Raw genomic sequence first — 113,101 nt, 5'->3', positions numbered from 1 at the left:
GGTTGATTCACTAATGCGATCGCCGAGGCAAGTCACTATGAATCTTGTAGTAATGGCGCTCCTTGGCTAGCCTGAGGTGCGACAACTAGGAGGAACAGATGACGAACCCCGTGTACGTGCTCGGAGGAGCCCAGACCGACTTCGCGAGGAACTGGTCGAAGGAGGGACTTGGACTGGTCGACATGTTCGCCGAGGTCGTGCCTGCCGCACTGGTCGACGCGCGAGTCGACGACCATGAGGTGGGAGTCGTGCACGTGAGCAATCTCGCCGGTGAACTCTTCGCCGGCCAGGCCCAGCTCGGCGGCATGGTCGTCGCGGCCGTGCCCGGCCTGGACGGTCTGCCGAGTACACGGCACGAGGCGGCGTGTGCCTCGGGCAGCACCGCGGTCCTCGCCGCGTGTGCGGACATCGAATCGGGCCGCTACGACGTGGCGCTGGTGGTCGGGGTCGAGCTGATGCGCAATGTGTCAGCACAGACGGCCGCCGAGTACCTGGGCACCGCGGCGTGGGCGGGGCGCGAGGCGCTGGGGGTGAAGTACCCGTGGCCCGCGCTCTTCGCCGAGATCGCGCAGGAGTACGCACGGCGCTACGGCCTCGACCACGCACATCTCGGTCGTTTCGCCGAGATCGCGTTCTCCAACGGATCCCGCAACGGCCTTGCCCAGACCCGGGGCTGGGAGTTCCCGGCGGGGTCGTTCGCCGAGGACGACGAGGTGAACCCGATCGTGGAGGGGATGCTCCGCAAGACCGACTGTGGCCGCATCACCGACGGCGGCGCCGCCGTGGTGCTGGCCGGGCCGAGGTTTGCACAGGATTGGGCGCAGCGGACCGGAGCCGACCTGGACCAGGAGGCCACGATCGCCGGGTTCGGCCATCGCACGGCGACCCTGCTGCTCGCGGACAAACTCACCGAGAGCGCCGACCAGGACTACCTCTTTCCGCACCTGCGTGGAGCCGTCGAGGACGCCTACCGGCGGGCGGGAATCTCGGGGGTCGACGACCTGGACGTCGCCGAGATCCACGACTGCTTCACCATCAACGGCCTGGTGACGCTCGAGCACATCGGACTGGCAGACCCGGGCAAGGGCGGCGAGGTGCTGATGGACGGCACGATCGAACGTGGTGGACGGCTCCCGGTGAATCCGACTGGTGGGCTGATGTCGCACGGGCACCCGGTTGGCGCCACCGGCATCCGCATGGTCCTCGACTCGGCCCGGCAGGTCACCGGCCGGGCGGGAGATCATCAGGTCGACGGCGCCCGCCGCGCCCTCACCGTCAACATCGGTGGATCGTTCACGACCGCAGTGTCCACCGTCGTCGTCCGCGGCGCCCGATGACCGGCGGCGGCATCGCCGGATGCTGGGCGTAGCAACGCAAACGACCAAGGTCTCCCGGGCGGGGTGGTTCTCGGACCACCCCGCACCGGGAGACCTTCATTCGATCAGGAGCGGGCCTCGGACAGCTGATCGGCGCGTACCCAGGTGGCATGGAAGCCGGAGGGAACCCGGCGCGGCAGCAGCACCCGCGCAATCGGTCCCGCCGCGACGTCCTCGGCGTCGAAGATGTTGATCTCGCCCCGATCCTCGGCCTCGTCGTTGACGAAGCACACCAGGTAGCCGTCGGTCTCTCCCGTGGATCCGTCGCGCGGTGCGAATGGGGCCTCCGAACCCCAACGGCCGGAACCGAACTTGTGCTCTTCCTTGGTGCCGGTCAGCGAATCGAAGCGCACGAGACCGTCGAAGAGCAGGGTCGGTTCGTTGCCGAGGCTCATGTTGTACGAGTACCGGTGTGAGCGACCCATCACCCGCGAATCCACGCTGGGGAACTCAATGTTGGCATTGTCGAGTTCGGTCTCGACGGTGGACCCGGTGCGCAGGTTGAAGCGGTACCGGTACAGCTGCGCATCGAGCCGCATGTACGCGAGCATGTTCGACAGGGGCGAGGCGAAAGTCGTCTGGTGCTGAGGGTTCTTCACCCGGCACACGTCCATGACGATCTCGTCGCCCTCTTCCCACGAATTGACGACGTGGTAGATGTAGCACGGCTTCACCTCGAACCAGCGCACGTCGCTGCCGTTGCCGTGGCGGGGAATGACCGCGAATCGAGCGGGCAGTTCCTGGTCGTAGAAGATCCGGTACTTGCCGGCGCGACGCGCGTCGTGGTCCTGTACCAGCGGCAGGTCCATGAGGATCGAGTAGTTGGCGGTGATCCCGATGTCGTGCGGAAGCCGCGGACCGGGGAGATCGATCTGCGTGAGGTGCGTCTGACGACCGTCGGCGCCGATGATGCCGTAGCGCAGGAAGTCCTGGTCGGGCCCGTAGTCGAACCAGATCAGCTCGCCCGTGGCCTCGTCGACCTTCGGGTGGGCCATCATGTCGCCGGCAAAGGTTCCCAGGAAGTCCTGGGCGCCAAGCGTTTCCAGCGACATCGGGTCCACGGCGTAGGGCGTCCCGCAGAGGTACCACGTCGCGAGGACCTGGCCGCGGTGGTAGATGACGTCGGTGTTGGCGGAGTCCTTGATCCCGAGGCCGTGTCCGTTGCCCCACGGATTGTCCTTGGGGTTCTCCATGAGGCCGGTCCACAGGGCACGGCCCGCCTCGGACTCGTCCTGGAAGGCCTTGGTCTGGACGTACCGATTGCGGTACCGCACCTTCCCGTTGTCGAAGTGTGCGGCATGGATCATGCCATCGCCGTCGAACATGTGATAGCGGCCCGGTGCCTCGAACTGCCGGTTCGGGCCGTTTCGGAGGTACACGCCGTTGAGGTCCTTCGGGATCTCACCGATGACGGTGAGATCGTCGAGGGTGAGTTCGTCGTGGACCGGCGCGAACACCCCGAGGGTGTACGGATTGTCGTCGGTGGCGTCGACCGGGCGAGCGATGGCGACGGGGTCGCCGTTCGCGCGGGGCTGGGTGGAAGTCATGCCTACTCCGCTTCGGTGGTATGGGTTGGTTGAGTGGTCGAATACTGTTGCGGTGCTGAGGGGTAGAGCACCATCTGGGTGCAACGGAAGAGCGCGATCGCCCTCCCGGCACCGTCGCGGACGGTGGCGTCCCACACCTGGGTGCGCCGCCCACCGTGGATGAGGGTTGCCGCAACGGTGACCGTCCCGGACCGTGCGGTGCCGAGATAGTTGGTCTTGAGTTCGAGTGTGGTGAACCCGGACGCCTCGGAGGGCAGGGCCAGCCGCGCGCCGACGCCACACACCGTGTCGGCCAGTGCCACGACGGTGGCCGCGTGCAGGTATCCGTTCGGTGCCAGCAGTTCCTCGCGAACCTGAAGTTCGCCGGTGACCGTCGCCGCCGATGCCTCGCGGATGCGCATGCCGACCAGGCCCGGGAACCGCCCGTCGAGCATCGCGGTCATCTCGTCGGCGATGTGCTCGCCGGACCCGGTCGGCGTCTCGCGTGGCCGGCCGACCGGCGTCGCGTGGGCATCTGGTGATCCCATGGTCAGCCGACCTTCACGACCTCGCCGCGAATGTCGCGACGCTGCAGCTTTCCGACCGGGTTCCGGGAAAGCTGCTCGACCGTGACGAGTCGCTCCGGCAGCTTGAACGACGCGAGGTCCTTGGCCCGCAGGAATTCGACCAGATCCTCGAGCGTGATGTCGGACCCGTCCTTGGGAACCACCACCGCACAGCACTTCTCGCCGAGGACGTCATCGGGATACCCGACGATCGCCACATCGGCGACGGCGGGGTGGTCGATGAGAATCCCCTCGATCTCGGCCGGAGCGATGTTCATCCCGCCCCGGATGATGATCTCCTTGCTCCGGTCGACGAACTTGAGGTACTCGCCGTCGTCTCCGCACAGCTCGAATATGTCTCCGCTGCAGAGGTATCCGTCCTCGTCGAATGGGCTCGATGGCGCGGTTCCCTCGAGGTAGCCGGCGAAGATCGTCGGTCCCTTCAGTCGGAGCTCGCCGCGCCCGCCGACCTCTGTCACCTGCTCGCCCGTCGCCAGATCCACCAGGCGCGCGGACGTGCGCTCGGCCACCTCGGTGGCCCACGACCTGCTCGGTGCGCCGTAGTTCGGCAGGTATTCGGCACGAATCAGCGGGTCCGGCGTGTCCGAGGGGGCGCCGAGCAGGCACACCCCCTCGTTCGACCCAAAGAAGTTGAGCACCTCGACGCCGAGCGAGTACTGCCAGTCGCGCACCACGCCGGGGGGCAGCGGAGCACCGCCAGAACCCACGCGGCGGAGCGCGGACATGTCGTATGCGGTCCGAAGGTCCTCGCGCTGCAACAGCATGGTGAGGATCGCGGGCGGCATGCTGGTGTGGGTGACGTGGTAGCGCTGGAGCTGATCGAGATAGACGGCCAGGTCCAGTGGGTGGTGGTGGACCACATGACCGCCGCCGAGCAGCCACGGCAGCAGCGAGGTCGCGAACCCGGCCATGTTGACCATCGGGAACGGGTTGAGCATGACGGAGGCCTCGTCCGTCTCCAGTCCGTCCTGAACGGCCTGCCCGATCGCGATCCAGTCACCGTGACACCGGGGTACGCCCTTGGGCGCCGCCTCCGTGCCGCTGGTCCAGCAGATCGTGATGCAGTCGTTCACCGACCGGGGCAGGGCCGCGTAGGCGCGGCGCACGGCATCGACCGATTCGTCGGTGGCGGGGGCCGCGTCCAGCGGCCGGCCACGGTTCGACGAGGGCGGACCGAAGGTGAACACGGTGCGCAGGGAGGGCAACTCGCCGATCAGACCGAGCGCCTCCTCGGACGGCGTCCGGTCGCCGAAGCTATTGACGGTGACAACCGCTACGGCCGCTGAGGATTCGACGATCCGGGTCAGTTCGAATCGTCGGTACGAGGCCGGCATCGGGGCCGCGATCGCTCCGAGCCGCCACAGGGCGAAGTAGGTCGCGGTCAGGGCGACGGAGTTGGGCATCAGTACCGCCACGACATCGCCGGGACCGATTCCCGACTCGTGCAGCTTCGCGGCCAGGTCGTCGACGCGTGCGTTCAACTCCTGCCAGGTCAGTGTCTCCGGCTCGATCCCGCACAGCGCGGGCAGGTTCGTCGGATCGGTCACCGCGGGGGCAGTGCCGCGGCTACGGACCTGGCCGTCGAGGAGGTCCAGCACGGTCAGCGGCGACCACCAGTGGTGCTCGAGGTAGTCGTCGACACGGCTGTCGGGATGGCATGGGCGTAAGCGGTTGGCGGCGTGGCCTGCCGAGATGGCGTTCATGGCGTCCTTTCGTGCGGTGGTCTGGGGGGGTAGTGGGTCAGCGGAGGCGGCGGACGACGACGGCGGCGCCGAGCCCGAGCGCCGCCGGGATGGTCACCAGGGCGTACTCGCCGTCGACACGGGAGAGCTGATCGAGGGCGTTGACGAGGAGGGCTCCACCGCCGGCGCCAAGCGGGTGTCCGGTGGCGAGCGATCCGCCGAGCGGATTGACCTTGTTCGGATCGAGCCCCAGCTCCCGGATCATCACCAGGACGGACGTGGCGAAGGATTCGTTCGCCTCGATCACGTCGAGTTGTCCGGCGGTGATCCCCGCGTTCGCGAGGGCACGCTTGGAGGCGGCGACGGATGCCGTCAACAGCGGCGAGCGCACGGCGGCGTGGGCGACGCCCACCACCTCCGCGATCGGCTCGCAGCCGATCCGATCGCGCGCCGCGGGGGACCCGAAGACCGCCATCGCCGCACCGTCCGCCATCTGCGGGGCGGTGGCGGCGGTGTGCAGTCCGCCGTCCGGACGCCCGACGGAGGGCAGACGTTTCGCCACCCTGCTCCACGACGGGTCCTCCCCGAAGAGGGTGGCGAGTTCGGCGAGTGACGCGACACTGACGTCCGGTCGGGGTCCCTCGTCCCGCTCGAGGATCGTGGTGGCGCCCGACCGGACGGGGATCACCGACCTCGACGGCGGGGCCGCTGCGGCGCGCTGATGAGAGGTCACCGCGTAGGCGTCGAGATCCGTTCGGGTGAAGCCATATTCGGCTGCGGTGAGGTCCGCCGAGACGCCGATTGTCACGTAGCCAGTGCGGTCGCCGAGCTCCTCGTCGTCGACGAAGGCCGGCCGGTCCGACAGCATCGGCACCCGCGACATCGACTCGACGCCCCCGGCGACGACGACGCCGGCGATGCCGGAGGCCACCTTGGCGGAGGCGGACTCGATTGCGTCCAGTCCCGAGCAGCACAGGCGGGAGACCACCCCGGCGCCGACATGGTCCGGCCAGCCGGCCCAGAGCACGCCGGCGCGGGCGACGTTGCCGCCCTGTTCACCGGCGGCGGTACTGGTCCCGACGATGACGTCGTCGACCGTGTCGGCAGGGAGTCCGCGATCCTGCAGGGCGGACAGCAGCTGGGCGAGAAGTTCGTGTGCGGGTACGTCGGCCAGCGTGCCGCCCTGACGCCGGACCCGGGCCTTCGGCGTGCGGACCGCGTCGTAGATGTACACGCCGGTTGAGAACTGGGACATGGTCACTCGCCTTCGATCTGGCGACGGTCCTGGACGATTCGGAATCGCCCGGCGATGAAGGACTCGTCGGTGAGGGTCGCGTTGCCTGCCGGGTTGAGGCCGGTGACGTGGTAGTCGCTGTAGGCGGCCGCGAACTGCATGGGCATCGAGGACACCAGGTTCGCCGACAGGGAGGCGCCGGCGTCCGCGTACGCGTCGGCCACCTCGTCGATGACGGCGTCATCGGTGCAGTAGAGGTACGAGCTGATCGCGCCGTGACTGCGGACGCTCGCGGTCGCGTGCGCGACCGCGGACGCGGTGTCGGCGCAGTCGACGAGGAACGCAACCGGACCGAACTGTTCGCCGTCGGGAAGCGTTGCGCCCCGACGTGGGTCGACCCGGATGACCAGCGGGGTCGCCGACCGGGCCTGGGGGTAGTCGGGATGGGCGTACGCCGCCGGACGGCGGAGCAGGGTCCCACTCGCCTCGGCCTCGTCCGCGAGCGCGGTGATCGAGTGCAGCGTCGCGTCGGACTGCAGCGCGCCGCAGACCGCCCCGGCGCGGCGGGGTGCGCCGGCGAGGTCGTCGATTGCCGACAGGAGGGCCGCGATGACGTCGTCTCGTGCGATCACGCCGTCGTCCGTGCGCACGCCGGCGTCGGGTATGTAGATGTTCTGGGGGGTGGTGCACATCTGGCCACTGAAGAGCGCGAGACCTCCGGCGAGCGTGCGCATTGCGGCAGGCAGGTCGGACACGGAATCGAGGACGACGGTGTTGACGCCCGCGGTCTCGGTGAACACCAGGGTGTTCGGGACGTTCCGTTCCAGCCACGATCCGAACGCGGGGCTGCCGGTGAAGTCGACGATCCGCACCTCCGGGCTGGTGGCCAGGTCCCCGGCGACGGGGGCGTCCGTGGTGTCGACGACGAGCTGAACGGCGTCGGCAGGCAGCTGCGCTTCGGCCAGCACCTCGCGCATCACGCCCACCGCGAGCGCGGTCGCGAGCACCGAGCGGGGGTGCGGCTTGACGAGGACCGGGTTTCCGGTCGCGAGGCTGGCGAGGATCGCGGGGTAGGCGTTCCACGCGGGGAACGAGGCGCACGCGACGACGAGTGCGGTGCCGAGGGGTCGGACGCGGAATCGCTTCCGCAAGGTCACGTCCGACTTGCCGAATCGCTGCTGCCACGTCACGTGTTCGGGAACCCGGGTCATGGCCGACCAGGCCATCGCCACCGCCTCCAGGCCGCGGTCGAGCGCGTTGGTCCCGCTTCCGCTGCAGGCCATGTTGAGGCTCTGGCCGGTGGTGTGCGAGGTGACGGCCGCGAACTCCTGGCCGCGGCTGTGAATCCGGTGCAGTGCCTCGAGGCAGACGCCGACCCGCCGCTCGACACTTGCATCGCGGAGGGCGGTGGCGGTGGCCGCCGCGCCACCGAGCGCCTCGTCCAGGGACGGCGCGCTGTAGCTGACGTTGAGCGCTTTCCCGGTGTACGGCGAGACCTCATCGGCGGTGATCACCGAGTCGGTGGGAGACGAAAGCGTCAGGGTGGCACCGTCGTAGGCGCCGACGAGGGCGTCGGACTGAGCGGCGTCGGGCGGGGTGATGGGCGCGTATCCGGTCCACGCGATGCGGGTGCGGTTGGCCTCTGCCGCGGCCTGCAGCAGATCGAGGTGGGTTTCGAAGAACATGGGCACTCGTTCCTGTGTCAACAGATTTGTGCGAGATCAGTCAGTCATCGGGAGATGCGTTCGGATGCGGGAGCACGCCCGCATTGCCCGAAGTAACTACTGTTATTGAAGTGAACCAGGACACAGCGCGGGTTGTCAACGGTCGACGACGTCGGACCGTTTGGTGAGAGTGGTTCGCCTAGCGCAGGAGCTGGGTGCCGAACGGGAAGGGCTCGAAGCGCACGGACGTGCGTTCCAGCCTCGCCTCGCAACCGCGGCAGCGCAGCGCCGGGAGCAGCCAGGAGCCACAGTCGGTGTGGCGGAGTTTCGGGCCGAGCGGGAGTGCATCGGGATGCGCGACCTGCGTCCACGACAGCAGGAACGCGAAGATCGGGAACAGTCCTCGTCCGCGCGGGGTCAACACGTACTCGCGACCACCGCCGTGTTCGCTCCGGGCGAGTATCTGCACCTCGGACAGTCGTCCCAGTCGCTCGGTGAGCGTTGTCGGCGAGATCTTGAGGATCGACTGGAACTCACCGAAGCGGCGAACACCCGACAGTGCCAGGCCCGTGACCAGGGCGCTCCAGCGGTCGCCGATCGCCTCCATGACCTCGGTGAACTGCAGATCGACCCGGCTCACCGACGGGGCATTGCGTGTCGATCGCCTTCGCCCGCTCCGTGCCGCGAGAACCAGAGATTCGGGGTCCAGTTCGAGTTGCGCATCCCGCGTGCTGACCGCGCCGTCGCAGTGTCGGCACATCATCGCCGGTGGTCCCCGGTGGCCGCAGTCGATGTGCACCAGCTCGGGTTGCAGCAGCCCTTCCGGGGACCATTCGCGCTGCCATGCCCAGACGCTGGCCAGGATCTCCCACGTCGCCATGCCGAGTTCGGTCAGGAGGTAGTCGTGGCGGTCGCCGCCGTTCGGCTGTGGCCTTCGCTCCATCAGGCCCGCCTCGACCAGCGCGTTCAATCGCGCCGTCAGCATGGCCGGCGGCGCACCGGTTCGGTCGATCCACTGGCTGAATCGGCGCACGTGATCGACGAAAGCCTCGCGCAGGATGGCAAGGGTCAGCCGGTCGCCGAGCAGGTCGATCGTTCGGGCAACCGGGCTCTGCGGTGCGGCGGCCCCGGAATCGGCCACGTCACCCACCTCCCGGTACTGCCCGCGACGATCACGTCCCGCGGATCGCTTGTTCAGGCCTCCAACACAATAGCGATGCCCTGTCCTACGCCGATGCATGCGGCCGCGACCCCGATGCCTCCGCCGAGCCGGCGCAGATGGCGCAGGCAGTCGACCACCATCCGGGCCGCCGACGCGCCGAGCGGATGCCCGAGCGCGATGGCCCCACCGAAGGGGTTGACCCGGTCGGCCGGGATACCGCGGAGTTCACGTAGGCAGGACAGGACCATCGCGGCGAACGCCTCGTTGAGCTCGAGCACTCGAACGTCGGCGAGCTCGAGACCCACGCGGTCCAGGGCCTTTCCGATGGCGGCGACAGGCGCCAGTGCGAACTTGTCGGGCTCGGCGCCGACCACCGCCGCGGCCAGCACCCGGCCGAGCGGTTCGACACCGAGTTCGTCGGCGACGGCTCCGGTGCCCACCAGCGCGGCGACCGCTCCGTCGCTGATCGGAGACGAATTCCCGGCGGTGACGCTGCCGCCGCTGGAGAAGGCCGGCCGCAGGGCGGCCAGGGTCGCGGCGTCGGTCTCGCGGATCGATTCGTCGCGGTCGAGGTTCGGGTGCGGCAGGGCGAAGCCGTCGTGCACGCCGTCCGCCCACGCCCTGCCCGCCAGCTCATGGGACCGAAGCGCCCATTCGTCCTGCTCGGCCCGGCCGACGCCCAGCTGCTGTGCCACCAATTCCGCCGATCTGCCCAGGGTCTCCACCCAGGCCGCGGGGAATCGGGGGTTCGGCATGCGCCATCCCACGGTGGTGGGGATCAGCTCCATCGACCGGGGGAACGCGGAGTCCACCGGCGGAAGCACGTACGGTGCGCGGCTCATGCTCTCGGAGCCGCCGGCGATCGCGATCTCGGCGTCGCCGACGGCGACACGCCTGACCGCGGACAACACCGCTTCGGCGCCGGAGCCGCACAGTCGGTTGACCGACACGCCCGGAATCGTGTGCGGGAGTCCGGCGAGCAGTACCGCCATCCTGGCCACGTTGCGGTTGTCCTCGCCCGCGCCGTTGGCATTTCCCCAGACGACGTCGTCGATGCGGCCGGGATCGAGCGTGGGATGCCTGCGGACCAGGTCCGAGATCGGAAGTGCGGCCAGGTCGTCCGCCCGCACGTGGGAGAGCGACCCTCGGGCCGCGCCGAACGGGGTCCGGACTGCGTCGATCACCCACGGTGCGCGTCGGTCGGAATGGGAAAGGCGTTGGGTCATGGTGGCTTCCTCCTCTGCGGTCGGGGCGCGGTCCTTGCGGAAATTCGCCCGCCGTTGTCTACTTCAATAACTGTAGCGAATGAAGGGAGCCTCATGTCCATAGCCGACGTGGTACGTACCGCGGCAGATCGGTACGGGCCCGCGATCGCGCTCGAGGACGGCTGCGGATCACGAACGTTCACCGAACTGTCCGATCGGGCGCACGCGCTCGCCGCGGGTCTGCACGGCCTCGGCATCGCGGTGGGGGGCCGGGTCGTGGTCCTGCTCGGCAACGCCCTCGCTGCGGTCGAAGTCGATCTCGCGCTGGCGATCGGCGGATTCGTCCGGGTCGCGCTCAATCCGCGCGTGGGTCCGGCGGATTGGGAGCGCGTCATTCGCGACTGTGAAGCGGACGCGCTGGTCGTCGACCCCCGGATCGACGGCGCGGCCGAGTTCGCTGCCCGGGCGACAACGCCGACTGTGATCACCGCTGCCGCGGCGTCGTCGATCCGGCCTTCGCTCGACGAGTTGGCGGCCAGTGGCACGGGCCACGCCGCGATGCCCCCACCCGATCCGGATTCGCTGTGCGCGCTGCATTATTCGTCCGGGACGACCGGAGTCCCGAAGGGCGCCCAGCGGACCCACGCGAACCGCCTGGCTTCGCTCGCCGCGATGCGCGACCAGGTGCTCACCGGCACTCTCGACGGCGCCGAGCCGGCGGTGTTCCTGCACGCGGGCCCCGTCATTCACACCAGCGGGTTGTTCGTGCTGCCGTTCCTCGAGGCAGGCGGGCGTCAGGTGCTCCTCGATCACATCGGCCCGGCGGGTCTGATCGATGCCGTCGAGGCGCACTCCGCGACCCACACCGCGCTGGTGCCCACGGTCATCGCGCGACTGCTCGACTTCGACGACGCCCGGCTTTCGGTGATGGGGCGGATGCGCATGCTCGCGTACGCGGGCGCGCCGATGCCGGTCGAGCACATCCGGCAGGCATACCACCGCATCACGCCCAATCTCGTTCAGTACTACGGCATGGTCGAGGCGATCCCGCCCCTGACCGTGCTGACCGCGGCGGACCACCGTCGCGGTGTGCTCGAGAACTCGGACCTGCTCGGCTCGGTGGGCCGCGCCTGCCCGGAGGCGGCCATCGCGGTCCGCGCCCTCGGCGCCAGCGTCCCCGACGGGGAGATCGGCGAGCTCGTCGTCGCAGGTCCCGCGGTCAGCCCCGGCTATCACAATGCGGGCACGCGAACGGACCTGGGCAAGAGTCACGTCGACGGCTGCCTGTACTCGGGCGACCTCGGCTACCGCGACCCGGACGGCTACATCCACCTGACCGGTCGAAGCAAGGACATGATCATCACCGGCGGGTACAACGTCTATCCGCGCGAGGTGGAGGAGGCGATCTCCGCGATCCCCGGGGTCGACGATGTCGTCGTGGTCGGGCTGCCGGACGTTGTGTGGGGGCAACGCATCGTCGCCGCGTACACCTCGGCTGCCGACGCGACGGTCGACGACGCTGTCGTGCTGGCGGAGAGCCGCACGCGACTGCCCGACTACAAGCGCCCCAAGGCCGCGCGCCGACTCGACCGTCTGCCGTTGACCGCGCTGGGAAAGGTCGATCGGGCTGCTGCCGCCGAGTTGCTCGACGCCCTCGTCCGAGCCGCATCGTGAACCCCCGCAAACACTTACACCGAGAGATCCCGAAAGAGGACACCATGACCGACTCGTTTCCGACCACCCTGCGGCTGCCCGTCGTCGCGGCACCGATGTTCCTGGTGTCCGGCCCGGAGCTCGTCACCGCGGCCTGCACCGCAGGCATCGTCGGCTCCTTCCCGACGCAGAACTGCCGCACCGCGGCGGACCTCGACACCTGGATGGGATCGATCACCGACGAGCTTCGCGCGGCCGAGGTCACCGCAGGCTCCGTCGCCCCGTGGGCAGCGAATGTGATCACGCACAGCAGCAACGCCCGTCTCGAGGACGACCTGCGCCTCATCGCCGAATACAAGCCGCAGATCGTCATCACGGCCCTCGGGTCCCCGAAACCGGTGATGGACATCGTCAAGGGATACGGCGGCACGGTGATCGCCGACGTCGTGAACCTGCGCCTCGCGCGCAAGGCCGCCGACGCAGGCGTGGACGGCATGGCCTGCGTGTCGGCGGGCGCGGGCGGACACACCGGCCACCTGTCGCCGTTCGCGTTCACCTCTGCCGTGCGCGAGTACTTCGACGGGATGGTCATCGTCGGCGGCGGCATCAGCGACGGTCACGGTGTCGCGGGCGCGATCACCGCCGGCGCCGATCTGGTCTACATGGGCACCCGGTTCCTCGCGGCCGAGGAGAGCATGGCGGTGGACGGGTACAAGCAGATGGTTGTCGACCACGGGCCCGACGACCTCGTGATCAGCTCCGCGATCACCGGCACCCCGGCCTCCTGGCTCAAGCCGAGCCTCGTTGCCTGCGGGCTCGATCCCGACAACCTGACACCGCCCACCGGGGACAAGAACTACACCGCCGGTGCGGAATCGATGAAGCGGTGGAAGGACGTCTGGGCTGCCGGCCAGGGGCTCGCGCCCATCCGTGCGATCGAACCGGTGAGCGCGATCGTCGAGAGGATCGAGGGCGAGTACGTCGCTGCGCTGCAGCGGTCGAGTCAGTTGATCGCGCCGGCCTTGCGCTGAGGGCGCGGCGCGCCCGGGCAGGCTGCCGCCAGGACGCCGCTACTCGGACCGGTCCTGCCGCTCGAGGTCCCCGACGATCCCCAGCCCGTCCCGGCCGCGCTGCTCCCGGTACGCCACCCGGCCGACGGTGTGGGCGATGACCGGCGCGGTGAGCAGGGTGAACAGTCCGACCAGGATCAGCATCCAGATGTCGACGTTGCCGCGCAGCCGGATCACCGCGCCGATCAGCACCAGCACCAGGCCGATCACCTGCGGCTTGGTGGCGGCGTGCATGCGCGAGAGGGTGTCCGGGAAGCGGACGATGCCGATCGCTGCGGTCATGGCGAGCAGCGCGCCGAGCAGGATCGCCACGGCGGCGACCACGTCCAGCACCGCGCTCACTGGTCGTCACGCACCCGGAAGCGGGCCACCGACACCGAGCCGACGAAGCCGACGAGCGAGAGCGCGACGATCGCGGGCACCAGCGTGGTGTCCATGCTGAACGCGGCCCACACCGACAGCCCGCAGATCGCCACCGCGACCAGGGTGTCCATCGCCACGAGCCGGTCCAGCGTGGCGGGGCCGGCGAGCAGACGGTACGAGGTCAGCACCGCGGCGACGGAGAGCATCACCCCGGCGATCGCGAGCACGGTCGTCATGGCAGATCCTTTCGGTCCGGGGGCGGGGACGCGGACGGGTCGAAGGTGGGATTGTCCACGTGCCAGGGCGAGGGCTGCCACTCGTCGTCGCGCTCGAACGACGCGATGAACAGCCGCTCGAGCCGGCGCACCGTGCGGTAGAACTGGTCCACTGCCCTGTCGGTGCCGACGTCGAGGACGTGCACGTAGACCATTCGCTTGACCTGGTCTACCTCGAGCACCATGGTGCCGGGGATCAGGTTGAGCACGTCGACGCACAGGGTCAGCACCAGATCCGACTTGATCGCCAGCCGCACCCGCAGCACGCCGGTCACCGGCGGCGGGCCGGGCCGCACCGCCAGCCACGCGACCTGGGCGCTGGACTGGGCGGCGTACACGATGCACAACCCGACCAGCTTGACGATCGACCACGGGTGGATCCGCCCCTCGACCGGGACCCGCGGCAACGGCAGCAGGACCATGATCAGCGCCCCGACGACGAGACCGCCGAGGACGTTGGCGACGGAGATGTTGCCCCACAGCAGCACCCACACCACGGTCAGCCAGATCAGCACCCCGACGCGGACGACCCGTTCGCGGTTCACCGGCCACCTCCCGACGCGGTCGCGGTCTCGCCGTGCCCGGGACCGAGCACCGCGTCGATGTAGATCGAGCGGTCCTGCAGGTCCACCGCGGCCCGGTCGGTGATGTCGATGATCTGACCGGCGAACACGGTCAGGGCGATCCCGACCGCGACCAGCGCGATGGTGGGCACCAGCATCAGCGCGGGCATCCGGCCCACGTCGGCCCGGTCGTCGAACGCGATGTCCTCCTCGGACTCGTCGATCAGCGCGGACGGGCTCACGTCGGCCAGCTCGCCCTCGGGCGCGTCGGCGCGGGCCCGCCAGAACGCCTTGGTCCAGACCCTGGCCACCACGTACAGGGTCAGCAGGCTGGTCACCGTGCCACCGGCGACGAGCACCCACGACAGGGCGCTCGGGTGCGCGACGCCGGCCTGCAGCAGCGCGATCTTGCCGATGAACCCGGAGAACGGCGGGATGCCGCCGAGGTTCAGCGCGGGCACCAGGAACACGATGGCCAGGACCGGGCTGGCCGCGGCGAGTCCACCGAGCCGGCGCAGCGACGACGATCCGGCCTGCCGCTCGATCAGCCCGACGACCAGGAACAGCGTGGTCTGCACGAGGATGTGGTGGGCGACGTAGAAGATGGCGCCGGACAGTCCCTGCTGGGTGGACAGCGCGATGCCGAACACCATGTAGCCGATGTGGCTGACCAGGGTGAACGAGAGCAGTCGCTTGATGTCGCTCTGCGCGATGGCGCCGAGGATGCCGACGACCATGGTCAGCAGACCGCACACCATCAGGACGTTGTCGAGTTCGCCGCGCGGGAACAGCAGGGTGTGCGCCCGGATGATCGCGTAGACGCCGACCTTGGTGAGCAGGCCGGCGAAGACCGCGGTGACGGGTGCCGGGGCGGTCGGGTACGAGTCGGGCAGCCAGGTCGAGAGCGGGAACACCGCGGCCTTGATGCCGAAGGCGACGAGCAGGACCCCGAAGATGGCGGTCCGGGTACCGACGGGGATGCCGTCCAGACGCAGCGCCATCTGCGCCAGGTTCAGCGTCCCGGTCGCGCCGTAGGCGAACGCGATTCCGACCAGGAAGATCAGCGACGAGACCATCGACACCATCACGTACGAGACGCCGGCGCGCACCCGGTCGGCGCTGGCACCGAGGGTCAGCAGCACGAACGACGCGGCGAGCAGGACCTCGAACCCGACGTACAGGTTGAACAGGTCCCCGGCCAGGAAGGCGTTCGAGATGCCCGCGGTCAGCGCCAGATAGGTAGGCAGGAAGATCGACACCGGCTGGCGTTCGGTGCCGTCGTGGATGCCCTGCCCCACGGCGAAACCCATGACCGCCAGCAAGACGATGTAGGACACGACCAGCATCAGCGCCGAGAGCCGGTCCACGACCAGGGTGATGCCGATCGGGGAGTCCCAGCCGCCGACCTGCAGTGCCGAGATGCCGTCCCGGTCGGCGAGGTAGAGCAGCGCGCACGAGACGATCAGACCGAGCACCAGCGCGAGCATGGTCACCGTGCGCTGGAAGCGGGGCCTGCGCCCGCCGATCAGGGTGACGGCGGCGGCCAGCATCGGGATCAGCACGGGCAGCGGGGTGAGGGTGCTGACGTCGGGCAGCGTCATTGTCCGTCACCGCCCGGGGTCCGCACCGGCTCGCGCGGCTCGTCGCCGTCCGGGTCGAACTCGTCGAAGTCGCCTTCGCGCAGGTCCTCGTACACCTCGAGGTCCTCGAGGTTGGTGAGCTGTTCGAGGGGGATGGGGTTGCCCTTGTCGTCGAAGGCGTCACCGCCGAAGGTGGAATCGCCCGTGATCGGGTCGTCGGAGCGGTCGTGGTCCGGGGCCTCGGCGGGCGTGCGCCGGCGTAGCACCTTGGTGTCCTCGGGGTCGTTGTCGACGGCGTCCTTGGTGTTGATCTTGTAGGACCGGTACGCCAGCGCCAGCACGAAGGCCGCGATGCCCATGGTGATGACGATCGCGGTCAGGACCATCGCCTGGGCCAGCGGGTCGGCCATGGTGTCGTAGACGTCGTTGGAACGCCCGACGATCGGGGCGCTGCCAGGCGGGCCGCCGACCGCGAGGATCAGCAGGTTCACACCGTTGCCGAACAGCAGCAGGCCCAACAGCATCTTGGTGATGCTGCGTTCGAGCAGCAGGTACACCCCGCACGCGACGAGGACGCCGATCACGATGAGGAAGCCGAGGTTCGCGTTCATCGGGTCGTCACCTCCGCGCCGCCGGCGCTCGGGGCGGGCGCGGTCTCCACCTCCGCGTCGAGGCGCGCGCCGAGGCTGCGCAGCACGTCGAGGACGAGGCCGACCACGATCAGGTACACGCCGAGGTCGAAGAAGATCGCGGTCACCATCTTGATGTGCCCGAGCAGCGGCAGGGTGAGCTCGACGGTCGCCGAGGACAGTGCGGGTGCCCCGAGGAACAGCGACGTGAGCGCGGTGCCGGCCGAGAAGATCAGGCCTAGGCCCAGGATCTTGCCCGCGTCGATCGGGACCGCCTCGCCGAGCTCGTAGCGCCCACCCGCCAGGTACCGCAGCACCAGCGCCAGGCCCGCGGTCAGGCCGCCGGCGAACCCGCCGCCGGGGGCGTTGTGGCCGGAGAAGAAGAAGTACACCGACAGCACCATCATCGTCGGGAAGATCATCCGGGTGGTGACCTCGAGAACCAGCGACCGGTGCCGGGGATCGATCAGGTCGCCGCCGCGCAGCCACGTCGTCTCCGAGCTCGACGCGGCCTCCTCGGCCCCCGGCGCGTCGGACACCCGCGGCGCGCTGCCGAACCGGCGGGTCCGGAACACCAGCGAGGCGACGCCGGTCGCGGCGACGAGCAGCACCGAGATCTCGCCGAGGGTGTCCCAGGCGCGGATGTCGACCAGCAGCACGTTGACCACGTTCTTGCCGTTGCCGAGGTGGTAGGCGAGATCGGGCAGTTGCAGCGCGATCGGGTCGGTGTTGCGGGCGTTCATCGCGTAGGCGCCGATCACGGTGACGGTCAGCCCGACCGCGATGCCGAGCAGCGCGCGGGGCAGCCGGAACCCGACCGACTGCCGCTCGTCGATCTCGGCGGGCAGCTTGCGTAGCACCAGCACGAAGATCACCAGGGTCAGCGTCTCGACGAGGAACTGGGTCAGCGCCAGGTCGGGGGCGCCGTCGAGGGCGAAGATGACGCCGCAGCCGTAGCCCGTGACGCCGACCAGGATGACGGCGGCCAGCCGGTTGCGCATGACGGTCGCGGCCAGAGCGCCCGCGATCATGATCAGCCCGACCGCGAACTGGATCGGGGACTCCCACGGCCGCAGCGAGATGCCGGTGTCGGTGCCGAGGACCAGCAGGATCGTGGGCAGCAGGACGAGGGTCGCGAGAATGGTCGCCTGGGTCAGCGGCAGCGAACCGCGCTGGGTGGTGCCGGTCAAACGAATCGAGAGGGTGTCCATCGCGCGCAGCGTCGCGTCGTACATCCGGTCCGCGTTGCCGAGCGGGGACCGCTCGAAACGCAGCCGACTGATCCGGCGGTGGGCGAGGTACAGCGCGACACCGCCGACGATCACCACCACCGTCAGCCACAGCGCGAGGCCGAAGCCGTGCCACAGCGCGAGGTGGTAGTCGGCGTGGTCGCCAGCGGGCAGGGTCCGCGAGTACGGGGTGAGCAGCCGGTCCACGACCGGGGCGGCCAGCCCGGCGACGAGCCCGCCGGCCGAGAGCAGCGTCGGCACGAACAGGAACAGTGGGCCGGCCGGGTGCATCCCGGCCACCGCGGCGCTCGGGTTGCTCAGCGTCTTGCGGGCGAACGCGCCCCAGATCAGGCGGATGCTGTACGCGACGGTGAGGATCGAGCCCGCGACGATCGCCGCGAGCACCAGTACCCGGACCGGAGGTGCGAGCACGTCGGTGGTGGCGATCGCCTCGAGGGCACCCTCCTTGCCGACGAACCCGAGGAACGGCGGCAGGCCGGCCATGCTCGCGGCCGCGCCGACCGCGACGGCGCACAGGACCGGGGTGCGCTTGCCGAGGTGCGCGAGCTTGCGGAGGTCGCGGGTGCCGGTGGTGTGGTCGATGATGCCGACCACCATGAACAGTGCGGCCTTGAACATCGCGTGCGCGACCACCAGCGTCATACCCGCCAGCGCCGCGTCGCGACTGCCGGTGCCGACGAGGGTGATCAGGAAGCCGAGCTGACTGACGGTGCCGAACGCCAGGATCAGCTTCAGGTCGAACGCGCGCATCGCCCGCCAGCCGCCGAGCAGCATGGTGGCGAGGCCGAGGGTCATGACGGTGACCCGCCACGGCCCCGAGTCGGCGAACCCCGGGGCCAGCCGGGCGACCAGGTAGACCCCGGCCTTGACCATCGCGGCGGCGTGCAGGTAGGCGCTGACGGGGGTCGGTGCGGCCATCGCGCCGGGCAGCCAGAAGTGCATCGGGACGATCGCGGACTTGGACAGCGCGCCGATCAGCACCAGCACCACGGCGACGCCGGCCAGCCAGCCGCCGGGCGGGTCCGCGACCAGCTCGGAGATCCGGTAGCTGCCGCCGACCTGGCCCAGGATGATGAACCCGACGAGCATCGCCAGGCCGCCCGCGGTGGTCACCAGCAGCGCCTGCGTGGCCGCACGCCGGCTCGTCGCGCGTTCGGCGTAGTGGCCCACCAGCAGGAACGACAGGATCGTGGTCAGTTCCCAGAAGGTGTAGAGGATCAGCATGTTGTCGCTGGTCACCAGGCCGAACATGGCGCCCGCGAAGGCGACCATCTCCGCGGCGAAGATGCCGAGACGCGGTTCGTCGTCGGTGAAGTAGCGCGCGCAGTAGACGAGCACGAGGGAGCCGATCCCGAGGACCAACGCGGACATGATCGCGGCCAGGGCGTCGAAATGCATGTCGATGTCCATCGACAGCCCGGGCGCCCACTGGATGTGCAGCGACTGCTCGGTGCCCCAGTTCCGGATCACCCAGACCAGGGACGCCAGCGGCACCAGCGACAGGGGGAGGAAAGCGTTGCGTCCCATTGCTCGCACGACAAGCGGCGCCAAGACGGCAGCAATCGCGTGGGCGAACAAAATGGTGAGCAAAGGGCACTCCGTCGTGTCGTGTGCGTGTGGCGGCGGGGTGTCGATACGCCCGGGAGTATCCCCGGCGACCGGTTCCAGTTTAGGTGATGATCACCGTCACCACGTCGCCGCACCTGCCCCCCGCGGCCGGAACATCCGTTCGGTCTGATCGAGTGAACGGAAGCGTTCACTCGATCAGATCGAACGAACGGCACGTTCACTCATGCGTACTCGGGCGGCGGTAGCGTGGGCCCATGCCCGAGATCCGGACCGTCGCCCTCGCCCACATCCGGGACCGCCGCATGCTGCAGGCCCGCTCCGCCGGTAAGTCGGCCTTCTACATGGCCGGCGGCAAGATCGACCCGGGCGAAACTCCGGAAGAGGCCCTGCACAGGGAGATTCGTGAGGAACTCGACGCGGGCGTCGTCGAGGGCACGCTCAGCACGCTCGGCGTGTTCGAGGCCGAGGCCTTCGGGCACCCGGCCGGGACCCGGCTGCACATGACGTGTTTCCTCGCGGACCTGACCGACGAGCCGACCGCGACGAGCGAGATCGCCGAGCTCCGCTACTTCACCGTCGACGAGTACGCGGCAATGCCGGAGACCGCGCCCGGTTCACGGCTGGTGTTCGAGCGACTGCAGGCGCTCGGCCTGGTGGACTGACCCGTGATCTTCACCGCGGCGCACCCCCAGGGCATCAGGTCCGGCGCGTGACGCTCGCGTTCGGCGGTGGGACCGCGCGCGGGTGCGGGCGGGGTCGAGTCAGCGGACGGTGTTCGCGACGGTCGAGGAGGCCACCGCCGTCGTCGCCGAGGTGACGGCCTTGGCATGGCGAAGAAGGTGATCGTCACCGTCGGCGAGGTGCACGGCGAGGACGTCGACCTGTGGATGGGGATCACCGCCAAGGCCGGCACCTGCCTGCCGGCCGCGATGGGAAGCCTGGTCGACGACGAGGTCCCGCTGAACCTCGCGATGCTCGCCGTGCTTCAGAAGAACCTGCAGGGCAACATCTTCGGCGGCTCCAACCCCTACTACGACATCCCGCACCTGCTGTCGATGGACAAGGTGGGCAAGCTGAACCCCGACGTCATGGTCACCAACCAGTGCCGACTCGAGGAGATCCGCGACAGTTATCGAGACGTGCTGGAGGGGTGCAACATTCGCGGAATCATCCGGTACGCCGACGCGGACCGCGGAGACCCTCCCGGTCGCCTCCTCCGAGACGACCGAATGTCACATCCGTTCAGGCTGCCCAGGGTGAATGAAGGTGACATTCGGTCGAACGATGTGGTGGGTCAGGCGGGCTCGGCGATTTGGGTCCACGCGGTGCCGGGTACCGAGCTGTTCATTGTGTCTAACGAATTGCATAGTGCCGCAGCGTATATGGATTCGTGTATCGGAACGGCTTGTAGGCAGTAGGGTGACGCGCAGCGCATGCAGGATCGGCGAAAGTCGACGCTTGCGACGCGTCCCCATCTGATCACCTGCTGAACGGAGCTTGATACATGCGCGGTCCAACGATCGGTCGTATCGCATCCATGGTCGTCGCGTCGGCCGTGCTCGCCGTTGGCCTCGCGGCCGGATCTGGCGTTGCGGGCGCCACCCCCGCCGAATCCACCCTGACGGCCGGTTCCCTCGGCGTCACTTCCGTGGCCGGATCCACCCCGGCGGCCGGATCCAGCGACATCGCCAACGATCTCGTTTTGGCTATCTACCTCAAGCTCAATCCGAACAGCTGTCTCCACAATCCCGGCGGCCTCTGCTGGGGAATGTGAACCGTCCCATGAATGATGGTGTGCATCAAGCTCGGGACGGTTCGATGCCCTGACCGTCTGCTCGCCCGAGAGCCTGGAAGTCGGCTATCGGCTGAGCCCGCGGGGCAGGCGGGTGCCCGACACCGTCTTCGTGGACGGCGCGGGCGCCTGACGATTCCCCCTCCCGCCCGCGGCCGGGAGGACTAGATTCCGGAGATGGACTCGCCCCGCTTGTCCCGTCGTACCGTTCTGCGCGGTGCCGCGCTCGGCCTCGGCGCCGCGGCGTTCGGCCCACTCGCGACCCACACCGCGGCGGCGCAGGCCGCGCCGCCGGGAGGCAAGTCCGCGATAGTCGTCGGGAGCGGCTTCGGTGGCGCGGTGGCAGCCCTGCGGCTGGGCATGGCGGGCATCGAGACCACGGTCCTCGAGCGCGGCAGGCGCTGGCCGATCGATCCGGCGGGCAACACCTTCGCGACCCTGGACGCGCCGGACGGGCGGTCGGCCTGGTTCAGCGACCGGCCGTACATCAATCCGATCACGCAGTTCCAGCCGATTCCGCGGTACGCCGGGGTGGTCGACCAGGTCGGCGGCAACGGCATCAATGCGGTCTACGGCGCGGGCGTCGGCGGCGGGTCGCTGGTGTTCGGGGCGTACACCCCGCAGCCGCGCAGGCAGGATTTCGAGCAGATCTTCCCCCGGCAGATCGACTACGGCGAGCTCGACCGGGTGTACTACCCGCGCGCCCGGGCGATGCTGGGCACCTCGCCGCTGCCCGCCGACCTGTTGGCGAACCCGAAATACGTGGGCGCCCGGTCCTGGCTCGCCGACGTCGCGGACTTCGGCGGGACGCCCACCTTCCACGACTTCTGCATCGACTGGGATCTGGTGCGCGCCGAACTCGCCGGCACCCGGCGCCCGTCTGTGACGGTGGGTGAGGGTCCGTACGGAATCAACTCCGGCGCGAAGAACAGCGTCGACCACAACTACCTTCCGCGGGCCGAGGCCACCGGGAATGTGACCGTCCTGCCGCTGCACGAGGCTATCGAGATCCGGGAAATGCAGGGCGGCAACATGTTCGAGGTGACCGTCCGCCAGATCGACGAGTACGGCACCGTGCTCGGCACCAAGCGGCTGGTCGCCGACTACCTGTTCGTGGCGGCCGGGTCCTTCCACACCAGCGCACTGATGGTCACCGCGCGGGCGAAGGGCTGGCTGCCGCGCCTGAACGAGCACGTCGGCAAGGGCTTCGGCAACAACGGCGACTTCCTCATCTCGCGGACCCTCACCCACCGTCAGTACGGCACCAAGCAGGCCGGGCCGGGCGTGGCGCTGCTCTACGACGACGAGTTCCCGGACGGACCGATGTCGATGTCCTGGCAGGCGGCCCCGTTCCCCGACATCGCGGGCGGCAACACCAGCACCAACCTGATCCAGGCGATCACGCGTGATCGAGGCTCGATCGACTACAACGTCTCGACCGGACGGGCGGAGCTCAACTATCCGTTCGGCGAGGGCAGTGACCTGGACACGCGGGCCCGGCGGTTCGCCGGCCTCTTCCACGAGCGGGCGGACGTGGCACACGGGTTCCCCCTCAACGGAATTCCGGTGTACACGCGGCTGGCCGGATTCGGCAGCGCGTCGACCTACCACGGTCTCGGCGGAATGGTGATGGGGCAGGCCTGCGGCTACGAGGGTCGAGTCGCCGGGTACGACAACCTGTACGTCGTCGACGGCGCACTGATCCCGGGGTCGGTGGGCCTGGTGAACCCGTCGCTGACCATCACCGCTGTCGCCGAGCGGTGCCTGGACCACTTCTTGGCTGCGAACGGATGACGAACGGCGGCGGTCACGCAGTGCGTGACCGCCGCCGGACCGGTCGGTCCGTGAGATCAGTGCGCCATCGCGAGCTGTTGGCCCTCCGCGGGTGCGGGCAGCTTGCCGCCGGGCAGCAGGAAGGCCGAGATCACCGCTCCCGCAGTGAAGATCGCCGCCGCCCACCAGAACGTGGTGGTGTAGCTGTGCACCGCGGCGAGCGCCTGGGCCTGCGGGGTCGGGATGGTGCCGGACAGGTAGTTCGACGCGGCGGTCGCGGCCACCGTGCTGAGCAGCGCGGTGCCGATCGAGCCGCCCACCTGCTGCATGGTGTTCACGGTCGCCGAGGCCACGCCCGCGTCCTCGGGCCGCACGCCGGTGATCGCGCCCTGCATTCCGGGGGCGAACACCATGCCCATGCCGAGGCCGAGCAGCACCAGACCGGGCAGGATGTGCGGCGCGTAGGTGCTCTCGACGGTCAGCTGCGCGAGCACGCCCATGCCGATCGCGGCGACGACCAGGCCACCGGTCATCAGCAGCCGCGGCCCGACCTTCGGCAGCAGCACCGCCGTGGAGGTGGTCGCCGAGGTGACCATGCCCGCGACCATCGGCAGGAACGCGAGGCCGGTGACGATGGGGCTGTACTGCAGCACGGTCTGCATGTAGAAGGTCAGGAACAGGAACACCGCGAACATGCCGGAGCCGGTGATGAACATCGCCAGGTAGGCGCCGCCGCGGGTGCGGTCGAGGACGATCCGCAGCGGAAGCAGCGGGTGCGCGACGCGGGTCTCGATGACGACGAACACCGCCAGCAGGACCGCGCCGGCCACCAGCCAGGCGACGGTGGCCCCGTTGGACCAGCCGTGCGACTCGGCGTGCGAGAAGCCGTAGACGATGCTGAACAGTGCCGCCGACACCGAGATCGTGCCCGGGATGTCGAGCTTGGGCCGGTGCTCGGCCTTGTGCGGGGACATCATGGTCAGGGCGCCGACCAGCGCGACGGCCGCGAAGATCAGGTTGACGTAGAGGCTCCAGCGCCAGGACGTCCATTCGGTGAGCATGCCACCGAGCAGCAGCCCGACCGCGCCGCCTGCGCCCGCGACCGCGCCGAAGATGCCGAACGCCTTGGCGCGCTCGTCGGGCTTGGTGAAGGTGGTCGCCAGCAGGGACAGGGCGGCGGGGGCGAGCAGGGCGGCGAAGACGCCCTGGCCGGCGCGCGCGGCGACGAGCATCGGGAAGTTCACCGCGGCGCCGCCGACCGCGGACATCGCAGCGAATCCGATCAGGCCGATCACGAAAGTGTTTCTGCGGCCGAACAAGTCGGACAGGCGCCCGCCGAGCAGTAGCAGGCTGCCGAAGGCGAGCGCGTAGGCGGTGACAACCCACTGGCGGTCGCCGTCGGAGAACTGGAGTGACTTCTGCGCGGCGGGCAGCGCGATGTTCACGATGGTCGCGTCGAGCACGACCATCAGCTGGGCCAGGGCGATGACCGCCATGACGAACCAGCGCAGGCGGTGTTCCCTTTCGGTCGAGCCCGGGGCCGCCTCCGGGCGGTCGAGTGTGGTGGTGGTCATGAGCTACAGCCCCTTCGACGTGGGTCGGTGTCTGTGCACGGGATGCGATGGAAGCGGAGGAGTAAGCTCCACTTAGGTCACCGTACGCCTAAGTGGAGGAGATGTCTCCACTTAATTTCTCGATCGGTGCGGTTTGTCCGGGTATGTCGCAATTTCGTGGGATGGCAGAATGAATATCGTGAGCACCGTCACAGGAGCGCGCCGGCTGCGCGCCGACGCCGAGCGCAATCGGCGCAAGATCCTCGACGCCGCGGCCGACCTGTTCGCCACGCGCGGCATCGACATCACCCTCGACGACGTCGCGCGGCACGCGAAGGTCGGCGTGGGCACCGTCTACCGCCGGTTCACCTGCAAGCAGGAACTGGTGGACGGGGTGTTCCAGCAGCACATGGACGACATCGCCGACGCCGCGACGGCGGCCCTGCAGTGCGAGGACCCGTGGCACGGCCTCGTCGACTTCATCGCCCTGACCTGTGAGCAGATGGCGCTCAACCGCGGCATGGGCGACGTGTTCTTCAGCGACGACGAGGGTCGTGCACAGATCGCCTGCGCCCGCGAGCGGGTGACGCCCCTCGTCGAGGCACTGATCGCGAGGGCGCAGGAGGCGGGCGCGCTGCGCCCCGACATCACTGTCAACGACCTGTTCACCGTCAGCCGGATGGTCGAGTCCGTCATCGACTTCGCCCGACCGGTCGCGCCCGAGGCCTGGCGGCGCTACCTGGGGTTGGTGCTCGACGGGATGCGGGCGGAGGGGGCCGAGCGGACGCCGCTGACCGCACCGTCGCTGACCGACGAACAGGTCGAGCAGGCGAAGGCCTCCTGCGTCAGGAGGTAGGGTTCGCGGGCCGCCGGCCCAGTCGGACCGCCGCGACGACGGCGGCACCGGCGACGAGCGCCGCGGCCAGGCTGAGCGCCTTCGGATCGGCAGGCGGTGCCGACAGCAGGCCGCGCGGCAGCTCGGTGAACACCGACGAGGCGCCGAACCAGTCGGATTCGGCCGACTGACCGGCCACCGTCAGCGCCGACGGGACGAACAGCACCGACAGACCCGCCACGGCGGCGCCCCCGCGGACCGGGACGCACGACCCGAGCGCATACCCGGCGATCGGGGCCAGCGCGAGCCACCGCACCGCGTCCCGCATGCCGTCGTCGAAGTCGGGCAGCAGGCCGAATGTGTTGATCGCCGCCAGGAGTGCCAGTCCGACAACGAATTTCGGGAATCTGACGCCCACCGTCACCCCGGCCGCGAGCGACGCCGCGATGATGACGATGCCGAGAGCATTGGTGTCGGTACCGCCGAGCAGGGGCGCCGCGGTCGCGACCACCGCGGTGGTGGTCAGCACCAGTCGGCCGTCGCGGCCGTCGAGCGCGAACGCCGCCGCGCCGACGGCGAGGGCGAACACCGCCAGCAGGGGAGCGGCGAGCGCCCAGTTGTCCGGTGCCACACCGATCGCCGCATTCGTCGCCAGGGCCGTCACCACGACCACCACCGTGGCGGCCACACCGCGGGTGGACGGTTCGGCCACTTCCCCGCGGCCGATCGTCGCGGCAGCGATCGCGCAGGCCAGCGCCGGGAGCAGCAGCCACCACGGCGGCGCGGTGACGATTGCGTCCGCGTCGGTGAGCGGGGCGTACCCGGTCCAGCCGAAGTTCACCCGCCCGCCGGTGCCCCATCCCCAGCCGCGGTCGAGACCGAATGCGACGGAAGGCGCCAGCAGGAAGGCCGCGAACGCACCGCCGGCCAGTGCCGCCGACGCGGCCCGTCCCGACCGGATGCCGAGGCGTCGCCCGAGCACCGCCGCCACGCCACCCAGGGCCAACCCGGCACCGATCCCGCTCAGGTAGTTCGCCGCGATCGACCATTCGATCTGTCGCACATGCTCGTTCGTCAGACCCGCCGCCGCGACCAGGACCAGGCCGAGCGTCGCGGTCACCCACGCCGACCTTGCCCCGGCGCCGCGGCGCGCGAGCGATCCGGCGACGGCGGCCGCGAGTACCATCCCGATCGCCGCGGCGATCGACCGACTCGTCGCCACGGCCTGCAGCTGCCCGTCGGACGAGACGAACCCGAAACTCGACGCCAGCGGGGCGAGCAGGGCCCACCCGGCCGTGGCGCCGACGAGCAGGGCGCCGAGAAACCCGAGCACCCGACCGGTCATCGCGGGGCCCGCAGGCCGCGCACGCCGAAGGCGCAGAACGCGACCGCGATCGCCAGCGCGATGCCCGCGCTGCGGTAGTCGAAGCCGGGGTAGTCGAACCCGTAGGCGGTCCAGCCGGTTTCGGGGACCTTTGCCGCGGCGGTGAGGGTCGGGACGCCGGGCGGCGGCGCGTAGGCCCCGCTGTGGACGACGGTGCTGGTCACCACGGTCGCCGCGGAGTAGAACACCATGGAGACGAACGGGATCGCGAACCCGGCCGCCGCGACCGCCGCGACGCCCGGCAGCGTCGACCCGACCGCCAGGCCGGCTCCGACGCCGAGCACCGCCAGCCGCACCAGCAGCCACGGGCCGTCGTGCCCGAAGTCCGGCCAGACGGCGGCGAGCAGCGGGACCAGCGCTGCGATGCCGAGTCCGGCCACCGGTGTCCGCCACCGCACCGTCAGCCGCAGCCCGACCGCCACCGCGACCACCGCCACCAGGATCGCCGCCCAGGGTTCGACCTCGCGGAACGGGTAGCGCAGGTCCACCAGCACCGGCGTCGCGGCCGCCGCGATCCCGGTGGCCGCCAACAGGAAGGCGCCGCCACCGGATTCGCGCTCGACCAGTCGCGCGCACACCTCGGTGGCCACCAGCACCACCACCATCGCGACCCCGATGACGACCCAGATCTGTAGCCGGGAGTCGTTGCCGCGCTCGTTGATCCAGGACAGTTGCAGCCGGTTCACGAGCGCCAGCGCGACGACGGTGAGCAGGGCGCCGCGGGCCTCTCGCGCGCTCACCCGCGGAATCCGGGCCCCGGCATCGGCGGTGACCGCGCTCGCGATTGCCAGCGCCAGGGCTGGTCCGAGCAGCCACCAGGACGCCTCCCCGACGGGGGAGGTGGTGTACGTCAACGTCGCCATCCCCGCCGCCTGGGCGGAGAGGAACGCGGCGACCGTGCCGAGGGTGGTCGCCCACTGCCCGGCCCGACCGGCCCACGACGTCGCCACGACGGATCCGAGCAGCACCCCCGCGGCCGTGGTCTTGAGGTAGTGCATGGCGGTGAGCGCGTCGAGGTCGCTGACCCCCGGGACCGTCAGTCGCGCACCGACCAGGACCAGGGTGGCCACCGCCGCCGCCGTCCAGCCGACGCGCCGGGAACCGCTGCGCTGCAGGAGAATGCAGGCGACGACGGCGATAACCGCGCCGACCGCGACACCGGTCGGCTGGGCGCGGAGCCAGCTGTCGACCTGGCGGTCGGACGCGTTGACCGCCCAGTGTCCGCCGGGTGGGACGGTGAGCACGAAGGCGGCCAGGGCCGCGCCGAGCGCGGCCGCGAGCGAGGCGACGGTGGTCCGGGAGTCGACGGGCATTTGTCGACGCTAACGGAGTTGCCGTGATTCGAAGGATGAGTCGAGGTGCGTCGGCGTGCCACGATGTACGCGACACTCCACGAGGCGAGGAACCACCATGGCATCGATCACCGAGAAGGCAACCACCCTGCTGGCCCTGCACCAGCCCGGCAATCCCGTGATCCTCCCGACCGTGTGGGACGCATGGTCGGCGAATCTGGCCGCGGAGGCCGGTTTCACGGCGTTGACCGTCGGCAGTCACCCGGTCGCGGACTCGGTGGGCAAGCCCGACAACGAGGGCATGACGTTCGCTGAGTTGACTACCCGCGTCGCGCAGATCACCGCCGCGGTGGACCTACCGATCTCCGTCGACATCGAGTCGGGCTACGGGCTCGACCCGCAGCGGCTGATCGACGGGCTGGTCGAGGTCGGTGCGGTGGGGCTCAACATCGAGGACACCGTGCACAGCGAGGGCGGTCGCCTGCGCGAGGCGCAGGAGCACGCGGATTTCGTCGGCGGTCTGCGGCGCGCCGCGGACGCGGTGGGCGTGCACGTGGTGATCAACGCGCGCACCGACCTGTTCATCAAGCAGGTCGGGGACGAGGCGGACCGCGTGCAGCGGGCCATCGCGCGGCTGACACTGGCCGCGGAGGCGGGCGCCGACGTGCTGTACCCGGTCGGGTTCCACAGCGACGAGGTGTACCGGCAGCTGACGTCGGCGCTGCCGCTGCCGGTCAACGCGATTGCCGACCCGGTGCGCGGCGAGAAGACCGACTTCGCGGCCCTCGGCGTCGGCCGGGTGAGCTTCGGACCGCTGCTGCAGGCCGCCCTGGCCGTCCGCGCGAACGAGCTCCTCGCCCGCTGGCAGTGATGCGCTTCGCGCAGTGGTGCGCTTTCGGAGTCCCGGTACTCCCTAAGCGCACCACTGCGCGTCAGCGCAGGTAGGTCGCGGTCTGCGCACCGACGAGGTCGACCAGGTCCCGCTGGGCGATGTTCACGTCGAGCAGGTGCAGGCCCCAGTTCGCGTTCGGGAGCGCGGGCAGCAGGGCGGCACCGGGCCCGTCCACCATGAGCACGTGCGGCCCGTCGCCGCTGGTGCACCGGGCACGGAACCGGTCGACCTCGCGGCCGGCGACGATCCCGTGGATCGGGGCGTCCGCGTTCTCGTGCAGTGATCCCGGATTCGTGCACAGCACCTCGTAGTCCGGCCCGTACGGCAGGTCCGCGCGGGTGCCGGAGGCGCCCGGCGACTGCGGCACCAGCCCGAAGCGGGTGTCCGGCGGCGGCGTCGTCGAGTAGGACGAGTACGCGACGACGCAGCCGGTCTGCGCGGCTGCGGTGCACGCGGGCACCGAGGCGAAGTCGCCGCCGGCCGACTGGCCCTTGCGGACCAGTACGTTGCCGCCGAGCAGGAGCGCCGAGACCAGCTGCGACTGGGTGGCTTTCCCGTCGATGCGGTTGTGGATCAGCATCCGCAGCATCCGGCTGCCCTGCGAGTGGCCGATCAGCACCACCCCGCGGCCGTCGTTGTGGTGCGCGAGGTAGTCGTCCCAGGCGTGTTCGACGTCGTCGTAGGCGAGATCGAGTGCCGCGCTGCGTTCCGAGTCCGTCCCCGTGAACAGCTCCCGCAGGGTGCTCTGCCGGTACACCGGCGCCCACACGTTGCAGTTCGCGCCGAACGGCTCGGCCTGCGCACGCGCGACCGCGCGCAGCTCGGGCGAGGCGTCGAGGTTCGCGTTCGCGGTCTGCTGCAGCGACGCGGTGGGGTAGACGTAGAAGCAGTCGATCGGTGCGCCGGACCGGCCGCCACACGGGTCGCCCGCCTGACCGGGCCGGCACAGCCAGGTCGTGGCCGTCTCGGGCCCCGGGGCGGCCGACACGGGCGGCGCCGCGACGGAGACGATCGCTGCGACGAGCGCGGTCAGTGCGGCCCCGACGGCGGTCCGGGCAATTCCGGAGATCGGCATACCTGTCGAGGTTAGTAGGCGCTGACGCGCAGTGGTGCGGTTACGGAGTCCGGGCACTCCGGAAGCGCACCACTGCGCGTCAGCGCATGTCCGCGTAAGCCTGTAGGTGGGCGACCTGCTCGGGATCGAGCGACGGCCGGACCGACTCGCGCGCGGCCGCGACGTCGGCGGCCGTGACGTCGGCGGCGTCGACGCTGCGACGCATCGCGGCCAGCGCGGCCTCCCGCAGCAGCGCCGAGCAGTCGGCGGCGGAGTACCCGTCCAGCTCCTCGGCCAGCGCGTCGAGGTCCACGTCGTCGGCCAGCGGCACCGACCGACCCGAGGTCCGCAGGATCTCCCTGCGCGCCTGGGCGTCCGGCGGCGGCACGAAGACCAGTCGCTCGAGCCTGCCGGGGCGCAGCAGTGCGGGGTCGATCAGGTCGGGGCGGTTGGTGGCGCCGAGCACCACCACGTCACGGAGCGGTTCCACGCCGTCGAGTTCGGTGAGCAACGCGGCGACCACCCGGTCGGTGACGCCGGAGTCGGTGCTCTGCCCGCGCCTGGGCGCCAGCGCGTCCACCTCGTCGAGGAAGATCATCGACGGGGCGGAATCGCGGGCCCGCTGGAACAGTTCGCGGACCGCCTTCTCCGAGGCGCCGACCCACTTGTCCATCAGTTCGGCGCCCTTGACCGCGTGCACACTCAACTGCCCGGAACTGGCCAGCGCGCGCACGAGATAGGTCTTGCCGCAGCCGGGCGGGCCGTACAGCAGCACCCCGCGCGGCGGGTCCACCCCAAGGCGCGCAAACGAATCCGGATGCTGCAGCGGCCACAGCACCGCCTCGGTGAGGGCCTGCTTGGTCTCGATCATGTCGCCGACGTCGTCGAGGGTGACGCTGCCGACCGTCAGTTCCTCGGTACCCGAACGCGACAGCGGCCGGATCACCTCCAGCGCTCCGGTCAGGTCCGACTGCACGAGTCGCGGCGCGTCCCCGCTGCTGCTGGCCCGCGACGCCGCCCGCAGGGCCGCCTCCCGAACCAGCGCCGCGAGGTCGGCGGCGACGAATCCGGGTGCCCGCGAGGCCACCTCGCCGAGGTCGAGGTCGGCGGTCGGGACCTTGCGAAGCAACAGTTCCAGGATCGCGCGCCGGGTCGCGCCGTCCGGCAGCGCGACCATGAGTTCGCGGTCGCACAGGTCCTGGCCACGGACCCGGCTGTCGAGGGAGTCGGGATGCGCGGTGGTCGCGACGAAGGCGACACCGGGGGTGTCCACCGCGCGGCGCAACTCGTCGAGGATCAGCGTCGACACCGGTTCGGCCTCGGACGGCAGCAGCGCGTCCACATCGGTGATCAGCAAGACGCCGCGTTCGCGCGTGACGCGCGCGACGGCGTCGGACACCCGCTGCAGCCGGGTGGCGGAGTCCAGCGCGCCGACCCCGGGACCGTCCAGCTCGACGACCGTGCGCCCGGCGAGGACCGCGCGGGCCAGCGTCGCCTTGCCGGCTCCGGCGGGGCCGGTGATCAGCACGCCGAGGTGCGGCGAGGCGCCCAGGGTGTGCAGCAGTTCGGGCTCGTCGAGCGCGAGCTTGAGCCACTCGGTGAGCTTGGCTGTCTGGACCCCGACTCCGACCAGGTCCTGCACTGGCAGCGGCGCGGGGTGGGCGGCGGTCGACGCGGCCCGGGCGGGTTCGGGCGCCTGCGCGGGTACGGTTGCGATTGCGGGCGCCGTGCCCCACCCGATCGCCGAATTGGGTTGCACGCTCACGGGTCCGGCGGGGTCGACCGCCGTGACGGTGAGCAGTTCGGAGGTCCAGGCCACACCGAAGGTGCGCGAGAGCGATTGCGTGGCGCCGGCGGTGCTGGTGCCGGGGCCGAGGTCGCGGGGCAACAGGGAGACGGTGTCACCGACGGTCAGCACCTTGCCGAGCAGCGCCTGCCGCAGGGTGGTCTCGGAGATCGACCCGGTCGCGAGCGCCGACCCGGTCAGCGTCGCGGTCCTCGCTCCGTACACGGTCACCGGCGAGACGACCACGCGCGCATCCTCTTTGAGCCCGGCGTTGGACAGCGTGACGTCATCGAACAGTGCAGTGCCGGTGGGTGTGCCCGCGGGTGCGACGGCGACGACCGCGGCGGTGCGACGACCGCCGATCACCGCGATGCCGTCCCATTCGCGCAGCCCCAACGCGGCCAGGGCCTCGGGGTGCAGGCGCACGACGCCGCGGCGGGCGTCGGCGGCGGAGGTGTTCAACCGGGCGGTGAGCGCAAGTTCCGGGGAGGTCACGAGGAACAGCCTAGTGATGGCCGCCTTCGGTCAGGTCCGGAGCGAACTGGGGGAGCGTGACAATCGTCGCCAGCAGTTCGGACATCCGGGATTCGAGCGCGTCGCGGTCGGCGGCGTTCGCCTCGGCGAAGGTGAGGATCCCGTCGCTGAAGAGCGACCAGCCCGCGATGGCGGCCAGGGCTGCCATGAGCCGAACATCGGCCGTGCGGGAATCGGGGGCGATGCCGCGGACGGCCCGCATTCCATCGGCCTGGTTGCCGAGCAGTAGATCGGTCCGGCCTTCGAGTAGCAGCCATGCCGCTATGCGGACGTACTCGGGGTCTGACCGTCCGATGGCGAACAGGCTTCTCACCGCGTCCGGTAGGGACCCGACGTTCTCGATGGTGCTGGTGGAGACCTCGGTGTCGCGGGCGAGGACGGCGGTGAGAATGTCCTCCTTGTTGCCGAGGTACTTGTGGATCAGGCCAGGGTTCACCCCCGCCGCCGCCGCGATCTCGCGAACGGTAACGGACGTGCCCTTGGCGGCGAAGCCCGACCGGGCGGCGCGCAGGACCGCACGGCGGACCTCGTCCCTGCCCCATGCCTTCGGGGCCGATTCTGGTGTGTTCACCCCTTGACATTAGACGCTTGTCTACGGTCCAATCAACCACCAACCGGGACTGACTCGAGGTTCTCGGTTGGCAGCGGAAGTCCCTCGCCGAACAGTCTTTTCGGCTCACCGGTGCCGGCGCCGCGACTTCGCTGCGTGCCCGTATTTCCCGTGCCCGCACCTTCCGTTCCCAATCGCAACGGAAGGTACGGGCGAAAACTGGAGAGGTCTGCGAAACAAACCATGAATGGAAACAACGGAGGGTACCCACCGCGCCGACGACGTTCGACGCTGAGAACGGGCGTCGCACTGGCGGTGATCACCGCATCGACCCTGGTCGCCGGTGCCTGGAGCAGCGCGGACGTGCTGGGAGATGTCGGCGGGCTGGGAAGTGTGGGCGAGCTCGGGCAGGCGAACGGCGGCGTTCTCGCGACCGACGGCCAGCGCGCATTGGAGGCACGTGCTCGGCAGATTCTCGAAACCGACGTGATGCAGCAACAAATCCGTCAGGTGCAGGCGCTGTACGGGGGAGACCTGCAGGGCGTCAAGCCTGCAGGCAAGGCTACCGTCGACCGCGCGGCGAACGCGATCGGTGCGGCGGCCGCTCTCTATGCGGTGGATGACGATCCGGATCGCCCGGTCCTGTTGTGGGAGACCACCATGCCGCACGAATTCGCCGGCCTGAGCATGCCTCGTTCCGGCTACGGCATCGACAACCCCGACAACGTCTACCGGGACGCCACGGTAGCGGGAAACTCGAAGTACGAGATCCGGGGGCGCATAACGAATCCCGGCCCCACCGACCTGAACTTCGAGATGCGTGACGCCATTCCCGGCACCACCGCGCTGACGGCCGAGGGTGGCGTTCAGCTCGCGAACCTCACCGGCGATGCGATCACGTCAGCCCCCGACGGGTCGTTCGTCATCACGATCGACGCGGAGCCGGCGAATGGCCGTCCCAACCACATGCAGATTCCCGCGGACGGAACCTCGTTGCTGGTCGTGCGGGATCTGCTGAACGACTGGTCCCGTGAGCATCCGGTGCAACTCGAGATCACCCGCGTCGGTGGTCCGCCCGCCGCACCCGAGAAGCCGATCGATCAGCAGGCGACCGAAGCCGCGGAGATTCTGGCCAAGATCGCGCCGTTCTGGGTCAAGTACTTCAATCAGTACTACTACAACGCGACGCCGCCGAACGTCGTGCGACCGGTCCGTCAACGCGCCGGTGCCAGGGGCCTGTCTACCGGTGGCTGGTTCTCGCTGGCCGACGACGAGGCGCTCGTGATCACGGTCGACCCGATCGGGGCCGGGTCACTGGGCATCCAGCTGTCGGATCCGTGGGGTGTGGCCTACGAGTATCGCGACCGAACCAGCAGCCTGAACACCACCCAGGCGACGCCCAACCCGGACGGGACCTACACCTACGTCGTGTCGCGGCGGGACCCCGGCGTCCACAACTGGCTCGACCCGGAGGGCCACGAGGCCGGCATGCTCGCGATCCGCTGGCAGCACCTGTCCGGCACGCCCGCCGTCGACCGCGCGTTGCGGGCGGCGACGGTGGTCAAGCTCGATGGGCTGAAGCGGAGCCGGCAAGCGGGGACGGCGTACGTGAACCCCGCCGAGCGACTGATCCAGCAGCAGCTGCGGTCGGCTGCCTACGACCGTCGCCTGACGGGATAGCCCGATATGGCGTGGTGGGGTGTGCCGGCCCGAGCGTTCGCGCCGCTCGTGCCCGGATTGCGCCCCACCACCCGCGCAGGTCGCCTCGGTCAGCTAGCGGGGACGGCGCAGTCCGAGCCGGGCGGAGGAGAGCCGACCGCCGGCCGGGGCACGCCGAATCGCGCGCCGCTCCGCGGGTTTGGCGTCCCAGACCTCGGGCCTGGCGGCCACCCACCGCTGGGACCGGACCGCGAACGGAATGTGCGCGAGGTACGCGCCGACGAGGACGATCAGCAGCACGTACGGGTACGTGATCAACGCAGCCGCGGCCAGTGCGACACCCACGAGCAGCAGGGCTGCCATCCGCTTGGGCACCGAGAACGTCTTCATCGCCAGCGTCGGGATCCGGCTGACGATCAGCGCCGCCGACAGCACGGTCCACACCGCGACCACCCAGAACGACGACCACCAGCCGTCGCCCCACTGCTCGTAGGCGGCGATCGGCGTCAGCGCGATCAGGGCGCCGGCGGGCGCGGGCACCCCGACGAAGAACTCACTGGTGTAGGCCGGTGCGGTGTCGTCGTCGAGGAGGGTGTTGAACCGCGCCAGCCGCAACACGATGCTGACCGCGAAGACCAGCGCGATGATCCAGCCGGCGCTGCCCTCGTCGAGCAGGGTCACGTACAGCACCAGCGCGGGGGCCACGCCGAACGAGATCGCGTCGGACAGCGAGTCCAGTTCGGCGCCGATCTTGGTGGTCGCGTCGAGCAGGCGCGCGATCCGGCCGTCCAGCGAGTCGAGCACCGCGGCGGCGCCGATCATGGCCAGCGCGACGCCGAGCTGACCTTCGAGCGCGAACTTCACCGACGACAGGCCCGCGCACAGCGCGAGGATGGTGATCGTGCTGGGCAGCAGGAGCAGGCCGCTGGTGGCGACGCGCCGGGAAGTACTGGGCACGACGTCGCGCGGGTTCACGGAAGCTGTGCGAGGACGGTCTCGGCGCCGACGGCACGCTGTCCTCGTTCCACCATCAGTGTGGTACCGGCCGGGAAGTAGGTGTCGACGCGTGAACCGAACCGGATCAGGCCGTACGTGTCGCCGATCGGCAGCGTGTCGCCGACCTTGGCGTCGCACACGATGCGGCGGGCGAGCAGCCCCGCGATCTGCACGACCGCGATCTCGTGCCCGGACTCGGTGCGCAGCAGCATGGAGTTGCGCTCGTTGGCGTCGCTGGCCTCGGGCAGGTCGGCGGAGAGGAACTTGCCGGACTTGTGCACGACCTGCAGGACCTCGCCCGCGACGGGGGAGCGCTGCACGTGCACGTCGAGCACGGACAGGAAGATGCTCACCCGCGGGACGGGGGCCTCGCCCATGTTCAGCTCGGCGGGCGGGACCGCGTTGTCCACGAGCGCGACCTCGCCGTCGGCGGGGGAGACCACGACGTTCGGGCGGTTCGGCGGAACCCGGTGCGGGTGCCGGAAGAATGCGGCGCTGGCACCCGCCGCGGCGAGTCCGGTGCGGCGAATCCACGGATGCTTGCGGCCGAGGACGGCGGCGACCAGCGGGGTGAGTACGAACGGCAGCCCGGCCGGATGCAGCGGCGGAATCGTGGTCCGGACCAGGTCGGCGATGTGCGCGAGGCCGGTCGGTTGCGGGGTGCCAAGCGGGGTGGGGCGGCGGGCCACGAGCTCCTCTTACTGTCGGTGACGGTAGGGCGCCGGCCCCGGCGACAGCCGTGGGCGGGTACACACAGGCTAGCCGAGCCGGGTTCCGGGGCGGACCCCCGACGGCGTTCGGTGCCGCAGGCCTGCTACTCGGGGCACGACTGCAGGGGCCGGCGAGGCAGGGCCCTGGGGTCAGCGGATCCCGTCCCGCCGCAGGGCCACCGACACCGCGGCCGCCCTCGTCTCGACGCCGAGCTTGGCGTAGATGTGCGCGAGGTGCGTCTTCACGGTCGCCTCGCTGATGAACAGGCGTTTGCCGAGTTCCTTGTTCGTCAGGCCCTCCGCGAGCAGGGTGAGCAGCTCGGCCTCGCGCGCGGTGAGGGCCTCGTCGGGACGCCGCATCTGTTGCAGCAAACGCGACGCCACCGGCGGCGACAGCACGCTCTGGCCCGCGACCGCCCCGCGGATGGCGGCGAAGATCTCCTGCGGCGCCGAGTCCTTGAGCAGGTAGCCGATGGCACCGGCATCGATGGCCCGGACCACGTCGGCGTCGGTGTCGTAGGTGGTGAACACCAGCACCGGCAGTGCCGGGCAGGCAGCGCGGATACGGCGGATCGCCTCGACACCGTCGATGCCCGCGCCGAGGGCGAGGTCCATCATCACCAGCCGCGGCTCGAGCTCCGCGGCCATGTCCACGGCCTGCTCGCCGGAATCGGCCTCGCCGATCACCTCGATGTCGGGCTGGGAGTCCAGCAGAGCCCGCAGGCCGGCCCGCACCACGAGGTGATCGTCGACCAGCATCACGGTTGTCGCGGTCATCACTCGCCTCGACACGGGATCTGGGCGGCGACGACGGTGCCCTCGCCGGGGGCGCTCTCCACGGTGAGCGTGCCGCCGAGCGCCTGCACCCGCTGCCGCATCGCGCGCAGGCCGAACCCGCCCGCGGGGGAGTGGTCGCCGACCGCATCGGCCGCGAAGCCACGCCCGTCGTCGAACACGTCGAGGGCTACGGCGCCGGGCAGGTAGGTGAGGGTCACCCCTAGAGTCTGCGCGTCCGCGTGCCGGGTCACGTTCGACACCGCGCTCTGGGTGATCCGCAGCAGCGCGTGCCCGACCTCGGCCGGTAGCGGCACCGGGGTCCCGACCACCCGCAGTCGCGCAGCCGGGAAGTGGCCGCGCGCGGCGCTGAGCAGCGCCGCGTCCAGGCTCTGCGTCTCGAGATTGGGGGAGGCGAGGTAGTGCACCAGATTCCGGGTTTCGGCGAGGTTCTCGCGCAGCGACGCGGTCGCGGTCCTCATCTCCTCGCGCGCCGGTGAGTTCGGCTGGTCCCAGGCCAGGTCCGCGGCCTCGAGGTGGAGCAGGCTGCTGGTCAGGCCCTGGGTGACGGTGTCGTGGATCTCGCGGGCGAGGCGCTCGCGTTCGGACAGCACACCCGCCGCGCGTTCGGTCTCGGCGAGCCGCGAGTTCGCCTCGGCGACCTGTTCGAGCAGCCGGACCCGTTCCCGGCTGTCCCGTTCGATCTGGCCGTACGCGATCACCACCAGCGCGCCGGTGCAGATCGGGCCGATCAGAACGGCCCACTCGGTGCGGCCGCTGAAGTTGAAGAAGGCGAGGCTGGTGACCACGGCGAGCACCGCGACGATCAGGTACGCCATCCTGCTCGAGAACGCGCGGGTGCAGAGGAAGAACATCGGGAACGCGCACCACGCGAAGCTCGGCGCCAGCCACACCAGCACCGCCCAGGTGGTCAACACCGGCCACACCCAGGGCTGCCAGGCCGCGGCCCGGCGGGACAGGAGCACGGTCACGGTGTAGAGCGCGGCCAGCGCGACGATCAGGGCCGCGACGACGACGAACCGGCCGCTGACGCCGTGGTAGGTCAGGTACCGGGCGGTCGAGGTCGCCAGCAGCACGTAGAACGAGACGTGGATCGCGACGTCGATCGGTCCGCGGAAGTCCCGGTCGGCCGGGATCTGGTCGCCACGGGCGCTGACAGGGCTGGACATCGGCTCGATCCTACGGAGCGGGCGTCGCCGCCGGATCGGCCATTCGGATGATTTCCTCGCCCCCGGACGGCTGATCGAGAGGCAGACGTGTGCTCGATGCGGATGGGTGGGCCCGGCGGCGAGGCTGGATTCCGTCAGCCCCACGACCGAAAGGCCCACCCGATGAACCTCTCCCGCCGCCTGCCGAAGACCCTCGCCGTGACCGTTCCGCTGGCCGCGATCCTCGCCACCGCGGCGTGCGGCAGCGGCATCGAGGAGAACACCGCGTCGGCCACCCCGGTCGCCACCGCCGCGGTCGCGGCCCAGGCCCCCGCCGACCAGGCGGCGAAGGGCACGGTCGCGTCGAACCGGTTGACGGTCGCCACCGCGGGGAAGGCCGCGCAGGCGGCACTGGCGAAGTGCCAGGCCGACGGACTCGGCTTCGTCACCGTCTCGGTGGTGGACCGGGCCGGTAACGTGCAGGCGATGCTCCGCGGCGACAACGCGGCCCAGCACACCGTGGAGGCCTCGCGTCAGAAGGGTTACACCGCTGCGGCTTTCGGTGCGAACACCAGCGATCTGGCCGGCCGTGCCAAGGGCGACGGTGCCACCGTCGCGGACCTGGAGGGCACGCTGTTCCTGCCCGGCGGCGTTGCGGTGAAGGCGGGCAACGCGTCCATCGCCGGCATCGGTGTCGGCGGTGCGCCCGACGGCATGGCCGACCAGGCCTGCGCGGCGGCGGGTCTCGACGCCATCGCGGGATCGCTGCAGTGAGGTCCGCGCTGCCCGGTGTCCTCCTCGTCGCCGTGGTCGCGGGATGCGTCGCGTGCAGCGGGCAGGGCGGGTCGGGCGGCGCGAGCGGGTCGGCACCGGTCTCGGCGGCTGCGGTCGCGACCTCCCCGGTGGCCCCGCCGGCTGCGCCGGAGCGGGTCTCGACTCCCGAACTCGAGCGGGCCCTGTTCGAGGCGGTCCCGGCCGACGACGCCGTCGCGGCCGGCGCCGCGCTGGCGCAGGGGGCGGACCTCGAGGCGCGCGATGCCGGTGGCCGGACACCGCTGGTGGCCGCGACCAAGGTGAACGCGGTGAATGTGGCGCGGCTGCTCGTCGAGGCGGGCGCGGACGTGAACGCGAAGGACGACCTGCAGGACTCGGCATTCCTGTACGCGGGTGCCGAGGGCTACGACGCGATCCTCGAGCTGACGCTGGTACACGGCGCGGATGTGTTCGCCACCAACAGGTTCGGCGGCACCGCCCTGATCCCGGCCAGCGAGCACGCGCACGTGGAGACGGTGCGCACGCTGATTCGGTCGGGTGTGCCGGTGAACCACGTCAACCGCCCGGGCTGGACCGCGCTGCAGGAGGCGGTCGTGTACGGCGACGGGTCGGCACGGTACCTCGACGTGATCGGCCAGTTGCTCGCCGCGGGCGCGGACCCGGGGATCAGGGACGCGAAGGGCCGGACCGCGCTGCAGAACGCGGAGAGCCGCGACCAGCGTGCGGTCGCGGCTCTCCTGGACAGGGGGCGCTGAGGCCCGCCGGTGGGCTCAGCGGGTGGCGGCGGTCGCCGCTTCGACCTCGGACTTGATGCGGGCGAGGGTGGTGTTCATGCCCGCGATCATGTCCACCTCGAAGTCGGCGGTGCCGCCCATGAACTTGTCGATGAGCAGGGCGGAGACCTTGGTGGTGCCGGTCGGCGCCTCACGCCGCTCGGTGACCTTGGTGCCGGTCGCGGTGGGCTCGAGTTCGTAGGTCCAGATGGTGTGGTTCTCGACCACGCGCCAGGCGATTGCCGTGTTCGGCTCGAACCGGATCACCTTGGCGCTGGTCGGCCACACCAGCAGGCCCTTCTTGTTGATGTTGAAGGTGCGGGTCCCGCGCTTGACGTCGCCGCCGAAGATCACCATCTTCTTGCACTGCGGGCTCCAGCGGCCCATCCGCGCGAGGTCGGAGACCAGGGTCCACACCGCCTCCGGGGTGGCGTCGATCTCGATGCTCGCTTCGAGGGTGTTCGTCACTGGTTCGTCTCCGGTTCGTCTGTGTGTGATACCAAGCGTCACGCATATCTTGCCGGATCGCGCCCGCGCGTCAAGGGGTCGGGCGCGCCGGTGTAATGCGGCGTGCGGGATCGGCGATGAACAGGGTATCCACATCAGCGTCGATCAGCAGTTGCACCGGAGTCAGTCGTGAAGATGTCAGGCGTTCTGCGCCACCCCCACCGCCAGTCCCTTCCCCTGCTGGCGACGGCCCGTCTGAAGGGCAGGCCGGAGAGCTGGCCGGCCGAGCAGCTCGAACGGTTGCTGACCCCGCGCGAGATCGACGATCTCTACCGCGGGCACTTCGCGCACTGATCACGGCCGCCCCGCACGGGGCGCGCCGCACGGCCAACTTGTTCTATTGGAGCTAGAACAATACGATGATCCGGTGCTCATTCGGATAGACCAGTCGGTCGCCACCCCGCTCTTCGAGCAGGTGGCCGCCAGCGTGCGCCGCGCGATCGCCGACGGAACCGCGCCGCCGGGCGAACGGCTGCCCGGCGCCCGGGACCTGGCGGCCTCGCTCGACCTCAACGTGCACACCGTGCTGCGCGGCTACCAGCAGCTTCGCGACGAGGGGCTGATCGAGTTGCGGCGCGGTCGAGGCGCGGTGGTGGCGGCCGACGCGGCCGGACGCAGCAGGCTGCGGCAGGCGGTCCGGGACCTGGTCGCCGAGGCCCGGCGGCACGGGATGAGCGCTCCCGAACTCACCGACCTCGTGAACACGGAGATGGCATGACGACCTCCCTCTCGACTCCCCGCATCCCCTGGCCGCGCGCCGTCGCGGGCGCGCTGGTGCCGCCGGTGCTCGTGGCCGCGGCAGCGTGTGCCGCGGTCGATTCCTGGTCCGACGAGCTGCCGGACCCGGTGGCCGTGCATTTCGGTCCCGGCGGCGAGGCGAACGGCTTCTCCTCGCTCGCCGCGGCCACGTGGTCCCCCCTGCTCGGGCCGGCCGTGTCGGCGGTGTTCTGCCTGTCGCTGCTCCTGCTGACCAGGTGGGACGCGCGTGCGGCGCGGATGGGTGTTGCGGCGGCCGCCGGGATCGGCGCCTTCGTCGCAGCGCTTCCGGCCGCGCTGATCGCCGGCCAGCGTGGCCTGGCCGACGCGGCCCAGGCGTCGGTGGGTGGCTGGTCGATCGCGCTCGCCGCGGCGGCAGGTCTGGTCGCCGCCCTCATCGGCCGTGCGGCGGTGCCCGCGCCCGGTCCCGCTACTGCCGCGAATCCGCCCCGTGACGGCGCGTCCCGGATCCCGTTGGCGGAGGGGGAGCGGGTGGCCTGGTCCGGGTCGGCCGCGATGCCCCGGTGGCTGGCGGTCGTCGTTGCGGTGATCCCGCTCGCCGTGGTGCTGGGCCTGGCCGCGTTCGCGGCGGGTTCGATCGTGCTGGTGCTCGTCGTCGCCGCCGTCTCCGCCGTGCTGACGGCGTTGGTGTCGGCCCCGGTTCGCGTCAGCGTCGACTCCCGCGGGATGCAGGCGCGGAGCCCGATCACCGGCCGGCCGACCCGGATCCCGCTCGACGAGGTCGCCGAGGCCGACACCGTCACCATCGGACTGCTCAACAAGTACGGGGGCTTCGGCTACCGCGTCGGCCCCGGCGGTACCGGGCTCATCGTGCGGCCGGGCCCGGCGCTGCGCGTCACCCGTGGTGACGGCTCGCGGTTCACCGTCACCGTCGACGGCGCGGAACAGGCTGCGGCCGTGCTCAATTCGCTCGCTACGCGGGGCCGGACTCCGCGCTGACCTCGAGTCGGCGAGTCAGACGGTCGCGCACGGCCGGCCAGTCGTCCACGGTGATCGAGAACAGCACGCTGTCGCGCACGGTGCCGTCCTCGCGGCGGAAGCTGCGCCGCAGCGTGCCCTCGTACCGGGCGCCGAGCCTGGCGATGGCCTGCTGGGACCGGGTGTTGCGGACGTCGGTCTTGAGCTGCACCCGTCCCACGTTCAGGTTCTCGAAGGCGTGGCGGAGCAGGAGTAACTTGGCCTCCGGATTGACGGCCGTGCTCCACACGCCGGGGTGGTAGAGCGTCATGCCGATCTCGAGCCGGGCATCGCGCGGGGCGACGTCGAGGTAGGCGGTGGTCCCGACGGCCGAACCCGCGGGCAGGCCACCGACGGGTCGGACGGTCCGGACCGTCCACTGGTGCCAGCCCGGCTCGGTGCTACGGACACGAAGGAACTCCTCGAACGACTCGGGATCGGCCGGCCGCCACGGCACGTGCGCCCAGACGCGGTCCCGGTCGAGGGCGCGGAACAGGTCGGCGGCGTCGGCGGCCGGGTCGAGCGTGGTCAGTCGCACCCACGAACCCCGAAGTTCGGTGCCGCCGGGGATCGGCCAGAGCATCTGCGGCCACGGGACGTCCGTCGGGCGGGGGTCGGGCACGGGAGTGAACGGGGCAGGATCGCTGGTCGGCACGCTACGAGTATCGCCGGGCAGGTGCGCGGGCCGCGTCCACCAGCCCGCGGGGACGCATATCCTCGGAGGATGGCGCGGATCGACGGCGTGCTGTTCGACATCGACGGGGTCCTGGTGACGTCGTGGCGACCGATCGACGGCGCCGCGCGGGCACTCGACGCGGTGCGGGGTCTCGGCATGGGGCGCGCGTTCCTCACCAACACCACCTCGCGCACCCGCGACGACATCGCTGCCGCGCTGCGGAAGGTCGGGATGGACGTCGAACCCACCGAGGTCGTCACGGCCGCGGCGCTGACCGCGGAGTACCTCCGGTCGACGTATCCGGGCGCGCGGTGCCTGGTGATCAACCACGGTGACGTCGCTCGGGACATGACCGGAATCGTGTTCGACGACCGCCGACCCGAGGTGGTCGTGCTCGGGGGCGCTGGACCCGAGTTCGACCACGCCACGCTGAGCCGGGTGGTCGAGCTGATGTTGGACGGCGTCCCGGTGGTCGCGATGCAGGGTGGACTGACCTGGGCCACCGCCGGCGGGACCAGCATCGACACCGGCGCCTACCTTCCCGGGCTGGAGGCCGCGGGCAACGGCCGGATCGTGGTGATCGGCAAACCGTCGCCGACCGGATTCGTCGCGGCCGCCGAGTTGATGGGTGCGGCGCCCGAACACGCCGTGATGATCGGCGACGACCTCCACGGCGACGTGCTCGCCGCCCAGCACGCCGGATTCGTGGGGGCGCTGGTGCGCACCGGCAAGTTCCGTCAGCGCGTCCTCGACGACGCGAACGAGGCGCCGGACCACGTCGTCGACTCGGTGGCCGCACTCCCGGCACTGCTCGACGAACTGACCGCGTGACGGCCCGGGCAAACCGGTGCCGAATCGAGATCTGCCGATCCCCCCGTGAGGTCACCACTCTTGGGTACCGTCGCGTCCGTATTCCGTTCGTTCCTTCTTGAGGAGTTCTGTGTCGACTCAGCCCCGCACCCGCGTCCTGTCCTTCTCTCGTTCCCGGATCGCCCGCGCGGGCGCGAGTATTGCGCTCGGTGCGGCGGCGATCGGCGGCCTCGCGCTCGCCGGCACCGGGGTCGCCTCGGCCGCCCGGGTCGACTGCGTCTCCCCGCCCTCCGCCAACGACATCCACGTCATCGGTGACGCCTCCTGCGGCGCGACCGCGACCGGCGCCGGCGGCGTCGCCAACGCCGGAGCGATGGACAGCGGCACCGCGGTCAGCGTCGCCGACGGCGGCACGGCCAACACCTTCGCGACCGGGTTCGGGGTCGCGTTGAGCGGGGCGAAGGCGGCCGGTCAGGCGCACGCCTACGCGATCGGCGGCGGCATCGCGCACGCCCGCACCGACAACGGCAACACCACCTTCGCGATCGCCGGCTGGGGTTCGGGCGCGACCGCCGAGTCGGCGGGTGTGAACTGCGTCGGACCGCTCTCGTTCGCGATCAACCTGAACACCGGTGCGGTCTGCGCGATGCGGTAGTCGAGGCGAGCGCACTCGGTGCCCGCGACCTTGCACTCGTTACACCTGAGTGCTAAAAAGGCACTTGGCACTCGCAACACGTGAGTGCCAGGTCGGGACGGTGAGACTGGGATTCATCGACACCCCTGGTCGTCCGTCGCGGGCACCGAGCTCGGCCACAGGCGTAGATGAGGCGATCCGACGAGCGGTCGCCTTGTGTGTCACCCCCAATCCGGAGGATCACTTCGCAATGGCCAAGATCATCGCGTTCGACGAAGAGGCCCGTCGCGGCCTCGAGCGTGGCCTGAACAGCCTCGCAGACGCCGTCAAGGTGACGCTGGGACCCAAGGGTCGCAACGTCGTGCTCGAGAAGAAGTGGGGCGCCCCCACGATCACCAACGATGGTGTGTCCATCGCCAAGGAGATCGAGCTCGAGGACCCCTACGAGAAGATCGGCGCCGAGCTGGTCAAGGAGGTCGCCAAGAAGACCGACGACGTCGCCGGCGACGGAACCACCACCGCCACCGTGCTCGCCCAGGCTCTCGTGCGTGAGGGTCTCCGCAACGTCGCCGCGGGCGCCAACCCCCTCGGCCTCAAGCGCGGCATCGAGAAGGCCGTCGAGGCCGTCACCGCCAAGCTGCTCGACACCGCCAAGGAGGTCGAGACCAAGGAGCAGATCGCTGCCACCGCCGGTATCTCGGCAGGCGACTCGTCCATCGGTGAGCTCATCGCCGAGGCCATGGACAAGGTCGGCAAGGAAGGCGTCATCACCGTCGAGGAGTCCAACTCCTTCGGCCTGCAGCTCGAGCTCACCGAGGGCATGCGCTTCGACAAGGGCTACATCTCGCTGTACTTCGCGACCGACGCCGAGCGTCAGGAAGCGGTGCTCGAGGACGCCTACGTGCTGCTCGTGAGCTCCAAGATCTCCACCGTCAAGGACCTGCTGCCGCTGCTGGAGAAGGTCATCCAGTCCGGCAAGCCGCTGGCGATCATCGCGGAGGACGTCGAGGGCGAGGCCCTGTCCACCCTGGTCGTCAACAAGATCCGCGGCACCTTCAAGTCGGTCGCCATCAAGGCCCCCGGCTTCGGTGACCGTCGCAAGGCGCAGCTCGCCGACATCGCCATCCTCACCGGTGGCGAGGTCATCAGCGAAGAGGTCGGCCTCTCCCTGGAGACCGCGGGCCTCGAGCTCCTCGGCCGCGCCCGCAAGGTCGTCGTAACCAAGGACGAGACCACCATCGTCGAGGGTGCCGGCGACGCCGACGCCATCGCCGGTCGCGTCAACCAGATCCGCGCCGAGATCGAGGCGTCGGACTCGGACTACGACCGCGAGAAGCTGCAGGAGCGCCTGGCCAAGCTGGCCGGTGGCGTCGCCGTCATCAAGGCGGGCGCTGCGACCGAGGTCGAGCTCAAGGAGCGCAAGCACCGCATCGAGGATGCCGTGCGCAACGCGAAGGCCGCTGTCGAGGAGGGCATCGTCGCCGGCGGTGGCGTGGCCCTGCTGCAGTCCGCTCCCGCGCTCGACGACCTCAAGCTCGAGGGTGACGAGGCCACCGGCGCGAACATCGTTCGCGTCGCGCTCGAGGCGCCGCTCAAGCAGATCGCGTTCAACGCGGGCCTCGAGCCCGGCGTCGTCGCGGAGAAGGTGCGCAACCTGCCCGCCGGCCACGGCCTGAACGCCGCGACCAACGAGTACGGCGACCTGCTCGCCGCCGGCATCAACGACCCGGTCAAGGTCACCCGCTCGGCGCTGCAGAACGCGGCGTCCATCGCGGCCCTGTTCCTGACCACTGAGGCCGTCGTCGCCGACAAGCCGGAGAAGGCCGCCGCTCCCGCGGGCGACCCGACCGGTGGCATGGGCGGCATGGACTTCTGAGTCCCGCTCCCCGCTTCACCAGTAGTTCCGGAAGGCCCGGGTCCGCAGCAGTGCGGGCCCGGGCCTTCCCGGTCTCGGCGTAGTGTCCGCGGCCACCGCCGTCGTTCGGACGGATGAACGGGTGGGTGAATCGGCCTCGATCTTTTATGATTCTTGGGACAACGCGGTGCTGCGCGGGTGACACTGTCCACGCGGCACCTTCGTCCTGGCCCCATGAGGTAACGGTGGGGCCTCGATGCTGTATATACGCAGTTGAAGAGTCACACGTAGTTGAACAGCTCTCAGGTACACAGTCGACAGTCAAGGTGGGAACACATGCCCAAGTTTCGAGGATCGGGTCGTCGAGCAGGACGCATCGCGCTGGCAACCGCCGCGCTGACGGTCCTGCCGCTGCTCGGAGCGGGTGGCCTCGCCAACGCCGACGAGACCACGCCGACCGCCACCTCGGCCAACGGCTCCAAGCTCGAGCGCATCGACGGCACCGGTCGTCAGGTGACGGCCTACGTGTACTCGGCCTCGATGGGCAAGACCATCCCGCTCAAGATTCAGCGTCCGGCCGACGCCAACGCCAAGGCGCCCACGCTGTACCTGCTCAACGGTGCGGGCGGCGGTGAGGACAGCGCCACCTGGCAGCGGCGCACCGATGTCGCGTCGTTCTTCGCGGACAAGAACCTCAACGTGGTCACCCCGGTCGGCGGTGCCTTCAGCTACTACACCGACTGGCAGAAGGACGACCCGAAGCTGGGTCGCAACAAGTGGACCACCTTCCTGACCCAGGAACTGCCGCCGATCATCGACACCGCGCTGAACACCAACAAGGTCAACTCGCTGGCCGCCATCTCCATGACCGGCACCAGCGTGCTGAACCTGGCCATCGCGGCGCCCGGTCTGTACAAGGGCGTCGCCGGGTACAGCGGATGCGCGGAGACGAGCACCCCGGCCGGTCGCGCGTACATCGACCTCGTCGTCGGCTCCCGTGGCGGCGCGGATGTCGAGAACATGTGGGGCCCCAAGAACGATCCCGCGTGGATCGCGAACGACCCGGTCATCCAGGCCGAGAAGCTGCGCGGCACCAAGCTCTACGTGTCCACCGGAAACGGCCTGCCCGGCCCGCACGAGAACCTCGCGGAGACCGGCGGCACGAGCGCGCTGGCGAACCAGGTGCTGGTCGGCGGCGCGATCGAGGGTGCGACCCTGCTGTGCACCAACAACCTGTTCAAGCGTCTGAACGAGCTGAAGATCCCGGCGACCTTCGACTTCCGCCCGAACGGCACCCACTCGTGGGGCTACTGGCAGGACGACCTGCACAAGTCCTGGCCGTTCCTGGCCGAGTCGCTCGGTATCTGACCGACTGACCGATCAACGGCGCCGATCCCGCGACCAGCGGGGTCGGCGCCGTTTTTCTGTGTGCGGCACACGAATTGGGCGTCCCACCGAAACCCCTTGGTGTGCGTAGTATCCCAGCCATCCGAGGTCGGCTGGCGGGTCGTCGCTCGGCGTCGGGCAAAGGTGGTCCTGCGTGGATGCGGTGAAGATCGTTCTCGAGCTGATCGTGGTGCTCGGCGCCATCGTGATGGGCACCCGATCGAGCGGTGTGGCACTCGGCCTCTGGGGTGGCGCCGGCGTGGCGGTGCTGGTGTTCGTCTTCCGCGAGCCGGTCGGCAGTCCGCCGGTGGACGCGCTGCTGATCGTCCTGTCGGTGGTACTGGCCTCGTCGATGATGCAGGCCGCGGGCGGTATCGACTGGATGGTGTCGATCGCGGCGAACCTGATCGCCAAGCGGCCCAAGCAGATCACCCTCATCGCGCCGCTGGTCTCGTTCCTGTTCTCGGTGGGCGCGGGCACCTCGAACATCCTCTACCCGCTGCTGCCGGTGATCTACGACGCCTCCTACCGCAACGGAATTCGGCCGTCCCGCCCGTTGTCGCTGTCGGTGGTCGCGACCGGCGTCGCCCTCGCCTGCAGTCCGGTGTCCGCGGCGATGGCGGCCATGGTGACGCTGACCGACGTCGAGCCGTACAACTTCGAGCTGATCGACATCATCAAGATCACGCTGCCCGCGGCGATCATCGGCATCGTGGCGTCCTCGTTCGTGGTCAACCGGCTGGGCAGGAGCATCGCCGAGGACCCGGAGATCCAGGCGCGCATCGCATCCGGTGAACTGGCCGCACCGGCCGGCGGCATGAGCAAGGTCGAGTTGAAGTCGTCGACGCAGGGCCGCAACGCCGCGCTGATCTTCCTGGCAGGCGTCCTGGCCATCGTGGTGTTCGGTCTCTTCAAGGGACTTCGGCCGGAGGCGGCCGACGGCTCGCCGCTGGGGATGACCCCGATCATCGAGATGCTCATGTTCGTGGTCGGCACGCTGATCCTTGTGGTGAGCAAGCCGAAGGTCGCCGACATCCCGACCATGTCGGTGTTCAAGGCGGGCATGGTCTCCGCCATCGCCCTCTTCGGACTGGCCTGGCTCACCGACACTTTCATCAGCGCGCACCTGGCGTTGATCACCGACACCGTCGGCGACTGGGTCAGCGCGGCACCGTGGATCTTCGCGCTCGGTGTGTTCCTGGTCTGTGTGCTGACCACCAGCCAGTCGACCGCCACCCGGACCATCGTGCCGATCGGACTGGCGTCCGGGCTCGCACCGGGTCTGCTGACCGGCATGTGGGCGGGTGCGTTCGCGGGCATCTACCTGTTGCCCACCAACGGCTCGCAGATCGCCGCGGCGAACTTCGACGAGTCGGGCAGCACGAAACTCGGCAGCAAGCTGGTGGACCACTCGTTCTTCGTCCCGACCCTGGTGCTGGCGGTCACGACCATCGCGGCGGGTTCGGTGCTGGGCCTGATCCTGGGCTGAGCGGTGCGCCCGGCCGCCGAGTCGTCAGTCGCGGGAGCGGTACCGGTCCCAGCTGGCCTTGCAGGCCCGGGCCAGCATGTCGACGCGATCGGCGTCCGTCTCGGGCCAACCCACCCCGGGGGCGGTCAGCTCGCGGGTGGCCTCGGGGCCGAGCAGGAACTCGCGGCGGTACTCGGCCTGTACCGCACTCAGGGCGACGCCCGCTGCCGCGGCCTGCGGAGCGAGCTCGCGGAACAGCCTTCCGGCCTCGATGATCTCCTGACTGCCCAGATACGGCTGGTTCAGCGCGACCGCCTCGGGGCGCGTCACGCCGAAGCCCTCGCGGTGGGCCGCGGCCAGCACCCGCAGCGCGTCCGGGGCCATGGTCACCGGACCGTCCCCGCGCGGATCGCCTCGGTGGTCGCCGCGGTTCGACAGCGCGACGACCTCCGGCAGCCGGTCCGCCGGGGCTCGGTCGACGTTCACCGCGCCGTCCCGGGTGGTGGTGTGATTCATGGTGTCGTGGAACGAGAGGGTGCTGAAGTCGACCGGGGCACCGGACCGGTCCGCCCTGGCGAAGGCGAGGTCGATCATCCGTCCGATCAGCTCGTTTCGGGTCCGCTGGTAGACCTCGAGGCCGCGGTCGGCGACCTCGGCGAAGGTCGCCGCCAGTCGGCGCAGACCCGCGTCGTCGTCCGGCTCGACCAGCAGAGGGTAGAACGAGAACGTCACCGGCCGGATCGCGTCCACCCCGGTCAGGTCCACCTTGTTGTACGGCCCCGCCGCCCGTACCCGGGTGAACGCCTCGCGCAGGGTCTCGTACAGGTCGTCCGGCCTGGCCCGGTTGGGATCGCGCACCAATCGGGGGTGCGGGTTCTCGACGTACACGATCCGCGGGTCGATCTCCGCCCAACGCCGCGCGATCGGGCCGGTCGTGCAATCGGTGAAGTCGAACTGCAGCCGCTTCGTGAACTCGGGTGCCAGGAATTGGGCGAGTTCGGCAGGGATCACGGAGCCCGAATGCGGGCAGCTGACGAGCAGATCCGCCTCGGCGAGCGCCTGGTCGAGGCTCCGGCTGGCCGGATCGGCGTAGAAGGTCAGGTCCTCGGGGGTGAAGACGGTTCCGGCGGGCAGGAGCTGCGGGTCAGCGGGCACCATGAGCGAACCCTATCGGCTGAGGCGCTCGGTGGCGGAGTATGGAGCCGTGGAGACGATTCCGATTCAGGTGCCCGACGGCAGCACCCTCCCGGTCCGGCTCTTTCCCGGACGTGAGGGAGCGCCGGTGATCGTGATCTTTCCCGGGCTCGGGGTCCCGGGCGGGTTCTACGATCCGGTGGCTCAGGCGTTGGTCGAGAGCGGGTTCAACGCGGCGATCGGTGAGCTGCGCGGTCAGGGTGACAGCAGGCCGCGGCCCGGCCCGACCAGCAACTACGGATACCAGGACCTGGTGTCGGTGGACTATCCGGCGACCTTCGAGGTGGCGCGGGAGCGGTTCCCGGACAGCACGCCGTACCTGCTCGGGCACAGCATGGGTGGTCAGCTGGGGGTGATGTACGCGGCGCGGGCACGCGGACGGCTCGGCGGGCTGATCCTGGTCGCCTCGGGTTCGCCGTTCCATCGCGGGCACGGCCCCGTACGCGGTGCGGGCCTGTTGCTCGGGTCGGCGGCGATGTCGGTGACGGCGAACGTGGCGGGATTCTGGCCGGGGGACCGCCTGGACGTCGGCGGGTTCGGCAGGCAGTCGAGGGTGCTGATCTCGGACTGGTCGCGGTTCGCGCGTACCGGCACGATCGAGCCTGCGGGCGCGGACATCGACTACGAGGAGCGCATCGGCAGGCTGACGCTTCCGGTGCTCTCGATCACCGTCGAGGGCGACGACCTGGCGCCGAAACCCGCCGTCGCGAACCTGGTCCGCAAGCTGCCGAAGGCGGACCTGACGACCTGGCACCAGCCGGAACCGTTGGGCCACAACGGCTGGATCCGACAGCCCGACAGCACGGTCGAGCGGATCGTGGCGTGGTTGCGCGATCGGGAGTGAGAGTCGGCCATGGACCCTCCGGTACATCCCGCGAGCGACGAGACCGTCGCCGGGGGTCCGCCCACGGCACTGGGTTCACCGACGGTGTTGGGCCACGACACCGCGACGCCGTCCACCACGACCACCGGGCCGAGCGCCGGATTCGTCGTCGACACCGGCGTCGGCAGGCTGGTCGCGGACTGGGAGGAGTCCGGGGCCGCGTCCGACCTGCGGGAGTACCTGCCCGACACGGACGCCGTCCGGCGGGCGGCGCTGGTCGAGCTGATCATGGTCGACCTCGCCTACCGCTGGTTGCGGGTCGACCGGCCGAAGCGGATCGCCGACTACTGCCTCGAATTCCCGGAACTGCTCGCCGAGCCGCTGCCGCCGGAGCTCGTCTACGAGGAGTACCGGGTGCGCAGGCTGAGCGGGGCGAAGGTCGATCCGAACGAGTACGTTGCCGAGTTTCCCTACCAGGCGGACCGATTCGACTGGCTGCGTGAGCACGACCCGAGGACGGCGGCCGCGGAGCAGTTGAGCCTGCCGGGTAGCGACGACCTCGCCGCGGGTCACCGGCTCGACGACTTCGACCTGGTGACCGAGCTCGGGCGTGGCGCGTTCGCGCGGGTGTTCCTCGCCCGGCAGCGATCGATGCAGCGGTGGGTGGCGCTGAAGATCTCCCGCAACGTCGGCACCGAGGCTCAGACCCTCGCGCAGCTCGACCACCCGTACATCGTGCGGATCTTCGATCAGCGGGTGCTCGAGGACCGGCAACTGCGGATGCTGTTCATGGAGTACGTGTCCGGTGGCACGCTGCTCGACGTGGTGCGCCGGGTGCGCGATGTCCCGCCGGAATCGCGGAGCGGGCAGCTGCTGCTCGACTCGATCGACCACGTTCTCGCGCGCAAGGGCGAGATGCGGCCGGCCGAATCGGGGGTGCGCGCCGAGATCGCCGCGCTGTCCTGGCCGGAGACCGTCGCGTGGATCGGGCTGCGGCTGTCGGAGGCGCTCGAGTACGCGCGCGAGCACGGGGTGCTCCATCGCGACATCAAGCCGGCGAACGTGCTCCTCACCGTCGAGGGGGTGCCCAAGCTCGCCGACTTCAACGTCAGCTCCAGCGACGTCGTCCCGGTACCCGGTGCGGTCGGCGCGGTGGCCGGGTCGGTCGCCTACATGTCGCCCGAGCAGTTGGCGGCGGCGTCCGCGCCGGCGTCGGCGGCCACCGTGCGGATCGACACCCGCAGCGACGTCTACTCGCTGGGCGTGATGTTGTGGGAGCTGCTGACCGGCTCCCGGCCGTTCGGCGACACCGAGCCGGGGGAGTCGCTCGAGGCGTCGCTCGCGCAGCGCCGCCGCGGCGTGGACGAGGAGCTCGTGGCCCGGCTGCCGGCCGACTGTCCCGCCGCCCTGCGCCGCGTGCTGCTCGTCTCGCTCGCACCGGACCCGGACGACCGGTGGTCGGACGGCCGGAGGCTCGCTCGTCAGTTCGCGCTGTGCCTGGATCCGCACGCGCGCGACCTGGTCGACCCGCGACCCGACTCGGTGCGGTCCAGGATGTGGCGGTGGGCGCTGCCGGTGATGCTGGCGGCGATCGGAATCCCGAACGTGCTGGCCGCGGGCTACAACTACTACTACAACAGGGAACTGATCATCTCGACGCTGTCCGCGCAGGCGCAGCAGCACCTCGAGCAGGTCCACCTGGTTATCGCCGCGTTGGCATTCCCGGTCGGGGCACTGCTGATCCTCACCTGGTGCCGGCTGGCGCTCACCGTGCCGCGGGGCCTGCGCCGAGGTCAGGCCTACGACGGCGCGGTGCTGGCCCGAGCGCGAACGGCCACACTGAATCTCGGCCACCGAGCTGTCGTGGTCAGTTTCGGGCTCTGGGTGGTGGCTGGGGTCGCATACCCGGTCGCGTTGCAGATCGCGGCGGGCGGCATCCCGCTGCGGGCCTACACCCACCTGCTCGCATCACTGGCCGTGTGCGGCGCGGTCGCGGTCGCCTACCCGTACTTCATCCTCACGTACTACTCGGTCCGATGCCTCTACCCGATCCTGCTGTCGCACGGCGAGATAGGCAGTCGCGACGGCCGGGACATCCGTACCCAGCGCAGGCTGGGCACCCGCTACCTCGCCGTCGCGGCATCTGTGCCGCTGATCGGGGTCGCCGGTCTCAGCTTCGTCGGCGTCGACCGCGGCGGCACCGTGAACGTCACGGTGCGCGTCCTCTGTCTGGGCGGGATCGCCGCGTTCATCGGTGTGTACCAACTGTTCCGGCAAATCGAGTCCGATCTGCGCGCGCTCGCCCGCGTGGTGACGCTGGGTGTCCCCGGGGATCAGTCCCCGCCGCCGAGCGTGTCCCACAGGAACGTGTAGGCCAGCGCCGACTTGAACGCCATCTGCTTGTTGTCGGCGGCGCCGCCGTGGCCGCCCTCGATGTTCTCGTAGTACCAGACTCGATGGCCCTGCTTCTCGAGCAGCGCGGCCATCTTGCGGGCGTGCCCGGGATGCACCCGGTCGTCGCGGGTCGAGGTCGCGATCAGCACGGGCGGGTAGGCGCGGCCGGGATCGGTGTTCTGGTACGGGGAGTACTGCGAGATGAACGCCCACTCGTCCGGGTCGTCGGGGTCCCCGTACTCGGCCATCCAGGACGCGCCCGCCAACAGCAGGTGGTACCGCCGCATGTCGAGCAGCGGGACCTGGCAGACGATGGCGCCGAACAGTTCCGGGTAACGGGTGAGCATCACGCCCATCAGCAGCCCGCCGTTGCTGCCGCCCTGCGCACCGAGTTGGGCGGCGGTGGTGATGCCGCGGTCGACGAGGTCGCGGGCGACTGCGGCGAAGTCCTCGAACACCTTGTGCCTGCCCGCTTTCAGGGCCTGCGTGTGCCACTGCGGTCCGTACTCGCCGCCGCCGCGGATGTTCGCGACCACGTAGGTTCCGCCGCGCTCGAGCCAGGACAGGCCCATCGCGCCGCTGTAGCCGGGCAGCATCGAGTTCTCGAATCCGCCGTACCCGTACAGCAGGGTGGGTCCCGGCGCCGCACCCGGATCGCGCACCACGAAGTACGGGATCCGGGTGCCGTCGTCGGACACCGCGAAATGCTGTGTGACGGACAGATTGGCGGAATCGAAGAAGGCGGGTGCCTGCTTGAGTTCCTCGATCGGTTCGCCGACGTACCCGTGCAGCAGGGTCGCGGGAGTGGTGTAGCCGCTCGAGTTGAGGAAGAACTCGTCGCTCTCGACCGGATCGACGTCGAGCACATCGGTGGCGGCGAGTTCGGAGACTCCGCCGAGCGGTTCGTCGGTCCACCCGGCGGGGCCGGGGGTGCGCACACGCAGGTGCGTCTGCACGTCCGACAAGGTCACCAGCAGCAGGTGGTTGCGAGTCCACACGTACTGTTCGAGCGACGTGTGTGGGTCCGGCGCGAACAGCACGGTGAACTCGCGCGAGCCGGCCTGGTAGTCCGCGTAGCGTGCGGCCAGCAGGGTGCCGGCGGAATACTCGTGATCGCCGACCGCCCATGTCGAACGGGTGCGGATCAGTAGCCATTCCCGGTGCACCGACGCGCGGGCGTCCTGCGGCACGTCGATCAGCGTCAACTCGCCGTCGGCGCCGAGTTCGAAACGCTGCGAGGCGTAGAAGTCGATCGAGCGCTCGACGAAGCTGCGTTCGAAGCCGGGCGTGCGGTCGTACCAGGCGGAGACCGCGACGTCCGAGTGGTCGCCCTCGAACACCGTGACGGCCTCGGTGACGGGGGTACCGCGCCGCCAGCGCGCCGCGGTGCGCGGGTAGCCGGAATCGGTCAGCGCCCCCGGCCCGGTGTCGGTGCCGACGTAGACGGTGTCCGCGTCGATCCAGCCGATGTCGCTCTTGGCTTCGGAGAGGTGGAAGCCGCCGTCCTCGGGGGAGACGAATTCGGCACGCAGCAGATCGAACTCGCGTATCACGACGGCGTCGGCCCCGCCGCGCGAGAGGCTGATCAGCGCACGAGACTGGTCGGGTCGCAGCACCTGTGCGCCCGACCACACCCAGTTCTCGCCCTCGGTCTCCGCGAGTGCGTCGAGGTCGACGAGGATCTCCCAGTCGGGCGCCTCCGTCCGGTACTCGTCCATGGTCGTGCGCCGCCACAGGCCGCGCACGTGCAGGGAGTCACGCCAGAAGTTGTACAGGTAGGCGCCGCGCCTGCGCACGTAGGGTATGCGGGCGTCGGTGTCGAACACCGCACGGATCCGGTCCTGGAGGTCGGCGAACCCGTCGCTCTCGGTGAACTCGGCAATGGTGCGGTCGTTGTGCTCGCGCACCCACTCCAGGGCGGACTCGCCGGTGACGTCCTCGAGCCAGAGGTAGGGGTCGGTCGCAGTCGGGTCGGAAGCCATGCGTCATTGATACCCCGATGGTCGGGCGATGCCCACCGACCGCCCCGCGCGGCCTCAGAGGTAGCGACCGCACACCGGCCAGGCGCCGGGTCCCTGTCCGGCGAGGACCTTCTCGGCCACGCGAATCTGCTCTTCCCTCGAAGCGTGCTGAGGGTTGCCCGAACCGCCGTACTCCGACCAGGTGCTCTGGGTGAACTGCAGGCCTCCGTAGAAGCCGTTCCCGGTGTTCGTCGCCCAGTTTCCACTGCTCTCGCAGCTGGCGACGGCATCCCAGTTGTGGCTCGCCGCACTGGCGGTGCCGCCGGCGAGCCCGACAGCGACGGAGGCGAGGGCGCCGACCGTGACGAGGTGTCCGAGGGTCCGTGTGAGGGTGCGGGTGTTGCCGGTGCGACTGACGATCATCGAGGTGTGTTCCTTGCCTGGGTATTCCGTGACCGGACCCACGCGGATCGGTGAGCCCGGTCACAGAGTCCCGGCCGCGGCGGTCGAGGGAGACGGTCGATGTGCCGGGAGGCATACCTGTTCCGCAGGATTCGGGTATCCGCCCGGGATGCGGATGCCCGCGTGGTCACGGGGTGCGCCGGACTCCACGACGCGAACGGCCCCGCACCATCGGTGCGGGGCCGTTCGGCGAGTGTGGGCCTACAGGCCGATCGACTTGGCCAGCATCGGCCAGGACTTGTGCAGGTCGTCCTGCCAGTAGCCCCAGGAGTGCGTGCCGGCGGGGCGGTAGTCGAAGGTGGCCGGGATGTGGAGATCGTTCAGCCGGGTCTGCAGGTTGTGCGTGCACTGGTCGACCGCGGCCTCGATGGCGCCGCCGATGACGACCTGGTTGGCGAGTGTCCCGACGTTGCCGTTGATCCCGGGGCCGGCCAGGTTGTCGTGGTCCCCCGGCAGGCCGGTCGAGGCTGCGACGTAAAGCTCTGTGCCGCGGAGCTTCTCGGCGTTGACGACGGGGTCGTTCGCCTTCCACCCCGGTCCGTCGAACGGGCCCCACATGTTGGTGGCATCCGCGCCACCACGCGACTCGACGACCGCGCGGACGTAGAACTGGCCCGCGTCGGTGCTGGTCTCGGCGCAGCCGCTGTAGGCGCCGACGCTCTTGTAGAGCGTGGGCGCGGCGATCGCGAGGTTGAGCACGGAGGTGCCCGCCATCGAGATGCCCGCGAGCGAGTTGACCCCGGTGGTGCCGAAGGCCTTGTCGATGATCGGGGGCAGCTCCTCGGTCAGGAAGGTCGTCCACTTGTTGCGGCCGAGCTTGGGGTCGTCCTTCTGCCAGTCGGTGTAGTAGCTGAAGGCGCCGCCGATCGGGGTGACGACGTTGACGTTCTTGTCCTTGAAGAAGTCCATGACGTCGGTCTGCTGCTGCCAGGTCGCGCGGTCCTCGCCGCCCCCGGCGCCGTTGAGCAGGTAGAGGGTCGGTCGCGGTGCGCTGGTGTCTGCGGGGGTGATGACCTCGACCGGGATGGTCTGGTCCATGGCGGCGGAGTACACCTGCGCGACCACCTTGCGTGAACCGCTGTTGTCGATTCGTTCGAGCTTCGAGCCGGTGGTCGTCTCGACGCTGGGGTCGGCGTGCACGATCGCCGGGACCGCCAGCATCGGCAGGACGGCGAACGAGACAGCTGCGGCGAGCAGTCGTGCGCGGCGGGAAGAGGGCCGAAGACGCATGAAGGCCTCCCGGTTCGAGTGGGCGGTGCGGGCGCGCCGGTACGGACGCACATCCTTTCTACCGGAGTCGGGCTCCGGTCAGCCACTGTCCGTGCCGGCCCGATGCCCGTGGCTACCGGTGGGTAACCCGACCATCCCGGGACACCGAATTCGTACGGGACTACCCTGGGGACTCGTGACCTCACACTATGACGTCGTTGTCCTCGGTGCCGGTCCCGGTGGGTACGTCGCTGCTATCCGCGCGGCACAACTCGGACTGAAAACCGCCATCATCGAAGAGAAGTACTGGGGCGGTGTCTGCCTGAACGTGGGCTGCATCCCGTCCAAGGCGCTTCTGCGCAATGCGGAGCTTGCGCACATCTTCACGAAGGAAGCCAAGACCTTCGGTATCTCGGGGGAGGCGTCGTTCGACTTCGGCGCGGCCTTCGACCGCAGCCGCAAGGTCGCGGACGGCCGCGTCAAGGGCGTCCACTTCCTGATGAAGAAGAACAAGATCACCGAGTACGACGGTCGCGGCACCTTCACCGGTCCCAAGGCGATCGACATCGCCCTCAGCGCGGGCGGCACCGACTCGGTGACCTTCGACAACGTCATCGTCGCCACCGGCAGCACCACCAAGCTGCTGCCCGGCACCTCGCTCAGCCGCAACGTGGTCACCTACGAGGAGCAGATCACCACCCGTGAGCTGCCCGGGTCGATCCTCATCGTCGGTGCGGGCGCGATCGGCATGGAGTTCGGCTACGTGCTCAAGAACTACGGCGTGGACGTCACCATCGTCGAGTTCCTCGACCGGGCGCTGCCCAACGAGGACGCGGACGTCTCCAAGGAGATCGAGAAGCAGTACAAGAAGCTCGGCGTCACCATCAAGACCGGTGCGGCCGTCCAGACGATCGAGGACGACGGCGCGAAGGTGACCGTCGCGATCAAGGACAACAAGTCGGGCGTCGTCGAGACCGTCGTCGTCGACAAGGTGCTGCAGTCCGTCGGCTTCGCCCCGAACGTCACCGGCTTCGGCCTCGAGACCGCCGGGGTGGCTCTCGACCGCGGTGCCATCGCCATCGACGAGCGGATGCGCACCAACGTGCCGGGCATCTACGCGATCGGTGACTGCACCGCGAAGCTGATGCTCGCGCACGTCGCCGAGGCCCAGGCCGTCGTGGCGGCCGAGACCATCGCCGGCGCCGAGACCCTCGAGCTCGGCGACTACCGGATGATGCCGCGCGCGACCTTCTGCCAGCCGCAGGTCGCCAGCTTCGGTCTCACCGAGGAGCAGGCGAAGGCGGAGGCGACCGCTCGCGGATCCGACATCAAGGTGGCGGTCTTCCCGTTCACCGCCAACGGCAAGGCACACGGGCTGGCCGATCCGACCGGCTTCGTGAAGCTGATCGCGGACACCGAGCACGGTGAGCTGCTCGGCGGCCACCTGATCGGCCCCGACGTCTCCGAGCTGCTGCCCGAGCTGACCCTCGCCCAGAAGTGGGACCTGACGGTCAACGAGCTCGCGCGCAACGTGCACACCCACCCGACGCTGAGCGAGGCGCTGCAGGAGGCCATCCACGGGCTCGCGGGTCACATGATCAACTTCTAGACATTCCGGCGCCGAGAAGCGCTGTGCCCGAGGGCGTCCGACCATCAGGTCGGGCGCCCTCGGTCGTTTTCGGGCCCGAACCGAGTCCGGGTGAGGACTTGTTCACGCCGATGCAATCTGCGAAATCAACTGGTGACTGACAGTCATTCCGGCGCAACAACAGCCGAATACTGTCTGCCCCTATCGAATACCGCGCTGTATACGCGGTTCGGATACAGGGCGTCCCAGAACTGTCACCTCGCACGTTCATCGACGGAAAGGCTCATACATGCGTACGTTCTCGAAGCGCACCCTCGCCGCACCCGCAGCCCTCGCCGCGCTCGGACTGGTGCTGACCGGTTGCGGCAGCAAGGCCTCCGACACCGCCGCCGAGGGTGGGTCGGCCGCCTCGTGTGTGGACACCTCCGGGTCGACCGTCAAGGTGGGTTCGCTCAACTCGCTCTCGGGCACCATGGCGATCAGCGAGGTCACCGTCCGCGACTCGATCGCGCTGGCGGTCCAGGAGATCAACAACTCCGGGGGCGTGCTCGGCAAGCAGATCCAGGTGGTCGGTGAGGACGGGGCATCCGAGCCGACGGTCTTCGCGGAGAAGGCCGAGAAGCTGATCAGCAGCGACTGTGTCGCAGCGGTTTTCGGCGGCTGGACCTCGTCCAGTCGCAAGGCGATGCTGCCGGTGTTCGAGGACCGGAACTCGCTGCTCTACTACCCGGTGCAGTACGAGGGACTCGAGGACTCGAAGAACATCTTCTACACCGGCGCGACCACCAATCAGCAGATCATCCCGGCGCTGGACTACCTGAAGGAGAAGGGCGTCAAGTCCCTGTACCTGGTGGGCAGCGACTACGTCTTCCCGCAGACCGCGAACCGAATCATCAAGGCCTACGCGGCGGCCAACGGCATCGAGATCAAGGGCGAGGACTACACCCCGCTCGGTTCGACCGACTTCTCGACGATCGTCAACAAGGTACGTGCCGCCGACGCCGACGCGGTGTTCAACACCCTCAACGGCGACTCCAACGTCGCCTTCTTCCGTGAGTACAAGAACGTGGGCCTGACTCCCCAGGCGATGCCGGTGGTGTCGGTGTCCATCGCGGAGGAGGAGGTCGGCGGCATCGGCCCCCAGAACGTCGAGGGTCAGTTGACGGCGTGGAACTACTACCAGACGGTCGACTCGCCGGAGAACAAGAAGTTCGTCGAGGCGTACAAGGCGAAATACGGACAGGACAAGCCCACCTCGGATCCGATGGAAGCCGCGTACACCTCGGTCTACCTGTGGAAGAACACCGTGGAGAAGGCGAAGTCATTCGCGACCGCGGACATTCAGGACAACGCCGACGGGGTCAGCTTCGACGCGCCCGAGGGCACCGTCACCATCGACGGATCCAACCACCACATCACCAAGACCGCGCGCATCGGAGAGATCCGCGCCGACGGCCTGATCTACACGATCTGGGACTCGGGCCAGCCGATCAAGCCCGACCCGTACCTGACCTCGTACCCGTGGGCCGCGGGCATGGGCAAGCAGTAGCCATCCGGATCCTCCGCCGGTCACCTGCGGCGGAGCCGACAAGTAGAGAGGTTGGGCATCTTCGATGGATGTCGTGATCGGACAACTGTTCACCGGGCTGAGCATCGGCTCGATCCTGTTGCTCGCGGCGCTCGGACTGTCGCTGACGTTCGGACAGATGGGCGTGATCAACATGGCCCACGGCGAGTTCATCATGGCCGGCTCGTACACCGCCTACGTTGTGCAGCAGGTGGTTTCGAGTGCCTCGGGCTCGCTCTTCCTGTCCCTGCTGGTCGGCTTCGTCGTGGGCGGAGCGATGGGCGCCGCACTCGAGGTGCTGCTCGTCTCCCGCATGTACCACCGACCGCTGGACACACTGCTGGTGACCTTCGGGGTCGGGCTGATCCTGCAGCAACTCGCCCGGGACGTCTTCGGTGCGCCCGCGGTGAACGTCGTCGCGCCGGACTGGCTCTCGGGAGGCGTCGACATACTGGGCGCGGTCGTGCCCAGGACTCGCATCTTCATCCTGGTGCTGGCGATCGTGGCCGTGGTCGCACTGTCACTGGCGCTGACCCGCACCTCGACGGGCAGACGAATCCGGGCGGTGGTGCAGAACCGGAGCCTCGCCGAGACCAGCGGAATATCCTCTCGCAGAACCGATGTCACCACCTTCTTCATCGGCGCCGGGCTGGCCGGGGTGGCGGGTGTCGCGCTCACGCTGATCGGATCCACCAGCCCGACGATCGGGCAGAGCTATCTGATCGACGCCTTCCTGGTCGTGGTCGTCGGTGGGCTCGGCCAGATGAAGGGCGCGGTGATCGCCGCGTTCGCGCTCGGCATCCTCAATTCGTTCGTCGAGTACTCGACCACCGCCTCGATCGCGAAGGTGATCGTCTTCGTGGTGATCGTGGTCTTCCTGCAGGTGCGACCCCAGGGCCTGTTCGCTGTCAAGACGAGGAGTCTGGCATGAACCTCCTGACCGGTTCCCGAACCAGGGTGTGGGGCGGCTTCGCGCTCGCGGCGCTGGTCCTGTTCGCCCTGGCCCCGGCGCTGCTCAGCGACTTCCGGCTGAACCTGCTCGCCAAGTTCCTCTGCTTCGCGCTCGTCGCCGTCGGCATCGGGTTGGCCTGGGGGCGTGGCGGAATGCTCACCCTCGGGCAGGGCGTGTTCTTCGGAATCGGTGCCTACGCGATGGCGATGCACCTGAAGGTCGCCGACGCCGAGCTCAAGGGCCAGGCAGTGCCGGACTTCATGGCGATCGCCGGCAAGACCGAACTGCCCGGGTACTGGCAGCCGTTCGCCTCGCCGTACGTGGCGATCGCGACGGTGCTGCTGCTGCCCGCCGCCGTCGCCTTCCTGCTGGGACTGGGGGTGTTCAAGCGGCGCGTCAAGGGCGCCTACTTCGCGATCCTCTCCCAGGCATTGGCCGCCGCCTTCGCGATTCTCCTGATCGGGCAGCAGTCGATGGGAGGAAGCAACGGGCTCAACCGGTTCCGCACCTTCTTCGGGTTCAATCTGAACGATCCGGCGAACAAGCGGATGCTGTTCTTCCTCGCCGCGGGCGCGCTGCTCGCCGCCGTCGCGCTGATCCGGCAGCTGATGTACAGCCGTTACGGTGAACTCCTGGTGGCGGTGCGCGACCAGGAGGAGCGGGTCCGGTTCCTCGGCTACGACCCGGCGAACATCAAGCTCGTCGCGTACGTCGTCGCGGCCTTCCTGGCCGGCATCGCTGGTGCGCTGTTCGTTCCGATCGTCGGCATCATCTCGCCTGCCGACATCGGCATCGTGCCGTCCATCGCGTTCCTGATCGGTGTCGCGATCGGCGGCCGGGCCACCCTGCTCGGACCGGTGCTCGGTGCCATCGGTGTCGCCTGGGCGCAGTCCGCGTTCTCCGAGAACTGGCCGTCCGGCTGGATCTACGCACAGGGCCTGATGTTCGTCGTCGTGGTCGGCTTCTTCCCGGCCGGCGTGGCCGGGCTGATCGCGCTGCTGCGCACTCGGAGCCGAGTCCGAAAGGTGTCCGATCCCGCGCAGGTCGACGCGGCGGCGGCCCTCGAACCAGTGAAGGTGCCGTCATGAGCAACACGGTCAAGGCCCCGGTGCGGGGTGGGAACGCCGGAATGTCGAGTGAGTACCTCGAGATCCGCGACCTGCGGGTGACGTTCGACGGGTTCCCCGCCGTGGACGGCGTCGACCTCACCCTGATGCAGGGCGACCTCCGCTTCCTGATCGGCCCCAACGGTGCCGGCAAGACCACGCTGGTCGACGCGATCACCGGACTGGTCCCCGCCACCGGGTCCGCCACCAAGTCGGGCATCGAACTGATCGGCAGGAAGGTCCACCACATCGCCCGGCTCGGTATCGGGCGGACGTTCCAGACCGCCAGCGTGTTCGAGGAGCTGAGCGTCCTGCAGAATCTCGACATCGCCGCGGGCGCGCGGCGGTCCGCGCTGAGCCTGCTGCGTCGTCGCAAAGGGGTGCTGCCCCAGATCGAGGAGGCGCTCGAGACCACCGGGCTGGCGGGACTACGGGACGCGCCCGCGGGGATCCTCGCGCACGGCCAGAAGCAGTGGCTCGAGATCGGGATGCTGCTGGTGCAGAACTGCTCGGTGCTCCTGCTCGACGAGCCCGTCGCCGGGATGAGCCTCGAGGAGCGCGAGGAGACGGGAAACCTACTGCGGCGCATCGGCGGTGAACGGACCGTGGTCGTTGTGGAGCACGACATGGACTTCATGCGCGCCTTCGCAACCTCGGTGACCGTGCTGGCCGCCGGGAAGGTGCTCGCCGAGGGCACCGTGGCGCAGGTCCAGGCGGACCCGAAGGTGCAGGCGGTCTACCTCGGCGCCCCCGCGACTGCGAACCACCACGACACGGAGGCCGATCATGCTCGAGCTCATTGACATCCGCGCCGGCTACGGGCGCACCGAGGTGGTCCACGGTGTCTCTCTCGCCGTTCCGGACAGCGGTGTCGCCGCGGTGATGGGGCACAACGGTGCCGGGAAGACGACCCTCTTGCGGGCCGCCGTCGGACTGATCAAGGTGAACTCCGGCCGGATCCTGTTGGGCGGCGAGGACGTGACGGGTCTGCGGCCCAGTGCCAGAGTGGCGCGCGGGCTCGCCTACGTCCCGCAGGGCCAGCAGTCGTTCGGACAACTGACCACCGCGGAGAACCTGCAGGTGGTTGCGGACGGCCGCAAACGGGGCAAGGCACTCGTCGCGGAGGCTCTCGACCTGTTCCCGGCGCTGACCGCCCTGCTGGACCGTCGAGCGGGACTGCTCTCGGGTGGGCAGCGCCAACAGCTGGCGATCGCCCGCGCGCTGATCACCGAGCCCAAGATCCTCATCCTCGACGAGCCGACCGAGGGAATTCAGCCGAACGTCGTCGCCGAGATCGAGCGCACCGTCATGGAACTGACCGACCGCGGCGACCTCGGCGTGTTGTTGGTCGAACAGCACATCGGCTTCGCCCTGCAGTCGGCCCAGCACTACAGCGTGCTGGCCTCGGGACACGTGACCTCCACCGGTACCGGGGGAGCTGACTCGACCGCGGCCGTCCGCGCTGCGATGGCGATCTGATGACCGGCCATCAGCGCTACGGCCGCGGCAGGTCGGACGCCGACACGGGCGGCTCGCTGCGCGAGCGGGTGTACCGATCGCTGCGTGCAGACCTGATGAGCGGGCGTCTCGCCCCGTCCGAGCGGCTCGGGGAGGAACGCCTGGCGGAGTTGTACGGCGTCTCGCGGACCCCGGTGCGCGAGGCGCTGGCCAGGCTGCAGTCCGACGGGCTCGTCGAACGCGACGAGCACGGGCTGTTCCCGTACCGGCCGCGGCTCGACGAACTCGGCGACCTGTACGAGCTGCGGATCATGCTCGAGCTGGGTGGGATCCGCCGGATCCTGGACGGTGGCGCGGGTCGCCACGATGCCGACGTCCTCGGCCCCGAACTCGACTCCTGGTACGCGCTGCGCAAGGTCGCGCCCGAACCGGACGCCGGCTTCGTGGTGCTGGACGAGCGATTCCACACCACCCTGCTCGCGTCCTCGGGCAACCCGGCGTTGGCCGACGCGCTCGGGGGCGTCAACGCGAAGGTCCGCCCGGTGCGAATGTTCGACTACCTGACCGCGGACCGGATGAGCGCCACGATCGACGAGCACATCTCGGTCGCCGAACTGATCCTCGACGGGCACCTGCAGCGGGCCCACGACGCACTGCTCGGACACATCGACGAGTCCCGGGTGGTGGTCCTCGGTCGTGCACAACAGGCCCTGTCCCTGGCCCGGATGGCCAACGCCGTGCGCAACTGACCGCCCGAACACAGTCCGACATCTCTCTTGTCCCAGAAGGGCACTGACATGATCGACTCTTCATTCGACACCCTGCTCGTCGCGAACCGCGGCGAAATCGCCTGCCGCATCATGCGGACGGCGCACCTGCTCGGGCTCAAGACGGTGGCCGTGTACTCGGACGCCGACGCTGCGGCCGCACACGTCGAGATGGCTGACGTCGCCGTGCGACTCGGGCCCGCGCCGGCCAAGGAGTCCTACCTGCGGGCGGACGCGGTCGTCGCCGCGGCGCTCGCCACTGGCGCGGGTGCCATACATCCGGGATACGGATTCCTCTCGGAGAACGACGAATTCGCGACGACAGTGGAGTCGGCGGGCATCGCGTTCGTGGGGCCGACCCCGCAGCAGCTGCGGGTGTTCGGCAACAAGCACACCGCACGGGAGGCGGCCAGGGCGGTCGGGGTGCCGCTGGTTCCGGGCAGCGGGCTGCTCGACAGCCTCGAGTCCGCCCTCGCGGCGGCCGCCGAGATCGGCTACCCGGTCATGCTCAAGGCGGTCGGGGGTGGCGGCGGCATCGGCATGCAGGCCTGCTTCGATGCTGTCGCCCTGCGCGGGGCGTACGACCGTGTGCAGCGCCTCGCCCGGGCCAACTTCGCCTCGTCTGGGGTGTTCCTCGAGCGATTCGTCGCGCGTGCCCGGCATGTCGAGGTCCAGGTCTTCGGCGACGGTGCCGGTCGCACCCTGAGCCTGGGCACCCGGGACTGCTCGTTGCAGCGACGCAACCAGAAGGTGGTCGAGGAGGCGCCGGCGCCGGGACTGACCGACGAACTGGTCGAACGCCTGCTGAGTTCCTCACGCGCGCTGGCATCCTCGGTCCACTATCGCAGCGCGGGCACCGTCGAGTTCGTCTACGACGTCGACCGCGGGGAGGCGTCGTTCCTGGAGATGAACACCCGCCTGCAGGTGGAGCACCCGGTCACCGAGGAGGTGACCGGCGTCGACCTCGTCGGCTGGATGCTGCGCCTCGCGCGGGGTGATTCGTCGATGCTCGACGGGCTGCCGGACTCGGGACCGCCGATCGCCGGCCACGCCGTGGAGGCGCGGATCTACGCGGAGGATCCCGCACGCGACTACCGGCCGGGCGCGGGACTGCTCACCAGCGTCGAGTTCCCGGCCCACACCAGGGTCGAGACCTGGGTGGACATCGGTACCGAGGTCAGTGCCCACTACGACCCGATGCTCGCCAAGGTGATCACCGCGTCGACGACCAGGTCGGGTGCCTTCGCCACGCTCGGCGCCGCGCTCGACGAGACCCGGCTGTACGGCATTCCGACGAATCTGACTCAGCTGCGCCACATCTGCGCGATGCCGGAGGTGCTCGCGGCCGACCACACCACGGCCTCGCTCGCCGACCTGCGCGGGGCGGGGGTGCGGATGGACGTCGTGCGGGCCGGCACGATGACCACCGTGCAGGACCATCCCGGCAGGCTCGGCCACTGGGAGGTGGGGATCCCGCCCTCGGGCCCGATGGACGACCTGTCGTTCACCCTCGTCAACGCCGCGGTCGGGAACCCGGCGGCCGCGGCCGGACTCGAGTGCACGTTGCAGGGGCCGCGACTGGAGTTCTCGGCGACGACCGTCGTGTGCGTCGGCGGGGCGCCGGTCGAGGTCACGGTGAACGGGGCGCCCGCGCCGATGTGGGAGCCGGTGACCGTGCCCGCCGGGGGAGTTCTCGACATCGGCACGCCTGCGGGTGACGGACTGCGCAGCTACCTGGCGATCCGCGGCGGTGTCGACGCCCCGCAGTACCTCGGCAGTGCCGCGACGTTCACGCTCGGCGGATTCGGCGGAGTGACCGGCAAAGCCGTGGCCACCGGTGACGTCCTGACCCTGCTCGACGACGAGGAGGGTCTCGGCGTTCCCGCAATCGTCCCGGTCGCCGATCGTCCTGTACTCGAACGCATCTGGCATCTGGCCGTCACAGAGGGCCCGCAGCCGGCTCCGACCTACTTCACGGCCGAGGACATGGCCCAATTCTACGACACCACCTGGAAGGTTCAGGCGCACGCGAATCGGACCGGGATCCGGCTCGACGGGCCGAAACCCACGTGGTCGCGCACCGACGGTGGCGAGGCCGGGTTGCACCCGTCGAACCTGCACGACAACCCCTACAGCGTCGGTGCACTCAACGTCTCCGGCGACACCCCGATTCTGTTGGGGCCCGACGGGCCGAGCCTCGGCGGTTTCGCCTGCCCGTTGACCGTCGTCCGCGCGCACCGCTGGAAGTTCGGTCAGATCCGTCCCGGCGACGAGATCCGGTTCGTGCCGGTCACCGACGCCGGTGCGGACGAGTTGCGCGCCTCGAACGCGGTCCGGGCGGCGATGCTGCCGCCGTCGGCTGCGCACGCGACCGCCTCGGACGGGGGAGTGCTGGGCCGCGTCGCTGCTGCCGTCGATCGACCCGAGGTGACCTACCTGCGTGGCGGCGACGACAACATCCTCGTCGAGTACGGCGCGATGGAACTGGACCTCGGACTGCGCATGCGAGTGCACGCGCTGTCGGAGGCGTTGGCGCAGTGCGCGCCTCGGGGACTGATCGACGTGACGCCCGGCGTTCGTTCGCTCCACCTGCACTTCGACCCCGACGTGCTCCCGTCGCCCACCCTGCTCGGCCTGCTCGCGGAGCTCGAGGAGCAGTTGCCGGCCACCGGTGACCTGGTGGTGCCCAGTCGCACGGTGCGACTGCCGCTCTCGTTCGACGACCCGTCCATTGCCGAGGCGATCGACCGGTACCGCAGCGGAGTCCGCGATCGGGCGCCGTGGCTGCCGTCCAACACCGAGTTCATCCGGCGCATCAACGGCCTCGACAGCGTGGACGACGTGCGCGACGCCGTCTTCGACGCGGAGTATCTGGTCCTCGGGCTGGGAGACGTGTATCTCGGCGCCCCGCTGGCGGTTCCGCTCGATCCGCGGCACCGACTGGTGACCACCAAGTACAACCCCGCCCGTACGTGGACGCCGTCGGACGCCGTGGGCATCGGCGGCAAGTACCTGTGCGTGTACGGGATGGAGTCGCCGGGCGGCTACCAGCTGATCGGCCGCACGGTGCCGATCTGGTCGGGCTACCGGCAGCAGGGGCCGTTCGCGGAGGGCAAGCCCTGGCTGTTCCGGTTCTTCGATCGCATCGTGTGGGAGCCGGTGAGTGCCGAGCAGCTCACCGAGTACCGCGCGCAGGCCAGGGCGGGGCGGTTCAACGCCGAGATATCGGACGGCACGTTCGCGCTCGCCGACCATCTCGCGTTCCTCGACCGGCACGCCGACTCGATCGCCGAGTTCGACGCCCGCCAGGCGGAAGCATTCGAGGCGGAGAAGGCCGCATGGCGGGCCGCGGGCGAGTTCGACCGCATCGAGGTGCCGGACCTGCCCGCACCGGTCGCCGCGGCGGTGGAGCTGCCGCCCGGCGCGGTGGTCGTGGAGGCGCCCATGGTGGGCACCGTGTGGCGGGTCGAGGTCGAACCGGGCGCAACCGTCGAGTCGGGACAGTCCGCTGTCGTGCTCGAGGCGATGAAGCTGGAGATGCCGGTTGCCGTCACCACCTCGGGAACGGTGCTCGAGGTGCTCGTCGAACCCGGGGCGAAAGTCGAACCGGGCACACCGTTGATCGTGATTGGAGCAGTGCAGTGATGAGTGTTCTCGGCGATACGGTGGTCGAACCGACGGCGACCCCCATCGAGCGGGTCGTGCGCGCGTACCGCAGGATCGCGGAGGTCGATCGCCCCGAGGTGTGGATCACGCTGCGCGAGGAGGCGGACGTGCTCGCCGACGCGGCGGCGGTCGAGGCCCGGCTCGGCGCGGGGGAGGATCTGACCCTGGCGGGTCTGCTGGTCGCGGTGAAGGACAACATCGACGTGGCGGGCCTGCCCACCACGGCAGCCTGTCCGGAATTCTCTTACCTGCCTACGGAATCCGCCAGTGCGGTGAGCCGGCTGGTCGCGCAGGGCGCGGTGGTCCTCGGCAAGACGAACCTGGACCAGTTCGCCACGGGGCTGGTCGGGACCCGGAGCCCGTACGGCGCCGTGCGCAGCGCCTGGGACTGCGAACGGGTCTCCGGTGGGTCCAGTTCCGGATCGGCGGTGGCGGTGGCGCTCGGTGTCGCGGACATCGGTGTGGGCACGGACACGGCGGGCTCCGGCCGGGTGCCCGCCGCCCTGAACGGAATCGTCGGGCTCAAGCTCTCGCTCGGCATCGTCCCGGCGCCCGGGGTGGTCCCGGCCTGCGTCGACTACGACTGCGTGACCGTGTTCGCCGCCGATCTCGACGGCGCCGCGGCGGCCGCCCGGGTGATGGCGGGACCCGAGCCACGCGATCCCCGTAGCCGCACGTGGCCGTCGGACGTGCGTCTGGCGGCGCCGGCGGCGCCGCGAATCGCGGTGCCGCGCATAGAGGATCTGGCCGAGCTGTGCCCGGAGTACCTCGCCGCGTTCGGTGAGACCGTGGCCGCGCTGGAGGCGGACGGCGTGGTGACGCAGAGCGTCGACATCTCGGGTCTGCTGGCCGCGGCTCGTCTGCTCTACGACGGAGCCGTGGTCGCCGAGCGGTACGCGGCGGTCGGGCGGTTCCTCGACACCCGCCCGGCGGGCGCGGATCCGACCGTGGCCGCCATCGTGGCCGGTGCCCGCACGCCCCTCGCGCACGAACTGGTCGCGGACCTGGATGCGTTGCTACGTGCGAAGTCCGCTGCCGCGGAGGTTCTCGCCGACTGCGACGCGCTGTTGCTGCCGACCACCACCGAGCACCCCACCGTCGCCGCGGTGCAGGCGGACCCGATCGCGGTGAACCGGCGCATGGGGACCTTCACGAACTTCTGCAACCTGCTCGACATGGCGGCCGTCGCGGTGCCGGGGTCGCCGACCGCGCTCGGACACCCGTTCGGGGTGATGTTCGTGGTGCCGGCGTTCGGCGACCAGGTGGCGATCGACCTGGCGGCGCGACTGTCCGGGGTGTCGGCACCGACACTCGTGGACACCGGTGTCGACCTCGCGGTGTTCGGGGCGCACCTGCGCGGGCAGGCGTTGCACTTCCAGCTCGAGCAGCTCGGCGCCCGGTTCGTCGAGACCGTCAGCACGACCGACGCGTATCGCCTGTACGCGCTCGACACGGTGCCGCCCAAGCCGGGGCTGGTGCGGCGCGGACCGGGTGCGGGTGCGCCGGTGGTCGGTGAGGTCTTCCGGATCTCGGTCGCGGGACTCGGCGGGTTCCTCGCCGCACTGCCCGCGCCGATGGCGTTGACCAGCGTCGAACTGTCCAACGGCAGAAGCGTTGTCGGCTTCGGCTGCACTCACGACGCGATCGACGGCGCCACCGACATCACCGAGTTCGGCGGTTGGGTGGCGTACCTGAACTCGTAGGCCGCGTCAGCGGCTGTCGTACCTGTCCTGGTCGGCGAGGATGTCGGGCATCTGTGACTCGACGAAATCGATCAGTCCGAGCAGTCGCTCGGCGACCTGTTCACCGCGTGGGGTGAGGCTGTACTCGACCTTGGGCGGGATCGTCTCCTGGACCTCGCGATGCACGAAGCCGTCCCGTTCGAGCTGCTGAAGGGTCTGCGAGAGCATCCGTTCGCTGACGCCGTCGACGCGTCGGCGCAGGGCGCTGAACCGGTACGGCGACTCGCCGAGCGCGGCGAGGACGAGGCCGCCCCAGCGCCCTGTGATGGTCTGCAGCACCGGGCGGGACAGGCACGCCCGCGCGAAGACGTCGGCCTCGAGGGTGGCGTCGTCGTCGACGGATCGGTCCAGGTCAGCGGCGCTCATGGGCTCCAGATTACTACCGGCTCCACAGTTAGAGCTTACTGTTGTGGTTGCACTTACGAAAAATAAGTGCATGATGGACGGGGTAACCGCATTGAAGCGTCAACCTGCCTGCTGAGGAGATTTGCCATGACCATCGCCGTCACCGGGGCCACCGGACACCTGGGTCGTCTGGCCGTCGACGCCCTGATCGCCCGCGGCGCGAACCCGGCCGATCTGGTGGCGATCGTCCGCGACCCGGCCAAGGCCGCCGACCTCGCCGCCAAGGGCGTCCAGGTCCGCGTCGCCGACTACGCCGACCCCACCGCGCTCGAGGCCGCGCTCGTCGGTGTCGACAAGCTGCTGCTGATCTCCGGCAGTGAGATCGGTCGGCGAATTGTCCAGCACACCAACATCATCGACGCAGCAAGGGCCGCCGGTGTCGGCTTCGTCGCCTACACCTCCGTGCTCGGCGCGGCCGACAGCCCGTTGAGCCTCGCCCCCGAGCACAAGGCGACCGAGGAACTGCTCGCCGCGTCCGGCATCGGCCACGCCCTGCTGCGCAACGGCTGGTACTGGGAGAACTACACCAGCGACCTCGCCGGGACCGCCGCCCGCGGCGTCCTCGCCGGAGCCGCCGGCGACGGGCGCCTCGCCGCGGCCGCGCGCGCCGACTACGCGGAGGCTGCCGCCGTCGTGCTGCTCGCCGACGATCAGGCAGGCGAGGTCTACGAGCTCGGCGGCGACCAGCGACTCACGCTGACCGAGCTCGCCGGTGCCATCGCGGAGGTGATGGGCACGCCCGTCGCCTACCGGGACCTGTCCGAGGACGACTACCGCGGGGCGCTCGAGGCCGCCGGCCTGCCCGCTCAGTTCGCCGCGATGCTCGCCAACTCCGACACCGGCATCGCTGCGGGCGCGCTCGACACCGAGAGCGGCGACCTGCAGGCCCTGATCGGTCGCAACTCCACCCCTGTCGTCGAGGTGCTCCGCGCCGCGCTGTAGTCCCCGGCTGCACCCCGAAAACGGGTGATGGGAACCATCATTCGGTCAGACCGAACAATGGTTCCCATCACCCTCGGGGCGGCGTCAGTCAGTGCATACCGACGGCGCCCTCGGCGGGCAGGTCGCCCTTCTTCGCGCGCACCAACACGATCACCAGCGGGCAGATCACCACGATGAGCGCCGCCGCCCAGGCGAAGGCGTGCGTGTACCCGGAGACCTCCGCGGAGAAGAAGTAGTCCTTCATGGCCGCCACGAACTCCTGCACCGGCGCGGGCAGCATCGCCAACTGCTCCGGCGACGGCGGCACTCCCGCTGCGAGAGCCTCGGCGGGGATGCCCGCCGGCGGGGTCGGGGCGGCATTGGACGAGGTGAAGGCGGTCTTCGCGGACACGTAGATCGTGGTGAACAGGGCGGTGCCGAGCGCGCCGCCGATCTGGATGGTCGCGTTGGCCAGTGCGCTCGCGGCGCCCGCGTCGTGGTCCCGGACGCCGATCAGCGCGAGGTTCTGCATCGGCACCATCAGCAGGCCGAGCCCGAACCCGAAGGTTGCCAGACCGGGGAAGACGTGCGTCCAGTAGGAGGTGTCGACCCCGATCCGGGTGAGCAGCAGCAGGCCGAACGCGGCGACCACGGGGCCGACGACCATCAGCGGCTTCGGGCCGATCCGGGTGCTCAGGTTCGCGGACACGCCCGCGGCCATGACGATGAACGCGGCCATCGGCAGCGACCCGACCCCGGCCAGGACGGGGCTGAAACCGAGCACGATCTGCAGGTAGAACGTGAGGTACAGGGTGCCTCCCAGCAGCGCCGACCCGACCAGCATCGACCCGATGAACGCGGTGCCGCGGTCGCGGTGCCACGGCACCGACAGCGGCAGCAGGGGATTCGCGCTGCGCTTCTCGACGAGCACGAACAGGGCCAGTGCCACCAGTCCGGCGCCGATGAAACCGACGGTCTGCGTGGACGCCCAGCCGTGCTTCTCCGCCTGGGTGAACCCGTACACGAGGAAGCCGAGGCCGAGGGCGATGAGCACGGTGCCGGGGATGTCGTAGCTGGTGTCGCCGTGCGCCTTGGTCTCCTTGACGATCGGCAGGGTCACCGCGATCGCAAAGACGGCGACGGGGATGTTCACCAGCAGGCACCAGCGCCAGTCGACGTACTCCGTGAGGAACCCGCCGAGCAGCAGCCCGATCGCGGCGCCGCCGCCGGAGATCGCGCCGAACACCGCGAAGGCCTTGGCGCGTTCCTTCTCGCCGACGAAGGTGGTGGTCAGGATCGCCAGCGCGGCCGGTGCGAGCAGCGCGGCGAACACCCCCTGCAGTGCGCGGGCGGCGAACAGTTCCATGGCGTTCTGCGCCAGGCCGCCGATGGCGGACGCGACCGCGAAGCCGGCCATACCGACCATGAACGAGCGTTTGCGACCCCAGTAGTCGGCGACCCGGCCGCCCAGCAACAGCAGTGCGCCGAACGCGAGTGCGTACGCGGTGACCACCCACTGGCGGTCCGAGTCGCTGATCCCGAGATCGGCCTGGGCCTGCGGCAGGGCGATGGAGACGATGGTGCCGTCCAGCACGACCGTCAGCTGCGCCAGCGCGACGATGCACAGCACCAGCCAGCGGCGGTCGTGATTGGGATTGTCGGATGCGACCGACGCGGCGGTGCCGCGCCCCGCGAGATCCCGAGTGTCTGTGGACAAGGCGATTCCTACTGCTCGGTGGCGCGGACGTCCGTCACGGCCGAATGGCGCGACGCTACCGACGCGCTCCGAGACCGGGCAATTCGTGCGGCCCGTTTCGTTGGGATACTCACACCGGGCGCGTGCAGGCTTGCCACCAGCCGAAAGGTGTGAACAGGTGCCGGGCTACCGGCGGAAGGTGTCGCGGCGGACGCCCAGAGTGGCGATCGAGGTGGCCAGCATGTCGTACTGGCCGACGAGCAGGACGAACTCGACCATGCGGCGCTCGTCGAAGTGCGCCGCCAGCGCCGCCCAGGCCTCGTCACCCAGGTTCTTCGTGGCGATCAGCTCGTCGACCGCGGTCAGCAACGCCCGGTGTCGCTCGCTCCAGCCCGGGGCGGCCGGGCCCGCGAGGACCCGCGCGAGCAGGGCGGCGTCCACGCCGGCGCGCCTGCCGAGCCGGATGTGGTGGTCCATCTCGTAGTCGCAGCCACGCAGGTGCGCGACACGCAGGATCACCAGTTCGGTCTCGTGCCGGGAGATCCGACCGCCGGGCATCAGGCCCGCGCCGAAGTGCAGCCACCCCCGGAACGTGCCCTTGGTGCGACCGAGGGTGCTGAACAGCTGGGCGTCGCGCGTGCCCGATGCGGCCGAGAGTACTTGCCACAGAAGCCAGTTGATCGGCCCGAGCTCACGCAGCCGCCCCGGGGTGATCCGGGCGCTCATCGGAGGCGATCCTCGAGATCCGGCAGGGCAGTGGTGAAACGGGCTCGTTCGGTGCGGGCGATCGCCATCGCCGCGGCCATCCGCGGCTGCGGCCGCAGCTCGACGATCCGCTGCGCGGGCATCCGCAACGCCAGCAGTCCGCCGACCCACCCCGGTGCGTAGATCCGTCTGCGGCGCAACGTGATTCCCCTCTCGATGGCGCTCACCGCAGTCTCGAGCGGTGACACGGCCGTGAACATGCCCGACCATTTGATCTTGTCTGCGGCGGCGCTGTCGAATCCGATGGAGATCATCTCGGTGTCGATCTCGCCCAGGTATCCGACACCGACTCGGGTACCGAGATGCCGCATCTCCACCCGGAGCGTGTTGCCCAACGCCTCGGCGGCGGCCGAGGTCGCACTGTAGGCGCCGAGCAGGGGCAACTGCACGGCGGCCGCGCCGGAGGTGACGATCAACGCGTAGCCGTCGGAGTGCCCGATGTGCTCGCCGGCCGCCCGCAGCGTGTAGTACGTGCCCAGTAGATTCACGTCGACGATCCGGCGCATCACCTCGGGGTCGCCCCCGAGCATCGGCAGCTGCGCGCCGACTCCCGCGTTCGCGACCACGACGTCCAGGCCGCCCAGCTCGGCGACCAGTTCGTTCACCGCCGCGGACACCGCCGTGTGGTCGCGCACGTCGCAGTGCCGCCACGGCGCGTTCCCGCAGGCGGTCGCGGCCTGCTCGAGCAGTTCGGGCTCGAGGCCGAGCAACGCGACCCGGGCCCCGCGGTGGTGCAGGCGCTTGGTCAGCGCCGCTCCGATGCTGCGGGCGGCGCCGGTGACCAGGATGCGGCGTCCGACGAGCCGGTCGTCGCGCCGTGCCGCCATGATGCCCACCGCCTCCCGTGTGTCGGTCTTACCGCTCGGTAGGGAGAAGCTAGCACCGGGTCAGTGGCATCCGGTGCACATTCGATCGCCCGCGAGTGGGCTCAGCGGATCAGATACGGCGAGACCGAGCTGCGGTGCTCGTTGATGTCGAGTTCCTTGCCGAGCGGCGGGAACGCGCGCTGCGGGCAGTTCATCCGCTCGCACACCCGGCACCCGGCACCGATCGGGGTGGCGGCCGCGCTGCTGTCGAGGTTCAGCCCGTCCGCGTACACGGTGCGGTGCGCGTGCCGCAGTTCGCAGCCGAGGCCGATCGCGAAGGTCTTGCCCGGCTGGCCGTACCGGATCGCGCGGCGTTCGACGGTCCGGGCGATCCACAGGTAGCTCCGCCCGTCGGGCATCTGGGCGATCTGCGTCATGATCTTGCCCGGGTAGGCGAACGACTCGTAGACGTTCCACAGCGGGCAGGTGCCGCCGCTGGACGAGAAGTGGAAACCGGTGGCGGACTGGCGTTTCGACATGTTGCCGGCCCGGTCGACGCGGACGAACGAGAACGGCACCCCGCGCAGCTTCGGGCGCTGCAGCGTCGAGAGTCGGTGGCAGATCGTCTCGTAGGACTGCGAGAAGAACGCCGACAGCCGTTCGATGTCGTAGCGGAAGTCCTCCGCGACATCGTGGAACTGCCCGTACGGCAGCACGGTCGCGGCGGCGAAGTAGTTCGCCAGTCCCAGGCGCGCCAGGGAGCGGGATTCGTCCGAGGTGAAGTTGCCCTCGTCGACCAGCTTGTCGATCAGGTCGCCGCACTCGAGGTACGCCAGCTCGGCGGCGAACTTGAAGACCCGCTGCCCGCCCGACAGGTGCGGCGAGATCTCCAGGATCCGGGCGTCCGGGTCGTAGCGGTGCAGCACGCCCTCGCCGAGATCGATGCGCTGGACGATCTGCACGTCGTGCACCAGCTGCAGCCGCTTGGCGATCTCACCCGCCACGTCGCCGCGGTGGAACCGCATCTTGGCGGTGAGGTCCTCGGCCGCGGTGTCGAGCTCGTGCAGGTAGTTCTGCCGCTGGTAGAAGTAGTCGCGCACCTCCTCGTGCGGCATCGTGATGGACCCGCTGCCGCTGCCGTCGCTGTAGCGGTCCTCGGTGGCCGCGGCCAGCTGCGCGGTGGTGTTGCGGTAGCGGCGGTGCATGTTGACCACGGCCTTGGCCAGGCTCGGATGTGAGGAGACCATCTCGGCGAGCTCGTGCGGGTCCGCGTCGATGCCCATCTCCTGATCGAGCGCGACCTCCCGCAGCTCGGCGATCAGCCGGGTGTCGTCCTGCGACGAGAAGAAGGTGGTGTCGACCCCGAACACCTCGGTGATCCGCAGCAGCACCGGCACGGTCAGCGGCCGCACGTCGTGCTCGATCTGGTTGAGGTAGCTCGCCGAGATCTCCAGGGTCTGGGCGAGCGCGGCCTGGCTCATGCCACGTTCGGTGCGTAGCTGCCGCAATCGGGCGCCCACGAAGGTCTTCGCCATTTCACCAGGCTACGAGCGGTAACCAGGGTTTGCAACGTGGTGTTCGCAGGATTAGCGGATCGCTCCGCAGGCTGCGTTCCCGTGCTGTCTGGTCGCTCCGCCGGCTCCGCTCCTGCCGTCCTACTCTGGAGTCAGGGGACGACGGAGGGCGGCGGCCATGGGCGGCGGCGTTCACCGGGCCGCGCTTGCGATCGCGGTCGCAGTGCTGACGACGGCACTGGCGGCTGGTGCGTCCGCGGACCCGATCGGCGACCTGATCTCACCGCCGCACGATCCCGCCGCGGTCGCCGCGACGCCGCTCGGCGCCCCGTTCTTCGACCCGCCGCCCGATTTCGGGGACCTCGCGCCCGGCGCCGTCCTGCGCACTCGACCGGTCACCGTGGTGCCGCTCGCCAGCCCGGTCGTCTCCACCCAGATTCTGGTCCGCTCGACCGATGCGAAGGGCCAGCCGGCGGCCGTGACGGCCACACTGATCGTGCCGGCCGTGGCGTGGACCGGTCCCGGACCGCGACCGGTGTTGGCCTACGACATGGCGATCGACGGACTCGGCGAGACCTGCGCGCCGTCGTACACGTTGCAGCGCGGCAGCGCGCTCGAAGTCGCCCCGATCCAGTACTTCCTCGGCCGCGGCTACGCGGTGGTCGTCGCCGACCACGAGGGCCCGCGACAGGCGTATGCGGCGGGCCGGATGGCCGGGCACGCGGTCCTGGACGCGCTGCGGGCGACGGTGAACACCCCTCGGTTCGGGCTCGCGCCTGCGTCGCCGATCGCGATCACCGGCTACTCGGGCGGCGCGATCGCGTCGGGTTGGGCCGCGGAGCTCGCGCCGACGTACGCGCCCGAGCTGCGGATGGTCGGGGCCGCGTTCGGCGGTACGCCGGCCGACTACGCGCTGCTGCTGCAGTCGATGAACGGCAGGAACCTGGCCTCCGGTGTGCTGCTCGGCGCGACGCTGGGCGTGGCCCGCGAGTACCCCGAGCTGTTCCCGTTGTTCAACGACAACGGGTGGCGGCTCGCGGAGATCGCGAAGGACCTCTGTCTGCCGGGCCTGGCTGTCCCGGGTGCGCTGATCCCGCTGACTGTGCAATCGCTCTCGGACGTTCCCGACGTCGTGGACACCCCAGTCGCGCGTGCCGTGATCGCAGCGAACCGACTCGGCGCGCACGCCCCGACCGCGCCGGTATTCCTCTACCAGGGGAAACAGGACCCCTGGATTCTGCCCGCGGGCGCCGAGAAACTCTACGACGACTGGTGCGAGCTCGGCGCGAGCGTGCGTCTCGAGGAGTACGTCGGCGAACATCAGACGGTCGCGCTGTCCGGGATCCCGGCGGCCTACGGCTGGCTCGACGCGCGGCTGGCCGGGGTGCCTGCGCCGGTGGGCTGCAGCAGTTTCGGGCGCTGACCGGCGTCCGCAGGTGGGACGCTATCGTTCGGGCCATGCCATACATGGAGCGCTCGGGTGACGTGTTCGTCCTGTACCTCGGAACCGAGGGCGTACGGGACGAGGAGAACGCCTTCGCGCCGCCGTGGCTGGACGAGATCGCGGCGCTGCTGGACGAGGTCGAGGCCAGCGAGGGGCCGGCTGCGCTGGTGACCACCGCCGTCGGCAAGTACTACTCGACGGGCCTGGACACCGGTTGGGTGCTCGAGAACACCGACCAGCTGAACGCGTGCATCGACCGCGTCCAGGACCTGTTCGCTCGACTGCTGACCTTTCCGATGCCGACGGTCGCGGCGATGCCCGGCCACACCTTCGGCGGCGGCGCGATGCTTGCCATCGCGCACGACCACCAGGTGATGCGTGAGGACCGCGGCTACTTCTGCCTGCCGGGCATCAGCATCGGCGCCAGCTACACCCCGGGCGTGCTGGCGCTGGTCAGTGCGAGGCTGCCGAACCGGGCCGCGCACGAGGCGCTGACGTCGGGCAGGCGCTACGGCGGCGCGGACGCGCTCGCGCACGGTTTCGTCGACGCGGCGGTGCCGGAGGCCGACGTGCTGACCCGCGCCGTGCGGCACGCGCAGGGTCTGGTGCACACGCGTGGTCGCACGCTCGGCGAGATCAAGAGCACCCTGTACGCGCGGGCGGTCGCGGCACTGCGAACCCCCGTCGAGAGCCTGGAGCAGCAGGAGGGTCTGGCCTCGCGGGCGTGACTGCGACAATCGGCGCATGACGAACGACGTGCCCGCGGGCCTCGCGGTCGGCGCGACCCTGACCACCGCCATGATCAGCCCCGTCGCGGGCGGGCTGGTGCGGACCTGGACCGAGACCGACAGCGCGCTGTGGGCGGTCGACGACCCGGCCGGGCTAACCGGCCTACTCGGCCGTGGCCTCGTCGCGCGCACCGCGGTCCCGGACAACAGGTTTCGGGAGGCGGTCCTGCTCGACGCGGCCGCGGGCACGCTGGTGGTGCAGAACCGGTTCGCGGACGGCCGCGAGGTGGAGGCACGGGCGTTCCGGCTCGGCGAGCCGGTGCGACCGGCGAACAACCCCTGGACCGACCTCGACGACTTCCTGTCCGCAGCGGCGGTGTCCGCGGCCGAGCGCGGCGAGTACTGCGTGGTCGAACTCGGCGGCTGGGACGCCCCGGCCGAGCCCTACTGCTTCTTCGGCGTCGTGGACGACGGGGGCGAGCGGGTGTCGGTGATCGAGGCGGCCCCGGTGCCGCGCGGCACCGGGGTGTGGCCGGAGGTGCCGGACGACGGCCGCCCCGGCACCTCCGTGTCCTCGCCCGCATCGGCCGAGACCGTGGCGGCCGCCGGCATCTTCGCGACCACCGCTGTCGAGGCCTGGGGCGTGGCGCCGTGGGACGTGGCGCTGACGTTCGGGCGGACGGGGGAGTAGGCGGGTCAGCAGGGCGGCGTGCCCGCGAGGGTCGGGTCGAGAGCCTGGCGGACGAGGAAGCGTGACACCGGGTGATCGAGCAGTCCGGGGCCCTTCGACCCCGAGCTGTTGGGGAAGGCCCTCGAGTGCCACACCTCGAGCCCCTGGTTTCCGCAGACGTCCTGGACGTACATGTTGCGAACCGAGGTGCCGGGCGCGGGGACGAGGAACGAGCTCTCGTACGGGGTGATCGTCTGGTCCGACTTCGTCGCGATCACGGTGTAGTCGATGCCGGGGAAGGTCTCCTGTCCCTCGTTGAGGCGTTTCAGGAACGCCGAATCGATCGCCTGCTGTTGCACCGCTATCGGCGCGAGCTTGTTCCGGGCGTCGGCCTCGGACGCGAACTCGCCGTCCAGGGTGCTCCCGTGGGACGGCGGCGCGAGCAGGACGAGCGTGTGAATCTTGGTGCGGTCAGGGCTCGTCCGCAGGTACTCGCGGGTCACCGTGCCGCCCTGCGAATGTCCGACGACGTCGACCTGCGTGGCTCCGGTGTGCGCGAGGACCGCATCGACGACCGTGCGCAGCTCGGCGGTCGAGTTCTCGATCCCGCCGAAGCCCCACTTCATCGACAGCGTCGGGAAGTCGAAGGCGTTGCCGTAGTTCAGCGCGTAGACGCAGCGGCCGTCGTTCGCGAGGTCCTCGACCAAGGGACCCCTCGTGTTCGGGTCGGCGAGATTGCCCCAGGACTCCTGCATGCCGCGGCCGGTGCCGTGGACCAGGACGACGGGGCGGTGCTGCGCGTCCGCCGGACGGCACTCCCAGTCGTTCACGCCTGCGGGCGACTTCCCCCACGTCTTCATCGCGCCTGCGAGCGGGGCGAAGGCCGCGGGGAGGTCGTCCGGAGCCTCGGCGGAGCCGGTCGCGACGGATTCGGCGGATGCGGTGGCCGACGGGAAGGCCGCGGCGGCGACGGCGAGCAGTGCCACCGTCGCAAAGCTCGCGGTAGCCGCGCGGAGTCGATCGATCACGGTGGGGTACTCCTTCGGGAAATACCGTGGGGAAGTCGATTGCGTGCCATCTCTATCAGCCGACCGGTGGTCGGCGATGGAGAATGCGGCGTCTGTCCGGATCCGTGATTGCCCTCACAGTTCCGCCCCCCGGCCCGGTGTCCCGGACCGAGTTCGGAGTTACCCGCCGGTAGGCCGGCCCCGAGGGCGGCCGCCGCGCGCACCGCCTCCTGCCTGCCGATTTCGCTACCAGTTGGTAACTACGACTCCCGGCGGGCGACGAAATTGCACCGCGTGTCATTTGCAAAGTTAGCAACGGGGATTGAAAACCTAGCCAAGATTGGCATTAGCAACAGGTAGACGGGCCTTTTTCGATATGTCACTCTCGTTGAGTACACCCGAAGGGCCTGGCAAGGATGCGAAGCCGTACAGCCGTACTGGACGAGCAGAACCGAAGGGCCAGCAGATCACAGAGTTTGGAGCCTCGATGTCGACCACCGGCACCCCGAAGACCGCAGCTGAGATCCAGCAGGATTGGGACACCAATCCCCGCTGGAAGGGACTCACCCGTAACTACACGGCCGAGCAGGTCGTCAAGCTCCAGGGCTCCGTCGTCGAGGAGGCCACCCTCGCCCGCCGTGGCTCCGAGATCCTGTGGGACCTCGTGAACAACGAGGACTACATCAACTCCCTCGGCGCCCTCACCGGCAACCAGGCCGTGCAGCAGGTGCGCGCCGGCCTCAAGGCCATCTACCTCTCCGGCTGGCAGGTCGCCGGTGACGCGAACCTCTCGGGCCACACCTACCCGGACCAGAGCCTCTACCCGGCCAACTCGGTGCCGCAGGTCGTCCGTCGCATCAACAACGCGCTGCTGCGCGCCGACGAGATCGCCAAGGTCGAGGGTGACACCTCGGTCGAGAACTGGCTCGCCCCGATCGTCGCGGACGGCGAGGCCGGCTTCGGCGGCGCGCTGAACGTCTACGAGCTGCAGAAGGCCATGATCGCGGCCGGTGTCGCCGGTTCGCACTGGGAGGACCAGCTCGCGTCGGAGAAGAAGTGCGGCCACCTCGGCGGCAAGGTGCTCATCCCCACCCAGCAGCACATCCGCACCCTGACCTCGGCTCGCCTCGCGGCCGACGTCGCGGACGTCCCCACCGTCGTCATCGCGCGCACCGACGCCGAGGCCGCCACCCTGATCACCTCCGACGTGGACGAGCGTGACCGCCCGTTCCTCGACGGCACCCGCACCGCCGAGGGCTTCTACGGCATCAAGAACGGCATCGAGCCCTGCATCGCGCGTGCCAAGGCCTACGCCCCGTACTCCGACCTCATCTGGATGGAGACCGGTGTGCCGGACCTCGAGGTCGCCAAGAAGTTCGCCGAGGCCGTCCGCAGCGAGTTCCCGGACCAGCTGCTGGCCTACAACTGCTCCCCGTCCTTCAACTGGAAGGCGCACCTGGACGACGCGACCATCGCGAAGTTCCAGAAGGAGCTCGGCGCGATGGGCTTCAAGTTCCAGTTCATCACCCTGGCCGGCTTCCACTCGCTCAACTACGGCATGTTCGACCTGGCGCACGGCTACGCCCGCGAGGGCATGACCGCCTTCGTCGACCTGCAGGAGCGCGAGTTCAAGGCCGCCGAGGAGCGTGGCTTCACCGCCATCAAGCACCAGCGTGAGGTCGGCGCCGGCTACTTCGACTCCATCGCCACCACCGTCGACCCGAACACCTCGACGGCCGCGCTGAAGGGCTCCACCGAAGAGGGCCAGTTCCACTAAGAGCTGGGCTGGACCGCCTCTCCTGGACTTTGGCGCACTAGCAGGTGGCCCGCAATTCGCGTTGCGGGCCACCGGCGCCGAGTCCCAAAGTTTCAGTCGTCCCCGACGAGTTACCGATGTACCCACGAAATCTGTTGTTGCGAGAGCGAAGGTGGCCGTTGTGACCAGCGAAAAGATTCAGCGCGTCGGCGTGATCGGCGCAGGCATCATGGGCGCCGGAATCGCCGAGGTGTGCGCCCGCGCACATGTCGACGTCTTGGTGTTCGAGCAGACCCGCGAGCTCGCGGCGGCCGGCCGTGCCCGAATCCTGCGCTCCCTGGACCGCGGCGTGAGCAGCGGCAAGATCACCGAGCGGGAACGGGAGCAGGCTGCCTGGCGACTGCGCTTCACCTCCGACCTCGGCGACTTCGCGGACCGGCAGTTCGTCGTGGAGGCCGTCGTCGAGGACGAGAAGATCAAGAGCGGCATCTTCACCGAGCTGGACTCCATCGTCACCGATCCCGACGCGGTGCTCGCGTCCAACACCTCTTCCATTCCGATCATGAAGCTCGGCATCACCACCAGCCGGCCCGAGCGTGTCATCGGCATGCACTTCTTCAACCCCGTTCCCGTGCTTCCGCTCGTCGAGCTGGTGACCACCCTCAAGACCAGTGCCGCGGTGTCCGAGCGGGCCGAGGCGTTCGCGAGCGAGGTGCTCGGCAAGCAGGTCGTCCGCTCCGCCGACCGCTCCGGCTTCGTCGTCAACGCGCTGTTGGTGCCGTACCTGCTCTCGGCCATTCGCATGGTCGAGTCGGGCTTCGCCACCAAGGAGGACATCGACAAGGCGACCGTCCTCGGCCTCGCCCATCCGATGGGCCCGCTGGCGCTGACCGACCTGGTCGGCCTGGACACCGTCAAGTCGATCGCGGACTCCATGTACGAGGAGTTCAAGGAGCCCCTGTACTCCGCGCCGCCGCTGCTGCTGCGCATGGTCGAGGCAGGTCTGGTCGGGAAGAAGGCCGGCCGCGGCTTCTACGAGTACGGCGACAACGGGCGCGCCGCCAAGAAGGCCAGCTAGCCGAGCTCAGCACCTTCGGCGCCCGTGCGCGATTTCAACCCGGGAGGGGTACCGATCGCGCACGGGCGCGAAGCGCATCAGGGAAGGGTCGACAACGATGTCAAGCAGCGCAGCCACTTACGGTTCCAGCGTGCTGGGATACCCCCGGATCGGGCCCCGTCGCGAGCTCAAGCGGGCCCTCGAGGCCTACTGGCACGGTCACTCCAGCCAGGCGGCACTCGTCGCCGTCGGACGCGAACTCCAGGAGCAGACCTGGAGTGAGCTCGCGGCGACCGGACTGACGCAGGTTCCCGGAAACACCTTCTCCTACTACGATCACGTGCTCGACGACGCGCTGCTCTTCGGTGCGGTCCCCGCGCGATTCGCCCCGCTGCAGGGTGAGCTCGACGAGCTCGACTTCTACTTCACCATGGCCCGTGGCCGGCCGGACTTCCCGCCGCTCGAGCTGGTGCGCTACATCGACACCAACTACTACTACCGGCAGCCCGAACTCGACCAGGACACGGTCTTCGCGCTGCACGCGGACGCCCTCATGGACGAGTTCGAGCGGGCCAAGGGGCACGGTATCGAGCTGCGTCCGGTGGTGCTGGGGCCGGTGTCGCTGCTGCTGCTGTCCAAGTCCAGTGCGGGTGCGGCCGAAGGCTTTTCGACCCTCGACCTGCTCGACTCGCTGCTACCGCAGTACGAGGCGCTGTTCGAACGGCTGGCCAAGGCGGGTGCAACGTGCATCCAGCTGGACGAGCCGGCGTTCACCCAGGACCGCACGGACGAGGAGCTGGCCGCCCTCGGCCGGGCCTACACCGCGCTCTCGCACGCGCCGCTGCGTCCGCGGATCCTGGTGACCGGACCCTACGGCAGCCTCGGTGCGGCGCTGCCCATCCTGGCGGCCACCAAGATCGAGGCGCTCGGCCTGGACCTGGTGTACGGCAAGGTGAAGGCCGAAGACCTGGCCGCGATCCCCGGCCTCAGGCGCAAGCGACTGTACGCGGGTGTCGTCAACGGTCGAAACGTCTGGCGGGCAGACAATTTCGTTACACTTACCTACTTGTCGAGCCTCAAGGACGTGATCCCGGACCTGGTCGTGTCCACCTCGTGCTCGCTGATGCACGTGCCCTACGACGTGCTGGCCGAGTGGGATCTCGACGGGGACGTGGCGGATCGGCTCGCCTTCGCGAAGCAGAAGGTCGGCGAGGTGGTGTCGTTGGCGAAGGCGCTCACCGAGGGGCCGTCCGAGCGCTGGCGCAAGAAGCCGTCGAAGGTGCACTTCAAGCAGAAACACGAAGTGCGCCAGCGGGTCTACAACATCAAGGCCGAGGACCGGATCCGCGCGCCCTACGAGGAGCGCCGCGCAGCGCAGCAGGCCAGGCTGAACCTGCCCAAGGTGCCGGCGACGACGCTCGGTTCCTTCCCGCAGACCGACGCCGTCCGGCAGGCGCGGTACGAACTCGGTCAGGGACGGCTGGAGTGGGCCGACTACGTCAAGCGCATCCAGGAAGAGATCGAGCGCACCGTCCGGCTGCAGGAGGACATCGGCCTCGACGTCTTCGTGCACGGTGAGCACGAGCGCAACGACATGATCCAGTACTTCGCCGAGCTGATGGACGGTTTCGCGTTCACGCACAACGGCTGGGTGCAGGCCTACGGGTCACGGTGCGTGCGCCCGCCGGTCCTGTACGGCGACGTCCGGCGCAGGGGGCCGATGACCGTCGAGTGGATCGGCTACGCGCAGTCGCTGACCGAGAAGCCCGTCAAGGGCATGCTCACGGGACCGGTCACCATGCTGGCGCGCTCGTTCGTCCGGCAGGACCAGCCGCTGCACGAGACCGCCGACCAGCTGGCCCTGGCGATCCGCGACGAGGTCGCTGATCTGGAGGCGGCCGGCGTCGCGATCATCCAGGTCGACGAGCCGGCGATCCGGGAACTGCTGCCACTGCGCGACGGAGGCCGGAAGGAGTACCTGGACTGGGCCGTCGACGCGTTCAAGCTGGCGACCGGTGGCGCGAAGCCGGAAACTCAGATCCACACGCACCTGACCTACACGAGTCAGCAGCAGGTGGTGGACGCGATCGAGCGGATGGACGCCGACGTGACGGCGATCGTGGCGACTCGCTCGATCTCCTGGGTGCTCGACGCGATCAAGGAGCGCAAGCTCACCCACGGTGTGGGACCCGGTGTCTACGAGTCCCGTTCGGCCCGTATCCCGGACATCGACGAGCTCGACGAGCTCCTCACCGTGGCGGCGGAATCGGTCGAACTCGACCGGTTGTGGGCGAATCCGGACGGTGGCCTCAAGACCCGGCACTACTGGCAGCTCGAGCCGTCGCTACGCAACCTGGTCGCCGCGGCGCGGCGACTGCGCCGGCGCGCGGCGGCCGCTGCCGAGCAGGCGTAGCGAGTGCCGACAGGACGTGCGCGTCACCCGCGACCCGTGAGTGGTCGCGGTCGCGGGTGACGCGCCCTGGGAAACGGGAAGGCCCCGGACCGTGACGGTCCGGGGCCTTCCTGTTTGTGCGGTCAGGAACCCGCGCTGCCGCTCGAGCCCGCGCTGCCGCTCGACCCGGAGCTGCTGCCGGCGGTGCCGGGCAGGTCGTTGCCGTCCGAGTCGGGTCGGTGGATCTTGACCGTCACCGGACCGGAGCCGTCGGCCTCGACGGTGACGGTACGGGCGTCCGCCGCGGAGGTGACATGGCCGCCGGTGACCTCGGCGACGTATCCGGCGGGATAGTGCTGATCGGAGACGTAGATCTCGGTCGGCCTGGTCGACGGCTTCGGGGTGTACGAGTACTGGAAGTCGCCGTTGGTCGCGTTGAACCGCAGCCTGCCGGGTGTGCCGGCGGTGGCCTGCGGGTACGTGCGCACCAGCTGCTTGCCGACCTCGCCGGTGAACGGGTCGCCGCCGCGCGGGCCGAAGGACGAGCGATAGTGCCAGTACTGCCAGCCGATGAAGCGTTCGTCGGCGCGGGACACCGTGGCCGCCAACGTTTCCGCGTCGATGTCACCGAACTCGGTGACCAGGACCGGGCGGTCGGTCCGGGCGCCGAGGGTGTCGATGTTGAACCAGGTCTTGTCGTGCTGGGCCGGGCACGCGGCCTTGAGCCCGCTGGGCACTCCGCCGTAGATGCTCATCTGGCTGGGGATGCAGTAGTCGTGCACGGACAACCCGACGTTCGGGTCGGTGATCGCCGGAGTCCTTGGCGGATTCCCGAGATTGCTCGGCATCGTCTCGTTCCAGGTCACGTTGGGTTCCCAGTACACCGGCATGGTCGCGCTCGCGGACCGGATGTGGTCGGTGAGCTTCTGCATTGCGGCCTGGTACGTCCGGTCGAAGTCCGGGCAGCCGTTCGGGAAACAGGTCAGGAACGGCGATCCCGGCCAGGGTTCGTTCATCAGCTCGATGCCGAGCACCGCCTGCTTGCCCTCGACCCTCGTGGCCAGCGCCGCGAGTGCGTCGCCGAGGTGGTCGAGTACGCCGTCCTTGTTCGCCCAGATCCCGTCCCAGGCGATGTTCATGCTGGGCATCAGGTAGTTGAGCGGAAAGCCCGGGTTCGGTTCCCAGGACTGCGGCCGGGCGGTGGTCGCCCAGTCGGGGAATCCGTTACCGCCCCAGGGCTTTCCGATTCCGTCCTGATGGTTGTCGAGCAGGACGTGGATGCCGCGGGCGCCGAGGACGTCGACGACCCCGGCAATCCGGTCGAGGTAGGCGGTGTCGACCACACCGCGTTGCGGCATCAGCCCGTCGAACTCCACGCCGAGGCGCACCGTGTTGAAGCCGTGCTGTGCGAGCAGGTCGGCGTCGGCGGCGGTCACGGTCAGGCCGTCGCCGGGTTCGAGGTAGGGCGCTTCCTTGTCGACGTTGTTGACGCCGTGCAGGAGCACCGCGCGGCCGTACTCGTCGACGAGGGCGCGGCCCTGAGGTCGAACCTGGGTCAACGGCGCCGTCGTCGGCGGTTCGGCGGACGCGGCAGGCGCCAAGGCGAGGGCACCCGCGACGACCGCCGCGGCAAGACCGATCGGGAGCAATGTGCGCATCTGACTCCTAGGTGAGGCGCGGTGGACTTTCGCCCGAGCACTGGACTGGACAGTTGTCCAAGTTTGCTAGACCCTAGCGAGAGTCGTGCTGTCGCGTGCCCGATTTGGCGATTTCCGCATTGCACCCCGAGCGATGCGCGGATAGACATGTACGCATGCTCACCGTCTCCGCGTATGCCGCGACCGCTCCCGACGCCCCGCTCGAGAAGACCACCGTCGAACGCCGTGCTCTCGGCCCGCTCGACGTCCTGATCGAGATCAAGTTCTCCGGCATCTGCCACTCGGACATTCACACCGCCCGCAACGAGTGGGGCGGTACCCGCTACCCGATCGTGCCCGGGCACGAGATCACCGGCATCGTCGCCGAGGTCGGCTCCGAGGTGACCCGGCACGAGGTCGGCGACCGGGTCGGCGTCGGTTGCTTCGTGGACTCGTGCGGCCACTGCGATCCGTGCGTGGCCGGTGACGAGCAGTACTGCGCCAACAGGGTCACCGCGACCTACAACTCCAAGGGTCGTGACGGCGAGATCACACAGGGCGGGTACTCGACGCACATCGTCGTGACCGAGAGCTTCGTGCTGTCGATCCCCGACGGCCTCGAGTTGGACGCTGCGACGCCGCTGCTGTGCGCGGGCATCACCCTTTACTCGCCACTGCGGCACTGGAATGCCGGCCCCGGCAAGCGGGTCGCGATCGTCGGCATGGGCGGGCTCGGTCACGTGGGTGTCAAGATCGCGCACGCGATGGGCGCCGATGTCACCGTCCTGAGCCAGTCGCTGTCCAAGCAGGACGACGGGCTGCGGTTCGGCGCCGATCGCTACCGGGCGACGGCGGACCCCGCCGTGTTCAAGGAGCTGCGCGGCAGCTTCGACCTGATCCTCAACACCGTGTCCGTGAATCTCGACATCGACGCCTACCTCGGCATGCTCGCGCTCGACGGCACCCTCGTCCTGCTGGGGCTGCCGGAGCAGCCACTCTCCGTGCGCGGGTTCTCCCTCGCCGCCAACCGTCGCAGCCTCGCGGGTTCCAATGTCGGCGGCATCCGTCAGACCCAGGAGATGCTCGACTTCTGCGCGGAGCACGGGATCACCGCCGAGATCGAACTCATTGCCGCGGAACAGATCAACGAGGCCTACGAGCGGGTGCTGCGCTCCGACGTGCGGTACCGCTTCGTCATCGACGCCGGGACGTTCTGAGCGTCCCGCGACCTTTCGCGAGGACGTAGCCGGGGCGAGCGGCGAGGTCCATACTCGGGTGGGGGACTCGGAAAGGGGGGGTGGGGGACTCGGAAAGGGGCCTTCGGCGATGACCAGACAACTCGACGGTCACCGGGTGGCCGTACTGGCGGCCGACGGCGTCGAACAGTCCGAGCTGGTGGAGACCAGGGCGGCTGTCGAGGCGGCAGGTGGCACCACCGAACTGCTCTCGATCGCGCCGGGCGAGATCCAGGCGTACCGAGCGGACGTGCACGTCGCCGACCGATTCGTCGTGGATCTCGTGGTCGGCCGAGCCGACGTCGACGAGTACGACGGGTTGATCCTGCCCGGCGGCACGCTCAACCCGGACCGGCTGCGCATCGACGACCACGCGGTCGCGTTCGTCCGGCACTTCATGCATGTCGGCAAGCCGGTCGGAGCCATCGGACACGCCCCGTGGCTGCTCCTCGACGCGGGCGCGGTCGCCGGGCGGACCCTCACCAGCTGGCCGAGCCTGCGCACCGACATCGTCAACGCGGGTGGCATCCACGTGAACGAGAAGGTGGTCGTCGATCGCAACCTCGTGACCAGTCGCGGCCCCGCTGACCTGCCCGGTTTCTGTGCGGCGATGGTCGGCAAGCTGACCCAGCACCCGGAGCCGATCGGCAGGTACTGACCTTGTCGCGGTCCGTTCTGCGGGCGTAGCGTCGAGCGCAACAGTTGATCCTCGAGTCGAGGAGGAGCGATCATGATTCGAGACTGGTTCGCCGACATGCGCGTGCACATGTTCTCCGACGAGCTGCACAGACTGCCCGGCGATGTGCGTCGATTCCCCGAGAAGCTGAGCCTGTTCTCCGAATGGGTCGGCTACGCCCTCGGACTGGTGGCCCTGCTGACCTTCGCGCTGACCCTGCTCGCGGCGGCCTCGGGCTTCGTCGGCTGGGCGATCGTCAGCGCCGCGATCTGCGTGGCTTCCCTGCTGATCGGATCGAGCATCATCAGCGGTGCGGTGCGGCACGATCGCCGGGTTCACCAGCACACCCCACGATTCCCGCTGCCCGGCGGCGACGCCTGGCGGGTGTGAGTCAGCGATGAGTCTGAACATCGTTGCGGGCTGGGTGGCGTTCGGCTGCGTGCTGCTGACCGCGGTGACCCTCGGCATGTTCCTGGTGGCCGCGGGATCCGGCTACGGCGGTTGGGCCGCCATCGCCGGATCGGCCTGCGTGCTCGCCATCGTCACCGCGATCGCGGTGGTCGGTGGTACGGTGCGGCACGACCGCAAGGCGCACCGGGAGATGCTGCACTTCCCCTGACTGAACCCCAGTCCGTGATCGAACCCCCCCCGGTCACGACTCGGCGAGCCGGCGCTTCTCCGTGTCGATGTCGAAATCGGCTGGCGGCCAGGTCAAGTCGAGTCGTTCGAGCGCGTCGATGAGCAGCTCGGTCACCGCGAGCCTGCTGTACCACTTGCGGTCGCAGGGCACCACGTGCCAGGGCGCGTGGTCGGTGGACGTCCGGTCCAGCATGGCCTGATACGCCTGCTGGTACTGGGGCCAGTAGCCGCGCTCGGTGACGTCACCGGGGTTGTACTTCCAGTACTTGTCGGGGCGGTCCAGGCGCTCGGCCAGTCGCGCCTTCTGCTCGTCCAGCGACACGAACATCGCGACCTTGACGATGCTGGTCCCGGACTCGACGAGGTTCTTCTCGAACTCGTTGATCTCGTCGTAGCGCGGTTCCCACTCCTCCGGCGGCACCAGGTTGTGCACCCGCACGACCAGCACGTCCTCGTAGTGCGAGCGGTCGAACACGCCGATCTGGCCTCTTCGCGGCAGCGCCTTGCGGATTCGCCACAGGTAGTCGTGGCGCTTCTCCTCCTCGGTCGGCACACCGAACGAGGCGTGGTCGACGCCCTGCGGGTCGACGTGGCCGATCACGTGCCGGACCATCCCGCCCTTGCCCGCGGTGTCCATGCCCTGCAGGACCAACAGCACCGAGCGGTGCTCGCCTGCGGCGCGGCCGTTGGCGAAGAGCTTCTCCTGCAGCGCCGAAAGGTCGGCGCCGCGCTCCTCGAGAAGGCGCTCACCCAATTGCTTGTCGCCGGTGAAACCGGGTGTGCCGTTCGTGTCGATCTCGGCGACCCGGGTGCCGGCGGTGACCCGCACCGCCTCCGTGGCCGGTATCGCCCAGCCCTCGCGCGAATTCTTCTTTGACATGAGGGCGACTCTGTCACGTCGAGGCGGGTTGTCGGCGGCATTGGCTGCGGCGATTCGGGCTAGTGTTGACGGCGTCGGGGGTGCGCACGGACGGCCCCGGCGACGGCAGCGGGAGGCGATCATGCAGGCCGTATCGTCCTTCGTCACATCGGACGGAGTGGCACTCACCGTGCGCGAGGCAGGTCCGCGATCCGCGCCGGTGACGGTCGTGTTCGCGCACGGCTGGACCCTGGACGGGGGATCCTGGGACGACCTGATCGCGCTGCTGACCCGGTCGGCCCGGCCGGCGCGTCTGGTCGCGATCGACTGTCGCGGGCACGGGACGTCGGGCGCTGCCCGGGCGGGCGCCGCGACCATCGCGCGGTACGCCGACGACCTCGCGGAGACCGTCGGGCGGCTCGTCCCGGACGGTCCGATCGTGCTGGTCGGGCACTCGATGGGCGCCATGGCGATGATGGCGCTCGCGGAGCGACACCCGGATCTGGTGCGGGGGCGGGTGGCGGCCGCCGCGTTCCTGGCCACCGCCGCGGGCCGGCTCGACAAGTCGGTCGAGCGGGTTCCCGGCCTGCGGGCCGCGTTGCCCGTGCTGGTCGGTCTCGGCTTTCGGGTGCACCGACACCTGCCCGCCCCGATGCGGTACCGGAGCGTCGAGTGGCTGTTGTTCGGTTCCGGAGCCCGTCCCGCAGCCGTCGAGCGGACAGCCGGGGAGATGCGACGGGCCGATCCGCGCACCGTGCCCCGGTTCGGGGCGGACATCCTCCGGCACGACCGCGCCGCCTACCTGGACCGGTTCGCGGCGGCGGAGGTGCTCGTCGCCGCGGGTTCCCGGGACCGGCTGTGCCCGCCGTCGCATGCCCGCAAGATCGTCTCGCGCCTCCCGGAGGCCGCGCTCGTGGTGTACGAGGGCGCGGGCCATCAGCTGTCGTACGAGCGGTCCGAGGACCTGGGCCGGCGCCTGGCCGGGCTACTGGAGCGGGTCGAGTCCGATCGGACCGCCTGACGCCGAGACATGCAAGGAGGGTGAGCAATGGTCGCCGACCCGGCGCATGCCGGAACGGGCAAGCCGGAGAAACGAATTCATCGAACCCGGGTTCTCGTGGTCGGCTCGGGTTTCTCCGGGCTCGGCATGGCCATTCAACTGCGCAAGGCAGGGCGCTCCGACTTCGTGGTGCTGGAGAAGGCGGACGAGGTGGGCGGCACCTGGCGGGAGAACACCTATCCGGGCTGCGTCTGCGACGTGCCCTCACACATGTACTCCTTCTCGTTCGAGCCGAACCCGGACTGGTCGAAGGTGTGGTCGGGTCAGGCCGAGATCCTCGACTACCTGCTCGATCTCGCCGACAAGTACGACCTGCGTCGGAACATCCACTTCGGTCGACGGACCAGCGGCGGCTACTGGGACGAGGCGGAGAAGCGCTGGCATGTGCACACCGACGACGGCACGGAATACGTGACCCAGTTCCTCGTCTCCGGGATCGGAGCGCTGCACGTCCCCAGATTCCCGGACGTCCCTGGCCTGGAGCGGTTCGGTGGTGTCGCGTTCCACTCGGCCCGGTGGAACCACGACTACGACCTGACGGGCAAGAAGGTCGCGGTGATCGGGACCGGCGCCAGCGCAGTCCAATTCGTGCCGGAGATCGTCGACCGGGTAGCTCGGTTGCAGCTGTACCAGCGCACCCCCGCGTGGGTCGTGCCGCGGACGAACTTCGAGCACTCGCCGCGAACGAAGCGCATCTTCCGACGAGTCCCGCTGGCGCGCAGGGTGTTTCGAGACGTCATCTACTGGGCGTCGGAGTCGTTGGCGCTCGGCCTCAACGGACACTCCAATCTGATGGCACCGCTGGAGAAGCTGGCGAAGAAGAACATCGCCAGGGCCATCGAGGATCCGCAGCTGCAGCGCAAACTGACGCCCGACTACCGGATCGGCTGCAAACGTATTCTCGGTTCCAACGACTACTACCCGGCGCTGGCCAGGCCGAATGTCGAGGTCGTCACGGACCGGATCGAGCGGGTCGCCGAGGGCGGCATCGTGACCGCGGACGGCACCGAACGGGACGTGGACGCCATCATCTACGGCACGGGGTTCCACGTGACCGACGGGTTCGACAGCATGAACATCGTCGGCGTGAACGGTCGGGAGCTGGTGCCGTACTGGACCGAGCACGGCATCGAGACGCACCTCGGCATCACTGTCGAGGGATTCCCGAACGCCTTCTTCCTGCTCGGGCCGAACACCGCGCTGGGGCACAACTCGGTGGTGTTCATGATCGAGCAACAGATCCGCTACGTGATGGCGGCGATCCGGCTCGTCGACCGGGCCGGTGCGGAGGCGATCTCGGTGCGCCGCGGTGCGCAGGACCGGTCCAATGCGGACATCCAGCGCAAGTTGGGCAAGGGTGTGTGGACCAACGGTGGCTGCGTCAGCTGGTATCTCGACGCCAAGGGCGTGAACCGGACGATCTGGCCGGGCTTCACCTGGCAGTACTGGCTACGCACCCGCAAGGTCGATCCGGCGGACTTCGACCTGATCGGCTGAGCCGCGGGCGGTCGAACTCCGCGCAATCGATCGACGTTCGCGTCGGGACGGCTTGTTAGGGTTGCCGTGGACTGCTGACGGAGGACGAAGGCGCTCGGCGGGGCGGCGCAGAACGGAGTTGTGTTGTCTCGGACACCGAGCGGGCCGGTGCCCTCGCGTCGGGGACGACCACCGACGGCCGGACTCAGCGCGCAGCGTCGCGAGCAGATCCTCTCGGCGGCAACGGACATGTTCGCCGTGCGTGGTTACGACGGCACCACGGCCGCCCAGTTGGCCGAGCACGCCGGCATGGGGATGGGCACGCTGTACCGCTACTTCGGGAGCAAACGCGAGATCCTCGACCAGGTCGTGGACCGGTGTGTCGGGGAGTTGCGCGAGGCGCTCGAGTGCCGCTCGGTCCTGCGGCCGCCGGATTCGCCCGCCGGTCTCGTCGAGCGGATCCGCGACCTGTCCGAGGTGCTCTTCGCCATGGCCGGGACGGCGCCGCGGACACTGCGGTTGCTGCTGGTCGACGCCAACGCGTTCGAGGACGAGCGCGGTTGCCGGCTGATGCGCGGTCAGAGCGAACTCGCGGCGATCGTCGCGGGCCTGCTCGACCACGGGATCGAGGGTGGGTGGCTGCGCCGTGACCTGGACACGAGCGCGCTCAGCCAGGCGATCATCGCGCTGACCTGGCCGGGGCTGCTGCGCGGTGTCAGCAGCGGGCACCGGGCGGTCGATCCGGACCGGTACACCGCGGCGGTGGTCGGGCTCGTCACCTCCGGTCTGCGCGCACCGACCCGCGTCCCGGAGCCGGCTCGGTGACCGGCGGCGCGCCGCGGCGCGGCGCTCGGCGCGAGGCGTTGGTGCGCGCGGCGTCCGAGGTCTTCGTCGAACGCGGTTACGGCAACTGCGGCGTGGCGGACGTGGTCGCGGCGGCGGGGCTCGGTCACGGCACCTTCTACAACTACTTCACCAGCAAGCGGGACATCCTCGACGCGGTGATCGACCGTGGATTCGCGCTGATCGGTGCGCAGTTGACGGACGTGCGGCTCGATGACGCCGACGGACTCGAGGAGTTCTTCGACCGCTTCGAGCTCGCTCTGGAACGACTCAACGCCCTGGTCCGTCAGGACTCGGCGCTGGTGCGGTTCGTCCTCTTCGACGCACCCGCCGTGGACCCGGCGTTGGTCGACCGGCTGCAGCGTGAGCTCGAGCGGTGCGGGGCGATCGCGGCCGCATCGCTCGCCGAGCTCAGGCCGGGCGACCTCGGTGCTGGGATCGACGTCGAGGTGGTCGGAGAGGCGATGACCTCGGCGCTGCTGCTGGCCGCGGTGGTTCCGCTCGACGGCGCCGGCCCGCGGCGGTCCGGCGAGAGCCTCGCCAGCCCCCTGGTGGAGCTGATGCGTGGCGGAATCGGGGCCCACGGCATCGGGGCGGACGGCGGGTGAAACGGGACCGCTAGAGCAGCCCCTCGGTGTCCTCCATCGCGCTGAACGGCCGCTTCGACCCGCCCTCGACCATGTGACTACCCCACAGGTCGATCGCGGTGACGCGCGCGGTGCCGACGCCCTCCGGGGTCTCGATCTCGAGTTCGGTGCCGGGGCCGATCGTCACGTCGGGGCCGAGCGTCTCGGTCAGTCCGCGCACCCGGCCGTGCCAGACGTACCGGCCGCTGATCGGTTCGAAGTGACCCGCGAGCTGGACGTCGACGGCGAGGGTCGGGTGGTTGCCGACCGTGACCAGGGCCTTGCCTGCGTAGCCGTCGGGTGCCTCGTGGCCCTCGTCGGTGTCGGAATCGCTCACCCGACCAGGTTACCTGTTACCTATGGTTACAACAAGATTTTCCGATGGGTGCTCAGAGCTTGTCGGTTTCCTCCTGGACCAACGGGTGCGGCATCGCCTCGAACCGTGCGGGCGAGCCGGCGACCGCCGCGATTCCGGTGACCCCGCCCCAGGTCATCATCGTCAGGTAGGCGATCAGGTTCTCGGCGGTCATCGACTTGTTGGAGATCCACCAGTGGGTGGCCAACTGGACGGCGCCGACGATGCCGTACGCCCACGGCACCGCCCCGCCGGAATCCATCTCCATCAGGCGCAGTCGCTCGCCGAGCACCGCGGACAGCAGTTCCGCGATCATCCGCTCGGACTCGGCGACGACGTCGCGGTTGGCGCCGCTGCTGTTCGCCATCACGTACAGGTAGACCTCGGGGTCCGCGGCGACCGTCTCGACGTAGGCGGTGATCGCGACCCGCGTCAGCTCGTACTCGCTCATGTCGCCACCGATGGCGGCGTACATGCGCGGCGCGATGACGGTCTCGACGTAGCGCGTCATGGTCGCGCTGGTCAGGTCGTTCTTGTCATTGAAGTAGCGGTACAGGACCGTCTTCGAGACACCGATCTCGGAAGCGATCTCGTCCATCCCGATGTCCCGGCCGCGGGCACGGATCGCCGCGATGGTGCCGTCGACGAGTTCCTCGCGCCGCGCGATCTTGTGCTCGCGCCAGCGACGCTTGCGCCCGTCGGGCTTTTCGGCCTGCGTCTCGGTCGACTCCGTGTCGCCGAGGTCGGGTCCGTTGGTTGCTGTCTTCTTCGGCACTGGGTTCGCCACATCCGTTCGAATCGATATTCGGACACCAGCTTAGTGGTGCGTCCCTGGTCGAGCCGGGGATAGCCGCGGCGCCACCCGGAAATTCGGCACAATGGCCGGGTGATGCAGTTGTTGAGCGGGGACGACACGGCGAAACGTCGCGACCTCCGCAAGATGAAGACGCTCGCGACCGCGTTCCTGGTGCTGGCCAGCGCTGTGTACCTGTTCTGTCGCTGGCAGGAGACCCGCGGGGCCGGCGCCTGGGTCGGATACGTGCGCGCCGCGTCGGAGGCGGGGATGGTCGGTGCGCTCGCGGACTGGTTCGCCGTCACCGCACTCTTCCGGCACCCGCTCGGTCTGCCGATCCCGCACACGGCGATCATCAAGAAGAAGAAGGACCAGCTCGGATCCAGTCTCGGTAGCTTCGTCGGAGAGAACTTCCTGGCGCCCGAGGTGGTGTCGCAGAAGGTGCGGGCCGCGCAGGTCCCGCTGCGGCTCGGCACGTGGCTGGCCGAGCCGGTGAACGCGGCCCGGGTGGCCGCCGAGACCGCGACGCTGCTGCGTGCCTTCGTCGCGGTGCTGCGCGACGAGGACATCCAGCAGATCATCGACCACACCATCGTGCGTCGCATCGCGGAGCCGGCCTGGGGGCCGCCGATCGGCAAGGTGCTCGCGGAACTGCTCGCCGAGAACCGCCAGCTGCCCTTGCTCGACCTGCTGGCCGAACGCGCCCACCAGTGGGCGCTCGGGAGCCAGGAGACGATCGACCGGATCATCGACCGCGACAGTCCGGCCTGGTCGCCGAAGTTCGTCGACGCTCTGCTCGGCGAGAAGATCTACAAGGAACTGGTCGAGTTCACCTGGAAGGTCCGCTCGAACCCGCAGCACGAGGTGCGGCTCGCCGCGAACCGTTTCCTCGTCGACTTCGCGAACGACCTGCAGAACGACCCGGTCACCATGGCCAAGGCCGAGAAGGTGAAGTCCGAGCTCATGGGCCGGAGGGAGGTCACCGGTGCCGCCGAGGCGGCCTGGCGGGTCGCGAAGCGGATGATTCTCGAATCCGCCGACGACCCGGAGAGCACGCTGCGCGCCAAGACCCGCGACACGGTGATGCGGCTCGGGGAGCGGTTGCGCGACGAGCCCGAGTTGCGGACCAAGGTCGAGGGCTGGCTGGACGGCGGGGTCCGCTACATCAGCGCCAACTACACGCAGGAGATCACCGGCGTGATCACCGACACGGTCGCTCGCTGGGACGCGGAGGAGGCCAGTCGCAAGATCGAGCTGCAGGTCGGCAGGGATCTGCAGTTCATCAGGATCAACGGCACGGTGGTCGGCTCGCTCGCCGGCCTGGTCATCTACACCGTCTCGCAGCTGATGTTCGCCTGATCGTCACCTACTGCTAACAAGAGTGCTTGCAATAGTTAGCACCCTCCCGTACCGTGGGATTCACCCACAGGGGAGGGAGAGGGCATGACCGACGAATCTCGGGCGTCCGGCGACAGCGCCGGCGAAGTAGCAGCCCGGGTGGTCAGCTCTGCGGCGCAGGACATCGGCAGCTTCATCAAGGCGCAACGCGAAGCTGCGCAGGTCTCGCTGCGGCAGTTGTCGCAGCTGGCCGGCGTCAGCAATCCGTACCTGAGTCAAATCGAACGCGGGCTGCGCAAGCCGTCCGCCGAGGTGCTCGGGCAGATTGCCAAGGGTCTCCGGATGTCCTCGGAGGTCCTGTACATGCGGGCTGGACTCCTCGAGCAACGCCCAGCCAGTCCGGTGCGGGATGCCCTGCTCTCCGACGTCTCCATCACGGAGCGTCAGAAGCAGGTGCTCCTCGAAATCTACGAATCGTTCAGGCGTGAGAACAATCCGCGTCTCGAACCCCAGCCCGTTGAACAGGAGAACCAAGATGACTGAGCTCAAAGGTTTCGACAGCGTGAAGACCCCGATCTACGCGGCCGTCGGTGCCGGGGACGTGGTCGTGCAGGCCGTCGCCGACGTCGTCGCCCAGGTCCGCGAGCGTGCCGCCACCGCGGGTGACGACCTCACCGTCGACACCGCCCGCGAGCGTTTCGAGAAGCTCACCGGTGACCTCACCGAAGGCGTCGAGTCGCTCCGTGAGCGCCTCGCCGGCCTGCCGTCCGAGCTCCCCGAGGAGCTGGCCGAGCTGCGCGAGAAGTTCACCGCGGACGAGCTGCGCAAGGTCGCGGAGGCGTACCTGAAGGTGGCCACCGACATCTACGCCTCGCTCGCCGAGCGCGGCGAGGAGACCGTTGAGCGCCTGCGCAAGCAGCCCGCCGTCGAGGAGGGCATCGGCCGCGCCGAGTCCGTGCTCGGTGACGCCGCCACCCTCACCGAGGAGGCGCTCGGCACCGTCGCGCGTCAGACCCGGGCCGTCGGCGAGCAGGCGGCCAAGTTCGCAGGTCGTGCCGCGGAGCGGATCAGCGACGTCGCCGACGACGTCAGCGACGCTGTCTCCGAGGCGGGCGAGTCCGTCGCCAGCCGCTTCGTCGGTGCCGGGGAGAAGGCCGAGTCGACCACCAAGACCGCTGCCGACAAGGTGGACACCGCCGCGGCCAAGGCTCCGACGGTGAAGGCGCCCGTCAAGGCTGCGCCCGCGAAGGCCGCCCCGGCGAAGGCCGCCCCGGCGAAGGCCGCCGCCAAGCCCGCGACCCCGGCGAAGGCTCCGGCCAAGAAGGCTCCGGCCAAGAAGGCCACCGGCGAGTAGGACTCGGACCCGCCGTCGACCCCCGCGCAGCACGCTGCGCGGGGGTCGCGCCCGTAGAATGAGCGTGTGTACCACGTCAACAGCCTCATCGGTTGGATCATGCTCGCCCTGCAACTCCTGGCGCTCGGGGCGGGCGTGTTCGCGATCTTTCATGCGGCGCGACAACGTCAGGACGCCTTCACCGCCGTCGAGAAGCTGAGCAAGCCCATTTGGCTCGGCATCCTGATTGTGGCGTTGCTGGCGCTGCTGGTGATGCCACTGCCGGGCCTGTTCGGGATCGTGGCCGTCGTCGCGATCTGCGTGTACCTGGTGGACGTGCGGCCCCGCGTGGACGAGATACAGCGGGGACCGCGCTGGTAGTGCGCATCAAAATGTATGCGAATTCGAGTCACAGATACCGTTGACAACAGGTATCTCGGCATCGCATTGTTGAGGTAGTCGGATCGTTCGTGCGCTGTCCGCGGACGGGCCTTTCCTGCGAGCGCACAGCATCCGACGCGAACTCAGCGAGGAGGCCGACATGTCGATCACCCACGATCGTGACGCCGCCGTCAGCCGCTCGTCCCGCCTGACCAGGGCGGGCGGCAGACAGGACACCGCGAGCCGACTGCTGGCCTCCGCCGCGCGCAAGTCGTACGACCCGCTCGTCGAGGTCGACTGGGAGGCGCCGATCCCCGAGGACCTGTACGGCATGACCCCGGAGTGGTGCAGCCTCTACGGCACCGACCTGTGGGACACCATGACCGAGGACCAGCGGGTCACCCTCACCAAGCACGAGGCGGCCAGCATCGCGGGTACCGGAATCTGGTTCGAGATGATCCTGATGCAGATGCTGCTGCGCGACATCTACTCGCACGACCCGTCGGAGCCGCACGTCCAGTTCGCGCTCAACGAGATCGCGGACGAGTGCAGGCATTCGACCATGTTCGCCAAGTCGGCACAGCGTTTCGGCATCCCGTCCTACCGGCCGAAGCGGTGGATTCGGGAGTCCGCCCGGGCCTTCAAGGCCACCGCGACCGGTTCGCTGGCCTACGGCGGCACCCTGTTCGCCGAGGAGATCCTCGACATGATGCAGCGCGACTTCATGAAAGACGAACGGGTCCAGCCGATCACACGGACGGTCAGCAAGATCCACGTCCTCGAGGAGGCGCGGCACATCAAGTTCGCGCGCGAGGAAACGGTGCGCCGCGCCGCCAACATCTCCCGGTTCACCCGGGCCCGGATCCGGCTGATCCTCGGGGTGACCGCCTATTTCGTCGTCACCAGCCTCGTCAACGACGCGGTGTACGAGGCCGCGGGCCTCGACCCGAAGCTCGCCCGCGCCGCGGCGAAGGCGAACAAGCACTACCAGGACAAGATCCGCGAGGGCAGCGCGAAGACCGTCGAGTTCCTCGACCAGGTGGGTCTGATCGGCGGTCCCTCGACGATGCTGCTGCGCCGGGCCCACGTCATCTGATTCACGGTCAACCCCTTTCAACGCAACACGGAGGTACACAGGTGTCGGAGCGATCAGGCGGGAACGTGCGTCGGATTCTTCTCGGGACGGCGGTCGCGGGCGCGGCGGTCGCAGCGGGCGCAGTCGTCCGGTCGCGGCGCGCGCAGGCCGAGCGAGCGCTCGGCGTCGAACCCAATCAGGCGCTGCGCGACCCGATCCGCCGCCCCGAGACGATCCCCGTGGTCTCCGCCGACGGGCACCCGATCCACACCCTCGCCTACGGCGACCCGGACGCGCCGGTGATCGTGCTCAGCCACGGCTGGACCTGCTCGACGCAGTTCTGGTACCCGCAGGTCAACGCGCTCGCCGACGAGTTCCGAGTGATCACCTACGACCAGCGCGGGCACGGCCGCACCGGGCTCGGTCCGACGCCGCTGGACCCGATCCTGCTCGGCGACGACCTGGACGCGGTGCTGAGCGCAACGGTCCCCGAGGGTCGCAAGGCGGTCGTGGTCGGGCACAGCATGGGCGGCATGTCGATCATGTCCTGGGCGCTGAAGTATCCCGAGCGGGTGCAGGAGAAGGCCAGTGCCGTCATGCTGGCGAGCACCGGCACCGACAGCCTCGTGGCCGAGACGACCGTCATCCCGCTGCCGAAGCGGGCGCCCGCGGTCCCCGTACCGGTGGGACGGGCGATCCTCGGGTCGAAGGCCCCGATGGTCGCGCCGTCCCCGCTGACCCGTAGGGGAGTCCAGTACGTCGCGATGGCCGCCGGCTCGACCCGTGAGGAGATCGACTTCTGCGTCCGGATCGTCCAGGCCTGCAGCCCGGCCACCCGGGGCGGGTGGGGACGCGCGCTCAGCACCCTCGACGTCGGGGCATCCCTGCACAACCTGACCGTCCCGACGACCGTCCTCGTCGGGAACGCAGACCGGCTGACGCCGCCGGTGCACTCGGTTCGGATGAGCGACACCCTCGACGCCGCCGGCCATCTGGAGCGGCTGATCCGGCTGCCGAAGATCGGGCACATGGCCACCATCGAGGCACCCGACGCGGTCAACGCCGAGATCGCGCGGCTCGCGCGCCTCCAGCCGGCCGGCGCTCCGGTCAGCTGAAGACGACGGTCTTGCGGCCGTGCACGAGGACGCGGTCCTCGAGGTGCCAGCGCAGGCCGCGGGAGAGCACCAGCTTCTCGATGTCCCGGCCCTGCCGGACCATGTCGCGGACGTCGTCGGAGTGGTCCACCCGGATCACGTCCTGCTCGATGATCGGCCCCGCGTCCAGCTCCGCGGTCACGTAGTGGCAGGTCGCGCCGATCAACTTCACGCCACGGGCGAACGCCTGGTGGTACGGCCTCGCGCCCACGAACGAGGGCAGGAAGCTGTGGTGGATGTTGATCGCGCGGCCCGCCCAGTGCTCGCACAACTCGGCGGGCAGCACCTGCATGAAACGGGCCAGCACAACGGCGTGCGGGTCGTGCGCGTCGACGAGCTTGCGCACCTGCTCGAACGCCGGTCCGCGCTCGGCAGGGTCCTTCGGGAACGAGACGTAGTGGAAGTCGATGCCGTGCGCGCGGGTGACGTCCTCGAGGTCGCGGTGGTTGCCGATCACGGCGCAGATCTCGGCGGGCAGCTCGCCGCCGGCGGCCCGGCCGAGCAGGTCGTGCAGGCAGTGCGCCTCCTTGCTCACCAGCAGCACCACCCGCTTGCGTTCGCCCGAATCCTGCAGCGTCCACTCGGTTTCCGGTCCGAGTTCGGCGGCGACCTCCGCGAACCGGTCGCGGAGTTCGCCGAGCCCGTACGCGATCGACGAGGCTCGGACGGCCTGGCGGGTGAAGAACCATCCGGAGTCCGGGTCGGCGTGGTAGGCGGCCTCGACGATGGAGCCGCCGACCTCGGCGAGGAAGGTCGAGATGCGGGCGACGATGCCGGTGCGGTCGGGCGTGCCGAGGGAGAGCACGTAACGTCGGTCGTCCTCGGGGGCAGCTGGCCTACTCATGCACCCAGTGTCGCAGGTGGCGGTCCGGTGTTTCCCCCGAGTTCGCTGTCAGCGTTCGACGACGGCAGTCGCGACGAGGGTTCCCAGGTCCAGCGTCTCGATGTCGCGTTCGGTGAGCAGGCTCAGGAACTCCAGCCGGATCGCCTCGACGGTGGCCGCGTCCAGGCCGACGAGCGGCCCCCGAAACGCGCTGCCCAGCACCAGCCGCCAGACCAGCTCCGGGGTCGCGGGCAGCCAGTTCGGCAGCTCGTTGATCTCGATCTCGACCGCGCCGAAGCCGGCGAGCCACGCGGCCAGCGCGTCGGGACTGTCGAGCCTGCGGACGGGATCGTTCGGGTCGGGCCGATGCGCGTCGGCGTCCGTGCCCGGCACGTGCCGTGCGACCACCTCGAAGTAGGCCCGGGCGTGCTCCTCGTGGGCGCCCCGCCGCCAGGTGGTGAGCCCGAACTTGCCGCCTGGCCGGAGCAGGCGCACCAGCCGGTTCACCGACTCGTCCATGTGCGGCAGGAAGAACACGCCGTACGAGCTGGACAGGGCGTCGTAGCCGGCCTCGGGGACGTCGCTCGGAGGCTCCCACTCGGTGGCGTCGGCGCGGACGAAGTCGATGTTCTGGAGGGCGCGGTCGGATGCGATCAGCCGGCCGTGCTCGAGCAGCTCGTCGGCGAGGTCGATCGCGTGGACCCGGCCCGTCGGCCCGACCGCCGCGGCGGCGGGGAGCGCGGACGCGCCGGCGCCGGCGCACACGTCGAGCACCGTGTCGCCGGGCCGCAGCCGCAGCTGGAAGACGAGGGACTGCCCGGCAGGACCCCACACCTGCGGGGTCAGGCCGGTGAATTCGGCGGCGCCGGAGTTGAACACGGCGGCGAGGTCGTCGGCGCTCATGACGGCAACGGTAGTCGCGGCAGCAGCGTCACAGGTCGTAGAACGGCTGCGGGTATCGGAACTCGCCGACCAGCTCGGGGGTGTAGGCCTCGAGCGTGCGAACCTGGAAGTGCGTGACCCAGTCCGGTACGCCGGGATCGATGGACAACGTGGACGCGGGCACGAAGCCGAACCGCGGGTAGTAGTCGAGGTGCCCGAGCAGTGCGACGAGCGGCTCGTCGAGCGCGTCGGCGGCGCCGAGTGCCGCGTGCATCAACGCCGAACCGATCCCGGCCCCGTGCAGATCGGCGAGCACGCCGATCGGGCCGAGGGCGAGCACCGGGTCGTCGCCGAGCGTCGCCCGGGTCAGGCACACGTGTCCCACCACGGCGCCGTCGACTTCGGCGACCAGCGACAACCCCTGCAGCCAGGCGTCGGAGGCGCGCAGGGCCGCGACCAGACCGACCTCGACAGGTTCGGTGTTCGGCGGGGACTGGTCGGCGAAGGCGGAGCGGTGCACGGCCGCGATCGAGTCGATGTCGGCCGGGTGCTCGCGTCGGATCAGCATGCGAGCAGTGTGTGGTGCCGACGCGGTTGACGCAATCGAATTTCGGCCTGTGCCAAGCTCGTCGGTATGCCGCACTCCCACCTCACCCGCGCCCAGGTCGCCGCGATGGTCGACCACACCCTGCTCAAGCCGGAGGCCACCGGTGCCGACGTCGCTGCACTGATCGAAGAGGCTCGCACGCTCGGGGTGTACGCGGTGTGCGTCTCGCCGTCGATGCTGCCGGTACACGCGGCTGGGCTTCGGGTGGCCGCGGTCGCGGGCTTCCCGTCGGGCAAACACCACTCCCTGATCAAGGGATCGGAGGCGAGACTGGCGGTGCAGCAGGGCGCGCACGAGATCGACATGGTGATCGACGTCGGCGCGGCGGTCGCAGGCGACTACAACGCGGTCCTCGCCGACATCCTGACCGTCCGCGAAGGCATCTCGGACACCACGGTGCTCAAGGTAATTCTCGAGACCGCGGCACTGTCCGACGAGGCGATCGTCGAGTGCTGCCGGGCGGCCGAGCGCGCGGGCGCGCATTTCGTCAAGACCTCGACCGGGTTCCATCCGGCGGGCGGTGCGAGCGTCGAGGCGGTCCGGCTGATGGCACGGACGGTCGGCGGTCGGCTGGGGGTCAAGGCCAGCGGCGGCATCCGGACCGCCGAGGTCGCGCGCGCGATGATCGAGGCGGGCGCGACGAGGCTCGGATTGTCGGGCACTCGCGCAGTGCTGGATGGCTTCGCCAGTGGTGCGGTTACGGAGTCCTAGCACTCCGTAACCACACCACTGCGGCGGAGCCGCCTACGTCAGCAGCGAGCAGCCACTCGGCACGGGGGCATTCGGGTCCGCCTTGGGCATCGTGTACGCGCCCCCGGCCAGCGACATCTGGATTCCGCTGTCGGTGACCGTCAGCGACTGCGCCGTCATCCCCAGCGGATACGCCTGCAGGCTGCTGGTGAGGACGTCGACGACGCCGCTGACCAGGTCGGTGGGCAGGCCGAGGCCGAGCACCTGGGCGCCGACGGTCTCCACGTTGACGGTGCCGGCGTTGGCCTGCGGCTTGACGGTCAGCTCGGCGAGGCCGAGGACCTGGAACTTGAGGGTGCCGGCGGTCGGGTCGGAGGTGACACCCGAGACCAGGTTGCCGAACGGCTGCGCCTGGATGGTGGCGAGGATGCCGTCGGTGGACCAGTCGATGTCGGCCGTCGAACTGCCGATGGACCCGCTGGAGTTGGCGGTGGCGGTCAGGTCGACGTCGTTGACTCGGGCGTTGACATGCATGTCCTTCGCGGGACCGAAGCTCGAGTCGTCGCTCGTGATCGTGATGTAGGGAACCTTCTTGTCGATCGCCTGCAGCAACACCGGTTTCGCGCTGAGCCCGACGTCGACCTGCGATCCGAGTTCGCTCTGGAACTGGCTCGACATGCACTGCTTCACGTTGTGCCGCACGTACAGTTCGGCGCCGATCAGGAGCGCGACAAGTGCCACGATCACCACGAGGGCGATCGTGAGGACCAGGTTTCGCTTCGGTCTAGTCGTCATGGGACCGTTCGGAGCCGGTGCAATGGAGGCCATTGCACGGATTCTTCCCGACTTTTCTGTGCGGGTTCTGAGAACACGCTACGAAGGATTTATGTGACCCATGACACATGACGGAAGTAGTGTGGCGACATGGACGGACCGGATCGGCGTGAGAAGGACTTGTGCGAGCGTGCCTGGACCCAGGACGGGTTCTTCACAGCAGAACAGGCCATGGCGCTCGGGTTCACCGGGGAGGATGTCGTCGCCGCGGTCGCGGCGGGAACGTGGGCGCAACCCGAGCCCGGGCTGTTCCGGCTCGCGCCGTGGCGCTCGACCGACCTCGAGGACGTCGCGCGCTGCTGCGTCCGACTCGACGACGCGGTGGTCTCGCACCAGAGCGCGGCCGAACTGCACGGCTTCGGGCACCTGCACCCGCGCTTCCTGCACGTGACCTCGACCGCGACTGCGACCTCGCGGCTGGACCGGGTCGCGGTGCACCACAGCGCCATGCCACCAGGGGACTGCGAGCACACCGGTGCCTTCCGCATCACCACGCCCCTGCGAACCGTGTTCGATCTCGCGGACGGCGGCGTGTCGCAGTGGGTGCTGGACGAGGTGGTCGGCGACGCGTTCGCGATCGGCAGGCTCGACCGCGACGCGCTCGAATCCGCCGCGGTCGGCCGATCCGAGCGCGTCGAACGCCGGGTCAAGCGGGCGCTGTCCGCCTGGGAGTGAGAACTCAGAACCAGGCGTCGCGCATGTCCAGGGTGGTTCGGTCGAGGGCGGCCAGCAGTGCCAGTTGCGGTCCGGTTCGGGGCAGTTCGTACCGGAAGAAGTACCGGCCGGCCTGGCGCTTGCCGTCGTAGAAGTCGCCGGTCCTGCCCTCGCAGGCGAGCATCTGCTCGAGCCAGATCCACGCGATCACCAGGTGTCCGACCACCTCGAGGTAGACCGAGCTGTTGGCCATCGCCGCGTCCACGTCGCCGGAGGCGAACAGCCCCGCGGTGACCTTTCCGACCTGCCCGAGGACGCCGTCGAGCTGCTCGCCCAGCTCCGCGAACTCGCCGCCGGTCTCGGCGGCGTCCGCGACGGTGCGCCCGATGGACTCCGTCAGTAGCCGCAAGCTGATCCCGCCCTGCTGAGTCACCTTGCGGCCCAGCAGATCCAGGCCCTGGATGCCGTGGGTGCCCTCGTGGATGGGGTTGAGGCGGTTGTCGCGGTAGTGCTGCTCGACGTCGTACTCGCGGGTGTAGCCGTAGCCGCCGTGCACCTGGATCGCGAGGCTGTTCGCCTCCAGGCACCACTGCGACGGCCAGCTCTTGGCGATCGGGGTGAGGATGTCGAGGAGCAGGCCGATCCGGTTGCGTGCCGCGATGTTCTCGGCGATGCGCTGCTCGTCGACCATCCGCATGCAAAACATCTCCAGCGCGAGTGCGCCCTCCACGTACGACTTCTGGGCCAGCAGCATTCGCTTCACGTCGGCGTGCTCGACGATCGGGACCTGCTTGGCGGCAGGGTCTTTCGCTGCGACGGGCCTGCCCTGCTCGCGCTGCCGGGCGTAGTCGACGGACTTGAGGTAACCGGTGTAGCCGAGCGCGGTGGCGCCGAGGCCGACCCCGATCCGCGCCTCGTTCATCATGTGGAACATGTAGGTCAGGCCGCGACCCGCCTCGCCGACCAGGTGGCCGACCGCGCCTGCGGACCCGCCAGGGCTGTGGGTGCCGTCGCCGAACGCGAGCACCGTGTTGGTGGTGCCGCGGTAACCCATCTTGTGGTTCAGTCCGGTGAGGGTCACGTCGTTGCGCTCACCGAGGCTGCCGTCCGCCTCGACGAGGACCTTCGGGACGATGAACAGCGAGATGCCCTTGGTGCCCTCGGGTCCACCGGGAATCTTGGCAAGCACCAGGTGGACGATGTTCTCGGCGAGTTCGTGCTCGCCGCCGGAGATCCACATCTTGTTTCCGAACAGGCGGTAGCTGCCGTCCTCCTGCGGCTCGGCGCGGGTGACGATATCGCCGAGCGATGATCCCGCCTGGGGCTCCGACAGGCACATGGTGCCGAAGAACCGGCCCGCGACGAGCGGCTTGGCGTAGGTCTCGATCTGCTCGGGGGTGCCGTGCGCGAGCAGCAGATTCGCGTTCCCGATGGTCAGCATCGGGTAGGCCGCGGTGCCGACGTTCGCGGCCTGGAACCACGCGAAGCACGCACCGGTGACGGTCGCGGGCAGTTGCAGTCCGCCCGCCTCGTAGTCCATGCCCGCACCCATCAGGTCGGCCTTGACGAAGGCGTCGAGCGCCTCCTTGACCTCCGGGACGATGGTCACCGTGGTGCCGTCGTAGGTCGGCTCGTTGGCGTCGCCGAGCTTGTTGTGGGTGGCGAAGTAGCGGGTCGCGAGCTGCTCGCTGAGGTCGAGCACCCCGTCGAAGGTCTCGCGCGAGTGATCCTGGTAGCGCGGCGACGAGGTCAGCGCCTCGACGTCGAGCCATTCGTAGAGGAGGAAGTCGAGATCTCGTCGCGACAGCAGCGTCGAACGCATGGGTTGAGTCCCTTCGGGCGGAGGCAGAGCCACCGCCCAGGCTAGTGCCCCGCGCCAGTCACGAGGTCCGAGCGACCACAGACCACGGCACCGTCAGCACGCAGTCGCGCAGCCGGCGGCGCGGCACCTCCACCGGAATCCCTTGCCCGCGTATCAGTTCGAGCGTCGCGCGCCACCGGACCCTGGGGCCGAACGGGGCGTGCTGGGCGGCCGTCGCCCACGCCCGGTCGGCCGCGACGAGGAGGTCGTGCACGCCCTCCCCGGGCACGTTGCGGTGGATCAGCGCCTTCGGCAGCCGCTCGGCCACATCACCCGGCCGCTCCACGTCGAACGGGTCCCAGGCCAGGGTCAGGGTCAGCGGCCGGTGCTCGTCGAGTAGTACCCAGGCGCAGCGCCTGCCGAGTTCGTCGCAGGTGCCGTCGACGAAGAGTCCGCCCGGCGCCAGGCCCGACTGCACCTTCGCCCAGGCGCCGGCGACCGCCTCCTCGGGGTACTGCCGCAGCACGTTGAAGGCCCGCACGAGCACCGGTCGCAGTCCGGCGAGTTCGAAACCGCCGCGGGCGAAACTGACGCCGTCGCGTCCCTCGACCACCCGGTCGGGGTCGATCTCGAGACCGACCACCCGCAGGTCGTCCCGGACGGTGCGGAGCCGGGACGCGAGTTCGAAGGTGGTGTCGGGCCGGGCGCCGTAGCCGAGGTCGACGACCAGCGGATCGGCCGCCCCGAGCAGGGCGTCGGCGACCCGAGGCCGGTGCACGACCCAGCGGTCGCTGCGCCGCAGCCTGTTGATCCCGGTGGTGCCGCGAGTGATGACGCCGTCCGGTTTGGGGGATCTCGTACGCGCTCCGCCGCTCGGATTGCTCACGAGCCCGCGCGCTACTGCTGGGCGAGCCAGTCGGCGGTCACCTGTGCCTCGGTGCGGAACAGATCGACGAGGTTGACCAGCATCAGCTGCTCGAGCTTGCCCCCGACGAACGGGATGAACACCTTGGCCTCGGACGAGGTCCGCAGCGTGGACCCGGTGTCGGTGGTGAACAGCGACATGGTGCCGGACAGGCTGCCCGGGCCGGCGGGGATGGAGGCCTCGTACGTCCCGGCGACCGGCTCACCGAAGGGGCTGTAGTGCTCCTTGCGGGTGATGACCATGTCCTTCTTCATCACGGTCTGCGCGATGTCGGGCAGGGTGTTGCGGGGAATGATGTGGTGGAAGACCAGGTCGATGCCCGAGTCGTTGATCTCGAAGCTCTCGACGTGGTTGTCCGAGAACTTCCGCAGTTCGATCATGCGGGCTTCCCAGTAGTCGCGGTTCGTCAGCGCCGCGTACACCTTCTCTGCGGAATGGGTGTACCTGGCGGAGTAGTCGATGCGGCGAGCCATGACCGGCAGGCTACCGGCTCGCCGCATCCCCGAACGCAACTGCCCGGAATCTTGTGAACTAGGCCTTTGCGGCGGCCCACTCCTCGACGACTTCCTGGTCGCGGCGGAGGATGTTGACGATCAGCTCGGCCACCATGCCCTCGACGGCGCCGCCGACGATCTTGATGCCGACCTCGACCTCGCCCTCGATTCGGAGCGAGGCGCCCTCGGCGGTGTCGGTCAGCACGGCGGTGCCACCGGCCTTGACCGGCAGTCCGGTGGTCACTGCGCTGAAGGAGCCCTCGGCCCGGCCGTCCTGGAAGGGGCCCCAGACCTCGCCGCGCACGACGGACGGGTCGCCCTTGACCACCTTGCTGACCAGGGAGGGCAGCTTGCTGGTGTCCAACTCCTGCGCCAGTGCCACGTCGATGGTGCCCTCACCCGCGGTGAGGTGGTCGAGGGTGATGCCGGAGTCGGCGCCCTTCTCGACCCGGTGGTTCCAGAATCCCGGGTCGACGAGCGTGCGGTGAACTGCCTCGGCGGGAATCTGGAAGTTGGCTGTGAATTCGATATGGCGTGACATGTGCGGGAGATTACATGGTTTCCGGAGCGTTGAAACCTACGCGTGCTCGCTGAGCCAGCGGGCGGTGAACTCGTTCTCGTTGTCCAGCAGTTCGCTGACCTGATCGGCGATGGCCGCCTCGATCCGGCCGCCGATCAGAGGGAGCTTGACCTCGACCTTTCCGTCCATCGCGAGGGTGGTGCCGGTGCCCTCCGCGGCGAGGGTCATGGTGCCGGTGATGGTGCCGGGCACACCGTCGACGCGGGCGGTGAAGGTGCCGGCGGCGACGCCGCCGCTGAGCGGCCCCCAGGTCTCGGTGCGGGTGATGACGAGATCGCCGGGACGAACCTTGGTGACGACGGCCGGGAGGTGTTCGGCGGGGACGGACTGCGTCATCTCGACGTCCACGGAGTTCTCGCCGACCGCGACGTGCCCGAGCGCGGCACCAGGGCCGCCGACCTCGGCCAGCCGGTCACGCCAGTACTGCTCGCTGGTGACGGCACGATGGACCTGGTCCACCGACTGGGGGTACGCGGAAGAATGCGGAATTCGGCGGGCCATGGCGGGCACGCTACCGTTTGATCCCGTGCTGGCCTTACACGACATGGCGACCGAATTCGGGGCCGAGCTGGACGTGGATGTTCCGATGTCGGAACTGACCACGCTGCGGCTCGGCGGCCCGGCGCACGCCATGCTCACCTGCCGAAGCACCGACGCCCTCGTGGGGGTGGTGCGCGCGCTCGACGCGGCGGGCATCCCGGCACTGATCCTCGGTGGCGGGTCGAACCTGCTGATCGCGGACGAGGGCGTGGACGCGGTCGTGGTGCGGGCCGCGAACGCGACGGTCCGGCTCGACTCCGAGCTGGTCTACGCGGAGGCGGGCGCGGTCTGGGACGAGGTGGTCGCGCGGTCGGTCGAGGCGGGTCTCGGCGGGCTCGAGTGCCTGTCCGGCATCCCCGGGTCGGCGGGTGCGACCCCGGTGCAGAACGTGGGCGCCTACGGGGTGGAGGTCGGTTCCCTGCTGCGACGGGTGCAGCTGTTGGACCGGGCGTCCGGAGAGGTGTCGTGGGTGGCACCGGACGCGCTCGGCCTCGGCTACCGCACCAGCGTGCTCAAGCACTCGGATGCGGCGGTGGTGCTGGCCGTGGAGTTCGACGTGCGCCCCGACGGACTCAGTGCACCTTTGAGTTACCGCGAGTTAGCTGCCGAACTCGGCGCCGAGGAGTCCGAGCGCAGGCCCGCCGCGAAGGTTCGCGACGTAGTGCTCGCCCTGCGTGCGGGCAAGGGCATGGTGCTCGACGGGCGCGACCACGACACGTGGAGCGCGGGCTCCTTCTTCACCAACCCGGTGGTCGCCCCGGACAGGCTGCCCGCGGTGCTGGCCGCGATCGAGGACAGGGTGGGCGCTGACGTGCGGGTGCCGCAGTTCCCCGCCGAGGGCGGGACCAAACTGTCGGCGGGCTGGTTGATCGAGCGGGCCGGGTTCTCCAGGGGCTACCCCGGTGCCGACGCACCCGCGCGGCTGTCGACCAAACACACCCTGGCGCTGACCAACCGCGGTCGGGCATCGACCCGAGACCTGCTGGCGCTGGCCCGGGACGTGCGCGACGGCGTGCAGGCGGCGTTCGGCGTGCGGCTCGAGCCGGAGCCGGTTGCGGTCGGCTGCGCCGTCTGAGCTGAGTCGCAGGTCACACTCGGGGCGCAGGTACCGTGGATTTCGTGCGTATCCAGGGTAATCGGACAAAACGACCTCGCGTGTTCTCGCTGCTCGTGCTGCTGACCGCGGTCGTCGCGATGCTGGCGGGCTGCGCCGACGGCGGCACCGGTGGGTCCGCGGCCCCGGCCGACAAGGCCCCGGTCGCCAAGGTGACCCAGCTGCCCGCGGTCGGCGCGGAGGGCGTCAGCCCGGTCGAGCCGGTGTCCGTCACCGTCACCCAGGGCACGCTGCAGAACGTCGCGCTGACCAACTCGACCGGCAAGCCGGTGCAGGGGGTGCTGTCGCCGGACAAGCTCACCTACACCGTGACCGAGCCCCTCGGTTTCGGCACCAGCTACACCTGGTCGGGCAGCGCGCTCGGCGCGGACGGCAAGACCGTCCCGATCCAGGGCGCCTTCACCACGCTCACCCCGCAGTCGAAGACCTCGGCGAACACCAACATCGCCGACGGCCAGCAGGTCGGGATCGCGGCGCCGATCATCCTCAAGTTCGACGACCACGTGGAGAACAAGGCCGCGGTCGAGAAGGCGCTCACCGTGACCACCAACCCGCCGACGCCCGGGTCGTGGGCCTGGTTGCCCGACGACAACGGGTCGCGCGTGCACTGGCGTCCGCAGAACTACTGGGCGCCCGGCACCACGGTGAACCTGGTCGCGAAGCTGTACGGGGTCGACTACGGCGGGGGCGCGTTCGGGGCCGACGACCTGACCCTGAACTTCACCATCGGGCGCAGCCAGATCGTGAAGGCGAACGCGCCGAGCCACCGCATGCAGGTGGTGCGTGACGGCCAGACGATCATGGACATCCCGGTCAGTTACGGCGAGGGCAACGAAGCCCGCAACGTCACCCGCAGCGGTATCCACATGGTGACCGAGAAGCACGAGGACTTCCTCATGTCGAACCCGCCGTTCTACACGAACGTGCGCGAACGCTGGGCCGTGCGGATCTCGAACAACGGCGAGTTCATCCACGCGAACCCGCAGACCACCGGCGTGCAGGGCTCGGCGAACGTGACCAACGGCTGCATCAACCTGTCGCTGTCGGACGCCGAGCAGTACTTCGGCACCGCGATGTACGGCGATCCGGTGGAGGTGACCGGAACCCGCATCGACCTCTCGGCCGCCGACGGCGACATCTACGACTGGGCGATCGACTGGCCGACGTGGCAGTCGATGTCGGCGCTCCCCGCGCCCACCGCCGCCGCGGCCCCGGCGCCGGTCGCGCAGCCGACGCACGCCCCGGTCAGCTGAGTTCCGGGTCCTCGAGACGAAGACGGAACCGTCCGGTTCGTTGCCGCGTCAAAACAGACAGCCGGTGAGGAATCCGGCCGGCGGGGCCGAACGGCGTACGGGGGAAGGTACGAGTTCGACGCCGGCGGAGAGGGTGCCCGATCGGTCGAGGCGAGGCAGTTGCGGAGGGGGCAACTGCCTCGCCGCACGCTTTCAGCCCGTGAACGGCCGTGGGCCCTGGGCCGCGACGATGCTGCGACCCAGGGCCCACGAATGGCGGCTCGGCGGTTAGGAACCGAAGAGGGAGCCGAGGCTGCCGGTGGAGCTGCCGTCGCCGGTTGCGGCCGCAACGGCGACGGTGGCCTGTGCGGACGACGTGATGCCGCCGGGGCCGTTGTAGGTGGCGGTGATGGTGCGATCGCCGGCGGCCGTGGGGGTCCAGGCCTGGGTGGCGGTGCCGTCGGGGCCGAGGGCGGCGGTACCGATCACGGTGGCGCCGTCCTTGAACTCGACGGTGCCGCCGGCGTTCCCGGGTGCGACCGTCGCAGTCAGCGTGGTCGCGGTGCCGACGGTGGCCCCGGCGACCGGCGCGAGCGTCGTGGTGTGGGTGCTGCCGGAGGGGGCGACCTGCACGTACTGCACGCCGGACAGCGACGCGTTGGCGGCGGGGGTGACCAGGTACTTGGCGCTCAGGCCGTGGGAGCCGGGGAGCTCCGGGGTCCACGTCGCGGTGGCGGTGCCGTTTGCGGCGAGGGTGCCGGTGCCGATCTTCGTCGCGCCGTCGTAGAACTCGACGGTGTCACCCGGGGCGCCGCCGGTGACGGTCGCGGTCAGCGTGGACGCCTGGCCCGCCGTTGCGCCGCCGACCGCGGCGAGGCTGGTGGTGGTGGTGTTCTTCGCGACCGTGACCAACGGGCCCTTGCTGGTGTACGTACCCGCGCCGCGGGAGCCGAGGTAGCTCATGCCGGTGGTGAGGGCGTCGGCGCGGCTGCAGTCGTTGCCGACCTTGTACTGGGTGCTGAGGAGCGGCGCATCCTCGTATCGCTTCGCGGTGGGCTGGTAGCCGAGGGTGACGAAATCGACTGCGGTGTAGTCGGATTGGGTCTCGACGAACGGCTCGATGTTGTGGGTCCCGGCGGCGTCGGTGACCGTTGCGGAACCGGGCACGTAGGTCAGGCAGGCGGGGTGCCATTCCCTGACCCAGTTGAGCTTCTCCCAGTTGGCGTCGGTGCGCTCCCACCGGGTGGAGATCGTGACGGTGTCGCCGGCGGCAGGGGTGGTGTTGGAGACGATGCGGGTGAAGTGGGTCTTCCCGTCGTCCCAGGTGATGGTCTGCGGGGCGGCGTTCGCGATGCCGCCGGTGAGGAGGGCGAACGCGCCGACCGTGAACGTGGTGGCGGCGCCCGCGGCGATGCCGCGACTGATTGCTCGGTGAGCCATGAAGACTTCCTTCCGTGTTGGTGAGTACCGGATCGAGGTGTCGGTGGTACGGGCCCCGGCGCCGGAACCCTGCGCCGGGGATACGGCCTAGCTAGCTGCCGAAGAGGGCGCCGAGGCTGCCGGTGGAGCTGCCGTTGCCGCCACCGTCGACGTCGGCCGCGGCGACGGTGGTGTTCTGGGTGGTGGTGGAGCCGGGG

The 113,101-nt window shown here is 69.7% G+C and carries 104 protein-coding genes and 1 pseudogene; 56 read left to right on the top strand and 49 right to left on the bottom strand.

What is annotated here, in order from left to right; genetic code table 11:
* Positions 1-98 precede the first annotated feature (98 nt).
* Positions 99-1,337 carry an acetyl-CoA acetyltransferase gene (locus tag ACFVH2_RS10165; RefSeq protein ID WP_378422070.1) on the top strand — a complete coding sequence of 413 codons (1,239 nt, stop codon included), beginning with the start codon at positions 99-101 and terminating at the stop codon, positions 1,335-1,337.
* Between the two features lie 104 nt (positions 1,338-1,441).
* Here the strand turns inward: ACFVH2_RS10165 and ACFVH2_RS10160 are convergent, their stop codons facing one another.
* From ACFVH2_RS10160 to ACFVH2_RS10130, 7 genes are all read right to left on the bottom strand, one after another.
* Positions 1,442-2,923: a carotenoid oxygenase family protein gene (locus tag ACFVH2_RS10160; RefSeq protein ID WP_378422069.1), complete on the bottom strand. Its 1,482-nt coding sequence runs from the start codon at positions 2,921-2,923 to the stop codon at positions 1,442-1,444.
* Between the two features lie 2 nt (positions 2,924-2,925).
* The gene (locus ACFVH2_RS10155) at positions 2,926-3,450 is read right to left on the bottom strand and encodes a PaaI family thioesterase (protein WP_378422067.1); all 525 of its coding nucleotides are present in this window, start codon (positions 3,448-3,450) and stop codon (positions 2,926-2,928) included.
* A gap of 2 nt (positions 3,451-3,452) precedes the next feature.
* Positions 3,453-5,192: a class I adenylate-forming enzyme family protein gene (locus ACFVH2_RS10150; protein WP_378422065.1), complete on the bottom strand. Its 1,740-nt coding sequence runs from the start codon at positions 5,190-5,192 to the stop codon at positions 3,453-3,455.
* A gap of 37 nt (positions 5,193-5,229) precedes the next feature.
* Positions 5,230-6,426, bottom strand: coding sequence for a thiolase family protein (locus ACFVH2_RS10145; RefSeq protein ID WP_378422064.1), 1,197 nt, complete (start codon positions 6,424-6,426; stop codon positions 5,230-5,232).
* A gap of 2 nt (positions 6,427-6,428) precedes the next feature.
* Complete coding sequence (locus ACFVH2_RS10140; protein WP_378422062.1) at positions 6,429-8,090, bottom strand: aldehyde dehydrogenase family protein; 1,662 nt, start codon at positions 8,088-8,090, stop codon at positions 6,429-6,431.
* Positions 8,091-8,268: 178 nt separating this feature from the next.
* Positions 8,269-9,210, bottom strand: coding sequence for a winged helix-turn-helix transcriptional regulator (locus ACFVH2_RS10135; RefSeq protein ID WP_378422060.1), 942 nt, complete (start codon positions 9,208-9,210; stop codon positions 8,269-8,271).
* A gap of 53 nt (positions 9,211-9,263) precedes the next feature.
* Positions 9,264-10,457 carry a thiolase family protein gene (locus tag ACFVH2_RS10130; protein WP_378422058.1) on the bottom strand — a complete coding sequence of 398 codons (1,194 nt, stop codon included), beginning with the start codon at positions 10,455-10,457 and terminating at the stop codon, positions 9,264-9,266.
* A gap of 93 nt (positions 10,458-10,550) precedes the next feature.
* Here ACFVH2_RS10130 and ACFVH2_RS10125 point away from each other — a divergent pair, with 93 nt between their 5' ends.
* Both ACFVH2_RS10125 and ACFVH2_RS10120 read left to right on the top strand, forming a co-directional pair.
* Entirely contained in the window at positions 10,551-12,110 is a 1,560-nt protein-coding gene (locus ACFVH2_RS10125) for a class I adenylate-forming enzyme family protein (RefSeq protein WP_378422056.1), read from the top strand.
* Positions 12,111-12,154: 44 nt separating this feature from the next.
* Positions 12,155-13,120: an NAD(P)H-dependent flavin oxidoreductase gene (locus ACFVH2_RS10120; RefSeq protein WP_378422054.1), complete on the top strand. Its 966-nt coding sequence runs from the start codon at positions 12,155-12,157 to the stop codon at positions 13,118-13,120.
* 39 nt (positions 13,121-13,159) lie between these two features.
* On the opposite strand, the gene mnhG is transcribed toward ACFVH2_RS10120, so the two are convergent.
* The 6 genes from mnhG to ACFVH2_RS10090 are packed head-to-tail and all read right to left on the bottom strand — an operon-like array spanning position 13,160 to position 19,409.
* Positions 13,160-13,501, bottom strand: coding sequence for a monovalent cation/H(+) antiporter subunit G (mnhG, locus tag ACFVH2_RS10115; protein ID WP_378422053.1), 342 nt, complete (start codon positions 13,499-13,501; stop codon positions 13,160-13,162).
* Positions 13,498-13,758: a monovalent cation/H+ antiporter complex subunit F gene (locus ACFVH2_RS10110; RefSeq protein WP_378422051.1), complete on the bottom strand. Its 261-nt coding sequence runs from the start codon at positions 13,756-13,758 to the stop codon at positions 13,498-13,500. The genes mnhG and ACFVH2_RS10110 overlap by 4 nt, the downstream gene beginning before the upstream one ends.
* On the bottom strand, positions 13,755-14,342 hold the full coding sequence (locus ACFVH2_RS10105) for a Na+/H+ antiporter subunit E (protein WP_378422049.1): 588 nt from the start codon (positions 14,340-14,342) through the stop codon (positions 13,755-13,757). The genes ACFVH2_RS10110 and ACFVH2_RS10105 overlap by 4 nt, the downstream gene beginning before the upstream one ends.
* Positions 14,339-15,961 carry a Na+/H+ antiporter subunit D gene (locus ACFVH2_RS10100; protein WP_378422048.1) on the bottom strand — a complete coding sequence of 541 codons (1,623 nt, stop codon included), beginning with the start codon at positions 15,959-15,961 and terminating at the stop codon, positions 14,339-14,341. Before ACFVH2_RS10100 ends, ACFVH2_RS10105 begins: the two co-directional genes overlap by 4 nt.
* Complete coding sequence (locus ACFVH2_RS10095) at positions 15,958-16,551, bottom strand: Na(+)/H(+) antiporter subunit C (protein WP_378422046.1); 594 nt, start codon at positions 16,549-16,551, stop codon at positions 15,958-15,960. Before ACFVH2_RS10095 ends, ACFVH2_RS10100 begins: the two co-directional genes overlap by 4 nt.
* A complete protein-coding gene (locus tag ACFVH2_RS10090; RefSeq protein ID WP_378422044.1) occupies positions 16,548-19,409 on the bottom strand; it encodes a Na+/H+ antiporter subunit A in 2,862 nt (953 codons plus the stop codon). Before ACFVH2_RS10090 ends, ACFVH2_RS10095 begins: the two co-directional genes overlap by 4 nt.
* 233 nt (positions 19,410-19,642) lie before the next feature.
* Here ACFVH2_RS10090 and ACFVH2_RS10085 point away from each other — a divergent pair, with 233 nt between their 5' ends.
* The 4 genes and pseudogenes from ACFVH2_RS10085 to ACFVH2_RS10070 all read left to right on the top strand — a co-directional run bounded on the left by ACFVH2_RS10085 (position 19,643) and on the right by ACFVH2_RS10070 (position 22,974).
* Entirely contained in the window at positions 19,643-20,050 is a 408-nt protein-coding gene (locus ACFVH2_RS10085; RefSeq protein WP_378422042.1) for an NUDIX domain-containing protein, read from the top strand.
* Positions 20,051-20,162: 112 nt separating this feature from the next.
* Positions 20,163-20,578 (top strand): annotated as a pseudogene (locus ACFVH2_RS10080) (alcohol dehydrogenase); the annotation flags it as partial.
* Between the two features lie 314 nt (positions 20,579-20,892).
* Complete coding sequence (locus ACFVH2_RS10075; protein ID WP_378422041.1) at positions 20,893-21,162, top strand: hypothetical protein; 270 nt, start codon at positions 20,893-20,895, stop codon at positions 21,160-21,162.
* Positions 21,163-21,357: 195 nt separating this feature from the next.
* The gene (locus ACFVH2_RS10070) at positions 21,358-22,974 is read left to right on the top strand and encodes a GMC oxidoreductase (protein WP_378422039.1); all 1,617 of its coding nucleotides are present in this window, start codon (positions 21,358-21,360) and stop codon (positions 22,972-22,974) included.
* Between the two features lie 56 nt (positions 22,975-23,030).
* Here the strand turns inward: ACFVH2_RS10070 and ACFVH2_RS10065 are convergent, their stop codons facing one another.
* Positions 23,031-24,527 (bottom strand): MFS transporter, encoded by a 1,497-nt coding sequence (locus ACFVH2_RS10065; RefSeq protein WP_378422037.1) that lies wholly within the window; start codon positions 24,525-24,527, stop codon positions 23,031-23,033.
* Between the two features lie 169 nt (positions 24,528-24,696).
* On the opposite strand from ACFVH2_RS10065, the gene ACFVH2_RS10060 reads away from it, so the two are divergent.
* Complete coding sequence (locus ACFVH2_RS10060) at positions 24,697-25,362, top strand: TetR/AcrR family transcriptional regulator (RefSeq protein ID WP_378422035.1); 666 nt, start codon at positions 24,697-24,699, stop codon at positions 25,360-25,362.
* On the opposite strand, the gene ACFVH2_RS10055 is transcribed toward ACFVH2_RS10060, so the two are convergent.
* Both ACFVH2_RS10055 and ACFVH2_RS10050 read right to left on the bottom strand, forming a co-directional pair.
* Entirely contained in the window at positions 25,352-26,686 is a 1,335-nt protein-coding gene (locus ACFVH2_RS10055) for a hypothetical protein (RefSeq protein WP_378422033.1), read from the bottom strand. The two genes, ACFVH2_RS10060 and ACFVH2_RS10055, sit on opposite strands and share 11 nt — an antisense overlap.
* Positions 26,683-28,038: a hypothetical protein gene (locus ACFVH2_RS10050; RefSeq protein ID WP_378422032.1), complete on the bottom strand. Its 1,356-nt coding sequence runs from the start codon at positions 28,036-28,038 to the stop codon at positions 26,683-26,685. The genes ACFVH2_RS10055 and ACFVH2_RS10050 overlap by 4 nt, the downstream gene beginning before the upstream one ends.
* A 97-nt stretch (positions 28,039-28,135) precedes the next feature.
* On the opposite strand from ACFVH2_RS10050, the gene ACFVH2_RS10045 reads away from it, so the two are divergent.
* Entirely contained in the window at positions 28,136-28,888 is a 753-nt protein-coding gene (locus tag ACFVH2_RS10045) for an isocitrate lyase/phosphoenolpyruvate mutase family protein (protein WP_378422030.1), read from the top strand.
* A 61-nt stretch (positions 28,889-28,949) separates the two neighbouring features.
* Here the strand turns inward: ACFVH2_RS10045 and ACFVH2_RS10040 are convergent, their stop codons facing one another.
* The 3 genes from ACFVH2_RS10040 to ACFVH2_RS10030 form a co-directional block, all read right to left on the bottom strand.
* Positions 28,950-29,984 carry a DUF3089 domain-containing protein gene (locus ACFVH2_RS10040; protein WP_378422028.1) on the bottom strand — a complete coding sequence of 345 codons (1,035 nt, stop codon included), beginning with the start codon at positions 29,982-29,984 and terminating at the stop codon, positions 28,950-28,952.
* Positions 29,985-30,063: 79 nt separating this feature from the next.
* On the bottom strand, positions 30,064-32,244 hold the full coding sequence (locus tag ACFVH2_RS10035; protein ID WP_378422026.1) for an AAA family ATPase: 2,181 nt from the start codon (positions 32,242-32,244) through the stop codon (positions 30,064-30,066).
* Positions 32,245-32,254: 10 nt separating this feature from the next.
* Positions 32,255-32,854: a TetR/AcrR family transcriptional regulator gene (locus tag ACFVH2_RS10030; RefSeq protein WP_378422025.1), complete on the bottom strand. Its 600-nt coding sequence runs from the start codon at positions 32,852-32,854 to the stop codon at positions 32,255-32,257.
* Between the two features lie 294 nt (positions 32,855-33,148).
* On the opposite strand from ACFVH2_RS10030, the gene ACFVH2_RS10025 reads away from it, so the two are divergent.
* Positions 33,149-34,513, top strand: a complete 1,365-nt coding sequence (locus ACFVH2_RS10025; RefSeq protein WP_378422023.1) for a hypothetical protein — start codon at positions 33,149-33,151, stop codon at positions 34,511-34,513.
* Between the two features lie 93 nt (positions 34,514-34,606).
* On the opposite strand, the gene ACFVH2_RS10020 is transcribed toward ACFVH2_RS10025, so the two are convergent.
* The 4 genes from ACFVH2_RS10020 to ACFVH2_RS10005 form a co-directional block, all read right to left on the bottom strand.
* On the bottom strand, positions 34,607-35,449 hold the full coding sequence (locus ACFVH2_RS10020) for a CDP-alcohol phosphatidyltransferase family protein (protein WP_378422021.1): 843 nt from the start codon (positions 35,447-35,449) through the stop codon (positions 34,607-34,609).
* 14 nt (positions 35,450-35,463) lie between these two features.
* Positions 35,464-36,177 carry a phosphatidylserine decarboxylase gene (locus ACFVH2_RS10015; protein ID WP_378422019.1) on the bottom strand — a complete coding sequence of 238 codons (714 nt, stop codon included), beginning with the start codon at positions 36,175-36,177 and terminating at the stop codon, positions 35,464-35,466.
* A 171-nt stretch (positions 36,178-36,348) separates the two neighbouring features.
* Positions 36,349-36,975 (bottom strand): response regulator, encoded by a 627-nt coding sequence (locus ACFVH2_RS10010; protein ID WP_378422017.1) that lies wholly within the window; start codon positions 36,973-36,975, stop codon positions 36,349-36,351.
* Positions 36,975-38,162 (bottom strand): sensor histidine kinase, encoded by a 1,188-nt coding sequence (locus ACFVH2_RS10005; protein ID WP_378422016.1) that lies wholly within the window; start codon positions 38,160-38,162, stop codon positions 36,975-36,977. Before ACFVH2_RS10005 ends, ACFVH2_RS10010 begins: the two co-directional genes overlap by 1 nt.
* A 162-nt stretch (positions 38,163-38,324) precedes the next feature.
* Between ACFVH2_RS10005 and ACFVH2_RS10000 the strand changes: the two genes are divergently transcribed.
* Together ACFVH2_RS10000 and ACFVH2_RS09995 are read left to right on the top strand one after the other, a co-directional pair.
* Positions 38,325-38,915 carry a heme-binding protein gene (locus ACFVH2_RS10000; protein ID WP_378422014.1) on the top strand — a complete coding sequence of 197 codons (591 nt, stop codon included), beginning with the start codon at positions 38,325-38,327 and terminating at the stop codon, positions 38,913-38,915.
* Complete coding sequence (locus ACFVH2_RS09995) at positions 38,912-39,670, top strand: ankyrin repeat domain-containing protein (protein WP_378422012.1); 759 nt, start codon at positions 38,912-38,914, stop codon at positions 39,668-39,670. Before ACFVH2_RS10000 ends, ACFVH2_RS09995 begins: the two co-directional genes overlap by 4 nt.
* A gap of 15 nt (positions 39,671-39,685) precedes the next feature.
* Here the strand turns inward: ACFVH2_RS09995 and ACFVH2_RS09990 are convergent, their stop codons facing one another.
* Positions 39,686-40,156, bottom strand: coding sequence for an SRPBCC family protein (locus tag ACFVH2_RS09990; protein WP_378422010.1), 471 nt, complete (start codon positions 40,154-40,156; stop codon positions 39,686-39,688).
* Between the two features lie 168 nt (positions 40,157-40,324).
* On the opposite strand from ACFVH2_RS09990, the gene ACFVH2_RS09985 reads away from it, so the two are divergent.
* The 3 genes from ACFVH2_RS09985 (at position 40,325) to ACFVH2_RS09975 (ending at position 41,911) form a co-directional block, all read left to right on the top strand.
* A complete protein-coding gene (locus tag ACFVH2_RS09985; RefSeq protein WP_378422201.1) occupies positions 40,325-40,489 on the top strand; it encodes a hypothetical protein in 165 nt (54 codons plus the stop codon).
* 73 nt (positions 40,490-40,562) lie between these two features.
* Positions 40,563-40,913, top strand: a complete 351-nt coding sequence (locus tag ACFVH2_RS09980; protein ID WP_378422008.1) for a GntR family transcriptional regulator — start codon at positions 40,563-40,565, stop codon at positions 40,911-40,913.
* Positions 40,910-41,911 carry a DUF1648 domain-containing protein gene (locus tag ACFVH2_RS09975; RefSeq protein ID WP_378422006.1) on the top strand — a complete coding sequence of 334 codons (1,002 nt, stop codon included), beginning with the start codon at positions 40,910-40,912 and terminating at the stop codon, positions 41,909-41,911. The genes ACFVH2_RS09980 and ACFVH2_RS09975 overlap by 4 nt, the downstream gene beginning before the upstream one ends.
* Here the strand turns inward: ACFVH2_RS09975 and ACFVH2_RS09970 are convergent.
* Positions 41,886-42,584 carry a GNAT family N-acetyltransferase gene (locus ACFVH2_RS09970; RefSeq protein WP_378422005.1) on the bottom strand — a complete coding sequence of 233 codons (699 nt, stop codon included), beginning with the start codon at positions 42,582-42,584 and terminating at the stop codon, positions 41,886-41,888. The two genes, ACFVH2_RS09975 and ACFVH2_RS09970, sit on opposite strands and share 26 nt — an antisense overlap.
* 69 nt (positions 42,585-42,653) lie before the next feature.
* Between ACFVH2_RS09970 and ACFVH2_RS09965 the strand changes: the two genes are divergently transcribed.
* The 5 genes from ACFVH2_RS09965 (at position 42,654) to ACFVH2_RS09945 (ending at position 48,779) form a co-directional block, all read left to right on the top strand.
* Positions 42,654-43,436 carry an HAD-IIA family hydrolase gene (locus tag ACFVH2_RS09965; RefSeq protein ID WP_378422003.1) on the top strand — a complete coding sequence of 261 codons (783 nt, stop codon included), beginning with the start codon at positions 42,654-42,656 and terminating at the stop codon, positions 43,434-43,436.
* A 109-nt stretch (positions 43,437-43,545) separates the two neighbouring features.
* On the top strand, positions 43,546-44,070 hold the full coding sequence (locus ACFVH2_RS09960) for a DUF6764 family protein (protein ID WP_378422001.1): 525 nt from the start codon (positions 43,546-43,548) through the stop codon (positions 44,068-44,070).
* 229 nt (positions 44,071-44,299) lie between these two features.
* Positions 44,300-45,925 (top strand): chaperonin GroEL, encoded by a 1,626-nt coding sequence (groL, locus tag ACFVH2_RS09955; protein WP_378421999.1) that lies wholly within the window; start codon positions 44,300-44,302, stop codon positions 45,923-45,925.
* A gap of 315 nt (positions 45,926-46,240) precedes the next feature.
* Positions 46,241-47,272 (top strand): alpha/beta hydrolase, encoded by a 1,032-nt coding sequence (locus ACFVH2_RS09950; protein WP_378421997.1) that lies wholly within the window; start codon positions 46,241-46,243, stop codon positions 47,270-47,272.
* A 172-nt stretch (positions 47,273-47,444) separates the two neighbouring features.
* Positions 47,445-48,779, top strand: coding sequence for an anaerobic C4-dicarboxylate transporter (locus ACFVH2_RS09945; RefSeq protein ID WP_378421996.1), 1,335 nt, complete (start codon positions 47,445-47,447; stop codon positions 48,777-48,779).
* Positions 48,780-48,803: 24 nt separating this feature from the next.
* Here the strand turns inward: ACFVH2_RS09945 and ACFVH2_RS09940 are convergent, their stop codons facing one another.
* Entirely contained in the window at positions 48,804-49,916 is a 1,113-nt protein-coding gene (locus ACFVH2_RS09940; protein ID WP_378421995.1) for an N-formylglutamate amidohydrolase, read from the bottom strand.
* A gap of 46 nt (positions 49,917-49,962) precedes the next feature.
* Here ACFVH2_RS09940 and ACFVH2_RS09935 point away from each other — a divergent pair, with 46 nt between their 5' ends.
* A complete protein-coding gene (locus tag ACFVH2_RS09935; protein ID WP_378421993.1) occupies positions 49,963-50,796 on the top strand; it encodes an alpha/beta fold hydrolase in 834 nt (277 codons plus the stop codon).
* Positions 50,797-50,805: 9 nt separating this feature from the next.
* Positions 50,806-53,148 (top strand): serine/threonine-protein kinase, encoded by a 2,343-nt coding sequence (locus ACFVH2_RS09930; RefSeq protein WP_378421991.1) that lies wholly within the window; start codon positions 50,806-50,808, stop codon positions 53,146-53,148.
* On the opposite strand, the gene ACFVH2_RS09925 is transcribed toward ACFVH2_RS09930, so the two are convergent.
* The 3 genes from ACFVH2_RS09925 to ACFVH2_RS09915 all read right to left on the bottom strand — a co-directional run bounded on the left by ACFVH2_RS09925 (position 53,109) and on the right by ACFVH2_RS09915 (position 56,822).
* The gene (locus ACFVH2_RS09925; RefSeq protein ID WP_378421989.1) at positions 53,109-55,151 is read right to left on the bottom strand and encodes a prolyl oligopeptidase family protein; all 2,043 of its coding nucleotides are present in this window, start codon (positions 55,149-55,151) and stop codon (positions 53,109-53,111) included. The genes ACFVH2_RS09930 and ACFVH2_RS09925 overlap by 40 nt on opposite strands.
* A gap of 54 nt (positions 55,152-55,205) precedes the next feature.
* On the bottom strand, positions 55,206-55,553 hold the full coding sequence (locus ACFVH2_RS09920; protein WP_378421988.1) for a transglycosylase family protein: 348 nt from the start codon (positions 55,551-55,553) through the stop codon (positions 55,206-55,208).
* Positions 55,554-55,793: 240 nt separating this feature from the next.
* Entirely contained in the window at positions 55,794-56,822 is a 1,029-nt protein-coding gene (locus ACFVH2_RS09915) for an alpha/beta hydrolase (protein ID WP_378421986.1), read from the bottom strand.
* 175 nt (positions 56,823-56,997) lie between these two features.
* Between ACFVH2_RS09915 and lpdA the strand changes: the two genes are divergently transcribed.
* The 9 genes from lpdA (at position 56,998) to atzF (ending at position 69,608) form a co-directional block, all read left to right on the top strand.
* On the top strand, positions 56,998-58,410 hold the full coding sequence (lpdA, locus tag ACFVH2_RS09910; protein ID WP_378421984.1) for a dihydrolipoyl dehydrogenase: 1,413 nt from the start codon (positions 56,998-57,000) through the stop codon (positions 58,408-58,410).
* A gap of 268 nt (positions 58,411-58,678) precedes the next feature.
* Complete coding sequence (urtA, locus tag ACFVH2_RS09905) at positions 58,679-59,938, top strand: urea ABC transporter substrate-binding protein (protein ID WP_378421982.1); 1,260 nt, start codon at positions 58,679-58,681, stop codon at positions 59,936-59,938.
* Between the two features lie 64 nt (positions 59,939-60,002).
* Positions 60,003-60,887, top strand: coding sequence for an urea ABC transporter permease subunit UrtB (urtB, locus tag ACFVH2_RS09900; protein ID WP_378421980.1), 885 nt, complete (start codon positions 60,003-60,005; stop codon positions 60,885-60,887).
* On the top strand, positions 60,884-61,996 hold the full coding sequence (gene urtC, locus ACFVH2_RS09895) for an urea ABC transporter permease subunit UrtC (protein ID WP_378421979.1): 1,113 nt from the start codon (positions 60,884-60,886) through the stop codon (positions 61,994-61,996). The genes urtB and urtC overlap by 4 nt, the downstream gene beginning before the upstream one ends.
* Positions 61,993-62,817, top strand: a complete 825-nt coding sequence (gene urtD / locus ACFVH2_RS09890) for an urea ABC transporter ATP-binding protein UrtD (RefSeq protein WP_378421977.1) — start codon at positions 61,993-61,995, stop codon at positions 62,815-62,817. Before urtC ends, urtD begins: the two co-directional genes overlap by 4 nt.
* Complete coding sequence (gene urtE / locus ACFVH2_RS09885; RefSeq protein ID WP_378421975.1) at positions 62,801-63,493, top strand: urea ABC transporter ATP-binding subunit UrtE; 693 nt, start codon at positions 62,801-62,803, stop codon at positions 63,491-63,493. The genes urtD and urtE overlap by 17 nt, the downstream gene beginning before the upstream one ends.
* The gene (locus ACFVH2_RS09880; RefSeq protein ID WP_378421974.1) at positions 63,493-64,221 is read left to right on the top strand and encodes a GntR family transcriptional regulator; all 729 of its coding nucleotides are present in this window, start codon (positions 63,493-63,495) and stop codon (positions 64,219-64,221) included. The genes urtE and ACFVH2_RS09880 overlap by 1 nt, the downstream gene beginning before the upstream one ends.
* A 48-nt stretch (positions 64,222-64,269) precedes the next feature.
* A complete protein-coding gene (gene uca / locus ACFVH2_RS09875; protein ID WP_378421973.1) occupies positions 64,270-67,884 on the top strand; it encodes an urea carboxylase in 3,615 nt (1,204 codons plus the stop codon).
* A complete protein-coding gene (gene atzF, locus ACFVH2_RS09870; RefSeq protein WP_378421972.1) occupies positions 67,884-69,608 on the top strand; it encodes an allophanate hydrolase in 1,725 nt (574 codons plus the stop codon). The genes uca and atzF overlap by 1 nt, the downstream gene beginning before the upstream one ends.
* A gap of 6 nt (positions 69,609-69,614) precedes the next feature.
* Here atzF and ACFVH2_RS09865 read toward each other — a convergent pair whose 3' ends face one another.
* Positions 69,615-70,013 (bottom strand): winged helix-turn-helix transcriptional regulator, encoded by a 399-nt coding sequence (locus ACFVH2_RS09865; protein WP_378421971.1) that lies wholly within the window; start codon positions 70,011-70,013, stop codon positions 69,615-69,617.
* Positions 70,014-70,139: 126 nt separating this feature from the next.
* Here ACFVH2_RS09865 and ACFVH2_RS09860 point away from each other — a divergent pair, with 126 nt between their 5' ends.
* Positions 70,140-70,994 carry an SDR family oxidoreductase gene (locus ACFVH2_RS09860; RefSeq protein ID WP_378421970.1) on the top strand — a complete coding sequence of 285 codons (855 nt, stop codon included), beginning with the start codon at positions 70,140-70,142 and terminating at the stop codon, positions 70,992-70,994.
* Positions 70,995-71,082: 88 nt separating this feature from the next.
* Here ACFVH2_RS09860 and ACFVH2_RS09855 read toward each other — a convergent pair whose 3' ends face one another.
* The 4 genes from ACFVH2_RS09855 to ramB form a co-directional block, all read right to left on the bottom strand.
* A complete protein-coding gene (locus ACFVH2_RS09855) occupies positions 71,083-72,690 on the bottom strand; it encodes an MFS transporter (RefSeq protein WP_378421968.1) in 1,608 nt (535 codons plus the stop codon).
* Positions 72,691-72,855: 165 nt separating this feature from the next.
* Positions 72,856-73,395, bottom strand: coding sequence for a carboxymuconolactone decarboxylase family protein (locus ACFVH2_RS09850; RefSeq protein WP_378421967.1), 540 nt, complete (start codon positions 73,393-73,395; stop codon positions 72,856-72,858).
* Positions 73,392-74,261 (bottom strand): SDR family NAD(P)-dependent oxidoreductase, encoded by an 870-nt coding sequence (locus ACFVH2_RS09845; protein WP_378421965.1) that lies wholly within the window; start codon positions 74,259-74,261, stop codon positions 73,392-73,394. The genes ACFVH2_RS09850 and ACFVH2_RS09845 overlap by 4 nt, the downstream gene beginning before the upstream one ends.
* Positions 74,262-74,362: 101 nt before the next feature.
* On the bottom strand, positions 74,363-75,775 hold the full coding sequence (gene ramB, locus ACFVH2_RS09840) for an acetate metabolism transcriptional regulator RamB (protein WP_378421964.1): 1,413 nt from the start codon (positions 75,773-75,775) through the stop codon (positions 74,363-74,365).
* 157 nt (positions 75,776-75,932) lie between these two features.
* On the opposite strand from ramB, the gene ACFVH2_RS09835 reads away from it, so the two are divergent.
* The 3 genes from ACFVH2_RS09835 to ACFVH2_RS09825 are packed head-to-tail and all read left to right on the top strand — an operon-like array spanning position 75,933 to position 78,617.
* Positions 75,933-77,177 (top strand): lipase family protein, encoded by a 1,245-nt coding sequence (locus ACFVH2_RS09835; RefSeq protein WP_378421961.1) that lies wholly within the window; start codon positions 75,933-75,935, stop codon positions 77,175-77,177.
* Between the two features lie 35 nt (positions 77,178-77,212).
* The gene (locus ACFVH2_RS09830; RefSeq protein ID WP_378421959.1) at positions 77,213-77,926 is read left to right on the top strand and encodes an enoyl-CoA hydratase/isomerase family protein; all 714 of its coding nucleotides are present in this window, start codon (positions 77,213-77,215) and stop codon (positions 77,924-77,926) included.
* A gap of 16 nt (positions 77,927-77,942) precedes the next feature.
* Positions 77,943-78,617 (top strand): hypothetical protein, encoded by a 675-nt coding sequence (locus ACFVH2_RS09825; RefSeq protein ID WP_378421957.1) that lies wholly within the window; start codon positions 77,943-77,945, stop codon positions 78,615-78,617.
* A gap of 5 nt (positions 78,618-78,622) precedes the next feature.
* Here the strand turns inward: ACFVH2_RS09825 and ACFVH2_RS09820 are convergent, their stop codons facing one another.
* On the bottom strand, positions 78,623-79,624 hold the full coding sequence (locus tag ACFVH2_RS09820) for an esterase/lipase family protein (RefSeq protein WP_378421955.1): 1,002 nt from the start codon (positions 79,622-79,624) through the stop codon (positions 78,623-78,625).
* Between the two features lie 466 nt (positions 79,625-80,090).
* Here ACFVH2_RS09820 and aceA point away from each other — a divergent pair, with 466 nt between their 5' ends.
* The 3 genes from aceA to metE all read left to right on the top strand — a co-directional run bounded on the left by aceA (position 80,091) and on the right by metE (position 84,829).
* Positions 80,091-81,380: an isocitrate lyase gene (gene aceA / locus ACFVH2_RS09815; RefSeq protein WP_378421953.1), complete on the top strand. Its 1,290-nt coding sequence runs from the start codon at positions 80,091-80,093 to the stop codon at positions 81,378-81,380.
* 160 nt (positions 81,381-81,540) lie between these two features.
* On the top strand, positions 81,541-82,437 hold the full coding sequence (locus ACFVH2_RS09810) for a 3-hydroxybutyryl-CoA dehydrogenase (RefSeq protein ID WP_378421951.1): 897 nt from the start codon (positions 81,541-81,543) through the stop codon (positions 82,435-82,437).
* A gap of 97 nt (positions 82,438-82,534) precedes the next feature.
* Positions 82,535-84,829 (top strand): 5-methyltetrahydropteroyltriglutamate--homocysteine S-methyltransferase, encoded by a 2,295-nt coding sequence (gene metE / locus ACFVH2_RS09805; RefSeq protein ID WP_378421949.1) that lies wholly within the window; start codon positions 82,535-82,537, stop codon positions 84,827-84,829.
* Between the two features lie 122 nt (positions 84,830-84,951).
* On the opposite strand, the gene ACFVH2_RS09800 is transcribed toward metE, so the two are convergent.
* Complete coding sequence (locus ACFVH2_RS09800) at positions 84,952-86,466, bottom strand: cellulase family glycosylhydrolase (protein ID WP_378421947.1); 1,515 nt, start codon at positions 86,464-86,466, stop codon at positions 84,952-84,954.
* 155 nt (positions 86,467-86,621) lie between these two features.
* Here ACFVH2_RS09800 and ACFVH2_RS09795 point away from each other — a divergent pair, with 155 nt between their 5' ends.
* From ACFVH2_RS09795 to ACFVH2_RS09780, 4 genes are all read left to right on the top strand, one after another.
* On the top strand, positions 86,622-87,662 hold the full coding sequence (locus tag ACFVH2_RS09795) for an NAD(P)-dependent alcohol dehydrogenase (protein ID WP_378421945.1): 1,041 nt from the start codon (positions 86,622-86,624) through the stop codon (positions 87,660-87,662).
* A 109-nt stretch (positions 87,663-87,771) separates the two neighbouring features.
* Entirely contained in the window at positions 87,772-88,338 is a 567-nt protein-coding gene (locus tag ACFVH2_RS09790) for a type 1 glutamine amidotransferase domain-containing protein (protein ID WP_378421943.1), read from the top strand.
* Positions 88,339-88,410: 72 nt separating this feature from the next.
* Positions 88,411-88,746, top strand: coding sequence for a hypothetical protein (locus ACFVH2_RS09785; protein ID WP_378421941.1), 336 nt, complete (start codon positions 88,411-88,413; stop codon positions 88,744-88,746).
* Between the two features lie 7 nt (positions 88,747-88,753).
* A complete protein-coding gene (locus ACFVH2_RS09780) occupies positions 88,754-88,975 on the top strand; it encodes a hypothetical protein (protein WP_378421939.1) in 222 nt (73 codons plus the stop codon).
* A 33-nt stretch (positions 88,976-89,008) separates the two neighbouring features.
* Here ACFVH2_RS09780 and ACFVH2_RS09775 read toward each other — a convergent pair whose 3' ends face one another.
* Entirely contained in the window at positions 89,009-89,875 is an 867-nt protein-coding gene (locus tag ACFVH2_RS09775; protein ID WP_378421937.1) for a polyphosphate kinase 2 family protein, read from the bottom strand.
* Between the two features lie 121 nt (positions 89,876-89,996).
* On the opposite strand from ACFVH2_RS09775, the gene ACFVH2_RS09770 reads away from it, so the two are divergent.
* The 4 genes from ACFVH2_RS09770 (at position 89,997) to ACFVH2_RS09755 (ending at position 93,841) form a co-directional block, all read left to right on the top strand.
* Positions 89,997-90,875 (top strand): alpha/beta fold hydrolase, encoded by an 879-nt coding sequence (locus ACFVH2_RS09770; protein ID WP_378421935.1) that lies wholly within the window; start codon positions 89,997-89,999, stop codon positions 90,873-90,875.
* Between the two features lie 27 nt (positions 90,876-90,902).
* Entirely contained in the window at positions 90,903-92,411 is a 1,509-nt protein-coding gene (locus tag ACFVH2_RS09765; RefSeq protein WP_378421933.1) for a flavin-containing monooxygenase, read from the top strand.
* Positions 92,412-92,558: 147 nt separating this feature from the next.
* Entirely contained in the window at positions 92,559-93,215 is a 657-nt protein-coding gene (locus ACFVH2_RS09760; protein WP_378421932.1) for a TetR/AcrR family transcriptional regulator, read from the top strand.
* Positions 93,212-93,841: a TetR/AcrR family transcriptional regulator gene (locus ACFVH2_RS09755; RefSeq protein WP_378421930.1), complete on the top strand. Its 630-nt coding sequence runs from the start codon at positions 93,212-93,214 to the stop codon at positions 93,839-93,841. The genes ACFVH2_RS09760 and ACFVH2_RS09755 overlap by 4 nt, the downstream gene beginning before the upstream one ends.
* A gap of 10 nt (positions 93,842-93,851) precedes the next feature.
* Here ACFVH2_RS09755 and ACFVH2_RS09750 read toward each other — a convergent pair whose 3' ends face one another.
* Both ACFVH2_RS09750 and ACFVH2_RS09745 read right to left on the bottom strand, forming a co-directional pair.
* Positions 93,852-94,196 carry a DUF4873 domain-containing protein gene (locus ACFVH2_RS09750; protein WP_378421928.1) on the bottom strand — a complete coding sequence of 115 codons (345 nt, stop codon included), beginning with the start codon at positions 94,194-94,196 and terminating at the stop codon, positions 93,852-93,854.
* Positions 94,197-94,248: 52 nt separating this feature from the next.
* Positions 94,249-94,989, bottom strand: a complete 741-nt coding sequence (locus ACFVH2_RS09745; RefSeq protein ID WP_378421926.1) for a TetR/AcrR family transcriptional regulator — start codon at positions 94,987-94,989, stop codon at positions 94,249-94,251.
* A gap of 114 nt (positions 94,990-95,103) precedes the next feature.
* On the opposite strand from ACFVH2_RS09745, the gene ACFVH2_RS09740 reads away from it, so the two are divergent.
* The 6 genes from ACFVH2_RS09740 (at position 95,104) to ACFVH2_RS09715 (ending at position 100,249) form a co-directional block, all read left to right on the top strand.
* Positions 95,104-96,366 (top strand): DUF445 domain-containing protein, encoded by a 1,263-nt coding sequence (locus tag ACFVH2_RS09740; RefSeq protein WP_378422190.1) that lies wholly within the window; start codon positions 95,104-95,106, stop codon positions 96,364-96,366.
* Between the two features lie 84 nt (positions 96,367-96,450).
* Positions 96,451-96,888 carry a helix-turn-helix domain-containing protein gene (locus ACFVH2_RS09735; protein WP_378421925.1) on the top strand — a complete coding sequence of 146 codons (438 nt, stop codon included), beginning with the start codon at positions 96,451-96,453 and terminating at the stop codon, positions 96,886-96,888.
* On the top strand, positions 96,881-97,699 hold the full coding sequence (locus ACFVH2_RS09730) for a heparin-binding hemagglutinin (protein WP_378421923.1): 819 nt from the start codon (positions 96,881-96,883) through the stop codon (positions 97,697-97,699). Before ACFVH2_RS09735 ends, ACFVH2_RS09730 begins: the two co-directional genes overlap by 8 nt.
* Before the next feature lie 66 nt (positions 97,700-97,765).
* Positions 97,766-98,059, top strand: coding sequence for a DUF2516 family protein (locus ACFVH2_RS09725; RefSeq protein ID WP_378421921.1), 294 nt, complete (start codon positions 97,766-97,768; stop codon positions 98,057-98,059).
* Positions 98,060-98,219: 160 nt separating this feature from the next.
* Positions 98,220-99,155 (top strand): diiron oxygenase, encoded by a 936-nt coding sequence (locus ACFVH2_RS09720; RefSeq protein ID WP_378421919.1) that lies wholly within the window; start codon positions 98,220-98,222, stop codon positions 99,153-99,155.
* Between the two features lie 65 nt (positions 99,156-99,220).
* Positions 99,221-100,249, top strand: a complete 1,029-nt coding sequence (locus ACFVH2_RS09715) for an alpha/beta fold hydrolase (protein ID WP_378421917.1) — start codon at positions 99,221-99,223, stop codon at positions 100,247-100,249.
* Here ACFVH2_RS09715 and purU read toward each other — a convergent pair.
* From purU to ACFVH2_RS09700, 3 genes are read right to left on the bottom strand one after another with little or no spacing between them, the layout of a single operon-like run.
* Positions 100,242-101,132 carry a formyltetrahydrofolate deformylase gene (purU, locus tag ACFVH2_RS09710; protein ID WP_378421915.1) on the bottom strand — a complete coding sequence of 297 codons (891 nt, stop codon included), beginning with the start codon at positions 101,130-101,132 and terminating at the stop codon, positions 100,242-100,244. The genes ACFVH2_RS09715 and purU overlap by 8 nt on opposite strands.
* 48 nt (positions 101,133-101,180) lie before the next feature.
* Positions 101,181-102,014, bottom strand: coding sequence for a class I SAM-dependent methyltransferase (locus tag ACFVH2_RS09705; protein ID WP_378421913.1), 834 nt, complete (start codon positions 102,012-102,014; stop codon positions 101,181-101,183).
* Positions 102,015-102,042: 28 nt separating this feature from the next.
* Positions 102,043-102,561 carry a GNAT family N-acetyltransferase gene (locus ACFVH2_RS09700; protein WP_378421911.1) on the bottom strand — a complete coding sequence of 173 codons (519 nt, stop codon included), beginning with the start codon at positions 102,559-102,561 and terminating at the stop codon, positions 102,043-102,045.
* Positions 102,562-102,627: 66 nt separating this feature from the next.
* On the opposite strand from ACFVH2_RS09700, the gene deoC reads away from it, so the two are divergent.
* Positions 102,628-103,311: a deoxyribose-phosphate aldolase gene (deoC, locus tag ACFVH2_RS09695; protein WP_378421909.1), complete on the top strand. Its 684-nt coding sequence runs from the start codon at positions 102,628-102,630 to the stop codon at positions 103,309-103,311.
* Between the two features lie 33 nt (positions 103,312-103,344).
* On the opposite strand, the gene ACFVH2_RS09690 is transcribed toward deoC, so the two are convergent.
* Positions 103,345-104,085, bottom strand: a complete 741-nt coding sequence (locus tag ACFVH2_RS09690) for a DUF2993 domain-containing protein (protein ID WP_378421907.1) — start codon at positions 104,083-104,085, stop codon at positions 103,345-103,347.
* Positions 104,086-104,214: 129 nt separating this feature from the next.
* Here ACFVH2_RS09690 and ACFVH2_RS09685 point away from each other — a divergent pair, with 129 nt between their 5' ends.
* Entirely contained in the window at positions 104,215-104,799 is a 585-nt protein-coding gene (locus ACFVH2_RS09685; RefSeq protein WP_378421905.1) for a hypothetical protein, read from the top strand.
* 4 nt (positions 104,800-104,803) lie between these two features.
* Here ACFVH2_RS09685 and ACFVH2_RS09680 read toward each other — a convergent pair whose 3' ends face one another.
* From ACFVH2_RS09680 to ACFVH2_RS09660, 5 genes are read right to left on the bottom strand one after another with little or no spacing between them, the layout of a single operon-like run.
* Positions 104,804-106,600, bottom strand: coding sequence for an acyl-CoA dehydrogenase (locus ACFVH2_RS09680; protein ID WP_378421903.1), 1,797 nt, complete (start codon positions 106,598-106,600; stop codon positions 104,804-104,806).
* 58 nt (positions 106,601-106,658) lie between these two features.
* Positions 106,659-107,465: a class I SAM-dependent methyltransferase gene (locus ACFVH2_RS09675; protein ID WP_378421901.1), complete on the bottom strand. Its 807-nt coding sequence runs from the start codon at positions 107,463-107,465 to the stop codon at positions 106,659-106,661.
* Between the two features lie 11 nt (positions 107,466-107,476).
* Complete coding sequence (locus tag ACFVH2_RS09670; protein WP_378421899.1) at positions 107,477-107,977, bottom strand: DUF2505 domain-containing protein; 501 nt, start codon at positions 107,975-107,977, stop codon at positions 107,477-107,479.
* 58 nt (positions 107,978-108,035) lie between these two features.
* A complete protein-coding gene (locus ACFVH2_RS09665) occupies positions 108,036-108,539 on the bottom strand; it encodes a DUF2505 domain-containing protein (protein WP_378421897.1) in 504 nt (167 codons plus the stop codon).
* A 36-nt stretch (positions 108,540-108,575) separates the two neighbouring features.
* The gene (locus ACFVH2_RS09660; RefSeq protein ID WP_378421895.1) at positions 108,576-109,079 is read right to left on the bottom strand and encodes a DUF2505 domain-containing protein; all 504 of its coding nucleotides are present in this window, start codon (positions 109,077-109,079) and stop codon (positions 108,576-108,578) included.
* 43 nt (positions 109,080-109,122) lie between these two features.
* Between ACFVH2_RS09660 and ACFVH2_RS09655 the strand changes: the two genes are divergently transcribed.
* Positions 109,123-110,193 (top strand): UDP-N-acetylmuramate dehydrogenase, encoded by a 1,071-nt coding sequence (locus ACFVH2_RS09655; protein ID WP_378421893.1) that lies wholly within the window; start codon positions 109,123-109,125, stop codon positions 110,191-110,193.
* A gap of 44 nt (positions 110,194-110,237) precedes the next feature.
* On the top strand, positions 110,238-111,485 hold the full coding sequence (locus ACFVH2_RS09650) for an Ig-like domain-containing protein (protein WP_378421891.1): 1,248 nt from the start codon (positions 110,238-110,240) through the stop codon (positions 111,483-111,485).
* A gap of 267 nt (positions 111,486-111,752) precedes the next feature.
* On the opposite strand, the gene ACFVH2_RS09645 is transcribed toward ACFVH2_RS09650, so the two are convergent.
* Positions 111,753-112,904, bottom strand: coding sequence for an Ig-like domain repeat protein (locus ACFVH2_RS09645; RefSeq protein ID WP_378421889.1), 1,152 nt, complete (start codon positions 112,902-112,904; stop codon positions 111,753-111,755).
* Between the last annotated feature and the right edge of the window lie 197 nt (positions 112,905-113,101).

This window comes from Rhodococcus sp. NPDC127527, assembly GCF_042672245.1.
Lineage (GTDB): Bacteria > Actinomycetota > Actinomycetes > Mycobacteriales > Mycobacteriaceae > Rhodococcus_G.
The sequence above is the reverse complement of the archived record's forward strand: the minus strand, read 5'-3'. Positions and strand labels throughout refer to the sequence as shown.

Coding starts and splice junctions, on each gene's coding strand:
- ACFVH2_RS10145 (WP_378422064.1), bottom strand. CDS start 6,426: ATGTCCCAGTTCTCAACCGGCGTGTACATCTACGACGCGGTCCGCACG.
- ACFVH2_RS09780 (WP_378421939.1), top strand. CDS start 88,754: ATGAGTCTGAACATCGTTGCGGGCTGGGTGGCGTTCGGCTGCGTGCTG.
- ACFVH2_RS10005 (WP_378422016.1), bottom strand. CDS start 38,162: ATGTCCAGCCCTGTCAGCGCCCGTGGCGACCAGATCCCGGCCGACCGG.
- ACFVH2_RS10070 (WP_378422039.1), top strand. CDS start 21,358: ATGGACTCGCCCCGCTTGTCCCGTCGTACCGTTCTGCGCGGTGCCGCG.
- ACFVH2_RS09720 (WP_378421919.1), top strand. CDS start 98,220: ATGTCGATCACCCACGATCGTGACGCCGCCGTCAGCCGCTCGTCCCGC.
- ACFVH2_RS09880 (WP_378421974.1), top strand. CDS start 63,493: ATGACCGGCCATCAGCGCTACGGCCGCGGCAGGTCGGACGCCGACACG.
- ACFVH2_RS10150 (WP_378422065.1), bottom strand. CDS start 5,192: ATGAACGCCATCTCGGCAGGCCACGCCGCCAACCGCTTACGCCCATGC.
- ACFVH2_RS10050 (WP_378422032.1), bottom strand. CDS start 28,038: ATGCCCGTCGACTCCCGGACCACCGTCGCCTCGCTCGCGGCCGCGCTC.
- ACFVH2_RS09950 (WP_378421997.1), top strand. CDS start 46,241: ATGCCCAAGTTTCGAGGATCGGGTCGTCGAGCAGGACGCATCGCGCTG.
- ACFVH2_RS09655 (WP_378421893.1), top strand. CDS start 109,123: ATGGCGACCGAATTCGGGGCCGAGCTGGACGTGGATGTTCCGATGTCG.
- ACFVH2_RS09845 (WP_378421965.1), bottom strand. CDS start 74,261: ATGGCGGCACGGCGCGACGACCGGCTCGTCGGACGCCGCATCCTGGTC.
- ACFVH2_RS10010 (WP_378422017.1), bottom strand. CDS start 36,975: ATGACCGCGACAACCGTGATGCTGGTCGACGATCACCTCGTGGTGCGG.
- ACFVH2_RS10065 (WP_378422037.1), bottom strand. CDS start 24,527: ATGACCACCACCACACTCGACCGCCCGGAGGCGGCCCCGGGCTCGACC.
- metE (WP_378421949.1), top strand. CDS start 82,535: ATGTCAAGCAGCGCAGCCACTTACGGTTCCAGCGTGCTGGGATACCCC.
- ACFVH2_RS10045 (WP_378422030.1), top strand. CDS start 28,136: ATGGCATCGATCACCGAGAAGGCAACCACCCTGCTGGCCCTGCACCAG.
- ACFVH2_RS10160 (WP_378422069.1), bottom strand. CDS start 2,923: ATGACTTCCACCCAGCCCCGCGCGAACGGCGACCCCGTCGCCATCGCT.
- ACFVH2_RS10130 (WP_378422058.1), bottom strand. CDS start 10,457: ATGACCCAACGCCTTTCCCATTCCGACCGACGCGCACCGTGGGTGATC.
- ACFVH2_RS09740 (WP_378422190.1), top strand. CDS start 95,104: ATGCAGTTGTTGAGCGGGGACGACACGGCGAAACGTCGCGACCTCCGC.
- ACFVH2_RS09850 (WP_378421967.1), bottom strand. CDS start 73,395: ATGAGCGCCCGGATCACCCCGGGGCGGCTGCGTGAGCTCGGGCCGATC.
- ACFVH2_RS09700 (WP_378421911.1), bottom strand. CDS start 102,561: ATGCTGATCCGACGCGAGCACCCGGCCGACATCGACTCGATCGCGGCC.
- ACFVH2_RS09790 (WP_378421943.1), top strand. CDS start 87,772: ATGACCAGACAACTCGACGGTCACCGGGTGGCCGTACTGGCGGCCGAC.
- urtC (WP_378421979.1), top strand. CDS start 60,884: ATGAACCTCCTGACCGGTTCCCGAACCAGGGTGTGGGGCGGCTTCGCG.
- ACFVH2_RS10055 (WP_378422033.1), bottom strand. CDS start 26,686: ATGACCGGTCGGGTGCTCGGGTTTCTCGGCGCCCTGCTCGTCGGCGCC.
- ACFVH2_RS10000 (WP_378422014.1), top strand. CDS start 38,325: ATGAACCTCTCCCGCCGCCTGCCGAAGACCCTCGCCGTGACCGTTCCG.
- ACFVH2_RS09835 (WP_378421961.1), top strand. CDS start 75,933: ATGGGCGGCGGCGTTCACCGGGCCGCGCTTGCGATCGCGGTCGCAGTG.
- ACFVH2_RS09770 (WP_378421935.1), top strand. CDS start 89,997: ATGCAGGCCGTATCGTCCTTCGTCACATCGGACGGAGTGGCACTCACC.
- ACFVH2_RS09930 (WP_378421991.1), top strand. CDS start 50,806: ATGGACCCTCCGGTACATCCCGCGAGCGACGAGACCGTCGCCGGGGGT.
- ACFVH2_RS10100 (WP_378422048.1), bottom strand. CDS start 15,961: ATGACGCTGCCCGACGTCAGCACCCTCACCCCGCTGCCCGTGCTGATC.
- ACFVH2_RS09670 (WP_378421899.1), bottom strand. CDS start 107,977: ATGGCTCGCCGCATCGACTACTCCGCCAGGTACACCCATTCCGCAGAG.
- ACFVH2_RS09940 (WP_378421995.1), bottom strand. CDS start 49,916: ATGGTGCCCGCTGACCCGCAGCTCCTGCCCGCCGGAACCGTCTTCACC.
- ACFVH2_RS10110 (WP_378422051.1), bottom strand. CDS start 13,758: ATGACGACCGTGCTCGCGATCGCCGGGGTGATGCTCTCCGTCGCCGCG.
- atzF (WP_378421972.1), top strand. CDS start 67,884: ATGAGTGTTCTCGGCGATACGGTGGTCGAACCGACGGCGACCCCCATC.
- ACFVH2_RS09860 (WP_378421970.1), top strand. CDS start 70,140: ATGACCATCGCCGTCACCGGGGCCACCGGACACCTGGGTCGTCTGGCC.
- ACFVH2_RS09765 (WP_378421933.1), top strand. CDS start 90,903: ATGGTCGCCGACCCGGCGCATGCCGGAACGGGCAAGCCGGAGAAACGA.
- ACFVH2_RS09795 (WP_378421945.1), top strand. CDS start 86,622: ATGCTCACCGTCTCCGCGTATGCCGCGACCGCTCCCGACGCCCCGCTC.
- purU (WP_378421915.1), bottom strand. CDS start 101,132: ATGAGTAGGCCAGCTGCCCCCGAGGACGACCGACGTTACGTGCTCTCC.
- ACFVH2_RS10095 (WP_378422046.1), bottom strand. CDS start 16,551: ATGAACGCGAACCTCGGCTTCCTCATCGTGATCGGCGTCCTCGTCGCG.
- urtE (WP_378421975.1), top strand. CDS start 62,801: ATGCTCGAGCTCATTGACATCCGCGCCGGCTACGGGCGCACCGAGGTG.
- ACFVH2_RS09975 (WP_378422006.1), top strand. CDS start 40,910: ATGACGACCTCCCTCTCGACTCCCCGCATCCCCTGGCCGCGCGCCGTC.
- ACFVH2_RS09865 (WP_378421971.1), bottom strand. CDS start 70,013: ATGAGCGCCGCTGACCTGGACCGATCCGTCGACGACGACGCCACCCTC.
- ACFVH2_RS09685 (WP_378421905.1), top strand. CDS start 104,215: ATGGACGGACCGGATCGGCGTGAGAAGGACTTGTGCGAGCGTGCCTGG.
- ACFVH2_RS09705 (WP_378421913.1), bottom strand. CDS start 102,014: ATGAGCGCCGACGACCTCGCCGCCGTGTTCAACTCCGGCGCCGCCGAA.
- ACFVH2_RS09925 (WP_378421989.1), bottom strand. CDS start 55,151: ATGGCTTCCGACCCGACTGCGACCGACCCCTACCTCTGGCTCGAGGAC.
- ramB (WP_378421964.1), bottom strand. CDS start 75,775: ATGGCGAAGACCTTCGTGGGCGCCCGATTGCGGCAGCTACGCACCGAA.
- ACFVH2_RS10060 (WP_378422035.1), top strand. CDS start 24,697: ATGAATATCGTGAGCACCGTCACAGGAGCGCGCCGGCTGCGCGCCGAC.
- ACFVH2_RS09660 (WP_378421895.1), bottom strand. CDS start 109,079: ATGGCCCGCCGAATTCCGCATTCTTCCGCGTACCCCCAGTCGGTGGAC.
- groL (WP_378421999.1), top strand. CDS start 44,300: ATGGCCAAGATCATCGCGTTCGACGAAGAGGCCCGTCGCGGCCTCGAG.
- ACFVH2_RS10075 (WP_378422041.1), top strand. CDS start 20,893: ATGCGCGGTCCAACGATCGGTCGTATCGCATCCATGGTCGTCGCGTCG.
- ACFVH2_RS10165 (WP_378422070.1), top strand. CDS start 99: ATGACGAACCCCGTGTACGTGCTCGGAGGAGCCCAGACCGACTTCGCG.
- urtB (WP_378421980.1), top strand. CDS start 60,003: ATGGATGTCGTGATCGGACAACTGTTCACCGGGCTGAGCATCGGCTCG.
- ACFVH2_RS10125 (WP_378422056.1), top strand. CDS start 10,551: ATGTCCATAGCCGACGTGGTACGTACCGCGGCAGATCGGTACGGGCCC.
- urtD (WP_378421977.1), top strand. CDS start 61,993: ATGAGCAACACGGTCAAGGCCCCGGTGCGGGGTGGGAACGCCGGAATG.
- ACFVH2_RS09680 (WP_378421903.1), bottom strand. CDS start 106,600: ATGCGTTCGACGCTGCTGTCGCGACGAGATCTCGACTTCCTCCTCTAC.
- ACFVH2_RS10120 (WP_378422054.1), top strand. CDS start 12,155: ATGACCGACTCGTTTCCGACCACCCTGCGGCTGCCCGTCGTCGCGGCA.
- ACFVH2_RS09665 (WP_378421897.1), bottom strand. CDS start 108,539: ATGTCACGCCATATCGAATTCACAGCCAACTTCCAGATTCCCGCCGAG.
- ACFVH2_RS10040 (WP_378422028.1), bottom strand. CDS start 29,984: ATGCCGATCTCCGGAATTGCCCGGACCGCCGTCGGGGCCGCACTGACC.
- ACFVH2_RS09730 (WP_378421923.1), top strand. CDS start 96,881: ATGACTGAGCTCAAAGGTTTCGACAGCGTGAAGACCCCGATCTACGCG.
- aceA (WP_378421953.1), top strand. CDS start 80,091: ATGTCGACCACCGGCACCCCGAAGACCGCAGCTGAGATCCAGCAGGAT.
- ACFVH2_RS09915 (WP_378421986.1), bottom strand. CDS start 56,822: ATGCGTCTTCGGCCCTCTTCCCGCCGCGCACGACTGCTCGCCGCAGCT.
- ACFVH2_RS09830 (WP_378421959.1), top strand. CDS start 77,213: ATGCCATACATGGAGCGCTCGGGTGACGTGTTCGTCCTGTACCTCGGA.
- ACFVH2_RS09800 (WP_378421947.1), bottom strand. CDS start 86,466: ATGCGCACATTGCTCCCGATCGGTCTTGCCGCGGCGGTCGTCGCGGGT.
- ACFVH2_RS09920 (WP_378421988.1), bottom strand. CDS start 55,553: ATGATCGTCAGTCGCACCGGCAACACCCGCACCCTCACACGGACCCTC.
- deoC (WP_378421909.1), top strand. CDS start 102,628: ATGCCGCACTCCCACCTCACCCGCGCCCAGGTCGCCGCGATGGTCGAC.
- ACFVH2_RS10085 (WP_378422042.1), top strand. CDS start 19,643: ATGCCCGAGATCCGGACCGTCGCCCTCGCCCACATCCGGGACCGCCGC.
- ACFVH2_RS10155 (WP_378422067.1), bottom strand. CDS start 3,450: ATGGGATCACCAGATGCCCACGCGACGCCGGTCGGCCGGCCACGCGAG.
- ACFVH2_RS09965 (WP_378422003.1), top strand. CDS start 42,654: ATGGCGCGGATCGACGGCGTGCTGTTCGACATCGACGGGGTCCTGGTG.
- ACFVH2_RS09735 (WP_378421925.1), top strand. CDS start 96,451: ATGACCGACGAATCTCGGGCGTCCGGCGACAGCGCCGGCGAAGTAGCA.
- uca (WP_378421973.1), top strand. CDS start 64,270: ATGATCGACTCTTCATTCGACACCCTGCTCGTCGCGAACCGCGGCGAA.
- ACFVH2_RS10140 (WP_378422062.1), bottom strand. CDS start 8,090: ATGTTCTTCGAAACCCACCTCGATCTGCTGCAGGCCGCGGCAGAGGCC.
- ACFVH2_RS09690 (WP_378421907.1), bottom strand. CDS start 104,085: ATGACGACTAGACCGAAGCGAAACCTGGTCCTCACGATCGCCCTCGTG.
- ACFVH2_RS09645 (WP_378421889.1), bottom strand. CDS start 112,904: ATGGCTCACCGAGCAATCAGTCGCGGCATCGCCGCGGGCGCCGCCACC.
- urtA (WP_378421982.1), top strand. CDS start 58,679: ATGCGTACGTTCTCGAAGCGCACCCTCGCCGCACCCGCAGCCCTCGCC.
- ACFVH2_RS09785 (WP_378421941.1), top strand. CDS start 88,411: ATGATTCGAGACTGGTTCGCCGACATGCGCGTGCACATGTTCTCCGAC.
- ACFVH2_RS09825 (WP_378421957.1), top strand. CDS start 77,943: ATGACGAACGACGTGCCCGCGGGCCTCGCGGTCGGCGCGACCCTGACC.
- ACFVH2_RS09775 (WP_378421937.1), bottom strand. CDS start 89,875: ATGTCAAAGAAGAATTCGCGCGAGGGCTGGGCGATACCGGCCACGGAG.